Source organism: SAR86 cluster bacterium, assembly GCA_029268615.1.
In the GTDB taxonomy this organism is placed as follows: Bacteria; Pseudomonadota; Gammaproteobacteria; order Magnimaribacterales; family Magnimaribacteraceae; genus JAQWNM01.
This window is the reverse complement of the sequence record JAQWNM010000010.1, coordinates 1-115,343: the sequence shown is the minus strand read 5'-3', so window position 1 is coordinate 115,343 and position 115,343 is coordinate 1. Positions and strand designations below refer to the sequence as shown.

Annotated in this window: 115 protein-coding genes, 4 tRNA genes, 1 other RNA gene and 1 pseudogene (1 of these 121 running past the window's edge); 84 read left to right on the top strand and 37 right to left on the bottom strand. The window is 32.8% G+C overall.

Features of this window, described 5'->3' with window-relative positions; all coding sequences use genetic code 11:
• The 10 genes from rimP to P8J93_04925 form a co-directional block, all read left to right on the top strand.
• Window positions 1-33, top strand: partial view of a ribosome maturation factor RimP gene (gene rimP, locus P8J93_04970; protein ID MDG2061151.1) — the final stretch only. It extends 414 nt beyond the left edge of the window; the window shows 33 of its 447 coding nt (coding positions 415-447); the start codon falls outside the window, past its left edge; its stop codon occupies window positions 31-33.
• An 8-nt stretch (window positions 34-41) separates the two neighbouring features.
• Window positions 42-1,532, top strand: a complete 1,491-nt coding sequence (gene nusA, locus P8J93_04965; protein MDG2061150.1) for a transcription termination factor NusA — start codon at window positions 42-44, stop codon at window positions 1,530-1,532.
• 8 nt (window positions 1,533-1,540) lie between these two features.
• Window positions 1,541-3,886, top strand: a complete 2,346-nt coding sequence (gene infB / locus P8J93_04960; protein MDG2061149.1) for a translation initiation factor IF-2 — start codon at window positions 1,541-1,543, stop codon at window positions 3,884-3,886.
• Entirely contained in the window at window positions 3,883-4,203 is a 321-nt protein-coding gene (gene rbfA, locus P8J93_04955; protein MDG2061148.1) for a 30S ribosome-binding factor RbfA, read from the top strand. Before infB ends, rbfA begins: the two co-directional genes overlap by 4 nt.
• A 5-nt stretch (window positions 4,204-4,208) precedes the next feature.
• Complete coding sequence (gene truB, locus P8J93_04950; GenBank protein ID MDG2061147.1) at window positions 4,209-5,075, top strand: tRNA pseudouridine(55) synthase TruB; 867 nt, start codon at window positions 4,209-4,211, stop codon at window positions 5,073-5,075.
• A gap of 36 nt (window positions 5,076-5,111) precedes the next feature.
• Window positions 5,112-5,381, top strand: coding sequence for a 30S ribosomal protein S15 (rpsO, locus tag P8J93_04945; protein ID MDG2061146.1), 270 nt, complete (start codon window positions 5,112-5,114; stop codon window positions 5,379-5,381).
• Window positions 5,382-5,463: 82 nt separating this feature from the next.
• On the top strand, window positions 5,464-7,545 hold the full coding sequence (pnp, locus tag P8J93_04940; protein ID MDG2061145.1) for a polyribonucleotide nucleotidyltransferase: 2,082 nt from the start codon (window positions 5,464-5,466) through the stop codon (window positions 7,543-7,545).
• Between the two features lie 124 nt (window positions 7,546-7,669).
• Window positions 7,670-7,888, top strand: a complete 219-nt coding sequence (locus P8J93_04935; GenBank protein ID MDG2061144.1) for a hypothetical protein — start codon at window positions 7,670-7,672, stop codon at window positions 7,886-7,888.
• A 73-nt stretch (window positions 7,889-7,961) separates the two neighbouring features.
• Complete coding sequence (locus P8J93_04930; protein ID MDG2061143.1) at window positions 7,962-8,192, top strand: hypothetical protein; 231 nt, start codon at window positions 7,962-7,964, stop codon at window positions 8,190-8,192.
• 94 nt (window positions 8,193-8,286) lie between these two features.
• Entirely contained in the window at window positions 8,287-9,051 is a 765-nt protein-coding gene (locus tag P8J93_04925; protein MDG2061142.1) for an alpha/beta hydrolase, read from the top strand.
• A 13-nt stretch (window positions 9,052-9,064) separates the two neighbouring features.
• Here P8J93_04925 and P8J93_04920 read toward each other — a convergent pair.
• The 8 genes from P8J93_04920 to P8J93_04885 all read right to left on the bottom strand — a co-directional run bounded on the left by P8J93_04920 (window position 9,065) and on the right by P8J93_04885 (window position 14,022).
• Window positions 9,065-9,141 (bottom strand) — tRNA-Met (locus P8J93_04920).
• Between the two features lie 45 nt (window positions 9,142-9,186).
• Window positions 9,187-10,275 carry a redox-regulated ATPase YchF gene (gene ychF, locus P8J93_04915; GenBank protein MDG2061141.1) on the bottom strand — a complete coding sequence of 363 codons (1,089 nt, stop codon included), beginning with the start codon at window positions 10,273-10,275 and terminating at the stop codon, window positions 9,187-9,189.
• Window positions 10,276-10,277: 2 nt separating this feature from the next.
• On the bottom strand, window positions 10,278-10,853 hold the full coding sequence (gene pth, locus P8J93_04910; protein ID MDG2061140.1) for an aminoacyl-tRNA hydrolase: 576 nt from the start codon (window positions 10,851-10,853) through the stop codon (window positions 10,278-10,280).
• Window positions 10,854-10,880: 27 nt separating this feature from the next.
• Window positions 10,881-11,579, bottom strand: a complete 699-nt coding sequence (locus tag P8J93_04905) for a 50S ribosomal protein L25/general stress protein Ctc (protein ID MDG2061139.1) — start codon at window positions 11,577-11,579, stop codon at window positions 10,881-10,883.
• Between the two features lie 21 nt (window positions 11,580-11,600).
• A complete protein-coding gene (locus tag P8J93_04900; protein ID MDG2061138.1) occupies window positions 11,601-12,557 on the bottom strand; it encodes a ribose-phosphate pyrophosphokinase in 957 nt (318 codons plus the stop codon).
• A 28-nt stretch (window positions 12,558-12,585) separates the two neighbouring features.
• Window positions 12,586-12,660, bottom strand: a tRNA-Gln gene (locus P8J93_04895).
• Window positions 12,661-12,679: 19 nt separating this feature from the next.
• The gene (gene ispE / locus P8J93_04890; GenBank protein ID MDG2061137.1) at window positions 12,680-13,495 is read right to left on the bottom strand and encodes a 4-(cytidine 5'-diphospho)-2-C-methyl-D-erythritol kinase; all 816 of its coding nucleotides are present in this window, start codon (window positions 13,493-13,495) and stop codon (window positions 12,680-12,682) included.
• Window positions 13,496-13,503: 8 nt separating this feature from the next.
• Window positions 13,504-14,022: a hypothetical protein gene (locus P8J93_04885; protein MDG2061136.1), complete on the bottom strand. Its 519-nt coding sequence runs from the start codon at window positions 14,020-14,022 to the stop codon at window positions 13,504-13,506.
• A gap of 36 nt (window positions 14,023-14,058) precedes the next feature.
• Between P8J93_04885 and prfA the strand changes: the two genes are divergently transcribed.
• From prfA to P8J93_04845, 8 genes are read left to right on the top strand one after another with little or no spacing between them, the layout of a single operon-like run.
• Window positions 14,059-15,147, top strand: coding sequence for a peptide chain release factor 1 (gene prfA, locus P8J93_04880; GenBank protein MDG2061135.1), 1,089 nt, complete (start codon window positions 14,059-14,061; stop codon window positions 15,145-15,147).
• Complete coding sequence (gene prmC, locus P8J93_04875) at window positions 15,148-15,984, top strand: peptide chain release factor N(5)-glutamine methyltransferase (protein MDG2061134.1); 837 nt, start codon at window positions 15,148-15,150, stop codon at window positions 15,982-15,984. It abuts the gene before it with no gap.
• Window positions 15,985-15,986: 2 nt separating this feature from the next.
• Complete coding sequence (locus tag P8J93_04870; GenBank protein ID MDG2061133.1) at window positions 15,987-16,733, top strand: HesA/MoeB/ThiF family protein; 747 nt, start codon at window positions 15,987-15,989, stop codon at window positions 16,731-16,733.
• A 1-nt stretch (window position 16,734) separates the two neighbouring features.
• Window positions 16,735-17,874, top strand: coding sequence for a beta-N-acetylglucosaminidase domain-containing protein (locus tag P8J93_04865; protein ID MDG2061132.1), 1,140 nt, complete (start codon window positions 16,735-16,737; stop codon window positions 17,872-17,874).
• Window positions 17,875-17,876: 2 nt separating this feature from the next.
• Window positions 17,877-19,499 (top strand): long-chain-fatty-acid--CoA ligase, encoded by a 1,623-nt coding sequence (locus P8J93_04860; protein MDG2061131.1) that lies wholly within the window; start codon window positions 17,877-17,879, stop codon window positions 19,497-19,499.
• Window positions 19,500-19,509: 10 nt separating this feature from the next.
• Window positions 19,510-19,965, top strand: coding sequence for a MaoC family dehydratase (locus P8J93_04855; GenBank protein MDG2061130.1), 456 nt, complete (start codon window positions 19,510-19,512; stop codon window positions 19,963-19,965).
• A 7-nt stretch (window positions 19,966-19,972) separates the two neighbouring features.
• A complete protein-coding gene (locus P8J93_04850; protein ID MDG2061129.1) occupies window positions 19,973-20,698 on the top strand; it encodes an SDR family oxidoreductase in 726 nt (241 codons plus the stop codon).
• A complete protein-coding gene (locus P8J93_04845) occupies window positions 20,698-20,889 on the top strand; it encodes a hypothetical protein (GenBank protein ID MDG2061128.1) in 192 nt (63 codons plus the stop codon). The genes P8J93_04850 and P8J93_04845 overlap by 1 nt, the downstream gene beginning before the upstream one ends.
• A gap of 276 nt (window positions 20,890-21,165) precedes the next feature.
• Here the strand turns inward: P8J93_04845 and gatB are convergent, their stop codons facing one another.
• From gatB to gatC, 3 genes are read right to left on the bottom strand one after another with little or no spacing between them, the layout of a single operon-like run.
• Window positions 21,166-22,605, bottom strand: coding sequence for an Asp-tRNA(Asn)/Glu-tRNA(Gln) amidotransferase subunit GatB (gene gatB / locus P8J93_04840; protein ID MDG2061127.1), 1,440 nt, complete (start codon window positions 22,603-22,605; stop codon window positions 21,166-21,168).
• 1 nt (window position 22,606) lies between these two features.
• Window positions 22,607-24,070, bottom strand: coding sequence for an Asp-tRNA(Asn)/Glu-tRNA(Gln) amidotransferase subunit GatA (gene gatA / locus P8J93_04835; GenBank protein MDG2061126.1), 1,464 nt, complete (start codon window positions 24,068-24,070; stop codon window positions 22,607-22,609).
• Window positions 24,071-24,073: 3 nt separating this feature from the next.
• Entirely contained in the window at window positions 24,074-24,370 is a 297-nt protein-coding gene (gene gatC / locus P8J93_04830; GenBank protein ID MDG2061125.1) for an Asp-tRNA(Asn)/Glu-tRNA(Gln) amidotransferase subunit GatC, read from the bottom strand.
• A gap of 113 nt (window positions 24,371-24,483) precedes the next feature.
• Between gatC and P8J93_04825 the strand changes: the two genes are divergently transcribed.
• The 4 genes from P8J93_04825 to P8J93_04810 all read left to right on the top strand — a co-directional run bounded on the left by P8J93_04825 (window position 24,484) and on the right by P8J93_04810 (window position 28,682).
• Window positions 24,484-25,524: a rod shape-determining protein gene (locus tag P8J93_04825; GenBank protein ID MDG2061124.1), complete on the top strand. Its 1,041-nt coding sequence runs from the start codon at window positions 24,484-24,486 to the stop codon at window positions 25,522-25,524.
• Between the two features lie 42 nt (window positions 25,525-25,566).
• On the top strand, window positions 25,567-26,442 hold the full coding sequence (mreC, locus tag P8J93_04820; protein MDG2061123.1) for a rod shape-determining protein MreC: 876 nt from the start codon (window positions 25,567-25,569) through the stop codon (window positions 26,440-26,442).
• Window positions 26,439-26,933: a rod shape-determining protein MreD gene (gene mreD, locus P8J93_04815; protein MDG2061122.1), complete on the top strand. Its 495-nt coding sequence runs from the start codon at window positions 26,439-26,441 to the stop codon at window positions 26,931-26,933. The genes mreC and mreD overlap by 4 nt, the downstream gene beginning before the upstream one ends.
• 174 nt (window positions 26,934-27,107) lie before the next feature.
• Window positions 27,108-28,682, top strand: a complete 1,575-nt coding sequence (locus P8J93_04810; GenBank protein ID MDG2061121.1) for an AsmA-like C-terminal region-containing protein — start codon at window positions 27,108-27,110, stop codon at window positions 28,680-28,682.
• Here P8J93_04810 and mgtE read toward each other — a convergent pair.
• From mgtE to P8J93_04780, 6 genes are all read right to left on the bottom strand, one after another.
• Entirely contained in the window at window positions 28,679-30,022 is a 1,344-nt protein-coding gene (mgtE, locus tag P8J93_04805; GenBank protein ID MDG2061120.1) for a magnesium transporter, read from the bottom strand. The two genes, P8J93_04810 and mgtE, sit on opposite strands and share 4 nt — an antisense overlap.
• Before the next feature lie 64 nt (window positions 30,023-30,086).
• Window positions 30,087-31,355 (bottom strand): hypothetical protein, encoded by a 1,269-nt coding sequence (locus P8J93_04800; protein ID MDG2061119.1) that lies wholly within the window; start codon window positions 31,353-31,355, stop codon window positions 30,087-30,089.
• Window positions 31,352-32,077 carry an LPS export ABC transporter ATP-binding protein gene (gene lptB / locus P8J93_04795; protein ID MDG2061118.1) on the bottom strand — a complete coding sequence of 242 codons (726 nt, stop codon included), beginning with the start codon at window positions 32,075-32,077 and terminating at the stop codon, window positions 31,352-31,354. The genes P8J93_04800 and lptB overlap by 4 nt, the downstream gene beginning before the upstream one ends.
• 1 nt (window position 32,078) lies before the next feature.
• The gene (locus P8J93_04790; GenBank protein MDG2061117.1) at window positions 32,079-32,594 is read right to left on the bottom strand and encodes an LptA/OstA family protein; all 516 of its coding nucleotides are present in this window, start codon (window positions 32,592-32,594) and stop codon (window positions 32,079-32,081) included.
• Window positions 32,591-33,562 carry a KpsF/GutQ family sugar-phosphate isomerase gene (locus tag P8J93_04785; protein MDG2061116.1) on the bottom strand — a complete coding sequence of 324 codons (972 nt, stop codon included), beginning with the start codon at window positions 33,560-33,562 and terminating at the stop codon, window positions 32,591-32,593. Before P8J93_04785 ends, P8J93_04790 begins: the two co-directional genes overlap by 4 nt.
• 3 nt (window positions 33,563-33,565) lie before the next feature.
• Window positions 33,566-34,522 carry a hypothetical protein gene (locus tag P8J93_04780; GenBank protein MDG2061115.1) on the bottom strand — a complete coding sequence of 319 codons (957 nt, stop codon included), beginning with the start codon at window positions 34,520-34,522 and terminating at the stop codon, window positions 33,566-33,568.
• A gap of 116 nt (window positions 34,523-34,638) precedes the next feature.
• On the opposite strand from P8J93_04780, the gene P8J93_04775 reads away from it, so the two are divergent.
• From P8J93_04775 to hisD, 4 genes are read left to right on the top strand one after another with little or no spacing between them, the layout of a single operon-like run.
• Entirely contained in the window at window positions 34,639-35,238 is a 600-nt protein-coding gene (locus P8J93_04775; GenBank protein MDG2061114.1) for an ABC transporter substrate-binding protein, read from the top strand.
• A gap of 3 nt (window positions 35,239-35,241) precedes the next feature.
• Entirely contained in the window at window positions 35,242-36,498 is a 1,257-nt protein-coding gene (gene murA / locus P8J93_04770; protein MDG2061113.1) for a UDP-N-acetylglucosamine 1-carboxyvinyltransferase, read from the top strand.
• A 35-nt stretch (window positions 36,499-36,533) separates the two neighbouring features.
• Window positions 36,534-37,160 (top strand): ATP phosphoribosyltransferase, encoded by a 627-nt coding sequence (gene hisG / locus P8J93_04765; protein MDG2061112.1) that lies wholly within the window; start codon window positions 36,534-36,536, stop codon window positions 37,158-37,160.
• Window positions 37,142-38,467 (top strand): histidinol dehydrogenase, encoded by a 1,326-nt coding sequence (gene hisD, locus P8J93_04760; GenBank protein MDG2061111.1) that lies wholly within the window; start codon window positions 37,142-37,144, stop codon window positions 38,465-38,467. Before hisG ends, hisD begins: the two co-directional genes overlap by 19 nt.
• A 2-nt stretch (window positions 38,468-38,469) precedes the next feature.
• Here hisD and P8J93_04755 read toward each other — a convergent pair whose 3' ends face one another.
• Complete coding sequence (locus tag P8J93_04755) at window positions 38,470-39,549, bottom strand: trypsin-like peptidase domain-containing protein (protein MDG2061110.1); 1,080 nt, start codon at window positions 39,547-39,549, stop codon at window positions 38,470-38,472.
• 127 nt (window positions 39,550-39,676) lie between these two features.
• Between P8J93_04755 and rplM the strand changes: the two genes are divergently transcribed.
• The 6 genes from rplM to P8J93_04725 are packed head-to-tail and all read left to right on the top strand — an operon-like array spanning window position 39,677 to window position 43,829.
• A complete protein-coding gene (gene rplM, locus P8J93_04750) occupies window positions 39,677-40,105 on the top strand; it encodes a 50S ribosomal protein L13 (GenBank protein ID MDG2061109.1) in 429 nt (142 codons plus the stop codon).
• Between the two features lie 6 nt (window positions 40,106-40,111).
• Complete coding sequence (gene rpsI, locus P8J93_04745; GenBank protein ID MDG2061108.1) at window positions 40,112-40,504, top strand: 30S ribosomal protein S9; 393 nt, start codon at window positions 40,112-40,114, stop codon at window positions 40,502-40,504.
• Window positions 40,505-40,507: 3 nt separating this feature from the next.
• Window positions 40,508-41,104: a ubiquinol-cytochrome c reductase iron-sulfur subunit gene (gene petA / locus P8J93_04740; protein MDG2061107.1), complete on the top strand. Its 597-nt coding sequence runs from the start codon at window positions 40,508-40,510 to the stop codon at window positions 41,102-41,104.
• Window positions 41,104-42,342, top strand: a complete 1,239-nt coding sequence (locus P8J93_04735; GenBank protein ID MDG2061106.1) for a cytochrome bc complex cytochrome b subunit — start codon at window positions 41,104-41,106, stop codon at window positions 42,340-42,342. Before petA ends, P8J93_04735 begins: the two co-directional genes overlap by 1 nt.
• The gene (locus tag P8J93_04730; GenBank protein ID MDG2061105.1) at window positions 42,339-43,154 is read left to right on the top strand and encodes a cytochrome c1; all 816 of its coding nucleotides are present in this window, start codon (window positions 42,339-42,341) and stop codon (window positions 43,152-43,154) included. The genes P8J93_04735 and P8J93_04730 overlap by 4 nt, the downstream gene beginning before the upstream one ends.
• Before the next feature lie 24 nt (window positions 43,155-43,178).
• Window positions 43,179-43,829, top strand: a complete 651-nt coding sequence (locus P8J93_04725) for a glutathione S-transferase N-terminal domain-containing protein (protein MDG2061104.1) — start codon at window positions 43,179-43,181, stop codon at window positions 43,827-43,829.
• Here the strand turns inward: P8J93_04725 and P8J93_04720 are convergent.
• On the bottom strand, window positions 43,819-44,844 hold the full coding sequence (locus P8J93_04720; protein ID MDG2061103.1) for a hypothetical protein: 1,026 nt from the start codon (window positions 44,842-44,844) through the stop codon (window positions 43,819-43,821). The two genes, P8J93_04725 and P8J93_04720, sit on opposite strands and share 11 nt — an antisense overlap.
• Before the next feature lie 154 nt (window positions 44,845-44,998).
• Between P8J93_04720 and rsmI the strand changes: the two genes are divergently transcribed.
• The 31 genes from rsmI (at window position 44,999) to P8J93_04565 (ending at window position 74,229) form a co-directional block, all read left to right on the top strand.
• Window positions 44,999-45,835, top strand: coding sequence for a 16S rRNA (cytidine(1402)-2'-O)-methyltransferase (rsmI, locus tag P8J93_04715; GenBank protein ID MDG2061102.1), 837 nt, complete (start codon window positions 44,999-45,001; stop codon window positions 45,833-45,835).
• A gap of 39 nt (window positions 45,836-45,874) precedes the next feature.
• Window positions 45,875-46,209: RNase P RNA component class A (gene rnpB, locus P8J93_04710), an RNA gene on the top strand.
• A gap of 160 nt (window positions 46,210-46,369) precedes the next feature.
• On the top strand, window positions 46,370-46,849 hold the full coding sequence (locus P8J93_04705; GenBank protein MDG2061101.1) for a division/cell wall cluster transcriptional repressor MraZ: 480 nt from the start codon (window positions 46,370-46,372) through the stop codon (window positions 46,847-46,849).
• A 2-nt stretch (window positions 46,850-46,851) separates the two neighbouring features.
• On the top strand, window positions 46,852-47,730 hold the full coding sequence (gene rsmH / locus P8J93_04700; GenBank protein MDG2061100.1) for a 16S rRNA (cytosine(1402)-N(4))-methyltransferase RsmH: 879 nt from the start codon (window positions 46,852-46,854) through the stop codon (window positions 47,728-47,730).
• On the top strand, window positions 47,727-48,011 hold the full coding sequence (locus P8J93_04695; protein ID MDG2061099.1) for a cell division protein FtsL: 285 nt from the start codon (window positions 47,727-47,729) through the stop codon (window positions 48,009-48,011). The genes rsmH and P8J93_04695 overlap by 4 nt, the downstream gene beginning before the upstream one ends.
• 97 nt (window positions 48,012-48,108) lie before the next feature.
• Window positions 48,109-48,675 carry a hypothetical protein gene (locus P8J93_04690; GenBank protein ID MDG2061098.1) on the top strand — a complete coding sequence of 189 codons (567 nt, stop codon included), beginning with the start codon at window positions 48,109-48,111 and terminating at the stop codon, window positions 48,673-48,675.
• 30 nt (window positions 48,676-48,705) lie between these two features.
• A complete protein-coding gene (gene ftsA, locus P8J93_04685) occupies window positions 48,706-49,935 on the top strand; it encodes a cell division protein FtsA (GenBank protein ID MDG2061097.1) in 1,230 nt (409 codons plus the stop codon).
• 18 nt (window positions 49,936-49,953) lie between these two features.
• Window positions 49,954-51,126, top strand: a complete 1,173-nt coding sequence (gene ftsZ, locus P8J93_04680; protein MDG2061096.1) for a cell division protein FtsZ — start codon at window positions 49,954-49,956, stop codon at window positions 51,124-51,126.
• An 8-nt stretch (window positions 51,127-51,134) separates the two neighbouring features.
• Window positions 51,135-52,790, top strand: a complete 1,656-nt coding sequence (locus P8J93_04675) for a penicillin-binding protein 2 (GenBank protein ID MDG2061095.1) — start codon at window positions 51,135-51,137, stop codon at window positions 52,788-52,790.
• A gap of 1 nt (window position 52,791) precedes the next feature.
• The gene (locus tag P8J93_04670; GenBank protein ID MDG2061094.1) at window positions 52,792-54,267 is read left to right on the top strand and encodes a UDP-N-acetylmuramoyl-L-alanyl-D-glutamate--2,6-diaminopimelate ligase; all 1,476 of its coding nucleotides are present in this window, start codon (window positions 52,792-52,794) and stop codon (window positions 54,265-54,267) included.
• Window positions 54,264-55,607, top strand: a complete 1,344-nt coding sequence (gene murF / locus P8J93_04665; GenBank protein MDG2061093.1) for a UDP-N-acetylmuramoyl-tripeptide--D-alanyl-D-alanine ligase — start codon at window positions 54,264-54,266, stop codon at window positions 55,605-55,607. The genes P8J93_04670 and murF overlap by 4 nt, the downstream gene beginning before the upstream one ends.
• Before the next feature lie 14 nt (window positions 55,608-55,621).
• Window positions 55,622-56,704, top strand: a complete 1,083-nt coding sequence (mraY, locus tag P8J93_04660) for a phospho-N-acetylmuramoyl-pentapeptide-transferase (GenBank protein ID MDG2061092.1) — start codon at window positions 55,622-55,624, stop codon at window positions 56,702-56,704.
• 3 nt (window positions 56,705-56,707) lie between these two features.
• Window positions 56,708-58,024, top strand: a complete 1,317-nt coding sequence (murD, locus tag P8J93_04655; protein ID MDG2061091.1) for a UDP-N-acetylmuramoyl-L-alanine--D-glutamate ligase — start codon at window positions 56,708-56,710, stop codon at window positions 58,022-58,024.
• A gap of 6 nt (window positions 58,025-58,030) precedes the next feature.
• A complete protein-coding gene (ftsW, locus tag P8J93_04650; GenBank protein MDG2061090.1) occupies window positions 58,031-59,197 on the top strand; it encodes a putative lipid II flippase FtsW in 1,167 nt (388 codons plus the stop codon).
• Entirely contained in the window at window positions 59,194-60,258 is a 1,065-nt protein-coding gene (gene murG / locus P8J93_04645) for an undecaprenyldiphospho-muramoylpentapeptide beta-N-acetylglucosaminyltransferase (protein ID MDG2061089.1), read from the top strand. The genes ftsW and murG overlap by 4 nt, the downstream gene beginning before the upstream one ends.
• Window positions 60,239-61,633, top strand: a complete 1,395-nt coding sequence (gene murC, locus P8J93_04640; protein MDG2061088.1) for a UDP-N-acetylmuramate--L-alanine ligase — start codon at window positions 60,239-60,241, stop codon at window positions 61,631-61,633. The genes murG and murC overlap by 20 nt, the downstream gene beginning before the upstream one ends.
• Window positions 61,605-62,579, top strand: a complete 975-nt coding sequence (locus P8J93_04635; GenBank protein MDG2061087.1) for a D-alanine--D-alanine ligase — start codon at window positions 61,605-61,607, stop codon at window positions 62,577-62,579. Before murC ends, P8J93_04635 begins: the two co-directional genes overlap by 29 nt.
• 90 nt (window positions 62,580-62,669) lie before the next feature.
• Window positions 62,670-63,239 (top strand): 30S ribosomal protein S6, encoded by a 570-nt coding sequence (gene rpsF, locus P8J93_04630; GenBank protein ID MDG2061086.1) that lies wholly within the window; start codon window positions 62,670-62,672, stop codon window positions 63,237-63,239.
• 12 nt (window positions 63,240-63,251) lie between these two features.
• The gene (rpsR, locus tag P8J93_04625; GenBank protein MDG2061085.1) at window positions 63,252-63,509 is read left to right on the top strand and encodes a 30S ribosomal protein S18; all 258 of its coding nucleotides are present in this window, start codon (window positions 63,252-63,254) and stop codon (window positions 63,507-63,509) included.
• A gap of 2 nt (window positions 63,510-63,511) precedes the next feature.
• Complete coding sequence (gene rplI, locus P8J93_04620; protein ID MDG2061084.1) at window positions 63,512-63,961, top strand: 50S ribosomal protein L9; 450 nt, start codon at window positions 63,512-63,514, stop codon at window positions 63,959-63,961.
• A gap of 82 nt (window positions 63,962-64,043) precedes the next feature.
• A complete protein-coding gene (dnaB, locus tag P8J93_04615) occupies window positions 64,044-65,426 on the top strand; it encodes a replicative DNA helicase (GenBank protein MDG2061083.1) in 1,383 nt (460 codons plus the stop codon).
• A gap of 13 nt (window positions 65,427-65,439) precedes the next feature.
• A complete protein-coding gene (locus tag P8J93_04610) occupies window positions 65,440-66,519 on the top strand; it encodes a diiron oxygenase (protein ID MDG2061082.1) in 1,080 nt (359 codons plus the stop codon).
• A 92-nt stretch (window positions 66,520-66,611) separates the two neighbouring features.
• Window positions 66,612-68,255, top strand: a complete 1,644-nt coding sequence (locus P8J93_04605) for a CTP synthase (GenBank protein ID MDG2061081.1) — start codon at window positions 66,612-66,614, stop codon at window positions 68,253-68,255.
• 1 nt (window position 68,256) lies between these two features.
• The gene (gene kdsA / locus P8J93_04600) at window positions 68,257-69,093 is read left to right on the top strand and encodes a 3-deoxy-8-phosphooctulonate synthase (protein ID MDG2061080.1); all 837 of its coding nucleotides are present in this window, start codon (window positions 68,257-68,259) and stop codon (window positions 69,091-69,093) included.
• Between the two features lie 7 nt (window positions 69,094-69,100).
• The gene (gene eno, locus P8J93_04595) at window positions 69,101-70,390 is read left to right on the top strand and encodes a phosphopyruvate hydratase (GenBank protein ID MDG2061079.1); all 1,290 of its coding nucleotides are present in this window, start codon (window positions 69,101-69,103) and stop codon (window positions 70,388-70,390) included.
• Between the two features lie 6 nt (window positions 70,391-70,396).
• Window positions 70,397-70,705, top strand: a complete 309-nt coding sequence (locus tag P8J93_04590) for a septum formation initiator family protein (GenBank protein MDG2061078.1) — start codon at window positions 70,397-70,399, stop codon at window positions 70,703-70,705.
• Window positions 70,706-70,720: 15 nt separating this feature from the next.
• Complete coding sequence (gene ispD, locus P8J93_04585; protein MDG2061077.1) at window positions 70,721-71,440, top strand: 2-C-methyl-D-erythritol 4-phosphate cytidylyltransferase; 720 nt, start codon at window positions 70,721-70,723, stop codon at window positions 71,438-71,440.
• 6 nt (window positions 71,441-71,446) lie between these two features.
• Window positions 71,447-71,923, top strand: coding sequence for a 2-C-methyl-D-erythritol 2,4-cyclodiphosphate synthase (gene ispF, locus P8J93_04580; protein ID MDG2061076.1), 477 nt, complete (start codon window positions 71,447-71,449; stop codon window positions 71,921-71,923).
• Between the two features lie 10 nt (window positions 71,924-71,933).
• Window positions 71,934-72,695 carry a 5'/3'-nucleotidase SurE gene (gene surE, locus P8J93_04575; protein MDG2061075.1) on the top strand — a complete coding sequence of 254 codons (762 nt, stop codon included), beginning with the start codon at window positions 71,934-71,936 and terminating at the stop codon, window positions 72,693-72,695.
• A gap of 8 nt (window positions 72,696-72,703) precedes the next feature.
• Window positions 72,704-73,390, top strand: coding sequence for a protein-L-isoaspartate(D-aspartate) O-methyltransferase (locus P8J93_04570; GenBank protein ID MDG2061074.1), 687 nt, complete (start codon window positions 72,704-72,706; stop codon window positions 73,388-73,390).
• Window positions 73,387-74,229, top strand: a complete 843-nt coding sequence (locus P8J93_04565; protein ID MDG2061073.1) for a DUF368 domain-containing protein — start codon at window positions 73,387-73,389, stop codon at window positions 74,227-74,229. The genes P8J93_04570 and P8J93_04565 overlap by 4 nt, the downstream gene beginning before the upstream one ends.
• On the opposite strand, the gene P8J93_04560 is transcribed toward P8J93_04565, so the two are convergent.
• Window positions 74,226-74,549 carry a ferredoxin family protein gene (locus P8J93_04560; protein MDG2061072.1) on the bottom strand — a complete coding sequence of 108 codons (324 nt, stop codon included), beginning with the start codon at window positions 74,547-74,549 and terminating at the stop codon, window positions 74,226-74,228. The two genes, P8J93_04565 and P8J93_04560, sit on opposite strands and share 4 nt — an antisense overlap.
• A 12-nt stretch (window positions 74,550-74,561) precedes the next feature.
• Window positions 74,562-77,135, bottom strand: a complete 2,574-nt coding sequence (gene acnB, locus P8J93_04555) for a bifunctional aconitate hydratase 2/2-methylisocitrate dehydratase (protein MDG2061071.1) — start codon at window positions 77,133-77,135, stop codon at window positions 74,562-74,564.
• 92 nt (window positions 77,136-77,227) lie between these two features.
• Between acnB and P8J93_04550 the strand changes: the two genes are divergently transcribed.
• Entirely contained in the window at window positions 77,228-77,665 is a 438-nt protein-coding gene (locus P8J93_04550; protein MDG2061070.1) for a DUF1289 domain-containing protein, read from the top strand.
• Window positions 77,666-77,673: 8 nt separating this feature from the next.
• Window positions 77,674-78,267, top strand: coding sequence for a tRNA isopentenyl-2-thiomethyl-A-37 hydroxylase MiaE (gene miaE, locus P8J93_04545; GenBank protein ID MDG2061069.1), 594 nt, complete (start codon window positions 77,674-77,676; stop codon window positions 78,265-78,267).
• Between the two features lie 4 nt (window positions 78,268-78,271).
• On the opposite strand, the gene umuC is transcribed toward miaE, so the two are convergent.
• Both umuC and umuD read right to left on the bottom strand, forming a co-directional pair.
• Window positions 78,272-79,534 (bottom strand): translesion error-prone DNA polymerase V subunit UmuC, encoded by a 1,263-nt coding sequence (umuC, locus tag P8J93_04540; GenBank protein ID MDG2061068.1) that lies wholly within the window; start codon window positions 79,532-79,534, stop codon window positions 78,272-78,274.
• A gap of 10 nt (window positions 79,535-79,544) precedes the next feature.
• A complete protein-coding gene (umuD, locus tag P8J93_04535; protein ID MDG2061067.1) occupies window positions 79,545-79,973 on the bottom strand; it encodes a translesion error-prone DNA polymerase V autoproteolytic subunit in 429 nt (142 codons plus the stop codon).
• A 137-nt stretch (window positions 79,974-80,110) separates the two neighbouring features.
• Here umuD and P8J93_04530 point away from each other — a divergent pair, with 137 nt between their 5' ends.
• On the top strand, window positions 80,111-80,767 hold the full coding sequence (locus P8J93_04530; protein MDG2061066.1) for a hypothetical protein: 657 nt from the start codon (window positions 80,111-80,113) through the stop codon (window positions 80,765-80,767).
• Here P8J93_04530 and P8J93_04525 read toward each other — a convergent pair.
• Window positions 80,757-81,482, bottom strand: a complete 726-nt coding sequence (locus P8J93_04525; GenBank protein MDG2061065.1) for a UDP-2,3-diacylglucosamine diphosphatase — start codon at window positions 81,480-81,482, stop codon at window positions 80,757-80,759. The two genes, P8J93_04530 and P8J93_04525, sit on opposite strands and share 11 nt — an antisense overlap.
• A gap of 3 nt (window positions 81,483-81,485) precedes the next feature.
• The gene (locus P8J93_04520; GenBank protein ID MDG2061064.1) at window positions 81,486-82,001 is read right to left on the bottom strand and encodes a peptidylprolyl isomerase; all 516 of its coding nucleotides are present in this window, start codon (window positions 81,999-82,001) and stop codon (window positions 81,486-81,488) included.
• 84 nt (window positions 82,002-82,085) lie between these two features.
• Between P8J93_04520 and gltX the strand changes: the two genes are divergently transcribed.
• Together gltX and cysS are read left to right on the top strand one after the other, a co-directional pair.
• Entirely contained in the window at window positions 82,086-83,498 is a 1,413-nt protein-coding gene (gltX, locus tag P8J93_04515) for a glutamate--tRNA ligase (GenBank protein ID MDG2061063.1), read from the top strand.
• Between the two features lie 2 nt (window positions 83,499-83,500).
• A complete protein-coding gene (gene cysS / locus P8J93_04510; GenBank protein MDG2061062.1) occupies window positions 83,501-84,874 on the top strand; it encodes a cysteine--tRNA ligase in 1,374 nt (457 codons plus the stop codon).
• Between the two features lie 120 nt (window positions 84,875-84,994).
• Here the strand turns inward: cysS and ahpC are convergent, their stop codons facing one another.
• Entirely contained in the window at window positions 84,995-85,558 is a 564-nt protein-coding gene (gene ahpC / locus P8J93_04505; GenBank protein ID MDG2061061.1) for an alkyl hydroperoxide reductase subunit C, read from the bottom strand.
• A gap of 119 nt (window positions 85,559-85,677) precedes the next feature.
• Here ahpC and P8J93_04500 point away from each other — a divergent pair, with 119 nt between their 5' ends.
• Both P8J93_04500 and P8J93_04495 read left to right on the top strand, forming a co-directional pair.
• Entirely contained in the window at window positions 85,678-86,577 is a 900-nt protein-coding gene (locus P8J93_04500) for a LysR substrate-binding domain-containing protein (protein MDG2061060.1), read from the top strand.
• Window positions 86,578-86,650: 73 nt separating this feature from the next.
• The gene (locus tag P8J93_04495) at window positions 86,651-87,199 is read left to right on the top strand and encodes an iron transporter (GenBank protein ID MDG2061059.1); all 549 of its coding nucleotides are present in this window, start codon (window positions 86,651-86,653) and stop codon (window positions 87,197-87,199) included.
• Window positions 87,200-87,231: 32 nt separating this feature from the next.
• On the opposite strand, the gene P8J93_04490 is transcribed toward P8J93_04495, so the two are convergent.
• Both P8J93_04490 and P8J93_04485 read right to left on the bottom strand, forming a co-directional pair.
• Window positions 87,232-87,960: a PD-(D/E)XK nuclease family protein gene (locus tag P8J93_04490; protein ID MDG2061058.1), complete on the bottom strand. Its 729-nt coding sequence runs from the start codon at window positions 87,958-87,960 to the stop codon at window positions 87,232-87,234.
• A gap of 38 nt (window positions 87,961-87,998) precedes the next feature.
• Window positions 87,999-88,074, bottom strand: a tRNA-Asn gene (locus P8J93_04485).
• Between the two features lie 65 nt (window positions 88,075-88,139).
• Here P8J93_04485 and uvrB point away from each other — a divergent pair.
• On the top strand, window positions 88,140-90,161 hold the full coding sequence (uvrB, locus tag P8J93_04480; protein MDG2061057.1) for an excinuclease ABC subunit UvrB: 2,022 nt from the start codon (window positions 88,140-88,142) through the stop codon (window positions 90,159-90,161).
• Window positions 90,162-90,164: 3 nt separating this feature from the next.
• On the opposite strand, the gene P8J93_04475 is transcribed toward uvrB, so the two are convergent.
• Window positions 90,165-90,866: a transglycosylase SLT domain-containing protein gene (locus P8J93_04475; GenBank protein ID MDG2061056.1), complete on the bottom strand. Its 702-nt coding sequence runs from the start codon at window positions 90,864-90,866 to the stop codon at window positions 90,165-90,167.
• A gap of 142 nt (window positions 90,867-91,008) precedes the next feature.
• Here P8J93_04475 and purL point away from each other — a divergent pair, with 142 nt between their 5' ends.
• On the top strand, window positions 91,009-94,917 hold the full coding sequence (purL, locus tag P8J93_04470; GenBank protein ID MDG2061055.1) for a phosphoribosylformylglycinamidine synthase: 3,909 nt from the start codon (window positions 91,009-91,011) through the stop codon (window positions 94,915-94,917).
• 2 nt (window positions 94,918-94,919) lie between these two features.
• Here the strand turns inward: purL and P8J93_04465 are convergent, their stop codons facing one another.
• Window positions 94,920-95,456 (bottom strand): NUDIX hydrolase, encoded by a 537-nt coding sequence (locus tag P8J93_04465; GenBank protein MDG2061054.1) that lies wholly within the window; start codon window positions 95,454-95,456, stop codon window positions 94,920-94,922.
• Window positions 95,457-95,527: 71 nt separating this feature from the next.
• Here P8J93_04465 and P8J93_04460 point away from each other — a divergent pair, with 71 nt between their 5' ends.
• The 8 genes and pseudogenes from P8J93_04460 (at window position 95,528) to P8J93_04425 (ending at window position 105,173) form a co-directional block, all read left to right on the top strand.
• Window positions 95,528-96,121 (top strand): CoA pyrophosphatase, encoded by a 594-nt coding sequence (locus tag P8J93_04460; GenBank protein MDG2061053.1) that lies wholly within the window; start codon window positions 95,528-95,530, stop codon window positions 96,119-96,121.
• Window positions 96,118-96,645 carry a gamma carbonic anhydrase family protein gene (locus P8J93_04455; protein ID MDG2061052.1) on the top strand — a complete coding sequence of 176 codons (528 nt, stop codon included), beginning with the start codon at window positions 96,118-96,120 and terminating at the stop codon, window positions 96,643-96,645. Before P8J93_04460 ends, P8J93_04455 begins: the two co-directional genes overlap by 4 nt.
• Window positions 96,646-96,647: 2 nt before the next feature.
• Entirely contained in the window at window positions 96,648-97,352 is a 705-nt protein-coding gene (locus tag P8J93_04450) for a dienelactone hydrolase family protein (GenBank protein ID MDG2061051.1), read from the top strand.
• Window positions 97,353-97,358: 6 nt separating this feature from the next.
• A complete protein-coding gene (gene alaS, locus P8J93_04445; protein MDG2061050.1) occupies window positions 97,359-100,181 on the top strand; it encodes an alanine--tRNA ligase in 2,823 nt (940 codons plus the stop codon).
• A gap of 34 nt (window positions 100,182-100,215) precedes the next feature.
• Window positions 100,216-101,436: pseudogene (locus tag P8J93_04440) on the top strand (aspartate kinase).
• Window positions 101,436-101,819, top strand: coding sequence for a hypothetical protein (locus tag P8J93_04435; protein ID MDG2061049.1), 384 nt, complete (start codon window positions 101,436-101,438; stop codon window positions 101,817-101,819). The pseudogene P8J93_04440 and the gene P8J93_04435 overlap by 1 nt, the downstream one beginning before the upstream one ends.
• A 42-nt stretch (window positions 101,820-101,861) precedes the next feature.
• Window positions 101,862-102,758, top strand: coding sequence for an FTR1 family protein (locus P8J93_04430; protein ID MDG2061048.1), 897 nt, complete (start codon window positions 101,862-101,864; stop codon window positions 102,756-102,758).
• 303 nt (window positions 102,759-103,061) lie between these two features.
• Complete coding sequence (locus P8J93_04425) at window positions 103,062-105,173, top strand: TonB-dependent receptor plug domain-containing protein (protein ID MDG2061047.1); 2,112 nt, start codon at window positions 103,062-103,064, stop codon at window positions 105,171-105,173.
• Between the two features lie 98 nt (window positions 105,174-105,271).
• On the opposite strand, the gene hemH is transcribed toward P8J93_04425, so the two are convergent.
• Complete coding sequence (gene hemH, locus P8J93_04420) at window positions 105,272-106,261, bottom strand: ferrochelatase (protein ID MDG2061046.1); 990 nt, start codon at window positions 106,259-106,261, stop codon at window positions 105,272-105,274.
• Window positions 106,262-106,463: 202 nt separating this feature from the next.
• Between hemH and P8J93_04415 the strand changes: the two genes are divergently transcribed.
• Window positions 106,464-107,021: a nitroreductase gene (locus P8J93_04415; GenBank protein MDG2061045.1), complete on the top strand. Its 558-nt coding sequence runs from the start codon at window positions 106,464-106,466 to the stop codon at window positions 107,019-107,021.
• A gap of 165 nt (window positions 107,022-107,186) precedes the next feature.
• Here P8J93_04415 and P8J93_04410 read toward each other — a convergent pair whose 3' ends face one another.
• The 5 genes from P8J93_04410 to hemB all read right to left on the bottom strand — a co-directional run bounded on the left by P8J93_04410 (window position 107,187) and on the right by hemB (window position 110,795).
• Window positions 107,187-107,369, bottom strand: a complete 183-nt coding sequence (locus P8J93_04410) for a hypothetical protein (protein MDG2061044.1) — start codon at window positions 107,367-107,369, stop codon at window positions 107,187-107,189.
• A 150-nt stretch (window positions 107,370-107,519) separates the two neighbouring features.
• Window positions 107,520-107,942 carry a protoporphyrinogen oxidase HemJ gene (gene hemJ / locus P8J93_04405; GenBank protein MDG2061043.1) on the bottom strand — a complete coding sequence of 141 codons (423 nt, stop codon included), beginning with the start codon at window positions 107,940-107,942 and terminating at the stop codon, window positions 107,520-107,522.
• A gap of 4 nt (window positions 107,943-107,946) precedes the next feature.
• Complete coding sequence (hemF, locus tag P8J93_04400) at window positions 107,947-108,759, bottom strand: oxygen-dependent coproporphyrinogen oxidase (GenBank protein ID MDG2061042.1); 813 nt, start codon at window positions 108,757-108,759, stop codon at window positions 107,947-107,949.
• Window positions 108,760-108,765: 6 nt separating this feature from the next.
• A complete protein-coding gene (locus P8J93_04395) occupies window positions 108,766-109,788 on the bottom strand; it encodes a uroporphyrinogen decarboxylase family protein (protein ID MDG2061041.1) in 1,023 nt (340 codons plus the stop codon).
• A gap of 11 nt (window positions 109,789-109,799) precedes the next feature.
• Entirely contained in the window at window positions 109,800-110,795 is a 996-nt protein-coding gene (gene hemB / locus P8J93_04390; protein MDG2061040.1) for a porphobilinogen synthase, read from the bottom strand.
• 137 nt (window positions 110,796-110,932) lie between these two features.
• Between hemB and P8J93_04385 the strand changes: the two genes are divergently transcribed.
• Window positions 110,933-112,234, top strand: coding sequence for an MFS transporter (locus tag P8J93_04385; protein MDG2061039.1), 1,302 nt, complete (start codon window positions 110,933-110,935; stop codon window positions 112,232-112,234).
• Here P8J93_04385 and hemC read toward each other — a convergent pair.
• Window positions 112,201-113,712 carry a hydroxymethylbilane synthase gene (gene hemC / locus P8J93_04380; GenBank protein ID MDG2061038.1) on the bottom strand — a complete coding sequence of 504 codons (1,512 nt, stop codon included), beginning with the start codon at window positions 113,710-113,712 and terminating at the stop codon, window positions 112,201-112,203. The two genes, P8J93_04385 and hemC, sit on opposite strands and share 34 nt — an antisense overlap.
• Before the next feature lie 119 nt (window positions 113,713-113,831).
• Here hemC and hemA point away from each other — a divergent pair, with 119 nt between their 5' ends.
• Window positions 113,832-115,085 (top strand): 5-aminolevulinate synthase, encoded by a 1,254-nt coding sequence (gene hemA, locus P8J93_04375; GenBank protein MDG2061037.1) that lies wholly within the window; start codon window positions 113,832-113,834, stop codon window positions 115,083-115,085.
• Between the two features lie 101 nt (window positions 115,086-115,186).
• Window positions 115,187-115,276: transfer RNA gene (locus tag P8J93_04370), tRNA-Ser, on the top strand.
• The last annotated feature ends 67 nt before the right edge of the window (window positions 115,277-115,343 follow it).

Below are 115,343 nucleotides of genomic sequence, written 5' to 3'. Positions count from 1 at the left end.
ATTGAAAAAGCTAATTTGAAGGAAATATTTTAGGATAAGTTATGCAAAATGAAATTTTATTAGTTGCGGAATCAGTCTCAGGTGAAAAGAGTTTACCCAAGGAATCTATTTTTGAAGCCATCGAACTAGCTTTGGCTTCTGCCACTAAAAAGAGGTATTCAGAACCTACAGAAATTATTGTAGAAATTGACACAGAGACTGGGAATTATCTAACTTATAGAACTTGGTTAGTTACTTTGGATGAAGAATATGAATTTCCAGGATATCAATTAACTCTTGAAGAAGCTAAGAAAAAAGATGAAACCTTAGAAATAGGTTCGATAATTAAAGAACAAGTAGAAAATGTTGCTTTTGGAAGAATTGCAGCCCAAGCTGCCAAACAAGTTATTGTTCAAAAAGTTCGAGAGGCTGAAAGATCTCAAATTGTAAGTAAATATAAAGCTTACTTGGGAGAGATGGTCAATGGAGAAATAAAGAAAGTTAATAGAGATTTTTTAATAGTAGATTTAGGAGATAATGCAGAGGCAATTTTACCTAGAACTGAATTAATCCAAGGCGAATCTTTTAGACTTGGAGAAAGAATTAAAGGCATATTATTTGAAGAAGAAAGAGAGAATAGAGGATCCCAATTAGCTTTAAGTAGAAAATGTCCAGAAATGGTTGAGCAACTTTTTAGGATTGAGGTTCCAGAGATTTCTGAACAAGTTATTGAAATCAAAGCAGTAGCAAGAGATGCTGGTTCACGATCGAAAATAGCTGTCAAAACAAACGATAATAGAATAGATCCTGTAGGGGCATGTGTAGGAATGAGAGGTTCAAGAGTTCAAGCAGTATCTTCAGAAATAGGTAATGAGAGAATAGATATCATAATTTGGGATGATGACCCTGCGCAATTAGTTATTAATTCAATGGGCCCTGCAGACATTACATCGATTGTCTTAGATGAGACCAAAGGTTCTATGGATATTACAGTTACATCTGATACTTTTGCTCAAGCTATAGGAAAGAGTGGTCAAAATGTGAGATTAGCAAGTCAGTTAACAGGTTGGAAATTAAATGTATTGAACAAAGATGAAGTTAATGAATCAGAAGAAAGTAATTCTGAAACAACAGGATCGTTGATTTTGAACTTAGATATTGAAGTAGAAGTAGCGGAATTACTTGAACAAGAAGGTTTAAGTTCAATTAGGTTAGTTGCAGATTCCTCTATAGAAACCATAGCTTCTATAGACGGTTTTGATGATGAAATTGCTTCAGTGCTCATAGATAGAGCAAAAGCTGCTTTGTTAGAATCAGCTATTGATCTTGAATCAGATTTAGACAGCGATAAAGAGAGTGATGATAATGATTTAATGTCTATTGAGGGAATTGATGTTCCGTTTGCTATGGAACTAAACCAGGCAGGAATAAAAAATAAAGAAGATTTAGCAGAACAATCAGTAGATGAACTACTTGAGCTTGTGAAGATAGATGAGAAGGCTGCAGCAGATTTAATAATGAAAGCCAGAGCACATTGGTTTGAAAATGAATAAACTTAATAATGGCTGATTTAACGGTAAAAAAGCTAGCTGAAATTGTAGGGTTCTCTTCAGGAAAGCTCTTGTCTAGAATGAAAGAAGCTAGTCTTAAACATGCTTCAGAAGATGAAATAGTTACTGATAAAGATAGAAAAAAATTATTAGAGCATTTAAAAAACCCAAAGTTTAAAAAAACTTCTACTATTTCTTTAAAAAAGAAGACAAAAGAAAAAGAAGTTTCACAAGTTTCTAACAAGATAGAAATACAAAGAAAGAATAAAATTAAGACCACTTCTTCAGTAGACAAATCTGATGACTCGGATTCAATAGATTTTAAATCTGCTGAAGCAAAAAGAAAAGCAAATGAACAAGAAAAAGCTAACGCCAAAGAAAAAGTAGATAAAAAAGTAGATCTTCTGGGCAAAACCAAAGTTAGAAGAACTTCTAAGAAAGATGAAAGTGCAACAGCTAAAAAGATTCCTGTTGACACCAAGAAGGATTCTTCTTCTAGGATCTCTAAAAGAGAAGAAAGAGAGTTAGAAGGAGAAAGGATTCTTGAACTTAAATCTAAATCTTCAGAACAACATAAATTTGAGAAACCTGCTGAGTTTATTCAAAAGAAAATTCAAATTCCTGAATCAATATCTGTTGCAGATTTAGCGCAATTACTCTCCATTAAGGGAGGTGAACTTTTAAAGAAACTTATGAGTCTTGGGGTTATGGCAACTATAAATCAAACTTTAGATCAAGATACTGCCATATTAATAACTGAAGAGTTAGGTCATTTAGGCGAAATTGCTTCGGAAGTCTTCGAGGAAGATAAATTACAGGAATTAGTATCTTATTCCGGAAAAGAGTCATCTAGAACACCTGTTGTTTCTGTCTTGGGTCACGTTGATCATGGTAAGACTACTTTGTTAGATTTTATAAGGAGTGCAAAAGTAGCTTCTAGTGAAGATGGCGGAATAACCCAAAAAATAGGTGCTTACAAAGCACAAACTAAGTCTGGTGAAATTACTTTTATAGATACTCCAGGGCATGCTGCATTTACTGAGATTAGAGCTAGAGGAGCAAATTCAACTGATATTGTTGTGCTAGTCGTTGCAGCTGATGATGGTGTTCAACCGCAAACAGAAGAAGCGGTAAACCATGCTAAAGTTGCAGGCGTCACCATAATTGTTGCGGTAAATAAAATTGACACCGATGGTGCGGATCTTGAGAAGATAAAAAAAGAGCTATCTGAATTAGATCTTGTTCCTGAAGATTGGGGAGGCAATACTCAATTTATTCCAGTTTCAGCTTTAACGGGAGAAGGAGTTGATAATCTACTTGAAGCTATAGCTTTAGAAGCTGAGGTTTTAGAATTAAAAACATTTTTTAAAGGGTCTGCTACAGGCATCGTATTGGATTCCTCTACCCAGAAAGGTCAAGGAGCAATAGCAACATTATTAGTTCAAAAAGGAACTTTAAAGCTAGGAGATATTATTTTGCTAGGCGAGCAAACTAAAAAAGTTAGAACCTTAATCGATGAGAATAACAAAAAAGTTGAATTTGCTGAACCTTCTTCGCCTGTAATAGTTACCGGTCTAGAAACACCACCTATTGCAGGCGAAGACTTCATAGTTGTTTCAAGTGAAAAAATGGCAAAAGATATTTCTCAAGAAAGGGCTGAAAGATCAAGATTGAATAGACTTTCTAGACAACAAATTTCAAATGTAGATGCATTCTTTGAACTAAATGATAAGTCAAAAATATTAATAAACCTTCTTATAAAGGCAGATACTCATGGTTCTTTAGAAGCTATTGTCGGTTCAATAGGAAATTTTCAATCTGAAGAAACAAAAATAAATATCATACATAAATCTGTTGGAGGCATTAATGAAAATGATATAAATTTAGCTCGTACAGCTGATGCTTATGTCATTGGGTTTAATGTGAGGGCTGATAATGCGGCAAAAAATATTGCAGAGAATGAGTCTATAGATATAAAGCTATTTTCCATAATATATGATTTATTAGATTCAATTAAAGAGCTTATAGAAGGAAAGTTAGAACCCGAGATTAAAGAAAATATTCTAGGAACCGCAGAAGTAAGAGATCTATTTACCTCTCCAAAATTTGGTTTAATTGCTGGATCTATGGTTATAGAAGGTTCTATCAAGAGGAATAGTCCTCTGAGGGTAATTAGGGATAATATAGTTATATTCGAAGGTAAGTTAGATTCTCTAAGGCGATTTAAAGATGATGCATCTGAGGTTAAGACAGGAATGGAATGTGGCCTTGGAATTACTAATTATAAAGACGTGAAAGTTGGAGACAAGATAGAAGTATTTGAACGTTTGGAAGTTAAGAGAACCTTAAGTGCATGAAATCTTTAGACTTCACTAGAGCAGATAGGCTTCAAGATCAAATTAAAAGAGAATTATCCCAAATAATTAACAATAAAGTTAAAGATCCTAGACTTTATGGATTAACTTTAACTAGGGTAGAGTTATCTGAAGATAAAAAACAAGCTTACGTATACTTTTCTTCTTTTAATAGTTTCAATAATGTATCAGAAGAAGACTTGCAAGAAGGTTTAGTTAAGGCAAAAGGCTTCATAAGAGGAGTTTTGAGCTCAAATTTACGTTTAAAATATACTCCAGACTTAATTTTCTCACCCGAAATTGATATTTTAGAAAATTAGATTATATGAATGGAGTATTACTTTTAGATAAACCTAAAGGAATAAGTTCAGCGAGTTGTGTTTATAACTTGAGGAAAACTTTAGGAATAAAAAAAATAGGGCATTGTGGGACTTTAGATCCTTTAGCTAGCGGTCTCCTGCCCATATGCTTTGGCAATGCAACTAGGTTTAGTTCATTTATTACTGATCAATATAAGAATTACAGATTATCTGCAATTCTAGGAGTAATTACTTCTACAGGCGATTTAGAGGGAGAAATTTTGCAAAGGAAAGATCCTGGGAGGAGTCATTTAAGTTTAGATAAAATTTTAAATAGTTTTCTTGGAATGCAATCACAAATACCTTCTATGTATTCAGCTATAAAGAAAAATGGACAACCAATGTATAGATGGGTAAGAAAAGGAATTTATTTTAAAAGAGAATCTAGATCTATTGATATAAGGTCAATTGAAGTCTTATCCTTAAATAAACATACATTTGAATTAGAGGTAGTTTGCTCGAAAGGAACATATATAAGGTCATTAGTTGAATCAATAGGTAGGGAACTAGGAGTTGGTTCAACCTTAAAAGATCTGAGAAGAATTTCTATTGGAAAACATTCCATAACCCATTCTGTACCTCTTAAGACATTAAATAAAAGTAATATTTTAGATTACTTATCGCCTGCAGATGTTTATATATCAGATCTCCCATCTGTATTTATTTCAGAAGAAGATGCAAAAAAGATTAGGAAAGGTCAGTCAGTTGACTATAATGCACACCAAGATACTACTGGGTTAGTTAAAATATATACAAAAAATAATATTTTTTTAGGTATAGGGGATTTAAATGAATTAGATATTCTTAAGTCCAAAAGGTTACTTCCTAGTTAGTATTTAATTTAGTTTAATAAATAATAAGGTTGAGTTTTGGCATTAAGCAGCATAGATAAGAAAGATTTAGTTAGTAAATTTGGTCGCGGAAAGGAAGATACAGGTTCACCAGAGGTTCAGATAGCTTTGCTATCTGCCAATATAGATTCTTTGAACAATCATTTTAAAGACAATAAGAAGGACCATCATTCTAGAAGAGGATTGATAAGAATGGTCAATAGAAGAAGAAAGCTTTTGGATTATATTAAATCCCATAAGCCAGATACTTATAAGAAGCTACTCGAAGACTTGGGTCTTAGAAGGTAGTTTTATTTATTTAAACCCAAATTAATTTATATATCTTGAATAAATAGTTATTCAAGACGAATAATTGTAAAAAAAAGTAATTATGAAAGCATACAAAAAAACAATACTCTTCGGTGATAAAGAAGTAACTTTTGAGACCGGTAGAGTTGCTAAACAAGCAACTGGCTCAATTCTAGTCACTTGCGACAATACACAAGTTCTTGCAACTGTTGTTCTAGGCAAAGCACCAGGAGAACACCAAGATTTTTTCCCATTAACTGTAAATTACATAGAAAAGACTTATTCTACTGGAAAGATTCCAGGAGGTTTCTTTAAACGAGAAGGTCGACCTACAGAGAAAGAAACTTTAACTTCTAGACTCATTGATAGACCTTTGAGACCTTTATTTAATAATGATTTTCTATATGAAGTTCAAGTTGTTTGCACTGTCATCTCAGCAGATAAAGATACAGATCCTGATGTAGTTGCTTTTCTTGGCGCTTCAGCTGCTATTGCTATTTCCGGGCTTCCATTTAATGGTCCATTGGGAGCTGCAAGAGTAGGTTTTATAGAAGGGAAGTACGTACTTAATCCTAAAAGGAGTCAATTAGAGAATTCTTACTTGGATATGGTGGTTGCAGCTAGTGATAAAGCAGTAATTATGGTTGAATCAGAAGCAAAAGAATTATCAGAAAGCCAAATGCTTGGAGCGATATTATTTGCTCATAAAGAGATGCAGGTTGTTATCTCTGCAATTAAAGAAATGGCTGTTGAAATAGGAAAACCAGATGTTGAGTATATATCTAAAGAAATAACAAACGAACTTATAGAAAAAGTTACTGAATCTTTTGAAGCAAAGATAACTGACGCATATTCAATTAAAGAAAAGCAAGCTAGGGTCCAGAAACTTAATGAAATTAAGGAAGAAATTCTTCAAAATCTTTCTTCTGAAGATTCTGAGTATACTGATTCAGATCTATTAGATGCCTTTAAGAAAATTGAGAAGAGTATTGTCAGAACTAGACTTATAAATGGAGAGCCTAGGATAGATGGACGAGATTTAGATCAAGTTAGGCAATTATATTCAGAGATTGGTGTTTTAAAAAATACTCATGGGTCAGCTTTATTTACAAGAGGAGAAACCCAGGCACTAGTGGTTACAACTTTAGGATCTCCAAAACAAGCTCAGATAATTGATGCTATAGAGGGAGAATTTAAAGATCAATTTATGCTTCATTATAATTTCCCACCTTACTCTGTAGGAGAAGCAGGATTTTTAGCTGGACCAAAAAGAAGGGAAATAGGTCATGGTAAATTAGCCAGAAGAGCATTGGAAGCAGTGCTGCCAGACCCCGAAGATTTCCCGTATACTATTAGAGTAGTTTCTGAAATTACAGAGTCTAACGGCTCCAGTTCAATGGCCTCAGTCTGTGGTTCTAGTCTAGCACTAATGGATACGGGGGTACCAATAAGAGCAGCAGTTGCAGGTATAGCTATGGGCTTGGTGAAAGAAGATTCAGGCTTTGCTGTCATAACAGATATATTAGGAGACGAAGATCATTTAGGAGACATGGATTTTAAGGTAGCAGGAACTTCTGAAGGTATAACCGCTCTTCAAATGGATATAAAGATAGATGGTATAACTGAAGAAATTTTTGAAGTAGCCTTAGAGAAAGCACAGGTAGCCAGAATTCATATTCTTGAGAACATGAATGAAACAATAACTGAATCAAAAGCCACTCTCTCTGATAAAGCACCTCAGGCAGTAGTTTTACAAATTGACAAGTCAAAGATTAGAGATCTGATAGGTAAAGGTGGTGACACTATAAGAGCATTAACATCAGAAACAGAAACTTTGATAGATGTTGATGATAATGGAAGAGTCACAATTTATGGTGATAATGCTAAATCAAGAGAATTAGCTGTACAGAGAGTAGAAGAAGTTACTGCCAGTCCAGAAGTGAATAAGATCTATGAAGGAAAAGTTGCAAAAATTACTGATTTTGGAGCTTTTGTAACAATTCTACCAAATACGGATGGATTGGTTCATATCTCAGAAATTTCAGAAGAAAGAGTTGAAAAAGTTACAGACGTTTTAACCGAAGGTGAAAAAATTAGTGTTAAAGTTTTAGAAGTAGACTCAAGAGGTAAAATTCGTTTAACCATGAAAGGAATTGAGAAATAATTATATTTGTGTCTTTGACCTTTTTGTGTTAGTCCAATGTTGTTATAGTTCTCTGGTTGGGTTCTAATGGGTTTACTTAGATATTAATCTAAGTATTTGTTTAGCTAAATATTATGGGTGAAAAATGAATGCATTAAATTCTCTTAGAGATATCATCGGATCGCTTACAGGCATAGTAGTTGCTCTTGTTGGATTAGGAGTTGCTGCTGGTGTGGTCTTCGGTTCAGGAGTACCTTTTGTCGGCGGAGTTCTAGATAACCTTCTAGCTCTTGTTGACACTTTAGGTGCTAACGGACTTATAGGACTTATTGTTTTAGCGGTATTGTTAGATCTTTATAACTAGGTCTTTTACACCGGTATTACTTGAAAGGGGGCCCTAGGGTACCCCTTTCTTTTTTCTAATAGGTGGAGGTTGTATGTCAGATTTAATTAATAGAATAAGTGATTGGTTATGGGAACTTACTAAGGTTTTGTCCTTAGTTGTTTCTGTAGCATTACTAGTTTCAGTACTATTTGGACCAGGAACTCCATTTTTTGGTGGTGTTCTAGATAATATTAAACCAATTATAGATACCCTGGGCTCTGAAGGGTTAGGAGTTGTAATTGCTTTGATAATTATTTTAGGTTATTGGAATAATCGTTCCTAGTTTATTCAACCTTAAAAAGGCACCAAGAGGTGCCTTTTTTTTAAACTTAAATAATATGAAAATTCAATAAGGCAGAGTAAATATAAAAAATGATATTCTTTTTGGTCAAGGGGGAGAAAAAAAATTATTTGGAGATCTATTTTTACCTCCTTATCAAGACAAAGATAGACCGGCTATAGTAATAGTTCATGGAGGAGGTTGGTATGAAGGAGATAAAAATCAACTTAGAGGTTATGGAATACTATTAGCAAGATATGGATTTGTTTGTTTTTGTAGTTCTTACAGATTATCTCATCAAGAATTATGGCCTGCTCAAATTCAAGATGTTAAATGTGCTATTAGATATTTAAGATTTAATTCTGATAAATTAGGAGTTGATCCAAAAAGAATAGGAATAAGTGGTAATTCTGCCGGTGGTCATTTAGCTCTAATGGCAGGAGCATCTTTTTTAAATAATGATTTTGAGGGTCAAGGAGGTAATAATGATGTAGATTCTGCAGTTAAAGCAGTATGTGCTATTTATCCACCAACTTCAATTAAGAATCTTACACACATAGATCCTTTAGATAATGCTTTTCTTGCATTAATGGGTAAAAAAGCTGCCCAAGAGGATTATGATAGGGCGAGCCCTATAAATTATGTAACGGAAAAATACCCTCCTTGTATGTTGGTCCATGGATCCTCTGATAAGTTAGTTAAGTTAGAAGATAGCTCTTTATTTTATGAAGCTTTAGTCAAGGAAAAAGTTCCTGCAGAGCTCCATATTTTTTCAGGGCAAGAACATGCATTTGATAATGACCCAGGATATGGTAAAAATATTGCTGATTTACAAAGGTTATTTTTTCATAAATATCTTTAAGTAATTTATGGGGTGGTGGCTATGGGTAGACTTGAACTACCGACCTCGGCATTATGAATGCCGCGCTCTAACCAGCTGAGCTACATAGCCAAGATGCGAATTTTCAGATTCTGAGAGTCTAAAGTCAAGCTTGTTTTATACATTAAATCTAAAATGGATTATATCCCCATCCTTTACAATATAATCACTTCCTTCAGATCTAAGTTTTCCAGCTTCTTTGGCGCCAGATTCCCCTTGGTATTTAATATAATCTTCATAAGCTATTGTTTCAGCTCTAATAAAGCCTTTCTCGAAATCTGAGTGAATTTCACCAGCTGCTTGAGGAGCGGTCGCATTTCTTTGTATCGTCCATGCACGGACTTCCTGTTTTCCAGCAGTAAAGTAATTTTGTAAGCCTAACATGTCATAACTTTCTCTAATTAATTTATTTAGCCCAGGTTCTTTCATTCCTAGATCTTTTAAAAATTCACTTCTTTCTTTTACATCCAGTTCTGCTATCTCTGACTCTATTTGGTTGCATAAAGTAAGGCAACGAGCTTTCTTTTTGAATGCATATCCTTTTAAAGTTTCTGTCATTTCATTTTTATCATTTATTTCTTCAACATTTGCAATATAAATAGATGGTTTTAGAGTAATAAGCTGTAGGCTTTTAAAAAAATATTTTTCAGATTCAATAAATTCACTGTCTTTGGCAAACACACCTTTACTTAAATCATCCTTGAGACCTTCAAGAGATTCAAATTGATTTTTAATATCCTTATCTCCGCTTCTGTATTGTTTCTCTAGTTTATCTTGAGCTTTAATTAAAATATCTAGGTCTGCAAGTAATAATTCCATCTCTACAGTTTCTAGGTCAGCTATTGGGTTGATTTCATTATGAACATGTGTGATATCAGTATTTTCAAAGCACCTTACAACATGAACTATAGCTTGCGTTTCTCTGATATGAGATAAAAATTGGTTTCCTAAACCTTCGCCATTTGAGGCTCCTTTTACGAGTCCAGCAATGTCAACAAACTCAGTTATTGCTGGAATAATTTTTTTAGGATCTACAATTCCTGCTATCGCTTTTAACCTTTGATCTGGAATAGGAACTATACCTTTGTTAGGTTCGATAGTGCAGAAAGGAAAATTCTGAGCTTCTATTCCTGCCGAAGTTAATGCATTGAATAAAGTAGATTTACCGACATTTGGTAATCCAACAATACCACATTTTAAACTCATATCTATTCCTTGGTATGGAGTTCTAACATAGCTTTCTGCCAGTCACGTTTAAGGATCTTTGGCATGATCTGTAATATATTGGAATAAGAAGTTTCTATAAAGGGTAAATCTAATTTTTTGGGTTTACTCAAGACATATTTGGTTACATCTTTATTAATACCAGGATGACCTATACCTATCCTAATTCTATGGAACGATGGGTCAGAAATGTTCTCAATTATATCCCTAACTCCATTATGACCTCCATGCCCTCCGCCAACCTTATATCGAGAAATACCAACAGGAAGATCTAATTCATCATGAACAATAATTATTTCAGATGCTTTTAAATTTAAGTATTTCTTAGTAGCCTTAACACTTTGACCGCTATTGTTCATATAGACCGAAGGTACTAGAAGATTTAGACTAATTCCTTCTATTTTATGGATAGCATGGAACCCTTTTAGGTTTGTATTTTTTTTTAATTTTATGAAATAAGATTCAGCCAATTTTGTTACAAATTGAGCTCCTACATTATGCCTTGTAGACTCATACTCAGTATCTGGATTTCCTAATCCAACTATGAGTAGGTTTTTCATAAAGGTTGAAAATTGGGAGCTTTTTCTTTAATTTTCTTCTTTAGGTTCTTTCTCTGATTCTTCATCAGAATCTTCTTTTGACTCATCTCCATCTTCAGACTCTTCACCTTCTTCTAATGTTTCAATTTCTGGCTCAATATCAATTATTTTTGCTTCTGTAATTGACACAACTGCCTGATCTCTATCCTCACCCAATGCTAATGAAGGAATTTCTACCCCTAATCCTAGTTTTAGTTCAGATAGAAATACAGAAGAACCAAGTTCTAAGTTTTCAACATCTACTTCAATGTATTCTGGAAGATTTGAAGCTAGGCAACTAATTTCAATATTGTTGATTAAATGACTAACTACTCCGCCCCCTATTTTAACTCCAACACAAGTGTCTTCATTTATAAACCTTACAGGTATTGAGAGATTTATTCTTGTGTCTGGGTCTACACGCAAGAAATCAGCATGCATCAATTTTTGAGAAGAAGGGTGGAGTTGTAATTCTTTGAGAACAACATTTAGAGAGTCACTAGCTAATGTAATTTTGATTACTTGACTAGAAAATCCAGAGAATTGAGTAGCTTTTACTAAATCTTTCTCTAAGATTTGAATTTTCTTGGCTTCATCTTTAGCACCATAGATAACAGCAGGTATTAAGTTTTGGCTCCTTAGAGTTCTACTATTAGATTTTCCTTTTAGCTTTCTTTCTTCTGCTATTATATTTAGACCTTCTGCCATTTTAATATTCTCCCAGTTCCATTATAAGAACATTGCACTTATAGATTCTTCATTGTTAACTCTTCTAATAGCTTCGGCTAATGTAGAAGCCATAGATATTACTCTTATCTTTTTTGACTTCAGAGCTATCTCAGAAAGCGGTATAGTATCGGTTACTACCAATTGATCAAGCATTGATTTATTTATTTTCTCAATAGCTTCTCCTGAAAGCACTGGATGTACTGCATAAGCTTGGACTTGTTTAGCACCTTTACTCTTAAGTGCGGCTGCTGCATTGCATAGTGTTCCAGCTGTATCTACTATATCATCTACTATTAAGCAGTCTTTTCCTTCAACTTCACCTATTACGTTCATAACTTCTGAATTGTTAGCAGAGTCTCTTCTTTTATCTATGATCGCTAAATCTGTTAAAGAAAGTGCCTTAGCTAAGGCTCTTGATCTAACAACTCCTCCAACATCTGGAGAGACAATTAAAGGATTTTTTAATTTTTGTTGAGAAATATCATCTCTTAGGATTCTTGTTCCATAAACATTATCTACAGGAATATCGAAAAAACCTTGTATCTGTTCTGAATGCAATTCCACTGTTAAGACTCTATCGATTCCTGACCTTTGAAGCATATCCGCAGTGATTTTTGCACTTATTGGGACTCTTTCAGATCGGACCCGTCTATCTTGTCGAGCATATCCATAATAAGGAACTACTGCAGTTATTCTGGCTGCCGAAGACCTTCTGATTGCATCTACCATAATAATTAATTCCATTAAATTATTATTAGCTGGAGAGCAAGTTGGTTGTATAAGAAAGACATCCATACCCCTAACATTGTCCTCGATTTGAACACTTATTTCTCCATCACTAAATTGACCTACGTTAGCCTTTCCTAATGAAATTCTTAAATCTTTACTAATTTTTTCCGACAATTTGAGGTTTCCAGTACCCGAAAAAAGCATAAGACCTGTTCTTGAATTATTCATGGTTAAATATTCTCATCTAGTTTTTTTTTGGCTGGGGTGGCTGGATTCGAACCAGCGAATGACGGCATCAAAAGCCGTTGCCTTACCGCTTGGCCACACCCCAATTTCATATAATTCGTATTTTATGTCAATAAAGTCTTTAAGGGTGAGGAATCTAAGCTATTAACTAAAATTACTTCAATTTTCTTTTTTATTTCTTGAAATACCATATTTGCTTTTTTTTTGTTATCAAATTCTATAAATAGTGCTGAACCCGTGCCAGTTAACATTGGTTTGTTATATTTTTGAAGTATATCAAAAGTACGACGAATTTCATCTGAAGACTTCAGCGCATAATCCTGGAAGTCATTTATCTTCTTTCCATGCATAAAATCATCTAGACTAAACTTATGTTTTGAGTCTACTACTATATTATCAAAAGCAATTTTGGTACTGATACCTTCTTTAGGTAAGGCTAGTAAATAAGTTCTTTTTGGAATAATGATTTCCGATAGAATATCACCTCTTCCTTCCCCCCAGGAAGATGTTCCTTTTATAAACAACGGGACATCTGAACCTAATTCTTTTCCAAGAGCACTTAATTCCTCTGTATTTAAATTAGTATTCCAAAGTTTATTAAGTCCAAGTAAAACAGCAGCTGCATCCGAGCTTCCTCCCCCAAGCCCCATTTGCATAGGTATGTTCTTTTTTAAAGATATGTCTGCTCCCATCTTCACTGAACATAATTTTTTCAAATTAAATGCAGCCTTAAGAATAATATTATTTTTAATCCTATTTGCTTCTTCTTTTAGAGTAATATTTTCTATAGCAGGTTCGATAGAAATAATGTCATATAAATCAATTAATTCAAAAGCAGTTCTAATATCATGAAACCCGTCATTTCTTTTCTTTATAACTTGGAGGTGTAAATTAATTTTAGCTGGAGCTTTTAGAATCATAGAATAATTTAAATTATTGTTATAGAGTCTATGGCTATTTTAATCTCTTCATTATCTGTAGAGATAATAGTATTCCTAGGATAAATCTTATTTTTAGATCCTTGATAATTGTGTTTAATTTGTAATTTCATACTCCCAAAACTTTTATCATGTGTATTTCCTAATAAAATAGCTATTAATTCTTTGGTATTTATTTTTAATTTTAAAGGAAGATTAAAATCATTACTCATTGTTGATATTAATTCATTTAGATCAAGAAGTTTATTTTCAGGGATAATTGAAGAATTCTCAGGAAATAAGTAATTCTTTCCAAGAATAATTTTATAAGATGAATTTAATTTAATTAGTTTAAAATAACCCGAAATCAACTTATCATTTTTTTTGAAGCTTATTTTTGCTGAAATTACTGCAATTTCATCTACATTTATTTTTTTTATATCTATGTCATTATGAATTCTCTTGGCACTACAAGAATAAAAAACTAAGCTAATGATTAGGGGAGTTAAGATTATGTTAAGAATTCTCATGAATTATAAAAAACCTAAATTAAGATATTATTAAAAATGCTAGATAGTTTAATAAACAAATTAAAACAGATTTCTCTAAGATATAAAGAAGTAGAGTCATTACTTAGCTTACCAGATGTAACTGAGAATCAAGAAAACTTTGTTGCATTGTCAAAAGAGTATGCAGATCTTGGACCAATTATCTCAGGATATAATAGATATGTTGAGATTCAAGAATCATTGGCGGAGCTAAATCAATTAAAAAATGATTCTGATAATGAACTGAGGGAATTAGCCCAATCTGAAAGTGAGGAACTAGAAAATGAGTTGAAGATAATAATGTTAGAAATACGTCAGCACCTCCTTCCAAAAGATCCGGATGACTCAAAAGATGTTTATTTAGAAATAAGAGCTGGTACAGGAGGGGACGAAGCAGCTTTATTTTCAGGTGATCTTTTTAGAATGTACACAAGACTTGCTGAAAGAAATAAATGGACAATAGAAACTATTAATATTCGTCACGGAGATCATGGAGGTTTCAAAGAAATAGTTGCAAAAATTGAAGGAAAAGATGTTTATAAGAAGTTGAAATTTGAATCGGGAGTTCATAGAGTCCAGAGAGTTCCAGTAACGGAATCTCAAGGTCGGGTCCATACGTCAGCATGTTCTGTCGCAGTTTTACCAGAAATGGCAACTTTAGATGCTATTTCCATAGATAAAAGTGATTTAAGGATAGATACATTTAGAGCTTCAGGAGCAGGAGGACAGCATGTTAATAAGACTGATTCAGCTGTAAGATTAACTCATATTCCCTCAGGAATAGTTGTTGAATGTCAAGATGGTAGATCCCAACATAAAAACAAAGAAAAAGCTTTGCAATTACTTCAATCTAAGTTGATGGAGTTAGAGAAGTCTAAAGTAGATGCAGAGCAAGCAGAAAGCAGAAGATTAATGGTTGGTTCTGGTGACAGATCTGAAAAGATTAGGACTTATAACTATCCTCAAGCAAGAATTACAGACCACAGGATAGTGACATCAGTTCATAACTTTGAAGGTTTTTTAGATGGAGATATGGAGTCCATGATTTCAGCATTACTAGAAGAAGAGCAAGCTATGGCGCTAGCTAAGTTAGAAGAAGGGTCTTAAATGAGATCTGGATCATCATCTGTTTTTATGGAATATTTAGAATTCGCTAAAAATAGCAATTATGTTGAAGCTTTGGATGTAGAAAATATCTTCTCACATATTTTAGGTGTTTCAAGAAGTTCTTTGTATACAAATAAATTTTTGAACATCAATAAGACGAATCTAAATATAATAAAGCAATCAATAAATAGAAGAAATCTAGGCGAGCCTCTCGCATATATTTTAGAAAAAAAAGGATTTTGGAATATAGAGTTATCGGTAAATAAACATGTGTTAGTTCCAAGGCCAGAGACGGAAACTTTAGTCGAAATTGTTTTAGACATTTATGGTCAAGAATCAATTCAAATATTAGATGCTGGAACAGGAAGTGGAGCAATATCATTGGCATTAGCTCATGAAAGAAAAGAATGGAAGGTATTTGCATTAGAAAAGTCATATCGAGCATTAAAAGTAGCTAAGCAGAATGAAATAGACCTTGGAATTGAAATTAATCTGATTCAAGGGGACTGGTTATCTTCTATAAAAAAGGGATCACTGGATGTTGTTGTGAGTAACCCGCCGTATATATTTAAAAATGATCCTAGATTATTAGGAGATGGAGTTAGATTCGAACCTCTTAATTCTCTAGTTTCTAATAAAAATGGATTAGAGGACATACAAAAAATTGTTGAAGAAAGTTCTTACTGTCTTAGAAAGAAAGGAATGTTGTTCTTAGAACATTCTCCAGAGCAAAAAAATATAGTAAAAGATATTTTTAATAATTTTTCTTTTGAAGATTACACTTCTTATAAAGACTTAAATGGAGATGATCGTATTTCAAGAGGTATAAAAATATAGGCATGAAAGATAAAGATTTATTAAGATATAGTAGGCAGATTTTATTGCCTGAGATTGATGTAGAAGGGCAACAAAGAATTAACAATGCTAGGGTAGTTGTCATAGGCCTTGGAGCACTTGGATCTATTGCAGCTAATTATTTATGTAGGGCTGGAATAGGAGAACTCATTCTTTGCGATTATGACCATGTTGATATTTCAAATTTACATAGACAGGTTCTATTTCAGGAGTCGGATATTAATAAATCTAAAGTTAATCAAACTTTAGAAGCTCTAAGTAAGATTAGATCAGATTCTTCGGTCCAAGGAATAGAAAAAGAGATTGATATTGAGGTTTTAACAGAATTTATCTTAAAGGGTGAAATCATAATAGATGCAACTGATAATTTTGCTTCTCGTTATGCTATCAATTCAGTTGCTTTTAGTAAAAAAGCTTTCTTAATATCTGGAGCAGCTTTAGGTTGGTCAGGACAGATTTCAGTATTTAATTTTGAATTACCAAATTCATCTTGTTATGAATGTTGTTTTGGTTTTACTGAGCAGGAGGATTTAAGTTGTTCAGAAGCTGGTATTTTGGCACCAATAACTGGCATTATAGGTTCTATGCAAGTAATTGAAGCGTTAAAAAAGATATTAAATTTGAGTTCATATCGAGAGTCTATCTTAGAGAATTATGATTTTTTAAAAGGGGAAACTCAAAGGCTAAATATTAAGAGAGATCCTTTGTGCTCAACTTGCGGGAATAAATAGTATGCAATTTAAGGGCTACATTGAAGGCTATTATGGCAAGCTGTTATCCTGGAAAGACAGGTCCACTATATTAAAATCTATTTCTCATCTTGGGATGGATTTATATATATATGCCCCTAAAGAAGATCCATATCACCGAATAAAATGGTCCACACCTTATCCTGACGATGCATTGCATAATTTTAAAAGTTTTACAGAAGAAGCAACCCAACTAGGAATTACACCTTATTTTTGTTTATCCCCTGGAATTAGTTTTAGTAAAGGAGCTGCTAGTGACTTGGAGAACTTAAAAGAGAAATTCAACCAATTACATTCAGTCGGCTTTTCAGAATTTGGAATCTTGTTTGATGATCTTGAATTTAAGAGAGATAAATATTTAGCTGTTGAACATGGAAATATAATAAATCAAATCTCACAATATTTAGAAAAAAAATCTACTAGCCCGTTAATTTTTTGCCCTACAGTTTATTGTAATAGTTTTGCTGGTGATGATATTTTTAATTCACCTTACTTAAAGACTTTAGCAGAAGAAGTACCAAGTAATTTGCCCATGCTTTGGACAGGAAAAAATGTTGTGAGTGAATCAATTATCGACGAAGAAATTCAAGAATTACAAAAAGTCATTTCTAATCCAGTATTAATTTGGGATAACTATTATGCCAACGATTACTGCCCAACAAAGTTTTTCATAGGACCTCTAAAGGATAGACTTATTAATATAGAAAATGTTAAAGGTTTTGGATTGAATGGAACAGGGCTACCAATCACTGATAGTATTATTTTATCTCAACTAGATGGCAAGTTAAAAACTGATGATATTTTAAAAAAGTTTGAAATTCCAGATGCTTTTAAGCAACTCATGCCTTTTTTTTATGGTCCTTTTGACATAGTTCCTGATCTAAGTAAAGTTGAAGATATTGATATATTGATAGATCTTTCGAATGATTTATGTATAGAGTGGAAGAGTCAACTTCAGCTGGAATGGTCTCCTTTTTTATGGGATTTCTTTAATAATTTACGTTTTCTTAAAAAGATTATCGAAGGAAATGATAAAAAGTCACTTGAAGCTTGGGCTTTACGGAGATATTCTGGTCCGTTAAATAAAATTATATCAAGTAAATTAAAAAAGAAAGGGAGTTAAGAATGTTAGGAAATATGATGGGAAGTCAGGTATTGATTTCTGGATTAATAGAGCATGCTGTAAAAAATCACGCTGATACCGAGATAGTTTCTAAAACTGTAGAAGGTTCTATACATAGGTACTCATTAGAAGACTCAGCAAATAGATCTAGAAAATTAGCAAATGCTCTTACTAAAATGGGATTTAAAAAAGGAGATATTGTCGGAACTTTGGCATGGAATACATATAGACATTTTGAATTATATTTTGGAGTTTCTGGGATAGGATCAATAGTACACACTATAAATCCAAGACTTTTTCCAGAGCAACTAGAATATATAATAAATCATGCTGAAAATAAGTATCTCTTTATAGATTTATCTTTTGTAAGTTTGATCGAGTCATTAATTGAAAAACTTCCTTCTATAAAAGGTGTAATCGTCTTAACCGATAAAGATCATATGCCAAATACTAGGTTAAAGAATATTTTATGTTATGAAGAATTAATTGAGAACGAATCTGAAGAATTTAGTTGGCCAGATTTAGACGAAAATGCAGCCTCTTCTCTTTGTTATACATCAGGCACTACTGGAAATCCTAAAGGAGTCTTATACTCAAATCGTTCTACAATTTTACATGGATGGATGGCAAGTTCAGGTAATGGAATGAATTTATCTAATTCAAGCGTGTTGTTACCTGTTGTTCCAATGTTTCATGTTAACGCATGGGGTTTGCCTTACGCATCATGTATGTTTGGATGTAAAATGGTACTGCCTGGACCCGACTTAGATGGAGCATCCTTACATGCTCTTATAGAAGCTGAGAAACCCAATATTTTATTAGGCGTTCCTACGGTTTGGTTAGGTTTACTTCAACATCTAAATAAAGGAAATCACGTATTAGATTCTGTAGACACAGTCTTAGTTGGAGGATCTTCCGCACCTAGAGCTATGATTAAGGAGTTTGAAGAAAAGCATGCTGCTTTTTTACTTCATGGATGGGGTATGACAGAAATGAGCCCTCTTGGAACTATGACAAGTAAAACACCAGCTATGGAAAATATGAGCTTAGAAGAACGTTATGATATTCAACAAAAGCAAGGTAAATCAATTTTTGGCGTCGAAATGATGATTGCCGACGAATCGGGAGAAGAACTTCCCCGAGATGGAAAAACTTTTGGAAGATTGATGGTTAAAGGACCTACTATTGTTGAAAGGTATTATAAGTCTGAAGATTCAGCTTTGGATAGAAACGGTTGGTTTGATACTGGAGATGTTGCAACTATTAATCCTGAAGGATATATGCAAATTGTCGACAGAAGTAAGGACGTTATTAAATCTGGAGGGGAATGGATAAGCTCAATTGATTTAGAAAATATAGCAGTTGGTCATCAAGATATAGCAGAGGCCTGCGTTATTGGAGCTCTTCATGAGAAATGGGATGAAAGACCCATCTTATTTGTAGTTCTAGCAGAGGGAAAAAATATTTCAAAAGAGGAAGTTTTAAATTTCTTAGAAGATAAGATAGCTAAATTTTGGATGCCAGATGATGTGATCTTTGTAGAAGAGCTACCTCATACCGCTACTGGAAAACTACTTAAGACCGGATTAAGAGAGGAATATAAAGAACATTTATTAAATAAGTAAGGAGATAATTATGAAGATAGTCGCCGCAGAAAATATAAAAGATTATATTGGAGAGGAATTAGGAGTGTCTGATTGGTTTCAGATAGATCAAGAAAGAATTAATAAATTTGCTGATGTAACTGAGGATCATCAATTTATTCATGTAGATGAAGAGGCAGCCAAACCTTTATTTGGTTCTACAATTGCCCATGGTTTTTTATCTCTTTCTCTACTTCCTTATTTAACTTCTCAAGCAGGAACTATTTTTCCTGAAAATGTAAAGGCAGGTATAAATTATGGTCTTGATAAAGTTAGGTTTTTAAGTCCAGTACCTTCGGGAGCAAAAGTGAGAGTAAGAAGTACTCTTAAGGAGGTAACAGAAAAAAATCCTGGACAATGGTTATTAAAGTCAGAAGTAGTTATGGAAATTGAAGGCATAGAAAAACCGGCCTATTTTGCTGAAGCTCTGACAATGTTTATGGTGTAGATAACCCATGACAACTAAGAAAGTAGTAATAGTAACTGGAGCAAGCAGTGGGATAGGAGAGGCCACATCTAGAATGCTTATCAATGGTGGCGCTAAGGTTATGTTAGTTGCTAGAAGAGAAGATAAACTTAAGAAGATAGCTGAAGAATTAGGTGAAGATGCTCACTACCATGTTGCCGATGTTGCAAATCATAAAGAAATGTTAAAAATGTCTGAAGAAACTCTATCCCTTTTCGGTAGGGTAGATGTGTTAGTTAATAATGCCGGGATAATGCCCTTGTCATTGATTTCTTCAAGGCGGGTTTCAGAATGGGATGAAACAATAGATGTAAATATCAAAGGAGTTCTTTATGGAATTGATTCTGTTCTTAATCATATGCTTGAAAGAGAATCAGGACATATTATTAATGTTTCTTCAGTAGCGGGTCATAGATCAGGAGCAATGACAGCTGTTTACTCTGGGACAAAGTTTGCGGTTCGAGCAATTAGTGAAGGCTTACGCCAAGAACTTGCCAACAAAGTAAGAGTTACTAATATTAGCCCGGGGGCAGTTACAACTGAATTAGGTAATTCAATAAAAGATGAGACAGTCATGAAAGCAATGCTTGAAAGATTAAATCATGATTTTTTAGATGCAAATGATATAGCTTCTGCAATTTGTTATTGTATTAATCAACCTGAGTCTGTTTCGGTTAATGAAATGATAATAAGGCCATCTTCACAAGAAATGTGATGGTCAAGAAAAGTGCTATTATAAGAGACAAGATTTTATCTAAGACTATTTCTTCATTAAGAAGGGATAGAAGAATTGAAAGGATTTCAATTCCTCTTATAGCAAAAGAACTTTCTATGGAAACTTCAGGAGCTTTAGAATACTTTTCCTCTATTGAAGATATTTTTTTAAAAGAACAAAAAAGCTTGTAGAAAAAAGTCTACAAAGTTCTTGACGAGAAACTTAAAAAAGCTGAGCATCCCGCAGATTTTAAATCTAAAAATAAGCTAATTTATAGGAAGAAGTTACTTCAGATTATTAAGAAGGGTTGGCCCGGAAAGGCTCCAAATGTTTTAGAGAGGCAAACTGATTTGGTACTAATGTGTTTTTATGGATTTCTAGAACATGTTGCTCATTCACCAAAATTAGAAAGAAAAAGGACTGTCAAAGATTTCAGAAACATGATTAATCTGCATCTTCAAGATAGGCTATTCTTTTAACCTTTTATTTAGGACGTCATTTACCTGACTAGGATTAGCTTTTCCTTTCGATGCTCTCATAACTTGACCGACAAAAAAACCAAATAATTTATCTTTTCCAGATTTAAATTTGTTTAGTTGATCGGGATTTTCTCTCAAAACTTTGTCCACTAAATCTTCTATTTGGCCTGTATTAGTTAATTGCTGAAGACCTTTACTTTCAATTATGTCATCTACATCTTTTGTTTCTTGCCACATAATTTCAAATACTTCTTTAGCGGTCTTGCCAGATATTGTTTGGTCTTCTATTCTTTTTACTAGCGTACCCAGATTTCTTGCACTTACTTTTGATTCACTTACTGAAAGATTATCTTTGTTTAAAGCACCAAGGAGTTCTCCCATTACCCAATTAGCTGTTGGTTTAGGAGAGTTAGAAAGCTTGATCGCTTCTTCAAAAAAATTAGCAAGTTCTATTTCTGCTGACAAAACGCCAGCATCATAATTATTTAAATGATATTCTTTGATAAACCTTTTACTCTTCTGAGTTGGAAGCTCTGGTAAATTATCACTGATATTTTTTATAAATTCATCTTCTAGGATAACCGGTAATAAATCAGGCTCAGGAAAATACCTATAATCATTTGCAACTTCTTTAGACCTCATTGGTTTTGTTAGATCTAGTTGTGAATCATAAAGTCGAGTTTCTTGAATAATTCTACCTCCAGATTCTATGACTTCTATTTGTCTTTTTAACTCATAATTTATTGCTTTTTCTACAAACCGAAAAGAGTTGATATTTTTTATCTCTGTTCGAGTGCCATATTCAGTTTGGCCTATTTCTCTAACTGAAACATTAGCATCACATCGCATAGAGCCTTCTGCCATATTTCCGTCTGATATTCCTAAATATCTAATGATAGAGTGGATCTTTTTTAAGTACTGGACTGATTCTTGAGCACTTCTTAGATCTGGTTCTGAAACAATTTCTAGCAAAGGAGTTCCTGCTCTATTAAGATCTATACCAGTCATTCCAGCAAAATCTTCATGGAGAGATTTTCCTGCATCTTCTTCTAAATGTGCTCTAGTTATCCTTATAGTCTTTTCAGTATTATTATCTATTTCTATATTTAATGACCCACCTTCCACTATCGGCCTATCTAATTGACTAATTTGGTAACCCTTGGGTAAATCTGGATAGAAATAATTCTTTCTCGCAAATTGAGTAGGACTATTTATATTTGCACCAATGGCTAGACCAAATTTAACAGCCATTTTAAGTACTTCTTCATTTAATACAGGCAATACTCCAGGCATACCAAGATCAATATTACAGGCTTGAGTATTAGGAGCAGCTCCAAATGTTGTGCTAGCTCCAGAAAATATCTTAGATTTAGTTGCCAATTGGACATGGACTTCAAGTCCTATAACTATCTCCCAATTATTATTCATCTTATTTAATATTAGGTCTTTCAAGATGCCAGTTTGTCTCTAGTTGAAAATTTTGTGCAACACATAATATGGAACTTTCTTGTAAATGATTTCCGATTAATTGCAATCCAATTGGTAATCCTTGATTATTACCGCATGGGAAAGAAATTCCTGGAAGTCCTGCCAAATTTGCTGGTATGGTAAAAATATCTTCAAGATACATGGATAATGGATCTTTAGATTTAGAGCCAATTTTAAAGGCAGTGTCAGGGGCAGTAGGAGATAAAATCATATCAACTTCTTTAAAAACTTCCTTGAAATCATTAGCAATAAGTTGTCTGCATTTTTGTGCCTTTAAATAATAAGCATCATAATAACCGGCAGAAAGGACATAGGTCCCAGTTAGAATCCTTTTTTTAACTTCATAACCAAAACCGTCTTCTCTAGTCCTGCTATAAAGATCATCCAAGTCCTTTGGATTTTCACATCTGTAACCAAATTTAACTCCATCATATCTTGAAAGGTTTGCGGAGCACTCAGCTGGTGCAATTACGTAATAGGCTGCTATTCCAAGGTCAACATTAGGCAAAGAAATTTTCTGGAATTTAGCACCTAGTTTTTCTAATATTTTTATAGCTTCATCAATAGATTTTTGTACATGTTGAGGAATATCTTTTTCAAAGAACTCAATTGGAAGACCTATTTTTATATCTTTAAGATCATTTTGAGCTTCTAATGCAAAGTTAGGCACATCAACATTTAGAGATGTTGAGTCTTTTGGGTCATAGCCACTCATTATTTCAAGCATAAGAGCAGCATCTTCTGCCGACTTTGCAAGGACTCCTCCCTGGTCTAAACTTGATGCAAAGGCTATCATTCCATATCTGGAAACTCTTCCATAAGTAGGTTTAATTCCCGTTATGCCGCATAAAGATGCTGGCTGTCTAATAGATCCTCCTGTATCTGTTCCAGTTGATGCAGATGCTAGGGAAGCTGCTACACATGCTGCTGAACCACCAGAAGATCCTCCTGGAACACATTCTAAATCCCAAGGGTTTTTTACATCACCGTAAAAACTAGTTTCATTAGAAGAGCCCATTGCGAATTCATCCATATTTGTTTTACCTAAAGATATTGCCCCTGCTGTTTTAAAATTTTCAACAACGGTTGAAGAATATGGAGGTATAAAGTTATTTAGCATCCTTGAACCGCAGGTAGTTAGTAAGCCTTCAGTACAAAAAATATCCTTATGAGCTATTGGAATACCTTCCAAGGGCAATGCAGAATTATTAAGGTATCTTTTATCTGATTCTTTTGCATCCTTTTTAAGAGAGTCTAAATCTTCAATTGTTATATAACAATTGATCTTAGAATTTATTGATTCTATTCTAGTGTAATATGAATTCAAAAGTTCCTCACAGGAAAATTTTTTGGTTTTTAAACCTTCAATTTGTTTTTTTATACTGAGATTAAATAGTTCTTCCATAGCTTACTCTGTCGCATCTATAACTTGAGGAACTAAAAAAAGACCAGATTTTGTTAAAGGTGCATTCTTTTGCAATTTATCTCTTTCATTTTCTTCGCTCACTTCATCTTTTCTTAAAGGTTGAGAAATATCAAGAGGGTGACTCATAGGATCTATTTTACCAGTATCCACTTTATTCATTTCTTCTACTAGATTTAGAATATTCTCTAAATCTTTTTTTAATTCTGGAAATAAAGAAGGATTGATACCAATTCTAGCTAAGTGAGCAATTTCTTCTAAATCTTTATCTTTAATTGACATATGATCTTTTAGTATTAATTAAAAAAGATCGATAATGTACCATAAGATTCCTTGCTCAAAAACTAACCTGTTGTTAAAGTTGGCTTTCTTAAATTTTATTTTGTAATTAATAAATGTTAAAAAGATTACGTGGTTTATTTTCAAACGATCTTTCTATAGATCTTGGTACGGCTAATACTCTTGTTTATGTAAGAGAAAAGGGCATTATTCTTGATGAACCTTCAGTTGTTGCGATAAGAACTCAAGGGGGTCAAAGGACAGTTGTAGCAGTTGGAGCTGAAGCTAAAAAGATGTTAGGCAGAACTCCAGGTAATATATCAGCGATTCGTCCTTTGAAAGATGGCGTGATCGCAGATTTTCAGGTCACTGAAAAAATGTTACAGCACTTTATTCAACAAGTTCATGAAGATAGCTTTGTTAGACCTAGCCCTAGAATTTTAGTCTGTGTGCCGTGCCAGTCTACTCAAGTTGAGAGAAGAGCGATAAGAGAATCGGTATTAGGAGCAGGAGCAAGAGAAGTAAGATTGATTGAAGAGCCTATGGCAGCTGCTATAGGAGCAGGACTTCCTGTAGAAGAAGCTAGTGGTTCAATGGTTGTTGATATAGGAGGCGGAACTACTGAGATAGCAATTCTAGCTTTGAACGGTGTGGTGTATTCAAATTCTCTTAAAGTTGGTGGAGATAGGCTTGATGACTCAATAGTTTCATTTGTAAGACGTAATCATGGCGTGCTTATAGGTGAGGCTACTGCAGAAAGAGTCAAGCATGATATAGGGGCAGCATCTCCAAATAGTGAAATCTTAAAGATGGAAGTAAGAGGAAGGAATTTAGCTGAAGGAGTCCCTTTGACTTTTGAATTAAATACCAATCAAATCTACGATGCAATGCTCGAACCTTTATCATCTATTGTCCAGGCTATTAGGGGCGCTTTAGAGCAGTCGCCTCCTGAATTAAGTTCAGATATTTCTGAAAGAGGGATAATTTTAACTGGAGGCGGAGCTAAATTAAGGGATATAGATGCTTTAATTAGTTCTCAGACTGGAATCCCTGTCTTAGTAGCAGAAGACCCTCTAACCTGTGTAGCAAGAGGTGGAGGAAGAGCACTTGAGATTATGGATAAGTATGATATTGATTTATTATCTACAGATGAATAGAAGGAGAAGAGTCCTTTATTAATGATCTAGTTTATTAGATTCATGACTCCAAAAGATCACAGAAGTTCTAAAATAAGTAGCGAAGCAATCTTTGCTACTCCCTCTATGAGGTTCTCTAGGTTTATTATAGGAACTATTCTTTGTATTTTAGTAACTATAGTAGATCTTAATTCCTCGATTTCTAATAAAATTAGGGGCTTTTCTCATGACCTATTAATACCTTTTTATCTTTTAAGTGAATTGCCTTCTAATATCTATAGAGAGATTGACTTTACATTAAAAACAAAACTTGATTTAAAAAAGCAAATAGCAACTCTTGAAAGACAGACTTATTTATTAAAACTTGAGAATTCTTCTCTAGATACAATTAGAAAAGAAAATAATGAACTTAAGTCACTGATAGGCAGTACCCTTATTTCAAATAAATTCTTTACTTTGGTAACTAAAAGCCGATTAAGTAATAATTTTATCATGCCAATCTTAACTGTTAATTATCAAAAGGGAGAGGAGATTAGGTTGGAACAGCCTGTTTTTTCTGACAATGGTTTGATAGGGAAAATATCAAGTGTAGGCATCAAAAGTGCAGAAGTAATGTTACTTTCTCATATAGATTCCTTAATACCAGTTATTTCTCTTCGCACTAGTTTACATGGGATTCTTCAAGGAAATGGTCTGGGTAAATCTGGATATATTATAAATATGAAGAAAACAGCTGAATTCGAAGAAGGTGAGTTGTTAGTTTCTTCTGGCCTAGGCGGAGATGTTCCTGCAGGTTATCCTGTAGGTAGGATAAGTTCTATTTTAGATAAGTCAGAGAATAAATTTTTAGAAATTAAAGTAGATTTAATTTCCAATCCACAGAATCAAGATCTCTTTTTAGTATTAACTTCTGAAGACTACTTAGGCAAGTTAAAATGAAGAACTTTAGAAATCAAGTCATTTTATTAACTGCATTTATTTTATCCTTATTCTTCGAAAGTTTATTTTGGCAGGGTAGTCTTGGTGTTATCAAACCGTCATTCCTTTTACTAACTTTTATTTATTGGAATGTTGCTATACCAGATAAAATTGGGTTGGCTTACTCTTTTATTTTTGGTTTCTTTTTTGATTTATTAAATGGTAATCTACTTGGTATTCATTCTCTAGCTTTCATGTCAGTTTCTTTTTTAAGTCAAAGATTCTTCTATCAGTTTAGAGTTATGAAGAAGGTTCAACAATCTTTGGGTGTATTCCTTCTATCTTTATTAGTAAATCTTATAACTTTAAGCAACTACTTAGGTGGTCAGTATGTTGCCATTGAATTTAGTACATTTTTTTATCAAGGGCTAATCAATAGTTTTATAAATGCATTAATTTGGACACCCTTTTTCTATATTTCGCGCGCATATAGAAGAAGATTTATTCTTTAGCCTTGTATTAAATTCATGAAAGGGATTACTGCATTTGCCAATTTTTGTATAAGTCTAGTCTTTTTATTGACTCTTCTTTTTTTTAGCATATTTTATTTTCCGAGTGCTTTTCAACTTGCCTCAAAAAAGATTGCTAATTTCTTTGATTATGATTTAGAGATGGAAATTACTTCCATGAGTTTAAAATCTCCAAAGAAACATATTTTATATTTAGATTTTGTAAAAATAAAACCTTTATCGAGAGATGAATGGTCTTTCGAAGCTAACAATTTAAATTTAGACTTAGATTTATTAAGATCTATATCCGATCTTAATTTTTATGTTAATCATGTAGGTTTTGATCAAGGATCTTTATATATTCCTGGATTAGATAAGTCAGGAAAAAGCTTAGATTATTTAAAAGTACTCAATAAAGTAGACTCTTTAAGTTTAAATAATCTAAATATTTTTTCTCTAAAAGATGAAGATATTAGGTATATTTTATCAGAGGTTTCTTTTAAAACTTTAGATAGAAAAAAAGAATATGTATTGAAGTTAAAGTTAAATGAAGAAGGTTTAATTTACATAAAGGGTGATTTAAGGTTAAACCCTTTAAAAGCTTTTGAAGCAAATGTAGATTTTTTAGCTGATAACTTAGATTTTAATAATCCAGAAGTTAATTATCTATGTTCTTTTTGTTCATACATCGGCCCGATTAATGCAGATGGTAGTTTCATCTATGTTGATAATAATTTCATAAGTATTGAAAGTAACTTTCAATCTCATATCTTAAAAGGGAAACTTAACTATACGCAAAATCCTTCTAAAGATTTAACTATTATATTTGATTTTATTAACATAAGTTCAGGGGGTAAGAATAATTCTTCATTTTTAAAATACGTAAAAGAAAGTGTGCGATTACCCATTTCTATTAAAGTAGATGAATTATTTATTGATAATAAGTATAGAGGAAGATGGAGTTTTGATTATCTTAATTCTTCATCTATTAAGTTAACAAATATCAAAGGAAACTATGGATTATGGGAGGTTTTATCTCAAAAGAAAGGTTCAACTATTGAGTTCAAAGAAAAGCAAGATACTTGGAATAGTTCTTTTAATGGAGAATTAGTTACACAAAATATCGCAGACGGTTTGGAAGAACTTGGATACTCTTCTAATTTATCTTCAAATTCTACGAATCTAGAGTTAAATATTTCTTGGGATGGTTTGTTGGATGGTTTAAGTTTTAATCAAATAAAAGGAGATATAATTTTCTCTACTAAGAATCTTATTTTTTCTGAACTTGATGAGGAGCTAAAGGTTAAGTCAAATTATTTACGATTTATAAGTATATTCAATTTGACGGATACTTTTGAGAAAGTTACTAATCTAGATTTCACTAAACTTCTAAGTTCTGGTTTTGGAGTAGATAGTGTTTCTGGAGGTTTTTCTCTTGAGAAAAGTTCTATTAAGATTAATAAGGTAGTTTTATTCAAAAGTGGTTCAAGTGAGATTAGGTGGACAGGTTTTGCTTTAAGAGATTCTAAAGGTAATTTTGATGAATTAGAATTTCAAGTATTAACAACTTTGCCTCTAAACGAATATCTTCCTGCATATGCTTTAGTTTTAGGTGGTCCTGTTACCGCTGGTGCATTTTATATAGCAGGTAAATTATTTGAAGATAAGATAGACAAAATTGGAACAGGCAAATGGTTGGTTAATGGAAATATAGAAGATCCAGTGGTGGAGTTTATAGGTTGGAATAATTAATGAAGATACAAAGTAGCTAATCCAAGAAAAGATACAAAACCAGATACATCTGTGATTGTAGTTACAATAACTGCCCCTCCAATACCAGGATCAATTTTTAGAATCTTTAGAATTATAGGAACTGCTGAACCACTTATGACTGCTATTAATAGATTTATTATCATTGCAATGCCTATAATTTTTGCTATTAAAAAATCATCAAACCAATAAACAGCTATTAAGGAAACTACCAAGGCCCAGATGAGGCCATTACATAAACCTACAATAGTTTCTCTTGTAATTAACCATCTAATATTAGATCTATTAATCTGATTCATAGCCATGCCCCTAACCATTATTGTTAGAGTTTGTGTAGCTGCAACCCCTCCCATACTTGCAACTATTGGCATTAAAACTGCAAGAGTAACCAACTCTTGAATAGTATCTTTAAATAAGTCAATGCTGAAAGCGGCAATAAAGGCAGTAATTAAATTAATGCCTAGCCAGAGTGCTCTATTTTTTGTTGCTACTGACGCTTTTGCAAAAGTATCCTCTTCAAGTCCAGTAAGTTGACGTAATGATTCATCTGCTTCTTCTTTTATAACATCCACCACATCATCAATGGTTATTCTTCCCAGAAGATTGTTTTCTTCATCAATTACAGGTGCTGAAATTAGATCTTTTTTTTCAAAGAGCCTAGATACCTCATTTTCAGACTCAGTAGCCATAATTGGGATATGATTTGCATCATAAACATCTCCAACATTCATTGTTGGATCTGAGGTCAGTAAGGTACTTATTGGTAATGAGCCTTTAAATTTATTTTCTTTAGTTACAACATACAAGTTATCTGTAGAAGATGGCAGATTCTCCTGCATACGAAGATATCTCAACACTACCTCTAAAGTGTGACTAGTACGAATAGCTATAATATCAGTATTCATCAATCCACCTGCTGTATCTTCAGGATATGATAAAACTAACTCCAACCTTTTCCGATTTTGTTCGGACATGACAGATAGAACTTCATTACTAACAGTTTCAGGTAGCCTTTGAAGAATATCTGCTAATTCATCGGGTTCTAGTGTTTCAGTTATTTCTATAACTTCAATTGCATCCATCTCTAAGAGAAAGGACTCCTTTAAAGGGTCTGAAAGCGAGTTCAAGACCTCGCCTTCATTGTCTTTATAAAGTAGTTGCCACAATACCTCTCTATCTCTAGGAGGACTTGATTCTAAGAGATCAGCAATATCTGAAGGAGCTAGTCCATTTAGCATTCTGCTTATTTTTGAATATGCACCAGAAGATAACTCTTCTTTGAAGAATGAAAAATCAGAAGATTTTTTGTTTATTTTTTGCACAAGTGGATTCTACCAGAGAATTTGTGCTCAAAAATAATATGCTTCTTTTTGGTAGACCCGAAGTTTATTTCTTTCTTCCTAAGGATGAAGGTATATTTAATTCTTTTCTATATTTTGAAATAACTCTTCTAGATACAAATAATTTTTTTTCTTTTTTAAACAAATTACTTAGTTCTTGATCGCTTATAGGCTTAGAAGTATTTTCTTCCTTGATAGTTTTAATTAATAATTCTTTAAACATTGAGGTAGATAAAATTTCTGTCCCAATCTTAGATCCTATTTTCTTAGATAAAAGAGACTTTAAAAGTATAATTTTTCCAGGAATTTGTATGTATTTATGGGCTAATAGCCTAGAAATAGTTGACTCATGGAATTCAAGTTCTCTTGCAATATCTTTTAATAAAAGAGGTTCAATGCCATTAGATTTGTCATCCAAGAAATTACTTTGATGATGAGCAATAAACTGAGAAACAACTAAAAGAGATCTATTTCTTCTTTTTATTCCATCCAAGAGATGTTTTGCATTCTTCTTTTTTTCTTGGTTTTTATCAAGAGATATAATTGATTCAATATCTTTTAGTAAATTATTACTTATAACAGAGTCTAAGAGGACAGCTTGCCACCCAGATTTTTTTTTAATGAATTCTATTTCCGGTTTTAAGTAGATATCTTGATTAGACCCAATAGCCCAACCAGGTTCTGGGTTAAGTCCCTTGATAATTTTTTTTAATTCTATACTTATTTCATCAAGAGTATTTTTACCCTTATAAACATCGAGAAGTATTTTTTTAATCTCTTCTGCGTCCTTTAAATCTATATCTAGATCCTCAGTTTGTATTATGAGGGTTTCCATGGTTGATCTAAAGCAGCATCCTATAGGATCCATTTGCTGGATTTTTTTTATTGTTTTTTCTATATCATTAGAAGAAACAATAATTTTGAACTCTTCATAGACTATACTTTTTAAGTCATTAAGGTCAATTTTTGCATCTAATTTTCCTGATTCTTCTATTGAGTCTATTAGATATTCACCTAATAAATGTTCAGGTCCTTGGGATATAGTTTCATCTAATTGTTTTAATAAACAATCTTTAAGAGTTTCTTCTTCTGTATGTTCAATAGAAAATGACTTTGAAGTAAAATTATCTAAGAATTGTTCTTTCCTAAATCTAGAAATACTTTTTTTATTTTCTTCTTCTAGGGGAACGATTAGGTGTTTTAGCAAAAATTTTCTAAGTTCTGATGTTGAAAATGCAAGTAACTTAATTTGTTGTTTAAGTTCACTAGTAAGCAATAAACTTTGTTTGCTTTTGGTCTTTAAAGTTTGTTTCAATTGTCTTTTAAATAGTCTTCACCTAAGTAAATATCTTGAACAATTGCATCTTTTGAAACTGTCTCTGGTGACCCTTCAGCTATAATTTTACCTTCATGAAGAATTGCGATAGTTTTACATATTTGCATAGTTTCTCTTACATTATGATCGCTTATCACTACACCAATATTAATACTATTTAAAGATTTGATGATTGATTTTATTTCTGATACAGCAATAGGATCAACGCCAGCAAAAGGTTCATCTAATAATAGAAATTTTGGTTTAGTAGCTAAAGCCCTTGCTATTTCAACCCTTCTTCTTTCACCACCTGAAAGAGTGCTACCTTTGTCATTTAGAAGATGTGAAAGATTCAGATCATCACTTAAATTAATAAGATTTTGCTCTAAATCCTTTTTATCTAAATTACGTATTTGCAATGCAGCCTCTATATTTTGTCTAACTGTAAGTCCTTTAAAGACGGAAGACTCTTGTGGTAGATAAGATAAGCCATATTTTGATCTAATAGATATATCATTCTTTGTTATATTCTTATCTTCTATAAATATTTCACCTTTATCAGGATAAATTAATCCTGCTAAAAGATAGAACAATGTAGTCTTTCCTGCTCCATTTGGCCCTAAAAGACCAAAAGTATCTCCAGGTTCTATTTTAAGACTGACATTATTCACAACTATTTTTTTTGAGAAGCTTTTAAATAAGTTATTAGCAAGAAGTTGCATTTTACTTATGAGAAGAAAATTGAGGGTTAGTAGATTCTATAATTTTCATTGAATTTAGGTCTAAAGATATCTTATCAGCATTAAGTTCAAATTTTTTTTGTTTTATTTTTGCATTATTTATTATTTCTAGGTTCTTGCTTTTAGAGGTGAATTTAAACCATTCCCCTGTTCCAATAGCTAATATAGATCCATCGTTCCCATACTTAGTGAATTTACTTAGCCCTTTAAAGTTAAATTTAGTAAATTTCTCAGAAATTCCTCCTACTAAAGAATGCACTTCTAAATTTTTAACCCCATTTTGAAAAAATTGTAATTTCGGAGATGCCAATTTTATTTCATTCTTGTGTAAAGAAGTTAGTTGGGAATTTATTTTTATAATTTTTTGGCTATTTAAGTTTTGAATTAAAAATTTTGCGTTGTGGATCTCAATAAATCTATCATTTGCTTCTAGGATAGAGAAAGGAAATAAAATGGTAGATTCCAAGAAAATTAAAATAAAATAATATTTTACTCTCATAAAAGTCCAGATTTTAGAAGATCATGCATTCTGATAATGCCGCTTAGTTTCTTAGAGTCATCTAAGACAACAAGAGAATAGATTTCATTTGATTCCATAATTTTCATAGCTTCAACCGCTAGTTCAGATTCATCGATAGACTTTCCTTTCTTAGACATTACTGAATTTATTTTGGTTTTATGAATATCTATTTTTTTATTTATGCATCTTCTTAAGTCGCCATCAGTAAAAATACCTATGAGTTCTTTTTTGGCATCCACTACAAGAGCTAAACCTAAATTTTTCTTGGAAATTTCTATAAGAGCTTTTGAGAGGTAAGTTTCTTTATTGATTAATGGGAGGTTTCTTTTTAGATGCATCAAATCTTTAACTTTTAAGGTAAGTCTTTTCCCTAGTAGACCTCCTGGATGGGATCTTGCAAAGTCGTTTGACTTAAGTCCTTTGGATTCAAAAATAGCTAGTGCTATAGCATCTCCTAATGCAAGTGTAGCTGTGGTACTGGCTGTTGGTGCAAGATCTAGTGGACATGCTTCTTTTTCTATATTTAGAATAAGGGTGAGATTAGATTTTTCTGCTATTTCAGAATTTCTTTTTCCGGTAATTGAAATGAGAGTGCAGCCAATTTCTTTGAGCCTTGGCAGGACATTAAGAATTTCTTCACTTTGACCAGAATAAGAAATTATTAAAATGACATCATCACTATCAATGGCGCCAAGATCTCCATGCAAGGCTTCCGCAGCATTAATGAAGAAAGATGGTGATTGAGTGCTAGAAAGTGTTGCAGAAATTTTATGAGCTATGTGTCCAGATTTTCCTACTCCTAGTGTTATTATTCTTCCTTTACACTTTTTTAGAGTATTGCAGACTTTATCAAAGTTTTTGTCTAGTAATTTAGAGAGGCTCTTAATTTCTTTGGCTTCAATATCGAAAGTCTTTTTTGCTGATTTAGTGAATTTAGATTTATGCATCTTTTAATTATACGAAATTGTTAATGCTATAAAATAACTGCCTATAAAGACAAGGCCTAAAATAGAGCTAGCTTTTTTAGGTTTGAAAGCAATCACTTCTAAATATGCACAAAACATTAAAGTTATTATAAATAAACATGCTAACAATGAGAGCCATTCTGTAATCATCCAGCCAGAAGATAAAGCATCTTCATTAAAAAATAATCCTGGAATGGCCATAACTAGTAATCCATTGAATATATTTGAGCCAATTAAAGTTCCGGCTACAGCTTCATATCTTCCTTTAAGACCAAGAGATATGGAAGCAGCTATTTCTGGCAGGCTAGTTCCTATAGCTAAAACTGTGAATCCAACAAACATTTGGCCTACCTCAAATTCTCTAAGAATGTTATCAGCACCTTTGACAATTAGCCATGATCCTAGGCAGATAAATGCTATTGAAGATATAAGCTTTGGGATAGGATTACTTTCTTTTTGAGCTGTTTGAGATTCATCAAAATTTTTTGTTTTGAACCAAGTGAATATTATCAAGCATAAAAGGGCAAGCAGGCAAATGGAAGAAGAAAAAGAAAATGGATAAAAACTTAATACTAAAGATAATACTAAAGTAGATAGTAATAGCAGTGAAAGATTTAAGGTTAAGTTTTTTGATTCTTCTTTTATCTCACATTTTTTAAGGCCTAGTATAAATACAGTTATTCCAAAAACTAATGAAAGATTAGCGATATTTGAACCTATAACATTTCCTATAATAAGAGTCCCTTGTTCATTGATAGAAGCAAAAATTGTAGTAAATATCTCTGGAGATGAAGTGCCTAAAGCAATAATTGTAGATCCTATAATGAAAGGGGAGATATTAAACTTATTGGAAGTCAATATGGCATATTTCTCAAGAGCTTCAGCAGCTTTCCATATTAATAAGATGCCGATGCTTATTAAGAGAAAAGTAGTAATGTTCATATTAATCTTATATAAATAATTTATTAAACTTTAAAATAGGCTTGTAATAAAATATTACCATCTAAATGGTATAATAGGTTTTCTATTAATTTATTCTTATTTCTTCTTGTTTGATTATGAAAGCTATATTAACAATTACTTTTTCATTTATCTTAATATTCTCTAAAGTTATTTATGCCGGAGAAGCTCATGACTATGTTGAGAAGGTGCATCAAGAAATTATAGAGATCATAAAAGATCAACAGGGAAATTACTCTAATAACCCTGATATTTTTATCCGATCAATAGAAGAAGCCCTTATTCCTTTAGTTGATTTTGATAGAATATCTAGGAATGTCATGGGTAAGAAATTTTATCTTGGGGCCTCTACAAAACAAAAAGATGAATTCTCTAAAGTCTTTAAAATCAGTCTTCTTCAGACTTACGCTAAAACTTTAGCGGAATTTAAAGATGAAAGGATAATTATCTTACCTAAAAAAGAGGAATCAAAAAAACCAGGAAGGGAAAGGGTTTACCTGGAAATTGTCACTTCATCTAAGAATTACCAGGGCATGTATAGTATGTACAAAGATAAGCAAGGAATGTGGAAAGTAATAAATATAATTATTAATGGTGTCAATTTAGGTTCTATTTTTAAAAAGCAATTCAAATCCTTAATGAATGATAAATCTAATGATTATGATCAAGTAATCTTAGCTTGGGAGACTTCAATATAATTTATGGATAAATTGCTTATAAGAGGAAATAAAAAACTTTCTGGAACAATAAGAGCTTCTGGGTCAAAGAATTCTGCATTGCCCATATTAGCTAGTTCTTTATTGTGTGATTCTCCATTAAAGCTTTTAAATCTACCTCACCTAAATGATGTAACTACAATGATCGAGTTATTGGGCTCTATGGGTCTTGATATTATTTTAAACGAAGATATGGAAGTTCAGATTGACTCATCAACTATAAAAAATTTAGATGCTAGATATGAATTAGTTAAAACAATGAGGGCATCAATTCTAGTTCTTGGGCCATTATTAGCGAGGCATGGCAAAGCCAATGTAGCTTTGCCAGGTGGTTGTGCAATAGGCAGTAGACCTGTAAATCTTCACATAGATGCTATGAGGGCTTTTGGGGCAGATATTATCTTAGAAGATGGCTACATTAAGGCTACTTCAAAAGGAAGGCTTCATGGGGCAAATATTGTTTTTGATATAGTTAGTGTTACTGGCACTGAGAATGCACTAATGGCAGCTACTTTAGCTGATGGATTTTCAACTATCCAAAATGCTGCTAAAGAGCCTGAGGTAGTAGATTTAGCTAATTGTTTGATTTCTATGGGAGCTAAAATACAAGGAATTGGCACGGATAAGCTTGAAATAGAAGGTGTTAAGGATCTTTCCGGAACCGCATATTCAGTTATGCCAGATAGAGTCGAAACTGCGACTTACTTAACTGCAGTTGCGATGACACAAGGAGATATTTTAATTAAAGATACCATTCCTTCTACTGTAGAGTCAGTGCTTGTTAAACTAAGGGAAAGTGGAGCAACTATAGAAACTGGAGAGGGATGGATTTCACTTGTAATGAAAGGGAAGCCTAAGGCTGTAAGTTTAAGTACTGGACCTTATCCATTATTTCCAACCGATATGCAAGCTCAGTTTGTTGCTCTTAACTCGATTTCTATAGGCAGTGCATCGGTTACAGAAACAATTTTTGAAAATAGATTTATGCATGTTCAAGAAATAGCTAGGATGGGTGGAAGTATAGTTCTTAAAGGAAACACCGCTATTATTGAAGGCAGAGAGGGTCTAATTGGAGCACCAGTGATGGCTACAGATTTAAGAGCTTCAGCAAGCTTAGTATTAGCTGGTCTTGTTGCTAAGGGCTCAACTACAATAGACCGGATTTATCATATAGACAGGGGTTATGAGAGGATAGAAGAAAAACTTAGACTTCTTGGAGCGGACATAGAAAGAATTTCTTAAATATATTATGACGAACTTCTCTTTTATTTATTAAGATGAATCAATCAATATCAATCTTAGCCTTACCAAAAGGAAGAATATTAGAAAGCGTTCTTCCTTTATTGGAGAAAACAGAATTTTCACTAAAGGATGACCCTAACCTATCAAGAAAACTTCTTCTTGATACTAAGACACCTAATCTAAAGATAATCATTATTAGAGGATGGGACATCCCAACATATGTCCTTAGTGGCGCTGCTCATTTTGGGGTAGTTGGTAAAGATGTTTTATTAGAGAAGCATTCTAATGATTATTTCGAAATAGCTGATCTCGACATAGCCCATTGTCGAATATCACTTGCCGCTCCAGAGATTTTTAATAATAATTCTTCTAAAATAAGAGTCGCTACGAAGTATCCAAAATTTTCTAGTGACTTTCTTGCTACTAAAGGAATTCAAGCTGAAACTATTTATCTTAATGGATCAATAGAGATTGCTCCTTCTTTAGGGCTTTGTGATGCAATAATTGATTTAGTTGCTACAGGCAAAACGTTAAAAGAAAATGGCTTGAAAGAAGTTGAAGTCATTAAAGATATAACTTCTAGATTGATAGTTAATAAAGCGGCTTTAAAGACTAAGAATTCCATAGCAGATGAATTAACAAATTGCCTTTTAAGAAATTGATGCAGTTATTTTCAAAGAGATTTAAGACATCTAAACAATCTTTTAAAAGAGATTTTGATTCCTATGTATTTTCTGGAGTAACACCATCTTCTGAAGTTCAAGATTTAGTGAGTAGCATTATAGAAGAAATTCAATTAAAAGGAGATGAAGCTTTAATACACTATACAAATTTATTTGATAAAAGGGATGTAAAAGCAATTGATGAATGTATTTTTGATTCTTCTTTTTTAGACAATAGCTATAAAACAGTGAATAAAGAAGAATTAGTTGCCTTAGAATTATCTGCAAGAAGAATAGAAGAGTTTCATAGGAAAACTTTACTAAATTATAAGAATAATCATAAGAATGATTTCTTATATAGAGTCTTTAATCCTTTAGAGAGGGCGGGTGTATATGTTCCTGGAGGTAAGGCAAGCTATCCTTCTTCCGTGTTAATGGGATGTGTCCCAGCCCAAGTAGCAGAGGTAGGAGAAGTTTGTGTAACTATGCCAACTCCTAGCGGTAAATATAGTCATTTAACTTTGGCAGCAGCTAAAATAGCTAAAATCGATAAGGTATATACGTTTGGAGGAGCTCAAGCTATAGCTGCTTTATCACTAGGAACAGAGTCAATATCTCGAGTAGATAAAATAATTGGTCCTGGGAATAAATTTGTTACTGAAGCTAAAAGACAACTTTATGGCAGAGTAGGGATAGATGGGATACAAGGCCCTTCAGAAATAGTTGTGATAGCTAATGAACATTCAAAAATTGAAGTTGTGGCTTGGGATCTCATTTCTCAAGCGGAACATGATGAGTTTGCCCGACCTATTCTAATTAGTGATAGTAAGGACTTTATAGATAATATCGAAAAAAATTTATTAGGTTTCTTAAAAGAAACTGAAAGAAAAGAGATAATACTGGAATCTTTTAGGAATCATGGCTGTGCGATTGAAGTTAGAGATATTTCAGAAGCTATAGATATTTCAAATCAGATAGCTCCCGAACATTTACATTTATCAATTAAAGAAGTAGAGAAATTTATTCCAAAAGTTCGAAACGCAGGACTTATATTATTAGGGCAAGAGTCGTCCATAGCACTATCAGATTATATATTAGGACCTAGTCACATTCTCCCAACTGGAGGCTCTGCAAGGTTTGCCTCTTCTTTGTGCGTAGAAGATTTTATTAAATTTTTAAATATAGTAGATCTAAGAAAGATGAAAAAACATGAGTATGAAGATCTTATTGATAATACAATTATTTTAGCAAATTCTGAGGGATTGCCTGCGCATGCTATGTCAGCTAGAGTTAGGAAGAAGCCTTGAGGTTAATTTGGAGAAATTTGTGTGACGAAGTTCAATTCTAAATTTTTTCCATCTCTTTCTACACCTAATTTGATATTTTGGCCAGGTTTTGATCTTACAAATTCCTTAAATAACTGATCATAGGAAGCTTCTTTACCATTTATTTCTTTTATAACATCATTTTTCTTTAGATTACCTTTATCAGCTGGGCTATTTGGGTGAATGTAATTCACTGTCAGTATTCCTTCTTGCCTTAAAGAAGCTGGGTCTATATTGAATCCTATCCAGCCTCTTCTTACTTCTCCAAATTTTACTAAATCACTAAAGATTTCAAGGGCTGTTAAGGATGGTATGGCCAGACCAATTCCTTCAGAACCTCCTGAAGAACTTCTAATTAGCGTATTAATCCCAATTAGTCTGCCTTTTGCATCAATCAACGCTCCACCAGAGTTGCCTTTGTTTATAGCTGCATCTGTCTGAATATAATTAGAGTATGGATTATTATATTCTCTTCCAGTAGCGCTTATAATTCCTAGACTAACCGATCTACCGACCCCATAAGGGTTGCCTATTGCTAAAACAATGTCTCCAATCTTAACTACATCTGAGTTTCCTATTTCCAGTGAAGGAAGTTTTTTTGAAGATTCAATTTTTAAAACAGCTAAGTCTGTTCCTACATCTACCCCTATTACTTTAGCTTCCTTCTTCCTGCCGTCTGCTAATTCCACTATTATTTTTGTATTTTTATTACCAATGACATGTAAGTTTGTCAGCAAATAACCATCTGCGCTGAAAATAACGCCAGACCCAAGACTGGTTTCTTCAAAAGGTTTTTGGGATCCAAATATTGAATTAAAGGGGAGCCCCCTGCTTCTATATTGTCTAGACGGATTTGTTTTAAGCCTTTTGCTATATATATTCACTACTGAAGGCATTGATTTTTCAACAACATTTGAATAACTATAGACATTTATTATGTCATTTTTATTTCTTTCGAGATTGAACAAATCAGATTTTAAACTTAGAATAAATAACCCAAAGATCATGCCAACTATGAACAAGTAAAGAGCTATTCTATTTTGTTTACCAAGGAAAAATTTCATAATATAGATATTAGATTATTAATTTTACTAGACAAGTAAAAGTTAAAGTTTAGTAATTCTTTTAAGGATTGTTGTATTTAACCCCTCTGATAGTTTAAAATGCTTTTTTTCAAAAAGTACATCTAAAATGATTACCAAAAGTTTCACAAATACAGAAGTAGAGCCAAAATGGTTTGTTGTTGATGCGTCAGATCAGATACTAGGCAGATTAGCATCTAGCATAGCTCACATACTTAGAGGCAAGCACAAACCGGAATATACCCCGCACTCAGATTTAGGAGATTATATTGTTGTAATTAATGCTAAAAAGATCAAAGTAACAGGTAATAAATTGAAAGATAAGACTTATTATCATCACACGGGATATCCTGGTGGCATAAAGTCTAAAAATTTAGAAACCATCCTTGATCAGGATGCTACACAGGTCATTAAATCTGCTGTGAAAGGTATGTTGCCAAAAAATAAATTAGGCAAATTAATGATAACTAAGTTAAAGGTTTATGAGGATCAAGATCATCCCCATATAGCTCAAAATCCTTTAGCCTTAACTTTTTAAACGGAGATAGATTTGGAACAAATATTAACAACTGGACGAAGAAAAACAGCAACTGCAAGAGTGTTTTTAAAAAAAGGAAAAGGTTCAATTATTGTAAATGGTAGGGAGTTATCAAACTATTTTCCTAGAGAGGTAGCTCAAATGTTAGTTAAGCAACCTTTAGAATCATTAGAAATGACCGATAATTTTGATATTAAGGCAACAGTATCTGGTGGTGGAAGTTTTGGTCAGGCAGGTGCCGTACAATTAGGTATAGCTAGAGCTCTTTTAAAGTATGATGAGGATTTAAGACCTCAACTAAGAAAAGAAGGTTTTCTGACACGAGACGCTAGAAAAGTAGAAAGAAAAAAGGCTGGTTTTAGGAAGGCACGAAAGAAACCTCAATTCTCAAAAAGATAATCTATGCAACCAAAACCTCCTTCTAAGCCAGGAAGAAGAAAATTCTTAATAGCCGCAACTTCTGTTATTGGTGGAGTTGGTGTGATTGGTGCAGCCGTTCCTTTTTTAGCTTCATGGGCCCCTAGTGCTAAAGCTCAAGCAGCCGGGGCTCCTACTAAGGTAGATATAAGTAAATTACAACCAGGTGAGATGATGATAGTTGAATGGAGAGGAGAGCCTATTTTTGTTGTAAGTCATTCAATAGATTCTTTATTGGTTTTAGGTAATAATTTATCAAGACTATCTGACCCAGATTCTGCTGAAGATCAACAACCAGAATATGCAAAGAATCCGTTTAGAGCTAGAAAAGAAGGTATTTCAGTCTTAAGTGGCGTCTGTACTCATTTGAGTTGCTCTCCAAAATATTATCCGGAGTTAGGGTCCAATGAATTTGATTCTGATTGGCAAGGCGGTTTTTTCTGTCCGTGTCATGGTTCTAAATTTGATTTAGCAGGAAGAGTTTATTCTGGAGTTCCAGCTCCAGATAATTTAAAAGTACCACCTCATTACTATGAAAGTGAACAGGTTTTAGTTATAGGACTAGATGAAGAGGAAGCTTAATGTTTAGTAAAGTACTTAATTGGGTTGATGATAGATTGCCAGTTACGGCAACTTGGGAAAGACATCTATCTAAATATCCTGCTCCCATTAATATGAACATTTGGTACTTAGCTGGCGTACTTCTAGTTTTAGTAATGGTCATTCAATTCCTTTCTGGGATTTGGTTACTCATGAATTATGATCCTACTGCAGAGGGAGCATTTGCTTCCATACAATACATTATGCGGGATGTGAAATATGGATGGATTATTCGTTATATGCATACAACAGGAGCTTCTGCGTTTTTTGCACTTATATATTTACATATGCTACGGGGATTGCTTTACGGTTCCTATCAGAAACCGAGAGAGTTAATTTGGGTCTTAGGGTGGATAACTTATTTTCTTTTATGCGCTTTAGGCTTTACTGGTTATGTTTTACCTTGGGGCCAGATGTCCTTTTGGGCAGCTCAAGTTATTATGTCATTATTTGGTTCTATCCCTCTTGTAGGCGAAGATCTCTTAACATGGATAAGAGGTGACTATTTAATTTCTGGAATTACTCTTACAAGGCTTTTTGCTTTACATGTAGTCTTGCTTCCTCTAGCTTTAATTGTAGTTGTATTTGTTCATTTTTTAGCTTTACATGAAGTTGGATCTAATAATCCTGATGGTGTAGATGTCAAGAAATATACTGATGAAGATGGTGTACCTTTGGACACTAAGCCTTTTTTTCCGTATGACATAACGCATGATATTTATGCTATAGGAGTTTTCTTAATTTTCTTTTGTTTCATCATGTTCTTTTATCCTGATGGAGGGGGTTATATTATCGAGGCTGTTAACTACGAAGCAGCTGATAGATTGAAAACCCCGGAACATATTGTTCCTTCTTGGTATTACACTCCCTTTTATGCAATGTTAAGAGCTATCACATTTCCCCTTTTTGGCCTTTCTGCTAAATTTCTTGGCTTTGTGGTTATGGCTGCAGGAATAGCAATATTTGTAGCCATGCCCTGGCTAGATAGAAGTCCAGTCAAATCTATAAGATATAAAGGAATTTATAGTAAATTATTTTTAGCCGTTTTCATTGTTAGTTTTTTAGTACTAGGTTATTTAGGCACTGTTGCGCCAAGTCCAGCAAGAACTGTCCTGGCGCAAATATTCACATTGACATATTTTGCATATTTTCTACTTATGCCTATATATACTAAGTATGAAACTTGTAAGCCTGTGCCAGATAGGGTTTTTCTTTCATGAAGTACCTTAGTATCTTGTTAGCAATATTTTCTTTAGATATATTGTCTTCGTCTTCTGGACCTTGCGGAGAATTAATTTCTACTGAAGATGGCAGCCTTCAGGGAGAGTGTCAAGAAGTTGAAATAAATCATGATGACAAAGCATCATTGCAAAGAGGAGCTCAGCTCTATTTCAATTATTGTTTAGGTTGCCATTCATTAAAATATGCTAGATATAATAGAGTTGCTGAAGATTTAGGAATTCCAGAAGAAATTTTCAAAGAAAATCTTATTTTTGGTAATCAAAAAATGGGAGATTTAATTGATATTGGGATGACATCTAAAGATGCAAAAGAATGGTTTGGTGCAGCTCCACCAGATTTAACTTTGGAGGCTTCTTTAAGGGGAGAGGAATGGGTTTATAATTATTTGAGATCTTTTTACTCAGATGAAACTAGACCTCTAGGTGTTAATAATGCAGTATATCCAAATGTAGGCATGCCAAATGTTTTATCCCATCTTCAAGGGAATCAAGTTGCTGTATGTAAGCAAGTTCCTGATTTGGCAGATAATGGAGGCCTAAAACAAGATCCTCTTACTGGAGATGTCTTAACCTCTGAAAAATGTGGTTTTTTAGAAATTACTGAATCAGGACAGATGACATCTAATGAATTTGATTTGGCAATGCAAGATCTGACTAATTTTCTTTCATACATGTCCGATCCTATACGTGAAGAAAGAAAAACTTTAGGTATTTATGTTATTTTATATCTTGTTGTTTTCTCAATATTTGGATATTTACTTTATAGAGAATTTAAAAAGGATCTTCATTAATCAATTAATTACTAAAATAAATTTATGGTATCAATAACTCAAAGAACCTCTATGGCCTTATATTCAGATCCAAATAGTCAATATAGCCACAGGGTAAGGATTGTTCTAGAAGAAAAAGGTCTATCTACAGAAATCATTAATATGGACATAGATAACGTAGACCCAGAGATTTTAGAAATAAACCCAAATGCAGAACCCCCTGTATTAATAGATAGGGATGTTTGTTTATATGATTCAACTGTACTAATGGAGTATCTTGAAGAAAGGTTTCCTCACCCTCCTTTAATGCCTGTTTATCCAGTGGTTAAGGCTATTTCTAGATTGTTCATCCTAAGACTTCAAAACGAGTGGTGTGATGACTTAGATGCTCTTATTGCCTCTAATCTATCTAGTTCAAAGTTATCAAAAACTAAGAAAGATCTGAAAGATAAAATCATCTCCGCAGCTCCAATTTTTGCAGATAAAAAATATTTCATGTCTGATGAATTCTCAATTGTGGATTGTTGTATAGCCCCTATTTTATGGAGATTACCTTTTGTTGGTATTGATATTTCAAAAGATAAGAAATCAAAACCAATATATGAATACATGCAAAGAGTATTTTCAAGAGATTCTTTTAAATCGAGCCTATCTGAGATAGAAGAAGAAATGAGGGATTTTTCCGCTAAGGTGTGATGACCTTAAATCTGTCTTGATTAATTTTAAGTAAAGGTCTTTTTCTTTCTATTGAAAGAGTTGAGTTTATTTTAAATTGCCCAGATAAGCCTAGGTAGGAGAATCTTCGCTTCGTACTTTTATTATTAATCAACAAATAGATTTCAAAAATATCAAAACCAGTAGCATACATCACCTTTTCTATGTCATTCCTATTAATTATATCTTCGTTTATAATATTTATAGGATATTCAAAGAGTGTGACCCCATTAAGATCTCGATTATTTAAGTTAAATTGATAATTATATTCTTGAGTATTTATGTAATAAATATTTAAGTCTTCAGAAAAATTATAAGCTATTGCAGGATTTATAGATTTTGCTTGATCTATGTTTGTATTTATAATTATGGAGTCTACATCAGACCTCCTTCTAGGAGAGAAGCCTAAATTTAAAGAAGTTTTGTACGAGAGAATTTTTTTTCTGTCAATACTTCTATCTATTGATAGCGATTCTGAAATTAGATTTTCATATGTTTTTGACTCTTCAAGTATACTAATTCTTTTTATATTACCTTTCAAAGATTTCCAGGAATCTTCAATATATGAATCTTCTTTTACATCCTGATTCTTAATTAATAAAATATCATTTGATTGTTGACTTCGGGCATAATTAAGAAAATCATACTCCTCTTTCTGTTTATCAAACGATATTTGATGAATCCAATTTTGTGATATCTCATTATCCTCATAGATAGAAACTAATAGACCTTTATCTCTAATTATTTCTCTTAAACATTTCTTCTTTAGTTCTGAATTATCTTTATTTAAATCTATAATTACAGGATAGCTTATTCTTGAAGTTTCTTTTTTACATACTTGGTTTTTTATCTGATCTTCAGTAATTCTTAAGAATAAAATTTCTGGATTATATAATTTTAGATTTGAATAATAATTATTTAGAAACCCTTGAATAATACTATCTTCAGGTTTTGTTAATTTAGATGTAAAAAAAATAACATTTATATTATTAGGCATTTTATCAAAATGATATTCAATTTGAGGTTCTTGGAATAATTTGCTGTCTCTATAAGAGTTGTCTTGATAATATGTATTAGACGCACAACTTAAAAAAGTTATCTTTATAACAATCAAAAAGAGATATTTAATATAGTTTTTCAAGATATTTTATATGTTAAGTGAATTAGGAACATTATATGTAGTAGCAACACCCATTGGCAATTTGGAAGATATAACTCTTAGGGGTATCAGCATATTAAGAAGTGTAGATATTTGCGCTGCAGAAGATACAAGAAATACAAAAAAACTTTTTTCTAATAAGAACATAAGCACAAAATTAATTTCTTATCATGATCATTCAAGCCCAAAAAAGATAGATAAATTAATACAATTTTTGACCCTAGGAAAAAGTATAGCATTAGTTTCTGATGCCGGTACGCCTTGTGTTTCTGATCCTGGTTATACGCTGATAAAGGCAGCTTTAGACTTTGGTATTAGAGTAATCCCTGTACCAGGTGTATCTTCAATTACAGCTATTTTAAGTGTAGCAGGCTTACCTGCTGATAGATTCATATTTCAAGGATTTGTACCAAGAAAAGGTAAGAAAAGGACGGAGTTACTATCAGATTTAAAGCATAATGATTTAAGCAGTATCTTTTTTGAGTCTGGGTTAAGGATAATTAAGTTATTAGAAGATATTAACTTTATTGATTCAACAAGGTCTTTAGTTTTAGGAAGAGAATTAACAAAAATACATGAGTGTTTATATAGAGGGACTGCTGAAGAATTAATTGACCTATTATCTCAAGATGATTATGGTCAAAAGGGTGAATTTGTATTATTGGTGCAAGGGGCTGAATTTATAGATGGAAATACAAAGGATCTTAGTAGTGAAGATTTAAGAGTTATCGAAATTTTATCATCAAGATTATCCAAAAAAGAAGCTCTGAGCTTGGCATCCGAAATACTTAGAATTAAAAAGAATAGACTATATAAGCAACTTATTTAAATACTTCTTAAAAAAACTCAACATGTTCTATAATGAAATTGAGTTAGCTAGGTAATCGCTCTTATTTTTTAAGAGAGGAAAGTCCGGGCTCCATAGAGCAAAGCGCCAGGTAACACCTGGGAGATGTAAGTCTACGGAAAGTGCAGCAGAAAATAAACCGCCGTAAAGGTAAGGGTGAAAAGGTGTGGTAAGAGCGCACCGCACAGATGGTAACATCTGATGGCAAGGTAAACCCCGCTTGGAGCAAGACCAAATAGAGATTCTAGAATGATGCTCTCATTGAATCTGGGTAGGTTGCTTGAGTCTTACGGTGACGTGAGATCTAGATGAATGATTATCCAAGACAGAACCCGGCTTATCGGCTAACTCAACCTTACTTTCTTAAACTTACATTTTTTTTTATTTATTAAGTGCAACCAAAAGGTTGACAAGCACTAGTATTTTTACATAAAGTGTACTGAAGTGTGTATAAGTGGAACAAAATTACATTACATTATCAAAAGATGTTTATGTATTTAGATATTAGAAATATAAATGACTTTAGGAATTTATGGGGCAAACACCCTAACTTTAGATGCAAAAGGGAGGATAGTGATCCCAGCAAAATACAGAGATTTACTTCGTTCTTCTTGCGAAGGGAGCTTGGTAATTACAAGAGATCCTCAATACCCTGCTTTAATAATATATCCAGGAAGATCATGGCAAGATGTGTCTTCAAAAATAGAAGCCTTAGGAGGCTTAAATAACAAAACTAGAGCAATTAAATGGAAGATCCTAGGCAATGCATCAGTAACAGACTTTGAGGTCTCTGAAAGGATGATTTTACTAATACCGCAACTTTTGAGAGATTACGCAAGTCTTAATTGTAAAGAACAGATATCTTTAGTAGGGATGGGTTCAAAATTTGAGTTATGGAGTGTTGATAATTGGAATAAAAAACAACAAGGCTTACAAGTAGAACATGAAGATTTATTATTAGATATGCCGTTGTCAGTAGAGGAAATTCCTTTTTAATAATGAAATTACACGAACCAGTTATGGTGACTGAAGTAATTAATAATTTATTAGTAGATAAATCTGGAAAATATGCTGATTGTACTTTTGGTTTAGGTGGACATTCTAAAGAAATCCTGAATAATTTATCTTCTAAAGCTAGACTATATGCTATTGATAGAGATCCATATTCGGCATCGTTAGCTTCTAAAATAGCTATATCAGATTCAAGAGTAGTAGTTATTAATGATACTTTTAGTAAGATCACTTCTCATATAAAGCCTTGTAGATTAAATGGAGCGCTATTAGATTTAGGGATATCATCCTTTCAATTAAATACCCCAGAAAGAGGGTTTAGTTTTCAGGAAGATGGACCTCTAGATATGAGAATGAATCCTTCTGAAGGAATTCCAGCTAGTCAGTGGTTAAATATTGCAAGTCAAAAAGAGATAGAAGAAGTTCTTTGGATGCTCGGCGAAGAAAGAGCATCTAGGAAGATAGCTAAAGCTATATGCAAGGAAAGAAGTAGAAATTCCTTTAAGAATACAAAGGACCTTGCAGATTTAATTTCATCTATTATCCCTAGGACATCAAAAAGGCATCCTGCTACTAATTCTTTTAGAGCAATTAGAATGTTTATAAATAAAGAAATAGAAGAATTAAGGATGGTTCTTGAAGCTATAGCTGAACTTTTGTTGCCAGGTGGCAGATTTGCAATTATAAGCTTTCATTCTATGGAAGATAGAATTGCAAAAAGGTTTATACAAGGAAAAGATAGGGAAGGATCTTCTTTTAAATTTAAATTAGTAGGAGGAAAACCCTTTAAACCAGAAAGATCAGAGGTAAGAAATAATCCTAGAGCAAGGAGTGCAATCCTTAGAATCGGTGAGAGGTTGGCATGACCAATGTAATAAAATTATATTTTTTTATTTATTTAGCAGGTGTTTTTGTATTTATATCTAGTCTGATAGTTATCATCCAAACTTATGAGTATAGGTCTTATTTTTCAGTCTTAGAGGAATTAAATGTAAAGAAAGGGCGATTAATTAGTGAGTTTAATTTTTTATCAGAAGAGATTGGTTATCTAAATAATCAAAATACCATTAATAAAGTTGCAAGAGAAGGCATGCAAATGAGGATTCCAAGAATGTCTAAGATAATAAGGGTGAAAATACAAAATTAAGATGAATAAATATTTTATTATTTTTTTATTCCTATTCATAATTACAAGTTGTTCTAGTTTCTCTTCGTCAGGACAATTTAAATTAGAAGACTTTAAGATGACCTCAAAGTACCCGTTAATTTCTGATGAGCAGTTTCTAGATAAAAAAATCCTAAGTTTTATTAATCTTAAAGATTCTACTCAGGAGAACTTTACGAATTTATTTTCTACTTCTTGGGTTAACAACTTAAGCTCTAGGAATAGATGGATGCAAAATCTAGAGGTAAAAATAAAAGAATATCAACCAACAGCTTATTGGAATAAAGATAGTTATTTAACCCAGTCAGGAATAATTATCTCACCTGATCGCACTTCCTTAGAATTAGACTTAGTGCAGTTATTTGGAGAGGAAAGTAAAAGATTTAAGTTGATAGATTTTTCAAGGAGATTGCAATTAGTCTTGATGAAAATTAATAAATCAGTAGAAACTCTTTCTTTAGAGAATGGTTATTTAAAAGCATTAACAAGTGATTCAACTTTAATATTCTTTGATTTTTATGAATTCCGAGGGCAGCTCAGACGTCTCGAGCAATTAATACAGTTTGAGCTCTCCTCAGGAAATAAGAAGAACCTTAAGAGGTTAGATTTCCGATATAAAAATGGTGTAGCAGTTTTATTTTCATAAACTATAACTTGAAATAAAAAGGGAGAAAAAATGAGTACAACAGCTGGAGGAGAAATGTTAGTAGGCTTAGATATAGGGACTTCTAAGATAGTTGTAATAGTAGCTGAAGCAAATCTTGATGATTCTATACAAATATTAGGAATCGGTTCTCATCCCTCTAAAGGTTTAAAAAATGGAGTGGTTGTTGATATTGAATCTACAACTCATGCTATCAAGAAGTCTCTACAAGAAGCAGAAAATATGTCAGGTTGTCATATATCCTCTTGTTATGTTGGCATCTCAGGTAGTCATATCAGAGGATTGAACTCTGAGGGAGTTGTGCCTATAAGAGACGGTGAAGTCAAATTTACTGATGTAGACAGGGTACTTGAGACCGCACAGGCTATGGCTATTCCAGCAGATCAAAGGTTACTTCATGTTTTGCCTAGAGATTACATAATAGATAAACAAAATGGCATAAAGGAACCCCTAGGAATGGCAGGTGCTCGATTAGAAGCAAAGGTTCATTTAGTTACTTGTAGTGAGAATTCTTCTCAAAATATCTATAAATGTGTAAAGGCATGTGGTCTAAATGTTGAAGGGTTTGTTCTAGAACAGCTTGCTTCAAGTTACTCAGTTTTAACTGAAGATGAGAGAGATCTAGGAGTATGCTTAATAGATATAGGAGGAGGAACTACAGATATAGCAGCTTTTACTGAAGGATCAATTTCTTATACTGATGTTATTCCTATAGCTGGAGATCATGTTACTAATGATGTAGCAGAAGCTCTAAGAACTCCTAGAACACAAGCAGAAGAGATAAAACAAAGATATGGTTGTGCCATAAGTTCATTAACAAGTTCTGATGAAGTAATGATGGTTTCAGGTGTGGGAGGAAGGCCTGAAAGAGAGTTATCAAGACAAGCTTTATCAGATGTTCTTGAAAGAAGATATGTTGAAATCTTAAGTATCGTCCAACAAAAATTAAATTTAAGTGGTTTTGATCAATTAATTCCAGCAGGGTTAGTACTTACAGGAGGAGCATCTAGAATAGAGGGAGCAGTAGAGTTAGCAGAAGAAGTTTTTCATGCGCCAGTCAGAATTGGTTCACCTCAGCTCTTTGATGGGTTTACTGAGATTTTAAGTAATCCAATATATGCAACATCCGTTGGCTTAGTTTTATTTGGTCATAAGCAACTCAAAGAAGACCATCTTAATTACATAAATAGAGACAAAAATATTATAACAAGAGTAGCACGTTGGTTTGGTGGAAATCTTTAAATCTAAAAGGAGATTAATATGAGTGACTGGGAAATATTGGATGATAATTTGGGAAAAGCAAAAATAAAAGTATTTGGCATAGGTGGAGGCGGAGGTAATGCAGTAAAACAAATGGTTGAACAAGGAATAGAGGGAGCTGATTTTATTTCAATAAATACTGACAAACAGGCTTTAGATGACAACCCATCATTACAAAAACTAATTTTAGGAGAAAGTATCACAAATGGCATGGGAGCAGGTACTGATCCGGAGGTTGGAAGACTAGCAGCATTAGAAGACAGAGATAGATTGAGAGAGTTAATTAAAGGTGCAGATATGGTGTTTATAGCAGCTGGAATGGGAGGTGGAACGGGAACAGGTGCTTCTCCTGTCGTAGCTCAAGTAGCCAAAGAGTTAGGAGCTTTAACAGTTGCAGTTGTAACAAAACCATTTGGTTTAGAAGGTAAGAAAAAGATGAAAATTGCTGAAGAAGGCATTACGTCCATGATTGAAGAGGTTGATTCATTGATAACTATACCTAATCAAAAATTATTAGAAGTTTTAGGAAAGGGTTGTACTATGTTAGAAGGTTTTCAGGCAGCTAATGATGTATTAGGAGGAGCTGTTAGAGGTATCTCAGATATTATAATAAAGCCAGGAATGATTAATGTTGATTTTGCAGATGTTAAAACAATTATGTCTGAAAAAGGAACTGCAATGATGGGCACAGGCTCCTCTTCAGGTCCTAATAGAGCAAAGGAAGCTGCTGAGCAAGCAGTAGGATCCAAACTATTAGAAGATATAAATCTAAAGGATGCGAAAGGTGTTTTGTTAAATATTACAGCTGGTCCTGATTTAACATTAGAAGAACTTGAAATTGCTGGAGATTGTATCCAAGGTTTTGCCTCCGAAGATGCCCTTATTGTCCCAGGAACAGTTATAGATCAAAATGCAGGAGAAACATTAACAGTTACTGTAGTAGCTACTGGTTTGAATTCTAATAAGAAGATGCAAAGAGTTTCCCCTATTCATAGTGCAGGAAATTTAATAGATAGCTCAAATCGACCTCCTTTAAGTGCAGCTGCTCAACAGATAATAGATAATAATTCTAATTCTGAAATACTCCATCAGAATATAAACAAAGAAGAAAATATTAATACAGAAGAGGATCTATTAGACATACCATCTTTTGTGAGAAATCAAATAGATTAGAATTAAGTATGTCGTCACATAGACTTGTCCTTTTTGAGGGAAGAAGTCTTTCCTTGAGAATATTCTTTATTACTTTATTAACTTTGCTGTTTATAAGGCTAATATACGTTCAGGTTTACGATTCAAATTTTTTAGATCGAACATCAGAAAATAGAATTACAGCTAAATATTCTATTAATGCACCTAGAGGGTCTATTCTAGATAGAAATGGTAAATATTTAGCATTAGATGTTGAGTCCTATACTCTTCAGGTTGACCTAGAAAATTTTGATCCAACTCCAAAAAAAATAAGCTCAGTTTTACACATCTTAAGAGAGGATGAAAAAAATTTTGCTAATAAAATTAGGAATAAAAAAGGTTTTATTCAAGTAAAAAGACATCTTACTTTAAAAGAAAAGATTGAAATTGAAAGACTTGGTATAAAAGGAATTTCACTATTAAGGGACTTAAAAAGGAGCTATCCACAAGGAGAAATTAGTGCCCATGCTGTTGGTATAACAGATATAGACAGAAATGGTCTTCAAGGTGCTGAAAAACTATTTGATAATTATATGAAGAGTACTTCAGGCAGCTTTAACGGTTCTAAAGATAGAGTTGGTAATAAACTTTATGGAATTAGAGTAGAACCTGAAAGAGGCAGGAATATAAATATGACTTTGGATATCAGGATACAGTCGATTGCTTATAATGAACTTAGATCTAGTGTCTTGAATCATGGAGCAAAATCTGGATCTATTATATTAGTAGACCCAATATCTTCAGAAATATTAGCTATGGCAAATTATCCTTCTTTTGAGCCATCAAATAGAAAAGAGTTATCTGATTTTTCATTATTAAGAAATAGATCAGCAATTGATTTATTTCAGCCAGGTTCAGTAATAAAACCTATAGCCATGGCCGCAGTAATAGATTTTAATAATTATGATGTTAGTAAAATTATTGATACATCTCCAGGTTGGATAGATTTTGGAGGGTATAGAACTGAAGATTATAGAGATTATGGGGAGCTTACTCTTTCAGAGATTATAGCTAGATCAAGCAATGTAGGAATGGTTAAGCTCTGTTCTAAAGTAGAAAAAGGTTTTATATATGAATATCTAGGTAAATTTGGCATTGGCAGTTATCCCGCTAGTATTTTAATTAATACTAGGGAAGGTTTTTTATCTTATACAGATGCAGTGACCCCAAGAGACAAAGTAAGTGCTTGTTATGGTTATGGAATGTCTGTTACGTCAATACATTTAGCTCAAGCTTATTCGATATTAGCATCTAATGGCATTTACAAGGAACTAACATTATTTAAAAATAATGAAGAAATGCCTTATTTTATTGAGAGTAAAAGAGTTATATCAGAAGAAACAGTAAATTTTATAAATGAAACACTTTATCAAGCTGTTAATAGTAATTTTGGGACTGCAAAAAGAGCTAGAATTAAAGCAATTTCTGTTTCCGGAAAAACTGGTACTGTAGAAAATATAGAGAATAATAAACAAGTATATTCAGCGATCTTTGCTGGCTTTGCCCCTTCTAAAAAACCTAAAATAGTAGCAATTGTAAGCTTGCATGGGCTTGAAGGAGAAATCCATTCAGGATCTTCTGTTGCCGCACCTCTTTTTTCTAGAGTAATGGAGCAATCGTTACATACTATTAACTCAGGAATTTAGCGTGACATCAAAAAATTCAAAAAAATTAAATGATTTTATGAAAGGTGTATCTTTACCTGAGGGTATGAATAAAAAAATAATAACAGGACTTTCCTTAGATAGCAGAAGAGTAAAGAAAGGAGATATATTTTTTGCTTTAAAAGGCAGTTCGCAAGATGGAAATAAATATATTAATGAAGCAATTACAAATGGAGCTAAATTAGTTTTTACAGATCAAAAAGAAAATATTAGAAATTCAAAAGTATTTTATCATCCAAAACTACGACAAAATTTAGGTTTAATTGCTTCTTCTTTTTATGATGAACCTTCCAAAAAACTAGATATTTTTTGTGCCACTGGTACAAATGGGAAGACTACTTATGTGGAGACATTATCAAAAATCTCTCAAAGAATTAGTTTAAAAACAGGTTATATAAGTACTATCAATAGTTGTATAAATGGAAAAAAAATAGAGATATCTAATCTAACTACACCAGATCCAATAACTATTCAGCAAACTTTAGGATTAATGGTGGATAATAATTGCTCTATTGTTTCTCTTGAGGCCTCTTCACATGGTATTTCTCAAAAGAGAATGGTAGGCACAAAAATTAAAGTTGCAGTTTTGACCAGTTTTTCTCAAGATCATTTGGATTATCATAAGACAATAGAGAGATATGCAAAAACAAAAAGGAGCTTATTTACTGAACATGATGTTGAATCCTGTCTGATAAATATAGATAGTGATTTTGGTCTTTCTCTATATCAAGATTTAGAAAAATTGCATAAAAAAGTTTATAGTATTTCCTTTCAAAAAGAAGCTAACTTTAAGATTAGTTTCTTGGCTACTGGTTCAAGAAAGATCAAAGTACGACTAGATAGTGATTTTGGTCAGATGAGATTTTATGTTAATACTTTCTCTCAAACGATAGCTTCAAATATTATTTTGGCCGTTTGTTCATTGCTAATAACTGGTGAACCTATAGATTTACTAGAAAAATCAGTAGAAGAGATTTCATTACCAGAGGGTCGTATGGATCTTATGGAAATTGGTTTACTCAATAATTGTATTATTGATTTTGCGCATACTCCAGAAGCTTTAGAAAATTGTTTAAAAGAGATAAGAAAAAGTTTTGAAGGTAATTTATGGTGTATTTTTGGTTGTGGAGGCGATAGAGATAAAACAAAAAGGAAAGAAATGGGAAAAATTGCTGAAAGGTATTCAGATAAGATAATTCTAACAAATGATAACCCAAGGTTTGAATCTCCAAAAAAAATATTAGATGATATTCTTACTGGGATAATTTCTAAAAAAGTTCATATAGAAGAAGATAGAAAAAAAGCAATAGAGTATGCCCTTAAACTTATACATTCTAGTAAAACAAAGAATAATTTATTGATAGCTGGAAAGGGGCATGAAAGATACCAAGAAATTGACGGAGAACATTTTGAGTTTAATGATAAAGAAGTGGTAACAAAAATATTTGAGAATCTATGATTCTAGGAAATAGTCTTCTAGATTTAGCTAATTTTGCTGAAGAAGAGCTTATAGGAGAGAATTCTAAATTTAAAAGTATCTCTATTGATACTAGGAAAATCAATAAAGGAGATATATATGTTTCTATCAAAGGTGTTAATTTTGACGGTGATGACTTTATAGATGAAGCTTTCTCAAAGGGTGCAATAGCTTGTATAACCGAAAAAAAACTTGATTCAAAAATAAGGCACATAACAGTAAAAGATACTCTTAATTTTTTAAAAGATCTCGGTGCTTACCAACGTAAATTATTTCTAGGTCAAGTTTTTTGTATTACTGGCAGTAATGGTAAGACCTCAACCAAAGACATATTAAGCCATATATTAGAAACTGAAGGAAGTACTCATAAAACTTTTGAGAATCAAAATAATCTTTTAGGACTTTCCCTTACCTTTTTAGGTTTGAAAGACCAAGATTTTCTTGTTGCTGAAATAGGTACAAATGCACCAGGAGAAATTATTGAGTTATCTTCTTTAGTTTATCCAGATATAGCTATTATTACTAATATAGGGTTGTCGCATGCAGAAGGTTTAGGGTCTTTAGAGGAAATAGCAATTGAAAAAAGTAATATGCTTTACTCACTAGGTCATAAAGGCATAGCGATATTGCCCAGAGATTCAGATTTTTATGATCTTTGGGCAACAAAATTTAAAGGAAATAAAATAATTACTTTCGGTGTTCACTCTGAATCTAATTTTAGAGTATCAGATATTCAAGTTGATCTGGCTAATTCAAAAACAAGTTTTACTTTATTCTATTTAGAGGAAAGTATAAATTGTATTATAAATACAATAGGGGAACATAATGCATTAAATGCAGCTGCTGCTTTAGCTGCGGTTCATTCTTCTGGATTAGATTTAAAAATAGCAACTAGACGTTTGGAGAGCGCAGTTTTTCCAAGCAGGAGATTGTCTGTTAAAAAAGGTTTTAAAGGTTCAATGATTATAGATGACTCATACAATGCAAATCCAGAATCAATGAAAGCAGCTTTGAAGGAGTTGGCAATAGATACAAGGAAGCATAAAGTGTTCATAGGTGGGCAGATGGCAGAATTAGGCCCCAAGGAAGCTATTTATCATCAAGAAATTCTCCACTTTGCAGATAATATAGTTGATGAGATATGGTGTATTGGTGATTTATGGAAGCAAGAAATTAATTTAAAAAATAGCTCTTTGAAAATTTTCAGTAATAGCACTGAATTGCTTGATTATGCTTTTAAGCATATTTCTAGGGATTGGATTATTCTTTTGAAAGGTTCTCGTTCTTCTGCAATAGATCAAATAGCTGATAATTTACAATAAAGTAAGGAATAAATATGTTGTTACCTGTTTTTGATTATCTGTCGGACTTTTATGGTCCTTTTCGTGTATTTGAATATTTGTCCTTAAGGGCAATTTGTTCAACCCTTACAGCGCTTTTATTCTCTTTATTTCTTGGACCAAGATTTATTAATAGCATGAGATCGAACAATGTAGAACAAGTTGTTAGAGATGATGGACCTTCTTCACATTTTGATAAAAGAGGCACTCCTACAATGGGAGGAACTTTGATATTGGCATCAATAGTCTTTAGTTGCCTTTTGTGGGGAGATATTTTTAATAAATATTTATGGGTAGTTCTATATGTGATTGTCTTATTTGGAGCTTTAGGTTGGTATGATGATTTTTTAAAAATAAAGAAAAGAAATAGCAAAGGAGTCTCAGCAAAATCTAAGATATTTTGGCAGTTAATTATTTCATTAAGTGTAGCTTCATTTTTATTTTTTTCTGCAGAATCTCTTAGTGAAACTTCATTCATCTTTCCTTTTTTTAAAGAAATATCTTTATATTTAGGTATGGCTTTTATAGTTATATCAAGTTTAGTAATTTTAGGAACTAGCAATGCTGTAAATCTGACTGATGGGTTAGATGGCTTAGCTATTTTGCCTTGTGTAATGGTTGCAGGGGGTCTAGGTATCATAGGTTATGCTGCAGGGAATGTCTTTTATTCAGATTATCTTAATATACCTTTCTTAAATGGGACGGGTGAAGTCTTAGTAATTTGTGGTGCTATTATGGGATCTGGTCTCGGATTCCTATGGTTTAATACTTATCCAGCTCAAGTTTTTATGGGAGATGTGGGCTCTTTATCACTTGGAGCAGCTTTAGGAGCTATTGCCGTGATTATAAGACATGAATATATTCTTATAATCATGGGAGGTTTATTTGTTATTGAAGCTCTTTCAGTAATAGTACAGGTTATTTCTTTTAGATTAACTGGCAATAGGATATTTAGAATGGCTCCACTTCATCATCATTTTGAACTCAAAGGTTGGCCGGAACCAAGAGTTATCGTTAGATTTTGGATTATAACTTTTATGCTAGTTCTTCTAGGTTTAGCCATGCTGAAGCTTCGTTAAAGTATGAAACAAGATAAACCTTATCTTGTTTTAGGTTTAGGTAAGACAGGGGCTTCAGTTGCTGATTATCTCCATTCCTTAGGCAAAGATTTTTATATATATGATGATCATCTTGAACCTAGCGGATTATTATCAGTAAAGGATATAGTCAATAAGGAAAAAATATTATTAAGAAAATTTAATTTAAAATTATTATCTAACTTTTCTAAATTAATAGTAAGTCCGGGAATAAAACCAAGTCATGCAATACTGATCGAAGCTTTTAGGTTGAAATTGCCAGTCATAACTGATTTTGACATTTTTTTTCGTCAAAATTCCTCTTTAGTCATTTTAGTAACAGGCACCAATGGTAAAACAACAGTAGTTAGTATGCTTGAGAAAGTCTTAAAGGCTAGATTTGGCAGAGATAATGTTCAGGCTGGAGGGAATATAGGCACTCCTGTTTTAGATTTATTAAAAAAGGAAGCCAAGATTAATATTCTAGAAATCTCTAGCTTTCAATTAGAGCTTACTGAGCATATTTACTCAGATATAAGTTTACTTTTAAACTTAGAAGAAGATCATCTTGATTGGCATGGGAGTATTGAGGCATATCAGAAAGCAAAAAAAAGAGTTTTTGAAAAAACTAGTTTCCCTATATTAGAAAGCCAATTAATTCTAGAAGAGATTCAAGGCATAGATTTCAATAACTATTTATTTGATTTCTTTCCTCTTATTGATCAAGGAATAAATTCACTATGGCCTGATCACTTAAAATCAAATTTATTAGCCACTTTAACAGTTCTATTTTTTGTTGAGAAACTAAACGATCAATCTATTGCATTGCAAGATGTTAAAAGGGTTAGAAGTATTCTTGATTTTGGCCTTAAGGAATTGAGGGATTTTTCTTTACTTCCACATAGATTTGAGATGATTGGTTCTATTGAAGATGTAATTTTCATAAATGATTCTAAATCAACTAATATTAGTTCTTCAATTGCTGCTATTAAGTCAGTTGAGAATTTGTATAACACAAATAATATACATCTAATTTTTGGAGGAGATGCAAAATCTCAAGATTTTAATAACTTAAAGTATATTTCTCAGAATAAAGTCAAGAAAGTATATTTATTTGGTAAAGATGCAGATAAATTAAATGACTATTTTAGTAAAATAGTCGAAACAGACCTTTCAGAAGACTTAGAAGGCGCCACTAATCGTGCTCAATCCTGCTCTTTTCCTGGAGATGTAATACTTCTTTCACCCGGTTGTTCTAGTTTAGATATGTATGAGAACTATATTCAGAGAGGGATAGAATTTAAAAGAATTCTAGGACTGTAAAAATTTATGCGGAAAAGAATTCATTTCATAGATCTAGATAAAATAGATTTTGTAATAATTTCTCTTTTTATCACTCTAACCAGTTGTGGCCTTTTAGCAATTGCATCATCTTCTATTACTTATTCTGATTTATCTAGTAGTAGCTCTTTAGACTTTTTAATAAAACAATCAGTTCATTTAATTATTGGCTTAGTTGCCTTATTTATTATTTTATCTATAAAGATTTCATTTTGGGAAAAAACAGATCGAGTTTTTCTTGCAACTGGTATTTTCCTTTTAGTTCTTGTTCTTATTCCGTCAATAGGCACAGAGGTTAATGGAGCTAGTAGATGGATTAGGTTTGGTTCTTTTAGTTTGCAACCATCCGAGATTATGAAATTCATCTCTATCATTTATATTTCAGGATATTCCGCTAGAAGATTAACAGAATTAAGGAATAAGATTTTAGGATTTATGAAACCAGCATTTTTAATAGTTTTGGTAACTTTATTAATTCTACTACAACCGGATTTAGGATCGTCAGCTGTTCTTTTTTTGACAGTGCTAGGGATATTATTTGTTGCAGGAGTTCCTTTGATGCAATTTATGGTAATTATTTCATTAGGCTTTACAGCTTTATTTTCTCTTATTATCTTTGTGCCATGGAGATGGGAAAGAGTAATTAGCTTTATGGATCCTTGGAATGATAAATTTGATACAGGCTACCAATTAACTCAATCCTTAATGGCTATTGGCAGAGGAGACTGGTTTGGTAAGGGAATAGGAGAAAGCGTTATAAAAATGGGTTATTTACCAGAAGCTCACACTGATTTTATTTTTTCAATTATAGTTGAAGAAATGGGATTAATTTTTGCTTTATTCTTAATTTTACTTTTGTTTATATTGGTTTTTCGGTGTTTTAGAATAGCAAATGATTCTAAACAGAAAGGATTATTTTTTTCTTCATTTATATCTTACGGAGTGGGAATTTTAATTGGATTACATACCTTTATAAATGTTGGAGTTGCATCTGGATTACTTCCCACGAAAGGATTAACTCTTCCATTCATTAGTTATGGAGGCAATAATCTTATCGTGATGTGTGCTTTATTAGGTTTAATTTTAAGAATAGATTATGAGAACAAAGAATCTATGCCATCTCAAAAAATAATTAGGAAAGCAACTTATCTATGAAAGTTTTGATAGTGGCATCTGGAACAGGCGGACACGTTTACCCTGCTTTAAGTATCGCTCAAGAATTCTCTAAAACCTCTGCAAGAATTTTTTGGATTGGATCTAGAGGCTCTTTAGAGGAAAAATTAGCTTTAAAAGAAGAGTTTACTTTTTTTCACCATACTTCATTTGGCTTTAGAGGTAAAAATATTTTTTTAAAATTGTATTCGATTCTTTATCTCATTATCTCTTTTTTTAAATCTTTAAATTTAGTAAATAAAATAAGACCTGATTTTGTTTTTTCTACTGGAAACTATTCTAGCTTAGGTCCTTGTTTTGCAGCCTTTGTTCTAAGGGTTCCTTTCTTTATTCATGAACAAAATATTGTTCCTGGTTCTGCTAATAAGTTATTAGAGCCTTTTTCTAAAATTGTTTTTGAAGGTTTTAACGGCTCTTTTACTAGCTCCGATAAGGTAAAATATGTTGGCAATCCTGTAAGAAATATTTTTAATTCAAAAAATAATACTCCTACTATATTTGATGAAAAGAAATTTAGGATCTTAATATTAGGAGGTAGTCAAGGATCTAATAATCTAAATGAAATAGCATTTAATGCTTTAAGCCATTTAAAATATAAAGAATTATTTTTTATTCACCATCAATCTGGAAATCAAGGTAAAGAAGTTTTAGAGGCCCAATACAGATCTGCAGGGATGAGTTTTCATGTGGAAGATTTTATTGAGAATATTTGTCAAGCTATGGTTGATGCAGATCTTATTATTTCTAGATCAGGCGCTATGGCAATCACAGAAATAGCCCATCTAGGAAAGCCTTCCATTCTTCTTCCTTTGCCTTGGTCTATTGATGACCATCAATTTAAAAATGCTAAATATATGAAAGATTTAGGAGGAGCAATAGTGATATGGAAAAGAAATTTGGAGAAGAAAATTCAAGTAAATATAGAAGAACTGGTAAATGATAAAGTATTGCTAGAAGAAATAGGAAAGTCAGCTAAACTGGCTTTTTTGCCCGGGTCGGCTAAGAAAATTTACAACGAAATAAATGCATTATTCAAAAAGTAGATTAAACCTTATTCATTTTATTGGTATAGGCGGAAGTGGTATGTGTGGTATCGCAGAAGTATTATTCAACCTAGGCTATAAGGTTACCGGGTCTGATGAAACTGAATCAGAGGCTACTAAGAGGTTGAAGTCTTTGGGCATTGATGTCTTTATTGGACATTCTCGTAAAAATATTGTCAATGTAGATTTGGTAGTTATTTCTACTGCAATAAGTTCAGAAAATATAGAACTCAAAGAAAGTTTAAGAAGAAATATTCCAATAATGAAAAGAGCAGAAATGTTGGCTGGTTTGATGAATCTTAAATATGGAATAGCGGTAGCAGGTACCCATGGAAAAACTACTTCCACAAGTATTCTCTCTGCAATTTTTACAGAAGCTGATTTAGACCCTACTTTTATTATTGGTGGAAAATTAAATATCTACGATATCAATGCAAAATTGGGCCAAGGTAAATATTTAATAGTGGAAGCAGATGAAAGTGATCAATCTTTTTTAGAACTTCAACCAAGCTCAATAATTCTTACAAATATAGATGGCGATCACCTTATAAACTATGCGGGTGACATTAAAAACTTAGAACAAGCCTTCATTAAGTTTATCAAGAAATTACCTTTTGATGGTTTGGTAGTTGCTTGTGGGGATGATCCGTCTGTGAAAAGGTTAAAGAAGGATTTTGGCAGACCTACTGTCACTTATGGCTTCAATGAAGAAAATGACTATGTCATAGAAGAAGTTGATGATTCTATACATCCTTCCTATTTTTCTTTATTTCGAGATGGAAAGATCATTTTTTCTTCTGGCTTAAACATAATTGGAAGGCATAATATTCTTAATGCAGTAGCCTCTGCAGTTATATCTTTTGAAGAAGGTATAGATAATAAGATTATAAAAAATGCTCTAGAGAATTTTCAAGGAGTAGCAAGACGAATGGAACTTAAAGGTGAACTTAAGATTAAAAAATATTCTCTAGATCTTATTGATGATTATGGTCATCACCCTACAGAAATTAATGAGATTCTAAAGACTGTTAAATCTAAATGGCCTTCTAAAAAGGTAGTGATGATCTTTCAGCCACATCGTTATACTAGAACCAAAGATATGATGGACGAATTTATAGATGTTTTATCAAAGGTAGATCATTTAATTTTGATGGATATATATTCGGCTGGAGAATCCGAAGTAAAAGGAATTAATAGTATGGTTATGGCAAAAAGGCTAAATAAATTAAATTTAAATAAAACTAACTTTGTTTCTGATGGATTTGGTGCAATGGATTTTTTACTAAACATAAATTTAGAGGATTCAGTTTTGATTACTCAAGGCGCTGGAGATATTGGTCTTTTAAGTGAAAATCTATCAAAAACATATGGATAAATTAGCTTCACTAAGACAAAAGAACATCGCAGTCTTTATGGGCGGATGGTCTTCTGAAAGAGAAATATCATTAAATTCTGGTAATTTAGTCTTAGAATCTTTGTCTAGGATGGGCTTGAAAGCTAGTCGTATAGATCTTAAGTCGGTAGAAGATAGCCAAAATAATTTTAATAATTTTAATCTAGTTTTCAATGCATTACATGGAATTGGTGGAGAAGATGGATTTATTCAATCAATTTTAGAAAAATCTAAAATTAATTATACTGGCAGTGATTCTGTTTCAAGTAGAATCTCTTTGAATAAGATAGAAACAAAGAAGATCTGGAGAGATTTAGAGCTACCTACCGCTGACTTTGTAGAGATTAAAGATATTAAGTTGCCAAATATGGAATTAAACCAATTTATTTCAGGTTCTGAAGAAATAACTTCTTTGAATAAATCTTTTGTTGTAAAGCCAGCTAGAGAAGGTTCTAGTTTTGGAATATCAATTGTTCATCCTAACGAAGGAACATTAGAGGAATCTTTAGAATTAGCTTCTGAATTTGATAAAGATATCTTGGTTGAGGCTTTTATTGAAGGTATAGAAATGACAGTTGGAATTTTAGGGAATAAGGCGCTGACACCATTTACAATTATTCCTAGTAATAAGTTTTATGATTATCAGTCTAAATATATAAGTAATAAAACTATTTATAAGCCTTCTCAATTATCAACTAAAAAGATAAAAGAAATCCAAGATTTATCTTTAAAAGCTTTTCAGTCTCTAGGATGTTCAGGATGGGGAAGGGTAGACTTTATACAGGATTTAGATGGTAATTTTCAACTTTTAGAGGTAAATACAGTCCCTGGTCTTACTCCAACAAGTTTAGTTCCCAAAGCAGCTTTGTCTTCTGGCTTAAATTTCGATGATTTAATTATCGAAATTATTAGATCAAGTGAAAGTTGAATTTATTGATTTAATTAAAAAACTCCCATACAATGCCTCGCTATTCCTTGCCTATTGCACAGTCTATAGGCTACTAACCATAAGGACAAAATGAGAAATTACGAAATTATTTTTATCATCCATCCAGATCAAGCAGATCAAGCCTCTTCTTTTATTGAAAAGTTTTCAAATCAAGTAAAAGCTACAAAAGGTTTAATACATAGAGTAGAAGATATTGGATTACGAAAACTTGCATATCCAATACAGGATCAATATAAGGGTGGCTATGTTCTGATGAATGTAGAATGTGACCAAGTTACAATAGATGAAATTAAATCTTCTTTTAAGTTTGATGATTCTATAATTAGAGATCTTATCCTTATAAAAGGTAGTCCAGAATCAGGACAATCAGCTTTATTGAAAGTAACAAAGATTGATTCAGAAAAAGAAAAAGAAAAAGAATCATATGAAAGAGAGAAATCAGTTTCAAATGTGCCCAAAGATAAGGCTTCCTTAATAAAGAAAGAGACGGTCATAGATAAAGATATTGGAGATTCTAAGTCATCAGAGGAAAATGTTGAAGATAAGAAAACAGAGGATTCTGAAAAGGAAGAAATTAAAGAAGTTAGAACAGAATTAGATGATAAAAAAACAGAAGATTCCGGAGAAAAGAACTCTTAAAAGGAGTATAGAATGGCTAAAAAGAAAATAATTAAAAAAAGAAGGCCTCAGGAGGTCAGAAATACCTTTTGTAAATTTACAAGGATGGGAATTACTGAAATAGATTATAAAGATGTCCACCTTTTACAAGAATTTATAACTGAAACAGGTAAAATTATGCCTGCAAGAATTACAGGAACAAAGGCAAAATTTCAGAGACAATTATCAATAGCAGTCAAAAGAGCTAGGCATCTTTCTTTACTTCCTTATACAGACTCTCACTTTAAATAAAAATGGACCTAATTTTATTAGAAACAGTCCTAAATCTAGGAGATCCTGGAGATTTAGTAACAGTAAAAAAAGGTTATGCACGAAACTTTTTAATTCCAAATGGTAAGGCAATCTTAGCAAGTGACGAAGCTAAAGAAGAGTTTGAGGCAAAAAGAGAATTAATAGAAAAATCTGAATTAGGTAAAATTAAGGAAGCAAACAATATAGCTGAAAAATTAAAGGATTATGAATTAGAATTATTCGTTCCCGTATCTGAAGAGCAAAGTCTATATGGCTCTATTGGAACTAGAGAAATATCAGAAGGGTTAAAGAAATCTGATTTTGATGTTGATATTCAGTCTATCAGGCTTCCTTTAGGAACATTTAAAGAACTAGGTTCTTATGAAGTAGACATAGAACTGCATCCAAAAGTAGTTCAAAAAATAACTATCATAATAAAACCAGAAGAATAATATTCCGCATTAATTAGTTTATGATATCCTCATACTTTGAGGAATAATATCCTATTTATTTTCATAAGTTTTAAAAAATATAATGCAATCTTCTAGAAATACTGAGTTACCCTTTTCTCTTGAAGCAGAAAGAGCGGTCCTCGGCGGTATAATGCTAAAAAATGAAGCTTGGGATGTGATAGCAGGGTTAGTTATAGAAGGAGATTTTTATAATCCTGAGCATCAATTAATATACAGAACTATAAAAGATCTTCAAGATACAGGAAAACCAGTTGACGTAATAACTGTTCAAGAGATGATAGAAGCAAGTGGGCATCTAAGTCAGTTAATAAATGTAGGGGGAAAAAATTATCTTACTCAGTTAGCTAAAGAAACACCAAGTGTTGCAAATATAGAAAGCTATGCTCAAATCATCAAACAAAGAGCAAATTTAAGGCGATTAATTTCGATAGCAGATGAAATTTCTGATGTAGCTAAGGTTTCAGATGCTTCTAGTAGTGATTTTGTAATAGATGAAGCTGAAGAGAAGATATTAGGACTCAGAGATGATGTTAATAGAAGTGATGGACCGAAAGTAGTTTCAGATTTATTAGGTCCTGTATATTCTTCTATTCAAAAGGCGCAGGAGAGTGGAAGCTCTTTAGTAGGTATTAGCAGTGGCTTTACAGAAATAGATGAGCTAACTCTTGGATTTCAAAAACAAGATTTAATAGTAATAGCTGGGAGACCTTCAATGGGGAAAACAGCTTTTGCCTTTAATATAGCTGAAAATGTAGCTAGAAGCACAGATCAAACTGTTTTACTCTTCAGTATGGAAATGTCTTCAGAGCAAGTAGTTAGGAGGTTAATTTCCAGTATATCTAAGATTGATTTACAAAATTTAATGAGAGGAAAGCTAAAAGATGAAGATTGGCAGGGGATAGATAAAGCTCTATCTATTCTAAGTCAAAAGAAAATATTATTAGATGATACTGCTGCTTTAACACCATCCGAATTAAGAGCTAGAGCTAGAAGAGTAAAAAGAGAATCAAAAGATTTATGTTTAATTGTTGTAGATTATCTTCAATTAATGCAAGTGGCTGGTAGTAGAGACAATAGAGTAGCCGAAATAAGTGAAATTTCTAGATCACTTAAAGCCTTAGCGAAAGAATTAGATGTTCCTGTAATAGCTTTATCACAACTTAACCGTGCTGTAGAGCAGAGACCTAATAAAAGACCAATTTTAGCTGATCTAAGAGATTCAGGTGCTATAGAGCAAGATGCTGATGTAATAGCAATGCTTTATAGACACGAATATTATGATAAGACTGATCTTGATAGTAAAGGAAAAGCAGAGGTAAATATAGCAAAGCAAAGGAATGGACCAACAAAAGCTACTTATTTAGCATTTAGGAATGAAACGGCAAGATTTGAGAATCTTTCTAGGGATCAGTCTCCTCCTATAAATAATTTAGATTCTGAATAAGGAAATTAGATTAATGAAAATAAACTACGTAAAAGAAAGTTCTAGAAAGGTCAAAGATTTCAAAGATGAACAAGAAAAGTCTTTAACGGAAGACGATATAGTTGATATTGCAGAAATATTTAAAACTCCATTGATGGGTTCTTATAATTGGGATTATAGAATGCAAGATGATAGGATTTCTAAACTCTATGAACTAGGTAAGAAATTAAATTGGAATACAAGTATAGATATTGATTGGGACAGACCTTTCCAGGAAATGAAAGATGTTCCAGAGATTTTCTGGGATAACTATCCACCTTATGCATCTTTAAGAAAAGAAGAAAAGTTAGAATTCTTAAGACATAGAGGGGCAAGTCAATTTAGTCAGTTTCTTCATGGTGAGCAAGGTGCTCTCTTAGTAGCATCTCAGCTTGTTTCTTGTGCACCAACTTATCAAGCTAAACTTTATGCAGCATCTCAAACTTTTGATGAAGCAAGACATGTAGAAGTTTTTAATAGATATATAACTCAAAGATCAAAGATTATGTATCCTGTTGGCCTTGGCCTTAAAAGTTTATTAGATAAGATCCTGAAAGATGAGAGATGGGATCTCAAACTAATTGGAATGCAGATTATTATAGAAGGTCTTGCCTTAGCGGCTTTTAATACTGCTAGACAAGTAACCCCTGATCCAGTGCTACAAGATATTTTATATTTTGTAATAAGAGATGAAGCGCGTCATGTAACCTTTGGAGTAAATTATTTAGAAGAATTTTTAAAGACGCTAACAATGAAAGAAAAGGAAGAGAGAGCCATGTTTGCTTACGAAGCTTGCGTTATAAGTAAAGAGAGATTATTTCCTACTGATGTATTCAGATATTATGGATGGGATGAAGATGAAGCAAGAGATTTTTCTAACAATAACGGCTTTGGAGCTCATTTTCAGCAGTTACTTTTTTCAAGAGTTATTCCGAATTTATCTAGAATTGGTCTATTAACTGACAACGTAAGACCTCTTTATGACAAATTAGGTGTCTTAGAGTTTGAGCACGAAAAGAATGATGGAGAGATAGAGTGGGCCGAATTAGAAAAACCACTTGATAAGTCTGCTTAATTTTTTTTATTGTTCATATAAGCAACTCCTGTTATTCTAATTACCCATCTTAAACAAAAGAAATCTTATTTTCTTTTTTAAGGTTAATAAAGATGGCAATTCAAAAGACAAGTTATATTTTCGTTACTGGGGGGGTAGTCTCTTCTTTAGGTAAAGGTATAGCAGCAGCATCCTTAGGGGCACTTTTAGAAAGTAGAGGAATCAAAGTAACTATATTAAAACTTGATCCTTATATAAATCTTGATCCCGGCACTATGAGTCCTTTCCAGCATGGTGAAGTATTTGTAACTGAAGATGGTTCAGAGACTGATCTTGATCTTGGCCACTATGAACGTTTTATAAAATCTAAGATGACCAAGAATAATAATTTTACAACTGGTCAAGTATATGAAACGGTTTTAAGAAAAGAAAGAAAGGGGGATTATCTCGGTGGTACGGTCCAAGTTATCCCTCACATCACGGATGAGATTCAGAGACGAATAATCCACGGATCTAAAGAGTCTCAAGTAGCAATAGTTGAGATTGGAGGAACTGTAGGAGATATAGAATCGCAACCTTTTTTAGAAGCTATAAGACAAATGAAGCTGAATCTTGGAGCTGAAAATACTCTTTTTATGCACTTAACACTTGTTCCTTTTATTTCAGCAGCTGGAGAGATTAAAACAAAACCTACCCAACATTCAGTAAAAGAAATGCTTTCCCATGGTTTGCAACCAGATATATTAATTTGCAGATCTGAAGATAAATTATCCGACGAAGCTAGGCAAAAAATTGCTTTGTTTACAAATGTATCTAAGGAGAGCGTAATTTCTATGCCTGATGTTAATAGTATCTACAAGATACCCATGCTTCTTAATGAACAAAAAGTTGATAAAATTGTTGTCAATAAACTTAATGTTAACTGTAAGTCGCCAAAATTAGGAGATTGGAAAGGCGTTGTAGAAGCCGAAGAAAACTTATCAGGGTCTATTGAAATAGCTATGGTAGGTAAATACACAGATTTTGTAGATGCCTATAAATCTTTAAATGAAGCTTTAATTCATGCAGGTATCCAAAAAGGCTTAACAGTTAAAATAAATTATGTTGATTCTGAATATTTAGATGCTAAAAATGTAAGACATATTTTGAAGGATGCAGACGCTATTTTAGTTCCAGGAGGTTTTGGGGAAAGAGGTATAGAGGGTATGATTTCAGCTGCAAAATATGCAAGAGTTAATAAAGTGCCTTATTTAGGTATCTGTTTAGGTATGCAAATAGCGGTAATTGAATCTGCAAGGAATATAGCTAATTTAAAAGATGCTGACAGCACTGAATTTAACTCTGATACCCTTCATCCAGTTGTTGGATTAATTCATGAATGGGAAAATATAGATGGAAGTGTGGAAAAAAGAGATGAGCATTCAGATTTAGGCGGAACTATGCGTTTAGGTTCTCAGGAATGTTTATTGACTAATAAATCCAAAACTAAAAATCTTTATGGCCAAAACATAATAAAAGAAAGACATAGGCATAGATATGAAATCAATAATAACTATATTGATAAGTTACAATTAACTGGGATAGAATTTGTAGGAAGATCTGAAAGTAAGAACTTAGTTGAGGTAATAGAGCGTAATGATCATCCATGGTTTATTGGATGCCAGTTTCATCCTGAATTTACTTCAAACCCGAGGGAAGGGCATCCTCTTTTTTCTGGTTTTGTAAAAGCCGCAAAATTATTTAAAAAAAGAAGATAAATTGAAAAATATAATTATAGGACAAAATAAAGTAAGTAATGACAAACCCTTTACACTTATTGCGGGGCTTAATGTTTTGGAATCAGAATCTATAGCAGATCAGGTTGTAGATCACTGTGTGTCAGTAACGAGAGAATTGGGTATACCATTTGTATTTAAGGCTTCGTATGATAAAGCCAATAGATCTTCACTAGAATCTTTTCGTGGCCCAGGATTAGAAGAAGGTTTAAAAATATTAAGTGATATCAAGGATAAATATTCTGTACCAATTATATCTGACGTCCATACTGTGGGAGAAGTTCAAGTGGCAAAAGATGTACTTGATATAATACAGATTCCAGCTTTCCTGTGCAGACAAACAGATTTGATTAAATCTGCAGCTGAAACAGGTCTTCCTGTTAATATAAAAAAAGGACAATTCTTATCCCCTCTTGATTTTCAGAATATTATTAATAAGTTTACATCTTTTCAAAATGATAAGTTATTAATTTGCGAGAGAGGAACTTCCTTTGGATACAATAACCTCATTGTAGACATGATTGGTATCTCTACATTAAAAAAATTTGAATATCCTGTAATTTTTGACGTCACTCATTCACTTCAACAACCTGGAAGTTTAGGAGGTAAATCAGGGGGGAGGGCAAGTTCGGCTCTGGATTTAGCTAAAGCAGCAATGTCTATTGGGTTAGCTGGTTTATTTTTGGAACTCCATCCAAATCCTGAGCAAGCTTTATGTGATGGACCCTCTGCTTTACCGTTAGAGTTATTAAAACCTTTTTTAAAACAGATTATGGCTATAGATTCAGTAGTTAAAGGCCTACCTGTTATGAAAATTTAATAAAAATATGTCCAAAGTAAGAATACAGTTAATCCAGGCTTATGAGTTAATAGATTCAAGAGCAAATCCGACTGTTGCTGTAAAAGTATTTTTATCTGATGGTTCTTCCGGTTTTTCTATGGTGCCTTCAGGCGCGTCTACAGGGATGCATGAAGCGCATGAAAAAAGGGATGGAGATGAGTCAAGATATTTAGGTAAAGGAGTCTTGGGAGCACTTGAAGTAATTAGTTCTGATATTAATTCAATATTGTCAGGTATGGATGCATATGATTTATATAAAATAGATTCTTTAATGTGCACAGAGGACGGTACAGATAATAAATCTAATTTTGGTGCTAATTCAATTTTAGGCGTTTCTATGGCTTGCGCAAGGGCAGCAGCAAATAGTTTAAATGTGCCATTATATAAACACTTTAATAATATTTATAAATCTATTAATGACAAAGCTCCACAGATGAACCTCCCCATTCCGATGCTTAATATTTTGAATGGAGGAGCCCATGCAGATAATCCAATAGATTTTCAAGAATTTATGGTTCAGCCATTAGGTTTTAAAACCTTTGCAGAATCTTTAAGGGCTGGGATAGAAATATTTCATCAATTAAAATCAAGCTTGAAGAAGAAAAAATTAAGTATTTCAGTAGGAGATGAAGGAGGTTTTGCTCCGAATTTAAATTCTGCCGAAGATGCTTTAGATCTGATTGTAGGCGCTATAGAAGGAGCTGGTTATTTACCACAAAAAGATATCGCTATAACTCTAGATGTGGCTTCTTCTGAATTTTTTAAGAATTCGAATTATGTTTTGGAAGGCATGGAAGAAACTTTTTCTTCTTCTGAGCTAATAAATTATTTAGAAACACTAGTTGATAAATATCCTATTTCTTCTATTGAAGACGGTTTAGATGAAAACGATTGGGATGGGTGGAAAGAAATTACTTCTAGTCTTGGTGATAAAATACAGTTAGTTGGAGATGATCTATTTGTTACTAACTCGGCAATTTTAAGAAAAGGTATAGATATGGGAGCAGCTAACTCAATTCTTATAAAAGTTAATCAAATAGGGTCAATTACAGAAACATTAGAAACTATTAAATTGGCTTCTGACAATAATTATAAATCTGTAATCTCTCATAGATCGGGAGAAACAGAAGATTCATTAATAGCCGACTTATCTGTTGGAACAGGAGTGGGTCAAATTAAAACTGGTGCTCCATCAAGGTCAGAAAGAGTTTCTAAATACAATAGATTATTAACTATAGAGCATGATGAAGATTTCATCTTTGCAGGCTGTCATTAAGGAATAATGTTTAACTATATTTATAAAAATAAATATTTATTAATGGTAATTTCTATTTTATTGATCTTTATTTTATATCTGCAATATTCAATATGGTTTGGTAATGCTAACTACTTTAAATTGCAAGCAATGCAAACTGAAATTAAAATTTTAGAATCTGAGAATAAAGAATTATTTTTAGTTAATGAAGAGCTAACTCAAGATAAGTTAAGGTTAGGCGCAGGAAAAGAAGCGATAGAAGGTTTGGCTAGAAGAGAATTAGGTCTAATAAAGCCAGACGAAGTTTTCTATTCCTTTTCTGAAGATGAAGAGTAATTAACTGATTAATTTGTGATTCAAGATGATTCTTTTGTAGCAGTAATTCCTGCAGCTGGTCAGGGAAAAAGATTAGGCACTGTTAAACCAAAACAATATCTAGAGTTGGAAGGAAGGACCATACTAGAAAGAAGCATCTCTCCTTTACTGCAGATTAAAAATTGTTTAGGAATAGCAGTTATGGTAAATACAAAGGATAATTTATGGAAAGAATTAGATCTTGTAAACAATGAAAAGGTTAGATTTATTGAAGGAGGTAAATCTCGCATAGATTCTTCTATAAATGGAATTAATTTTTGGCTCGAGAGTGAATTACATTTTTCAAATATCCTAATACATGACGCCGTTAGACCTTGTTTAAAAATTTTTGATTTAAAAAATTTATTGAAACACTTTGCTGATTTAAAAAATAAAAATTCTGCAGAAGGCTTAATACTTGCAAAACGTAGTACAGACACTATAAAACTTACAGAAGAAGATGGCGTCATTAAAAGAACTTTAGACAGAGATGTTTTATGGTCTGCATTAACCCCGCAGATATTTTCTAAAGAAGCTCTTTTTAAAGCTGCAAAGTTTTATAATACCTCTAATGATATATATACTGATGAATCAAGTTTAGTGGAACAATCAGGTGGTTTGGTTAGAGTTTTAGAGGGTTCGGCAACTAATATCAAGATAACCGTTGAGGAAGATTTAATTTTAGCTAAATCTTGTATAACTTTAATGAATCAATAATTTAATATGAGAATTGGGCACGGATTTGATGTTCATAAAATAGTACCTGGAAAAGGCATGACATTAGGAGGTATTTTTATCCCTTCCAAGTATTCTATCGAAGCATATTCTGATGGTGATATTATTATTCATGCATTAGCAGATGCATTATTGGGTGCTTTGGCTATGGGAGATATAGGGCAATATTTTCCATCTAATGACCCCAAGATTCGCGACATATCTAGTAGTCTAATTTTAGATAAAGTAGCAAACATGGTTTTAGACAGAGGTTTTTCTATTGAAAACATAGACGTTACTTTAATTCTAGAAGAGCCAAAGATGAGTACACACCTTTTATCAATTAGAAAAAATTTATCAGAAAAGTTGAATATAGATATTGAGCAACTAAGTTGCAAAGCAACAACAACCGATGGATTAGGGCCTGAAGGTGAGTCTTTAGGAATATCATGTCATACTGTAGTTTTACTATCCAAACTTCCTTGATTAATAAAAATTGCTAAAAATACTTATTTCAAATGATGATGGAGTTGAAGCTAAAGGACTTCAGTACCTTTATGATGCATTAAAGGGTATTGCAAATGTCTTTGTAATCGCTCCTGATAAAAACCAGAGTGGAGCAGGCAGTTCTATTACTACAAAAAGACCTCTAAAGACTCAAGATTTTAAAGAAAATTTTCTGTCTGTTAATGGTACTCCTGCGGATTGTGTTTTTCTTGGATTAAATGGCTTATGTCCTTTTGAACCTGATCTTGTGGTATCTGGTATTAATGCTGGCGCTAATATGGGTGAAGATTTACTTTATTCTGGAACTTTAGGAGCTGCTATGGAGGGAAGGAATACTCGACTCCCGTGTATTGCATTTTCTTCGGCATATAAAAAGGAACTAGACCAGAAAATGTTACCAAATTTTCTTTCAGCAGCCTTAATTGCTAAGAAGCTTATTAAGAATATTAATAGTTTGTCTATAAACCCATCAGTAACTTTAAATGTAAATGTTCCTAATCTTGCTTTTAAAGATTTGAAAGGTATTAAGAATACTGTTTTAGGATCTTGGGGTCCTAGAAATCCACCCTCTATTGAAGTAAAAAAATCAGGAGAAAAAAGGTTTTGGATAACTCATAGAGATAAGCATTCTAATAATCATTCAAATACAGATATAGAAACTTTATCAAAGGGATATGTTTCTGTAACTCCAGTTCATCCAAATTTTTTGGATGTTGGAGATTCTAATTTAATAAGCTGGTTACAGATCTAATATTAGAAATGAGTCCTATAGAAAAGGAATTAGGTATAGGAATGACTTCTTTGAGAACAAGAAAAAGACTAGTTGAGAGATTAACTGAAAAAGGAATTAAAGATGTAAGAGTCTTAGAGGCCATTAGAGATGTGCCTAGACATCTCTTTGTTGATGAAGCTCTTGCATCAAGAGCCTATGAAGATTTGTCTTTACCTATTGGCTTTCAGCAAACAATTTCACAACCTTATATTGTTGCAAAAATGACAGAAGCTTTAATTAGCCATGACTTATTTACTCAAAAACCTTTTAAGAAAGTTTTAGAAATTGGGACTGGGTGCGGATATCAATCAGCTATTTTATCAAGATTTACAGATCAATTGGTTAGCATAGAAAGAATAAGGGGTCTATATATCAAAGCTAGGAATAATCTAAGAGAACTGAAGATAAGGAATGTGGAATCTAGGTTCGGAGATGCATTAGAGACCATCAAAGAAATAGAAATATATGATGCAATTCTTGCAGCAGCCGTTTCAGATGAAATACCTGAAAAACTTATTAATCAATTAAAAACAGGTGGTCGCATGGTACTTCCAGTCAAGGATGCTAACTCACAAAAATTAAGACTCATATTGAAAGTAAATAAAAATCAAGTAAAAATAAAAGAACTAGATGATGTTGCGTTTGTTCCATTAGTTAGAGGTACATTAGATTGAAGTCTTTTTTAATTCTTATTAAAGGGTTTTTTATAGGCGTTGCTGAAATCATACCAGGTGTCTCAGGAGGGACTATTGCTCTATTATTCGGCATATATGAGCATCTTATAAATATGATCTCTAAATTTAATATTTCTTTCTTTAAATTTTTAGCAAAAAGAGAATTTAAGGATGCATGGACTTATATTGATGGGAAATTTATTTCTATTTTATTAATAGGGATGCTTTTAGGCATTTTTTCTTTTTCTGCATTGATAGTATTTTTACTTTCGAACTATCCTTATTTTCTTAAATCTATTTTTTCTTCTTTATTATTCTGCTCTTTATTTCTTTACCCCATTAAGCCAAAGATTATAACTAAAAAGTTTGGAGCAGGTTTTTTAATTTCCTTATTAATAGTAATATTTGTTTTTTTACTGCCAACATTGGATCAAGAAAATATAAGCTTTATAGTAATTTTCTTTGGAGGATTTATTGCTATTTGCGGATTTATCTTACCAGGTGTTTCTGGAAGTTTTATATTGCTTATTTTAGGACTATATGGATTTATGATCAATGCTTTGGTAAATCTGGACTATTTAATTCTTTTAATATTCCTTTGTGGATGTTTATTTGGACTTTTTACATTTGTTAGACTTCTAAGAAAGGCTTACAAGTTCCAAAAACCTATTTTAGAAGGTATTTTCTTTGGTTTAGTACTTCTAAGTATCCCATTAATCTGGAAAGTAGAGATTAAATTCTTTTTTGATATAGTCTCTTCTAATTTTTTTGAAATATTTCTTGGGTTGTCAATCGGAGTAGTTCTAATTTTTTCTTTGCATAAAGTAAGAAAAGTTTAGCGTTCTATGAGGTCAATTTTATTTTTTATTTCTCTCCATTTATCTGAATCTTCTAAGGGGTCTTTTTGTTCAGTTATATTAGGCCATTCCAAGGATAATTCTGCATTCAATTCTATATATACAATTTGATCTTCAGGTACTTCATCTTCAGAAAATATTGCGTCTATAGGGCATTCTGGCTCACATAAGGCACAATCTATGCATTCATCTGGATTAATAACTAACATATTAGGCCCTTCATAAAAACAGTCTACGGGACAAACTTCTACACAGTCTGTAAGTTTACATTTAACGCAAGAATCACCGACAATAAATGTCATGTTATTCTCAGGCTATAGTGTCTCTACTGTAATAGAAGGCAAAATTGCTTCTTTTGCAGCTTTTTGATACGAGGCCACTTCATTAAAGTTAAGATATCTATAAATATCTTGAGTCATTGTATTAATTTCATTCATGTAATTTGAGTATTCTTCCATAGAAGGAATATATCCTAGAGTAGAAGTAATGGCAGCTAATTCTGCAGAAGCTAAATATACATTTGCATTATCTCCTAATCTATTTGGAAAGTTTCTGGTTGATGTTGAAATCACAGTAGATTCAGGCTCTACTCTAGCTTGGTTGCCCATACAAAGAGAGCAACCGGGCATTTCTGTTCGAGCTCCACTATTTTTAAATATCTTATAAAATCCTTCTTCAGTTAGCTGATGCTCATCCATCTTTGTAGGAGGTGCTATCCATAACTTAGTGGGGAGTGAGTCTTCATTTTCAAGTAGTTTTCCAGCTGCTCTAAAATGGCCAATATTGGTCATACAAGAACCAATAAATATCTCATCAATTTTAATTTTTTCTACTTCAGAGAGTTTTTTAATATCATCTGGGTCATTAGGACAGGCTAGAAGGGGTTCAGTTATTGTATTTAGATTGATCTCAATAATTGCAGAATATTCTGCATCTTTATCTGGCTCTAATAACGTAGGATTTTTTATCCAAGATTCCATGGCTTGAGCTCTTCTCTCTAATGTTCTTTCATCTCCATAACCTTCAGAGATCATCCATCTCAAAAGTGTAATATTTGAGTTTAGGTATTCTATTATAGGTTCAGGATTTAGCTTTATAGTGCAGCCTGAAGCAGATCTTTCAGCCGAAGCATCTGATAATTCAAATGCTTGTTCTACTTTTAGATCACCCAAACCTTCTATTTCTAGACATTTACCTGAGAATACATTAACTTTATTTTCTTTTTCAAGAGTCAAATGACCAGATTGAAGGGCTGCATATGGAATAGCGTGCACTAAGTCACGAAGCGTTATTCCTGGCTGCATCTCTCCAGAAAACCTTACTAAGACTGATTCGGGCATATCTAAAGGCATAACTCCTAGAGCAGACCCAAAGGCTACTAAACCTGATCCAGCAGGAAAACTTATCCCTATAGGAAATCTAGTATGAGAGTCACCCCCAGTACCAACTGTATCAGGTAGGAGCATTCTGTTTAACCAGGAATGAATAATTCCATCTCCAGGCCTCAGTGCAACTCCGCCTCTAGTTTGGATAAAATCTGGAAGAGAGTGATGAGTATCAAGGTCTACCGGTTTAGGATATGCTGCAGTATGGCAAAAAGATTGCATTACTAGATCAGCCGAAAATCCTAGACAAGCTAATTCTTTTAATTCATCTCGAGTCATAGGTCCAGTTGTATCTTGGCTACCTACAGTGGTCATCCTTGGTTCACAATAAGTGCCAGGTCTAATTCCTTTTACACCGCAAGCACTACCCACCATTTTTTGAGCTAAAGTGAAACCTTTCCCACTATCTTTAGGCTGAATAGGCCTCTCAAATATATCTGTCGGAGGTAGATCTAAATTATCTCTTACTTTGTCAGTTAATGTTCTTCCAATAATTAAAGGAATTCTCCCTTTAGCCCTGACTGCATCTAAAATAGTATTTGATTTATAGTCAAAATTTGTAATAACTTTATCCTCTTGATCTGTTATTTTTCTTTTATGGGGGTGAATGTTTATAACATCTCCAGTCTTTAGTTTGGAGACGTCACATTCAAAGGCAAGCGCTCCAGCATCTTCCATAGTATTGAAAAATATAGGCGCTATTTTCCCTCCAATACAGATCCCGCCTTCCCTTTTACCTGGTATAAAAGGTATATCATCACCCATGTGCCATAGTACTGAATTAGTAGCTGATTTTCTTGATGATCCCGTTCCTACAACATCTCCTACGAAGGCTATTGGATGACCCTTTTTCTTTAAATCATCTATTAAACCCAAAGGATTTTTTAGCTCTGTATTTTTGAGCATAGCTAATGCATGTAAAGGGATATCTGGTCTTGACCATGCATCTGGAGCAGGTGATAAATCATCTGTATTTATTTCTCCAGATACCTTAAAAATGGTCGTGGTTATTATTTCAGGTACTTCTGGTTTATTTGTGAACCATTCAGCTTCTGCGAATGAATCTATGACCATTTGTGCTCTTTTATTTTTTTTTGCCAATTCAAGTAAGTCATATAAAGCATCAAAAATTAAGAGCGTGTTCGATAAAGCTTTAGTTGCCGCATCGCCAACTTCGTCATCTGACAATAATCCAATTAACGGTTCAACATTATAACCGCCTAGCATTGTGCCTAATAGTTCAGTTGCTTTTATTCTACTAACTAATTTAGTTTTTGTTTTACCTTGAGCTATATCAGTTAGAAAAGCAGCTTTAACATATGCAGCTTGATCAACACCAGCGGGAACTTCATTTGCCAATAGATTTAATAAATATTCTTCATTTTCTTGATCTGAAGATTCAATTAACTCAATTAATGAGGCTGTTTGGTTCTCATCTAAAGGTAGAGGAGGAATTCCTAGTTTTTTTCTTTCTTCTAAATGTGTTTTATATTTTTCTAACATTAACTTAATTCTTTAAAATAGAGCGACAGCATTCTAACATATTTGTATTTTTTGAGTTGCGTTAGATTACTTTAAATATATCATGTTATTAAATGAATAAACCCATTAAAACTCCATGTATAGGTGTATGCTCCACTGTCTTTGGTGATGAGGTCTGTAGGGGGTGTAAACGTTTTCAACATGAAGTTATAAAGTGGAATTCATATACAGATTCTGAAAAACACTCAGTTTGGAAAAGACTTGAATCTCTTAAAGTTCAGATTATGAGGTCTAAGGTTTATATCTTTAACTTAAAATTGCTTAAAGAAAATTTAAAGGTTCATAGAATTAATTATTATGATCAAGTAGATCCATATTGTTGGGTTTTTGATCTTTTAAAGCAGGCAAGTCAGTCAATACCTGATATTAAGGAGTTTGGTGTTGAGATAATACAAAATGATTTGGCTGAGCTTTCTTCTCTTAAAAAGGTTATCGAGGAAGAGTTATTTATTCTTTCCGAAGCTCATTATTCAAGGTACTTCAAGAATTAATTCTTAATATGGAAGAAGAGCCTTTACACGATAAGATCTTATTGGCAAAAACATCTCAAGATTGGATCTATAAAGCAATTAATAATTTAGAAATTCTTTTATTAGATCATGCTCATTGCGAAAAAAAAGCAGCCACCACAGCTATTTCTTTAATAAATAGATATCCTGAAAAAGGTTTTGCAAAAAAGCTTTCAAGTTTAGCTCGTGAAGAATTAATGCATTTTGAAAAAGTATGCCGGATCCTAACAAAGCGAGGTTTTACTTATAGAAATTTAAAGGCAGGACCCTATGCCAAGAGTTTATACCAGTTGATTTCACCTTCTGAGCCAAAAAAGCTTCAAGATTCATTATTGATTTGCGCCTTAATTGAATCAAGATCAAGCGAACGTTTTTTTGCTTTGAATAATTATTTACCTACTGACTTACAAGACTTTTATCATAAGCTTTATACTTCAGAAGTAAGGCATAGTAATCTTTATATTGGTTTGTACGTAGAACTTTTTGGAAAAAATTGGATTGATCCTATAAAGCCATTTTCTGAAGCTGAAGCTAAGTTAATTTCTGAACCAGATTCTTTATTTAGATTCCATAGCGGTATTTGAATTATTAATTTACTATAGGTAGATCATTCCAATTAGTTGTATATCGTGGTGAGTGTAGATTTCTTTTCATAGACCAGTATTTTTTTATTCCTTGTGCAGCAAATATAATCTTACCCTTGTTATTAGTATTTATTTTGTCAACGGTATTCATTAGAAGTTCACTTTTATATTGTTGTTTCCAAGGAGTAAATAAATTGCCTTGACTCACCCCTTCATCAAAGAAATCTCCCAACATAATTCCTGCTTTAATGAAGTTAATATTTTTTTTATAAATTTTTGAAATTAGATTTTTAGCAATATAGATAATTTCTCTAGTATCATTTGTAGGACAATTAAGTCGGTAGTTAATACTATTTCTATACTGATAGTCCTGTTTCTGGAAAGGATTAGTTCTTATGAATACTGAGATCATCATACAATATTGATTTTCTCTTCGCAGCTTCTCTGCTGCTCTTGATGCATAGTCACTAATTGCTTCATGCATTGTCTGCTCATCTGAAACTTTTTTACTAAATGTTCTACTTACCACAATTTGTTTTTTTGTTGCAGGCAGGTCTTCTATGCTTATACAAGGCATTCCTCTTAGCTCCATTAAAGTTCTCTCTAATACTATGCTAAATTTTTTCCTAATTAATTTTGGATCAGTATCCGCTAATTGAAGGGCAGTATTTATTCCCATTATATTCAGTTTCTTATTTAATCTATGCCCGACTCCCCATACTTCATTGACAGGCATTAGAGCTAGTAATTTTCTCTGACGGATTTTCTTTGATAAATCAACCACTCCCTTTGTGGCAGGATATTTCTTCGCGGCATAGCTGGCAGCTTTAGCTAGAGTTTTTGTTGGTCCAATGCCAACTCGAACAGGCATATTTATCCACTGATCAATAGTTTCTTGGCATTGTTTTCCAAAAGAGCCTAGATCTGTACATGACGAAACTCCTGTTAGATCTAAGAATGCTTCATCTATGCTATATACCTCTATCTTTGGAGCTAGATATCTTAGTGTGCACATAATTCTAGACGAAATATCTGCATAAAGCTCATAGTTAGATGAGAATGCAATTCCTTCATTTTTAAGAAAATATGCTTGGATTTTAAACCAAGGAGCGCACATCTTGATTCCAAGTTTTTTTGCTTCTTTAGATAAAGCAACAACGCATCCATCATTATTAGATAGAACTACTATAGGTTTATTCTTCAGGTCTGGTCTAAATACTCTTTCACAAGAAGCATAGAAGCTATTACAGTCAACGAGTGCATACATATTAATTAATTTAATAAATATTGATCGAAGCAATGACGGTGCCGGCGGTCTCTAATTCCTCTTCAGTATTAAGGTAAATAGGGGGGTATTTAGGGTTTTCAGATGCTAAGCAAATAGTTGGTTTAAAGAGTATTCTTTTGCATGTAAAAGCACCATCAACTATAGCTATAATAATTTTTCCATGCTGAGGTTCTATACTTCTATCAACGACCAGTGTAGCTCCATCGCCTATATAGGCATTGATCATAGAATCTCCACTTACCCTAACAAAATAAGTTGAAGCTGAATTCTTAATTAAGTGTTTATTTAGATCAATAGAATGTTCAATATAGTCATCAGCTGGACTAGGCCATCCAACGGGAACTCTATCTAAGAAGTAAGGAATTTTCAGAGGAGGCAGGCCATCTTCCGGTGAATTGCCCAGATATTTAATGCTCATAGGATAGTTTAATAATACTGTATATATATACAGTATATTTATTAGAACAAATTGTAAAGTCTAAAATATAGAATCTTGTCTTAATTGTGTATAAGATAATCTAAGGATTATTGTTACTTGTTTTCAGAGAGGAATATATGTCAAAAAATTACAGAAACTGGTTAGTTTTAATTACACTCTATGGAATATTCTTTGTTTGGTATACGGATTTCGGAGGTAAGTTAAATTCTGACGAGATAGAAACCTATTTAGTTAAGATGCAAGAAAATAATAAGGCTAAAGGAATTCCGTCATCAGAAGAACTAGATATGTCTAAGGTGGCCCTGAAGAAGATAGAAAAATTTATGAGAGAAGATTCTGGGAAACAGTTCCTTATGGTAAATAATATAGATATGTCTGATAATCCCGAAGATGTTCAAGGGGCTCAACCAGGAGAGACTGCAAATCAACTTATGGATCGTTATATGGAGCACATGTATCCAGAATTATTGAAGAGAGCTAGTCATCCTATATTTGCTGGTAACTCAGTATTACAAGCTGTAGATATTGTTGGTATTGAAAATGCAGAGGATTGGGATTCTATGGCTTTAATGAGATATAAAAGTAGAAGAGCTTTTATGGAAGTAGTATCGAACCCAAAAATGTCAGGTAAACATAATTTCAAAGTAGCAGCTCTAGATAAAACAATCGCTTATCCTGTCGAGCCTTTTCTTTATTTAAGTGATCCACGCATGTTATTAGCATTGATTTTAATTATTCTAGGGTTAGTTCTACAACTCAGATTTAGAGGATAGAGAATTTTTTTAATTCCCATGAGTTTGAATCTATCCAAATATACCATCCATGAATATCCCAATCTCCAAGAACAACTCTATGAGCTGGACCTGTAGCTAATTTAATATTATGTATTTTAGGTCTATGAGTATGGCCATGAATTAAGAAAGAGGTTTGATTTTCTGACATCACTTTTATTACTTCTTCTTTTGAAACATCCATAATATCTTCCGTTTTTCCTCTTGTTTCTGCTTTGCTTTTAGACCTTAGACTTTCTGCAATTAATATTCTTTCTTTAATAGGTTTTTTAAGAAAATCTTCTTTCCAAGAATTAATGCGAGTAGCAGCTCTAAATTCTTGATATTTAACGTCTTCTACACACAAAGAGTCACCATGCATTAGCAATATATTCTTATTATTTATATTAATATTTATTGGATCTTCGATGAGTTGAATATCACATTCTTTAGAGAATTTTTCACCAATAAGGAAATCACGATTACCATGCATTAAATATATATTACAAGAATTTTTAGCAAGATTTCTTAGTTGATCTTTTACAGATTTAGAGAGTTCATCTTCAGAGTCATCTCCTATCCACATCTCAAAGAGGTCTCCTAGGATATATAAATAATTAGCATCAGACGCAATACTTTCTAAAAAAGTAAAGAAGGCGGCAGTTATTTCCGGTCTTTCCTTTGTAAGATGTAAATCAGAAATAAAGCAGTGAGACATTATTTATTCATCAGAGATTACTACAGCTGTAATTATCTTTATCTCTTCAACGGGAACATCTTGGTGACCTTCAAAGTTACTAGTTTCAACTTCGGCTATAGCTTTTACAGTTTCGCTTCCATTTACCACTTCACCAAAGACTGCATAACCCCATCCCATAGGAGTTTCAGAGCTATGATCTAATGACGAATTATCTTGTAAATTAATAAAAAATTGAGATGTTGCAGAATGTGGGTCATTAGTCCGTGCCATCGAGAGTGTATATTGTAGATTTTTTATTCCATTATTAGCTTCATTTTGAATTGGAGCTAATGTATCTTTTCTATTCATACCAGAGGTATGCCCACCACCTTGAATAACAAAACCAGGTATAACACGATGAAAAATAGTTTCATCAAAGAATCCACTTTCAACATATTCAATAAAGTTTTTAGTAGTTTCAGGAGCTTCCTCAGTAAAAAGCTTAATTTCAATTGGGCCGAGGGTTGTAATTAAAGAGACTAGTATTATTTTTTCCATATCAATTCACTTCCTTTGTTGTATGTATAAGTATAATAATAACTTTAGAGATAAACTGCTATTTTATTAACTTATTGATTTTAAATGAATATTCAAAAAACTAGATTTTGTCCAAGTCCAACTGGAGCTTTGCATCTAGGTAATCTAAGAGCAGCTTTATTTAGTTTTTTATTATCTAAGAAAGGTAAAGGCAAGTTTCTTCTAAGAATTGAAGATACTGATTTAGTTAGATCAGAACAAGAATTTGTAGAGAATATTTTTAATGATTTAGAGTGGCTGCAGCTTCTTTGGGATGAAGGACCAAAAGTGGAGGGAGAAAATTCTCCTTATTTCCAGTCTAAGAGAGTTAATATTTATGAAAATTTTTATAAAATATTATTAGATAGAGATCTAATTTATCCATGTTTTACTTCCGAAGAAGAATTAAAGGTTATTAGAAGAAATCAATTACAGGCAGGAGAACCTCCTAGGTATCCTGGAACCTGGTCTGGCGCTTCTCAAGAAGAGGTCCGGGCTGAAATAGATAAGGGGAATTTACCTGTTTATAGATTTAGGATCCCTAAAGGAACTCAAATTCAGTTTGATGACCTTATAAAAGGAAAACAGAGTTTTGACACAATTGATTTGGATGACTTTATAGTTAAGAAAACAGACGGCACTCCTTCTTTTATGTTTGCTAATGCAGTAGATGATTCTTTAATGGGTATTACATGCGTATTGAGAGGTGAGGATCATCTAAGTAACACTCCAAGACAACTCGCGCTTTTAGATGCATTAGAATTACCTAATCCAAAGTTTGCTCATCTTCCTCTTTTCTTAGGTCATGACGGATCTCCTCTTTCAAAACGGAATGGGAGTTTATCCATCTCTGAGTTAAGGGAGAAAGGTTACATACCGTCTGCAATTTTAAATTATTTAGTAAGAGTGGGGCATCTTAATAATGATAATAATATTAAATCAATAGATGAGCTTGCAGATTTTTTAGATATAGGCTCTATATCTTCTTCTCCTAGTAAATTTGATCAAAACCAGCTTAAATTTTGGCAAAAACAAGCAGTTGAAATATTAGATATTTCTGAGGTGTTGAGTTGGTTAAAACCAATAATAGAAGATCTCATTCCTCAAGAGATAGAGATAAGAAGTTTTATATCACTAATTAAAGAAAATATTATTTTCCCGGAAGACGCTATTAATCTGTCCCATGCATTCTTTTCTGAACAGAAGAAATATTCAGAAGAGGCTTTGGTTTATTTAAGTTCTACTCCATCTAATTTCTTTGATTTAGCAGAAAAATGTATAAACCTATCATGGGGGCAGTGGGGAGTTGCTATGAAGAAGTTAGGTGTGGAATCGAATACAAAGGGTAAAAACCTTTACATGCCAATTAGGATTGCTCTTTCTGGTCTTACGTTTGGTCCTGAACTAGATCAGATAGTTAGTTTTTTAGGACAAGATGAGGTAATCAAGAGGCTTAAGGAGGCTAAGAAAATATTATAAAAATGAAAATTTATAATTCATTAAATGGACAAAAAGAAGAGTTTGTTCCTATAAAAAAAGGCTCCATAGATATGTATATTTGTGGGATGACTGTTTATGATGATTGCCATTTAGGCCATGCTAGGACTTTTTTAGCTTTCGATATGATAGTCAGATATCTAAGATATAAGTGTTTTAAGGTAAATTATGTCAGGAACATAACGGATGTGGATGATAATATCCTTGATAAAGCAATTCTTGAAAATATTAATCCTGAAGCTTTAACAGAAAAATTTATTTTAAGTATGCAGGAGGATTTTATTTCATTAGGCATGATAAAACCAGACTCGGAACCAAGAGCAACCCACCATATAGAAGAAATTATAAATTTAATTTCAGACTTAATTTCTAAGAAATTTGCTTATTTTGAGGGAGGAGATGTTTATTTTGCAGTCGATTCATTTCCTGAATATGGAAAGTTATCTAAAAGAAATCTCGATGATTTGATGGTAGGTTCTAGGGTGGAAATTAATCAAAATAAAAGAAACCCTTCAGATTTTGTTTTATGGAAGAAAGATAAGAATGATTCTTTAAAATGGGATTCACCCTGGGGTGAAGGAAGACCAGGTTGGCATATTGAATGTTCTGCTATGAGCATGAAGAGCTTTGGAGATAGTTTCGATATTCATGGTGGAGGATCAGATCTTAAGTTTCCTCATCATGAAAATGAGATAGCGCAGTCGGAATCGTCTACCGGTAAATCTTTTGCTAACTTTTGGATGCACACTGGCCCGTTAAGAATTGACGACAAGAAGATGTCTAAGTCTCTAGGTAATTTCTTTACTATCAGATCAGTTCTTGAATCCTATAAACCAGAGGTAATAAGATTCTTTCTTCTTTCTAGTCACTACCGAAGTCCATTAAATTATTCTTCTGTTAAGTTAGACGAGGCTAACAGTGCTCTTGAAAGGCTTTATGGTTCGATTAGGGATATAGAGCCTTTAGAAAATGAAAGAAGTGAATATACACGTAGATTTCATTTAGCTATGGATGATGATTTTAATACACCAGAAGCGATAGCTATTTTTTTTGATATAGCTCGGCAAATAAATATTTATAAACCTTCAAATATGAAGTTAGCTCAAACTCTTGCTGGCGAGCTTATTAAATTAGCTGAACCATTAGGATTATTAACTTTAGATCCAGAAATTTTCTATAAAGACATAAAAAATAATATTAATATTACTGAAGAAGAGATCCTAGATTTGATAGATAAAAGAAATGAGGCTAGAGAAAATAAGAACTTTAAAGAGGCGGATCAAATAAGATTAGACTTAGACTCTAAAGGGATATTATTGGATGACACTCAAGACAGAACTTCTTGGAAGAAAAAATAGCTTTTTTATTTTAAAGATAAATAATCTCCAAGAAATCTTCAATTTAGATTACTTAGTTCGCAAAATGGTAACTTATAGTTTCATTAGATTAATAGGCAATGAAAAAAATCAGCTAAGAACTTAAATTTTGCCAACTAACTCAATTGAAGGCGTTAGTGTTTTATCTCCTTGTTTCCATTTAGCCGGACAAACCTGATCGGAATGGGTTCTAACAAATTTTGCAGCTTTTACTTTTCTTATCAGGTCTTGAGCATCTCTACCTATTCCTTCAGCAGTAATTTCCATAGCTTGAATAATGCCATCAGGATCTACTATAAAGGTTCCCCGATTAGCTCTCCCTTCATTCTCTCTTAACACTTCAAAATTTTTGGAAATTTTAAATGTGCTGTCACTAATCATGGGATATTTTATTTTACTAATTGATTCAGAGGAGTCATGCCACGCTTTATGACAAAAGTGACTATCTGTCGAAATGGCATAGATTTCTACATCAAGAGATTTAAATTCATCATAATAATCAGCTACATCTTCTAATTCAGTAGGGCATACGAAAGTAAAATCTGCAGGATAGAAGAAAAATACAGACCATTTACCATTTAAATCATCACTATCTATAGTTATAAACTCCCCATCTTTAAAAGCATCTGCCTTAAAAGATTTGATCTTAGTATTTATTAGAGCCATATTTCTTCCTAGTTATTTATATAAAAAAATAACTATATAATTATTTTATATATTGTTAAATACACTATTAATAGACTTTATGTTCGATTAAAATATATATAAGGTTGAAGAGGTAAATTATGATTTCGCTCAAACAAATTCACTATGCTTTAGCAGTATCAAGGACTATGCACTTTAAAAAAGCGGCAAATGATTGTTTTGTTTCACCATCAACTCTTAGTAATTCTATTACAGAAATGGAAAAAAAATTGGGCATAGAAGTTTTTGAAAGAGATAATAAGAAAGTTTTGGTAACAAAAATTGGTAAAAAATTTTTAGATAAAGCGCAAGCAATTAAGTTAGGAATAGAAGATATAGAAAAGTTAGGAATTTTAGAAAAAGGGCCACTAACTGGCTCTTTATCAATAGGTATTATACCTACAATAGGACCATATTTATTGCCCCTCGTTTTGCCTTCTCTAAAATCTCAATATCCAAAATTAAAATTAACAATTGTTGAAGGTCAGTCTAAAGTTCTAATAGACAAGATAAAACAAGGCGAAATAGATACAGCTATTTTAGCTTTACCTTTTGATACGGAAGGTTTATTAGCATTAGAATTTTGGCAGGAAGATTTTTACTGGATAACATCTTCAGATGATGTTCAGGCTGGAAAAAATGAAATTTCAGCAAGTGAGTTAGAAGAATCTAAATTGATGTTGCTTGAAGAAGGGCATTGTTTAAAAGATCAAGCTTTAGATGCATGTAAGTTTCCAATTGATAGTCTTTTAAATATAAGTGCATCTAGTTTGACTACTTTGATTCAATTGGTAGCTGGTAAAATGGGTACAACTTTAGTTCCACAAATGGCACTAGAGCAGTTATTTAATTCAAATCCCTTATTAGCAAAGGTCCACCTTGATGAACCAGGACCTCATAGAAAATTAGCGTTAATTTTTAGATCTACTTACCCTGTAATTAACGATATTCTATTGATAAAAGAATTACTTAAATTCAAGTTAGAAGATCATTTTAATTAAACTTATATTGATTTATAGAGCATTTTAAATATAGAATGATATTCATTCTCATTTGTTCGAAATTAAACCCATTATGCATAAAATTACTTTAGCTTTTTTATTGATCGGTTTACATTTCACCTCTTTTTCAAAAAATCTTCCAGAAATGCTTATAGGTAAGGCAGATATCAGTCCCGGTATTACTTTTGTTTTTGAAGGTGCGATTAAAGATGATGTTACCCCTCCAAATATCTTTTTGTTGGAGTCGTCTACAGATATACACCTTGAAGTTTTAGCTAATTGGAACGATGAAGCTCCAAGAGGTTCTATAGAAGGAGGTTTTATAGCCTATTTAGATATAACTGCAATTATCTTAAATCAAAGAACAAATGAATCTAGTAAAGTTTTCTTACTTCCTCATTTAAATATGTCTGATAATTTTCACTATGCAAGAAATATAAAATTACCAGGAAATAGAGAAGATCTATATACAATTATATTCTTTATTGAGCCGCCAGATATAAATGGCATTGGCCTTCATTATGATTGGCGAGAAGAGGTAGGGGAAAGAATTATTGAACCTAAAGAATTTACTTTTATAGATCTTAATTTTTTAGATATTGCACAAGCAACTAGAAGATGAATATGCTTTATTATTCATAACTCAATTTATTTTTATACTGTCATATTTTTATTTATATAACTACAGAATTCACAACCAGTTGTTTTTTTTGGAGGACTTTCGTCTATTAAAGTTGATTTAATAGAGAACAAAGTTGGTTCAATCCATGAATCATTACCAACATAAGGAATTACTTTGACTTTAAAATCTAGTTTATTATCAAAAGTTTCTTTGTCTTGTATGCCATTACAATATACAAAATAAGCAGTGTTTGAGACATCAAAGGAATTACCCCTTAAAAGCCATTGATAAAATTCTGCTTGTCTTTTATATCCTATTTGCCAGTCAGCATCTAAGTTAACTTCTCCTTTTTTTGATGTAGCCTTGTAGTCAACAATGATTAATTGATCAGTTTTAGTATTTATCCACACATCATCAATTCCTCCGCTTAATAATAGATTGGTAGGTTCATGTAATCTTTTAACACCCCTCCTTAGAGCATCCCTCCATTCATCAATATCTGGATGGCTATATGGGATTGCATCTATTTTATTTTCAATGATTAATGGGTGCGGTTCGCCTTTAGCTCTGTAGATATCAAACTCATTTTTTAATAATTCGTCTACTGCATTATTAAGATTGAAAGGAAAGGTCTTTGGTCTAGAGATGCCAAGTTTATTAGTAAGATAAAAACATTTCGGACATTCTAGGAAATTTTCTACTCTTGAACGACTTAATTGAAATACTTCTTCACTTTGAGGGTTAAATAATTTGGAGGCCATTTTTTATATTATTGTACAATTAACCATGGATAAGAATATGGCTCCCCGAGCTGGGCTCGAACCAGCGACCCATTGATTAACAGTCAATTGCTCTACCGACTGAGCTATCGGGGATTAGCATAATTATAGCCTTAACAAAGGGAGCTTTTAATAATTATTTATAATTATTTATAAAATAGATGACAAAAGAATTTCAAATAGTTTCAGATTTTAAGCCAGATGGAGATCAGCCCAAGGCTATTAAAGAATTAACTAAGGGAATTAAGAATGGACTTTTAAATCAGACATTACTAGGTGTTACAGGATCTGGTAAGACTTTTACGATGGCAAGTATAATTAATGAATTGCAGAGGCCTGCAATTATTTTAGCGCATAATAAAACTTTAGCTGCACAGTTATATGGAGAATTTAAGTCATTTTTTCCAAATAATGCAGTTGAGTACTTTGTCTCTTACTATGATTATTATCAACCAGAAGCTTATGTTCCTACCACAGATATTTTTATAGAAAAGGATGCTTCAATTAACGAGCATATCGAACAAATGAGGTTATCTGCAACTAAATCAGTATTAGAAAGAAAAGATGTAATAGTTGTGGCATCAGTTTCCGCTATTTATGGACTTGGCGACCCTCAATCTTATTTACAGATGGTACTACATCTCGATAGAGGAGATAAAGTAGATCAGCGAACAATATTAAGAAGGCTAGCAGAACTTCAATATGAAAGAAATGAAGTCGATTTTAAAAGAGCAGTTTATAGGGCAAGAGGAGATAGTATAGATGTTTATCCTGCAGATTCAGATAAAAATGCAATCAGAATACAGCTTGATTTAGATATAATAGAGTCGATCAAAATTTTTGATCCATTAACTGGCGAGATACTTAAAACAGTTCCGAGGATAACTATCTTTCCTAAGTCGCATTATGTAACTTCCAGAGATAGAATTTTAAAGGCTATTGAATTTATACAAGAAGAGCTTAAAACTAGATTATCCTATTTTAAGAAAGAAAATAAGTTAGTGGAGGCACAAAGGTTAGAACAAAGGACTTTATATGATATAGAAATGTTAAAAGAATTAGGATTCTGTTCTGGAATAGAGAATTATTCTCGTTTTCTAACTGATAGACAGCCTGGCGAACCTTCAGCCACTCTTTATGACTATTTACCACAAAACGCTTTAGTATTTGTAGATGAGTCGCATGTAACATTGCCGCAACTGGGTGGAATGTATAAGGGTGACAGATCTAGAAAACAAACTTTGGTTGATTATGGATTTAGATTACCAGTAGCACTAGATAACCGACCATTAAGATTTGAAGAATGGGAGTTAATCTCGGGTCAAAAAGTTTTTGTAACTGCCACGCCAGGTAAATATGAAAAGGCATATTCAGAAGAAACAGTAGAACAATTAGTTAGACCAACAGGATTATTAGATCCAGAGGTTGAAATTAGACCAGCTACCTATCAAGTAGATGATTTACTTTCTGAAATAGTTAAAAAAACAAATTTAAAAGAAAGAGTTTTGGTAACGGTTCTAACAAAAAGGATGGCCGAAGATCTTACAGATTATTTAGAAGAAAATAATGTGAAAGTTCGTTATCTTCATTCTGACATAGACACTGTGGAAAGGGTGGAAATAATTAGAGATCTTCGTTTAGGAGAATTCGATGTCCTTGTAGGAATAAATCTATTAAGGGAAGGATTAGATATACCTGAGGTTTCGTTAGTTGCTATTTTAGATGCAGATAAAGAAGGTTTTCTGAGATCTGAAGGATCATTAATACAAACTATAGGAAGAGCTGCAAGACATATTAAAGGTAAGGCCATACTTTATGCAGACAAAATTACTGGCTCTATGGAAAGAGCTATTAATGAGACTGATAGGAGGAGATCTATTCAACAGAATTTCAATAAAAAGAATAATGTAACTCCGAAAGGAATCAAGAAAGAAGTTCCTGATATATTAGAAGGTGCAAGATCTAGTAAAGGAAAAGGAAAAATATCTAAAATGCAGCATGAAAGAATAGACAAACTTAACTTCACCCCAATAGAGAAATTAAATAATTCTAATAAGCTGAAAAAAGAGATAAGGAGTTTAGAGCTTAAGATGCATAAAAAAGCTAAAGATTTAGATTTTGAATCAGCTGCTGGTATGCGTGACAGAGTATCTGAATTAAAAGAAATACTTTTTAAAATGTAATATTTAGATGGATTCTTTAACTACTAAGGTTTCATAAAAAACTCTCACATTTTGTACATAATTTCTTACTTCTTCACCGGGAATATATCCAAACTTTGTGAAATTATAATATTCCTCTCTAGATAGCAATAAAAGAGTATTTCTAATGTCTTCCCATGAATTATGATCATGACCTAAAAGCTCTGTGACTTTAATTGCGTCTAATACATGACTATAACCAATGTTATAAGCAGCTAAAGAAAGCCAAGTTCTGTCAGAGCCAGTAATTGAGTTAGGAAGGCGCTCATATATTTTCTTTAAGTAAATCGCTCCACCTACTATACTTTGCCTTGGATCCGTTCTCTGATTGACGCCAACTTCTTTAGAAGTTTCTTCAGTTAGCATCATTAAACCCTTAACTCCTGATTTTGAAACAGCATTTGGGTTCCAATGTGATTCTTGATAACTTATTGCAGCAAGTAATTTCCAGTTTATATTTAAGTTTTGTCCAGCCTCTTTAAATAATACTTTATATTGAGGTAGTCTTTTTTCTGTTCTTTCTAAGAAAATTTCCTTTCCCATTAAGTTATTTGAATTCCATATTAGGCTTATTTCCTCATCTAGAGTATGAATATTTTCTGGAGGAAATGACCTAGCTAGGTTGTCAAAACCTAACAGTGAAACGGAAAGAAATATTGAAAAATAAACTAATCTGCCTTTTTTCATGTTTCAAATAATTTTATAATGTCAATTTATAGCAAATTATTAACAAAAACACTACATGTAGTTATTTTTTTTTTTGGAAATACTATATATAGCTATTTATTAAAATATTTTTTGGTATAAAATACATGGATACTCTCTATACATGAGTTCATATATCAAACTAAATTCTAAAACTTTAGCCATTTACGGAGAATCTCCATTTACAGATTTTCGACTGAAGAGTATTTTAAATAACTTTCATGCTATTAATCCTGATATTTTCAAGATATTGTGTAGGGAAGTCTTTTTTTTAGAATTTACTAAGGAAATAAACTCCGATAATTTAGAGCAAGATTTATTTTATGTTTTAGGCATTAAAAAAATTAAACCTTTTAATGGTTTAGGGAATGACTTTTATATCTTTCCTAGGAAAGGCACCATCTCTTCTTGGTCTTCAAAAGCAACAGACATTCTCCATAATGCTAATTACAAGGATATTAATAGAGTAGAGAGAGGGATAGTTTATTCTTTGTTTACTAAAGAAGAATTAAAATTAAAAGATTTGGACATTTTATCTCAAACTGTCAAAGACAAGATGACAGAAGAAGTTTTTTTCAATTTAGATGATATTAAAAGTCTTTTTTTGAATTTTCCACCTAAGCCTTCAACAATGATATCAGTCCACGAGGAGGATATAAATTCATTAGAAAAAGCTAATTTACATTTAGGACTCGCATTGAATTCAGAAGAAATTGAGTATTTATTTAATTCTTTTAAAGAAGAAGGTAAGGATCCTACAGATGCTGAATTGATGATGTTTGCTCAGGCTAACTCTGAACATTGTAGGCATAAAATATTCAATGCAGAATGGTATGAAAATGGGCTCCCAAGAAATGCATCTCTTTTTGATATGATCAAAAATACCTATCAAGTTCAAAAGGAGGGCGTACTTTCAGCTTATGAAGATAATGCAGCTGTTTTAGAAGGCCATAAGGCAAAAAGATTTTATCCTGATCCGTTTACCAAAGAATATTCTAATCATGAGGAGTACATAAATATAGTTGTTAAAGTAGAGACTCATAATCATCCGACTGCTATAGCTCCTTTCCCAGGAGCTGCCACGGGTTCTGGGGGAGAGATAAGAGATGAAGGGGCAACGGGTAAGGGAGCAAAACCTAAAGCAGGATTAACAGGCTTCAGCGTTTCTAATTTGAGAATTCCAGGTCATGTAGAACTATGGGAAGGTCCCGAGATGTCACCAAATAGAATTGCAAATCCCTTGCAGATAATGCTAGAAGCGCCTATAGGTGCTGCAGACTTTAACAATGAGTTTGGTAGGCCAAATATTTTAGGATACTTTAGGTGTTTGGAGACAGATCTTATTGAATCAATAAAATTTGGTTACCATAAACCTATTATGCTCGCAGGAGGCCTAGGTAATATAAGACAGGATGATATTTATAAAAATGAGGTACCCATAGGGTCTCAGTTAATTGTATTAGGTGGTCCTGCTATGTTAATAGGTCTTGGAGGAGGGTCAGCTTCTTCTTTAAGCTCTGGATTGAGTGAAGGTGATTTAGATTTTGCTTCAGTACAAAGAGACAATGCTGAGATGGAGCGAAGATGTCAAGAAGTCTTAGATAATTGTTGGCAAAGAAAATCTAAAAATCCAATTCTTTTTATTCATGATGTAGGAGCCGGTGGTCTATCTAACGCTCTTCCTGAACTCATTAAAGATAGTAAGCATGGAGGAAAAATAAATCTTAGAGATATTCCTAATTCAGAACCTGGAATGTCACCTATGGAAATATGGTGTAATGAATCACAAGAGCGTTATGTAATAGCTCTTGATAAAAGTTCTGTAAATGAGTTTTTAGAAATATGTTCTAGAGAAAGATGTCCTGTTTCTGTTGTCGGTGAAATTGTGCAAGATAAAAGAATACAAGTTTATGATAAAGCTTATGATAATTATCCGATTGATATTTCGCTAAGAACCTTATTCGGAAATACCCCTAAAACTAAACTAGAGTATAAAAATTTAGAAAAAAAGAACCGACCTTTTGATCTTAAAAATGAAAACTTATCGGATCTGTTATTTGATGTATTGCGTCACCCGTCAGTTGCTTCAAAAAATTATCTCATCACTATAGGAGATAGAACTATTACTGGATTGGTTGCAAGAGACCAATTGGTAGGTCCTTGGCAGGTTCCAGTCGCAGACAATGCGTTAACATTATCTGGTTATGATTCTTTATGTGGAGAGGCAATGTCAATTGGAGAAAAATCTCCATTTGCTTTAAGCGATGCAGCAGCTTCTGCCCGAATGTCTGCTGGTGAAGCCGTTACAAATATACTATCTTCCGGGGTTCAGAGTATTTCAGACATTAATTTTTCTGCTAATTGGATGGGAGCATTAGATACCAAAGACGGAAAAAAAGATCTTTATGATGCCGTAGAAGCTATAGGTATGAATCTCTGCCCTAAATGGGGAATAACAGTCCCTGTAGGTAAAGATTCATTATCTATGAATACTAAGTGGACTGAGGAAGGAAAAGAAAAATCAGTAGTATCTCCTTTGTCTTTAGTCATCTCAGCTTTTTCTAAGATCAAAGATGTTAGTTTTAGTGTTACTCCTCAGTTAGAAAATAGCTCGGAAAATACAAGATTGTTGTTTATTGACCTAGGCAAGGGTAAGCAAAGAATGGGAGGAAGTATTGCAGGACAAGTAAAGAATAAGGTTTTAGGTATAGTGCCGGATGTAGAAGTAATAACAGAGATGCCCGAGATTGTCTCACTGATTGGAGCCTTGTTAAAAGAAAAGAAGATATTTGCTTTACATGACAGGTCAGATGGAGGTTTAGTTACTTGTCTTGCAGAAATGTCTTTTGCTGGGAGGCTTGGCATGGATTTAGATTTATCAAATATTTGTTCTAATAAAGATGATCTGCACTCTGTCCTCTTCAATGAAGAATTAGGTTTTGTAATGCAAGTTTTAGAATCCGATGAAGAAGATATAAAGAAAAGATTTTCATTATTAAATATGGGATCGTATATACATAATATTGGGGCTGTAGTTAATAAACTAACTTTAAGAATTACTTATAAATCTTTGCATATTGCTGAATGGGAATTGAGTACCCTTTTGCAGGAATGGAGCAAAGTAAGTTTTTGGATGCAAAGCATAAGAGATAATCCAAGTACAGCTGAATCAGAATTTAAATTTGATACTGATCAAAAACGAATAGGTTTATCACCTAGCATTTCATTTAAGGTCCCAGATAAGTTGAATAATAGAAAGGTTAGGCCTGCTATAGCTATTTTAAGAGAACAAGGAGTTAATGGACATCAAGAAATGGCAGCCGCATTTACAGAAGTTGGATTTCGGTGCATAGACCTCCATATGACAGATTTAATAGAAGGAAGGAATAAGTTACAAGATTTTCAAGGTCTTGTGGCGTGCGGTGGTTTTTCTTATGGTGATGTCCTTGGAGCGGGGAGAGGATGGGCAATGACCATTTTAAAAAACCCAGACTTAAAAGAGGATTTTGAAGAATTTTTTAATAGAGATCATGCCTTTTCTTTAGGTGTATGTAATGGATGTCAAATGATGGCTAATTTATCTTCTTTAATACCCGGTGCCGAGAATTGGCCTAAATTTACTAGAAATAAGTCGGAAAAATTTGAATCAAGGTTAATTCAAGTTGCTATTCAAGACTCCAAATCTTTATTTTTTCAAGACATGAATGGATCTGTAATCCCAGTTCCAGTTGCTCATGGAGAAGGGAGGCCAGATTTTAGTATGAACTCAGCTGAAGAAGCTCTCAATACCAAATCAGTGCCAATGACCTATTGTTCTAGTGATTATTCTGCTACAGAATCTTACCCAGATAATCCTAATGGAGCAGTTCTAGGAATTGCTGCCTTAACTAATAAATTAGGTAATTCAACTATTATGATGCCGCATCCTGAGAGAGCTTTTCTTTCTATACAGCACTCTTGGGCTCCTAAGGATTGGGGTATTTACGGACCGTGGATTAAGTTTTTTCAAAACGCTAGAGATTTTATTGGGTGAATTTATTTTTTTCTCTCGATTGTTTCTATTCTTAATGGAAATTCATTATTTTTAATATCGGTGAAGATATATTTCAATATTTTAGGTACAAAAGGAAATGCTAGTTGATCCCATGGAATATCTTGCTCTTTGAAAAGTTTTACTTCTAAACTTTCTGTTGTAGATCCATATTGTTGCTGTCCTAGATGAGCTAAGTACAACATATAGATTTGACTGATTTGAGGAATATTAAAGATTGCATATAGGGATTGAATTTTTACTTCGGCATTAGTTTCTTCTAATGTCTCCCTAAGACAACCTTCTTCTATTGTTTCTTTATTTTCTAGAAATCCTGCTGGGATAGTCCAAAGACCATATCTTGGTTCAATTGCCCTTTTACATAGAAGTATTTGATTGTCTTGAATGGTGACAGTACCAGATATTATTTTTGGATTTTGATAGAAGATTGTGTCACAATTTTCGCAGCTATATCTTGGTCTATTATCTCCTTTAGGTACCTTTCTAACTACTTTATGTCCACATTCATTGCAGAAATTCATACTATTAATTATCCTGTTCGGTTAAGAAACGCAAAAGTATAAACTATTATTAGGTTATCATTCACTAAATCATGTTAACTACAATAAAAAATAAAATTTTATCTTTTAAAAGTGCTCTACCAGATGAAGGTTTACCTCAAGCTTCTGTCCTTTTAGCTCTAACAGAATCAAGTGATCCTCAATTAATTTTTACTTTAAGATCCAAAAAAGTTTCTTCTCATGGTGGAGAAGTTGCATTTCCTGGAGGCATGAAAGAAGACTCTGATAAGGATTTAAAAGAAACAGCTATTAGAGAATCATATGAAGAAATCGGGCTAGAGCCTCATAGAGTAACTATATTTGGTAGATTAGATACACTTGTGTCGAGATTTAATATAAGTGTCACGCCTTATGTTGGTTCTGTTTCAGAAGACATCCTTTTAAATGATAATTCTGATGAAATTGATAGTATTTTTAGAGTCCCCATTTCTTTCTTTTTAGAAGATAATAGACTAAGAAATGATCCTATAAAGAGAGATGGAAAAGTTTATTATATTCCGGCATACAAATATGATTCCTATATTATTTGGGGGCTGACAGCTATGATCACAGTAAATTTTTTAAATGTAACGTTAGATGCAAATATAGATTTATCACAAGAAATAAAATCTAAGGAGGGTAAGTGATTTTCAATTTAGGATCTCAGAAATTTAAATCAGAAGATGAAAATTTTTATATAGCTCATAATGCTACAGTTATAGGTGATGTAACTTTAAAAAAAGATGCAAGTATTTGGTTTGGAGCCATTTTGAGAGGTGATACTGAACCAATTATTATTGGAGAAGGAAGTAATGTTCAGGATGGTGCAGTAATTCATACTGATCTTGGATATCCCACTACTTTAGGTAGAGATGTAACAATTGGTCACCAAGTTATGTTACATGGATGTTCAATCGGAGACGGCACACTAATAGGTATAAATGCAGTTGTTCTTAATGGTGCAAAAATCGGAAAAGGTTGTTTAATAGGAGCAAATTCATTAGTTACAGAAGGAATGGAAGTTCCAGATGGGTCTGTGGTCATGGGGTCCCCTGGAAAAGTCAGGTCTTCTTTGGATCATAATCAAAAAAAAGGTCTTTTAATGTCAGCTCATCATTATGTTGAGAATTACAAGAGATTTAAGAATGAACTAGTAAAACTAGAGGAGTAAATATGAAGACAGAAGAATTACACTATAAATGTAAAGATAAAAACATGAGAGGTTATGTTGCTTACCCAGATAAAAAAAATACACCTTTGGTTTTAATAGCACATACTTGGGCTGGTAAAGATAGTTTTGTCCATGATAGAGCTAATGATTTAGCAAAAATTGGATATACGGCTTTTGCAGTTGATATGTATGGTGAAGGAAAGGTTGGATCAGACACCTCAGAGAATGAATCTTTAATGACACCATTATTGTCTGATAGGGATAATCTAAAAGACACAATTATAGCGGCACTTGAAGTAGGAAAAAAAATTGAGGGAGTTGATTCTTCCAAAGTTGCAGCTATAGGTTATTGTTTTGGAGGCCTTGTTGTCCTTGATTTAGCTAGATCAGGAGCTGATATAAATGGAATTGTTAGTTTTCATGGATTATTGATGCCTTCGTCAATATCTAAGAATGGAATTAATAGTAAAATACTCGTATTACATGGTGAACGAGACCCAATGGTTCCGCTTGAAATGGTAGATAACTTTCAACAAGAAATGACCGCTGCAAATGCTGACTGGCAGATTCATAGTTATGGAGATACATATCATGCATTCACTAATCCTGAAGCAAATGATGTCAGTTTAGGTGCAAAATTTAATAGAGATGCCAATAATAGATCTTGGCTTTCAATGCAGAACTTTTTTAATGAGATATTTAATTAAAAACTAATGCCTGATTTTTTAAGCACTAATGACATCCGGCAGATTTTCTTAGATTATTTTCAAGAGCATGGTCATGAACTAGTGAATAGCTCTTCATTAGTGCCTTCTAATGATCCATCTTTATTATTTACTAATGCAGGTATGGTTCCATTTAAAGATATGCTGTTAGGAATAGAGAGAAGAAGTTACACAAGAGCGGTTAGTTCTCAAAGATGCTTGAGAGTTGGTGGAAAGCATAACGATTTAGATAATGTGGGATACACGGCTAGACATCATACATTTTTTGAAATGCTAGGGAATTTTAGCTTTGGAGATTACTTCAAAGAGGAAGCTATAGAATTTTCGTGGGATTTATTAACAAATAAGTACAAAATACCTGCAGAAAGACTCTGGATAACAGTCCATAAAGATGATGATGAATCTGAAGCAATATGGAAAGAAAAAATAGGACTCAACCCTCAAAGAATTTCTCGTTTAGATGACGAAGAGAATTTCTGGACAATGGGAGATACAGGTCCATGCGGACCTTGTTCAGAGATTTACTACGACCACGGAGCACACCTTATTGGAGAGCCTCCTTCAATGGGTTCTGATCCTGGGGATAGATTTATAGAAATTTGGAATTTGGTTTTCACTCAATATGATAGGTCTAGGGACGGCAAGCTTAGTCCCCTTCCGAACCCTTGTGTTGATACTGGCATGGGTCTAGAAAGGATATCAGCTGTTCTTCAAAACCAACATAATAACTACACTACTGATTTGTTTTCAGTATTAGTAACTCATGCAAGTAAATTGACTAAAACGAAAGATCTAACAAATCCTTCTTTAAGGGTAATTTCTGATCACCTGCGGGCAAGTGCCTTTTTAATTGCAGAAGGAATAATTCCTGGCAATGAAGGTAGAGGTTATGTTTTAAGGAGAATAATAAGAAGAGCTTTAAGGCATGCTAATAAATTAGGAGCTCAGGGTCCTATTCTTTCTTTAATGGTGCCAACTTTAGTTCAAGAAATGGGAAAAGCACATCCTATGTTGCATAAGAATTTTGATCTAATAGAGGCAAATCTTTTGCAGGAAGAAGAGCAATTTGAAAAAACTCTAATACAAGGAATGTTATTACTAGAAGAAGAAGTTAAGAAATTAAAAGGGAAAACTATTTCAGGCGAGTTAGCTTTTAAACTATATGATACTTTCGGTTTTCCAGTGGATATGACAGCTGATTTCGCAAGAGAAAGACATCTAGAGGTTGATCAAGATAGTTATAAAGTTTTGATGTTAGAGCAAAGAAAAAGAGCCAGAGCATCAAGTAATTTTTCTTCATTGTTACCTGAATCAATTTTAATAGAAGGCAAGACAGAATTTGTAGGATATGAAAATGAAACCTGTGAATCACATATTTTAGAGTTAGTAACTTTTCCTGAGGGGATTCAAAATGATGTCTTACTAGAAAAAGATGAAGGAATTATATTCTTGAAGCAGACACCTTTTTATGCTGAATCTGGAGGCCAGGTAGGGGATAGAGGAAAAATTATTGGCGATGATTTTATTTTTTTGGTTAAAGATACACAAAAAATAGGAGATCATTTTGGCCATATAGGCGTTGTTGACAAAGGTAAGGTTAAAAAAAATGAAAAAATTAAAGCTTTAATAGACAGGCAGCTAAGAAATAAAACAGCACTTAATCACTCCGCAACTCATCTTTTGCATGCTGCTTTGAGAATAATTCTTGGAGATCACGTGGAACAGAAAGGCTCTTTTGTAGATTCTAATAGGTTACGTTTTGATTTTACTCATAGTAAAAGCATTTCAAAAGATGATCTTTTAAAGATTGAAGATTTAGTTAATGATGAAATTTTTAAAAATACCCATTCAGTAACAGAATTAATGACCATGGAAAATGCTAAAAGAAAGGGAGCTATAGCTTTTTTCGGAGATAAATATGGCCAAGAAGTAAGGGTTTTGAATTTTGGCGAAGGTTTTTCGATAGAGCTATGTGGCGGAACTCATGTAGAAAAAACTGGCGAAATTGGTTTTATGAAAATTATAAGTGAAACGGGAGTTTCAGCGGGTGTAAGAAGGATAGAGGCACTTACTGGTGCAAACGCAAAAGACTTACTTTTAAATTTACATCTTAAGATAATGACCCTTTCAAAAGAATTTAACCTTAAGGTAGACTCATCAGTAAGCTCTCTAGAAGGCAAAGATTCCCTAAATTCTATAAGGGAATTGCAATCTAAGATTAGCGAAATTTCTAAAGAATTGAATACTTCTAGTGATCAAGTAGTTGATAAAGTTTTTCAGATTATTAAGGATAATAAGGTTTTAAAGGACAAGGTTGGTAAACCAACTAACACTAAGCCTATTATTTTTACTCAAGATAATAAAATTCTAAATGCAGTGCTTAAACTTAAGAATGAGAATAAAAACCTTAATCAAGATTTGGGTAAATTAAAAAATCAAAACTTAGGTTCATTAATATCAGAAATTACTGATAGATTGGTTGAAGTAGCAGGTATCACTCTCATAGCAACTAAGCTTGAAGATTTGGATACAGTTAGCCTTAGAGAGACTGCTGATCAATTAAGGAGTAAATTTCCTAATGCCTTAGTTGTTCTGATCTCTATATCTGGAGATAAAAACCCATTAGTTGTAGCCTGCTCTAAAGAATTAATCAATATTGATGCAAGAGATATAGTAAAGCATTTAGTTTTGCAGTTAGGAGGAAGCGGCGGTGGAAGACAAGATCTGGCCCAAGGGGGTGTAGAGAATATTGATCATATAGATATAGCTTTAGCGTCAATTAAAGATTTATTAAGAAATTTAACAACTTAGATATAGAATACTCTTTTTTTTATAAGATTGTTAAATGGGAAAGTTATTTGTCCAAAAATTCGGTGGCACTTCAGTAGCGACAACAGAACGCATAGAAGAAGTTGCCGATATAATTATTGAAGATATAAAGACTGGAAATCAGGTTGTTGCAGTCTTGTCGGCTATGGGCAATCAAACTGAATAACTTATAAAATTAGCAAAAAAAATAGATCCAAACGCAAACCCAAGAGAATATGATGCACTCGTATCTACCGGCGAACAAATATCTGTTGCTTTATTAGCAATAACTCTAGAAAAGAAGGGTTTTCTTTCTAAATCATATTCAGCTTATCAGTTGGGAATTAAGACAAATGATTTGCATAAGCAAGCTAGGATATTAGATGTTGATGTAAAACGTTTAGAAGAGGATATTAAATCTGGGATTATTCCTGTAGTTACTGGTTTTCAGGGTATGAATGTTGTGGGAGATATTACAACATTAGGAAGAGGAGGTTCTGATACGACAGGAGTTGCCTTGGCAGTAGCTTTAGGGGCTGATGAGTGTCATATTTATACAGATGTTGAAGGAGTTTTTACCACGGATCCCAAAATATATAACAAAGCCAGATGTATGAAAGAAATTGTATTTGAAGAAATGCTAGAATTATCAAGTATGGGGGCTAAAGTTCTGCAAAGGAGAGCTGTTGAATATGCAAGTAAATATAAAATGCCTATAAAAGTCCTGTCCAGTTTCAATAATAGTGCAGGAACAATTGTAAAAGAAGAGGTGAAAGGAATGGAGAGACCCTTAGTAACAGGAATAAGTGCTGTTGATAATGAAGCTAAATTAACTATAAGAGAAGTTGAGGATATACCAGGAATAGCTGCAAAAATCTTAAGTCCTATTAGCGCAGCTGGAATTGATATAGACGTTATTGTTCAAAATATAAGTGCGGACAACATAACAGATTTTACTTTTACTGTTGATAAGTCTAGTGCTGAAGAAGCTGAAAGAATTTTATATGATGTTTCAAAAGAACTTGGAAGTGGAAAGATAGACGTTGACAGTGAAATAGCAAAGATTAGTGTTGTTGGTATTGGAATGAGAAGTCATGCAGGTATAGCAACAAAGATGTTCGAGAGCCTTGCAAAGTCAAATATTAATATACTAATGATTACAACTTCTGAAATAAAGATTTCTGTCGTAATAAAAAAGAAGTTTATGAAACAAGCAGTTATAGCTCTGCATGATACTTTTGAATTAGAAAATATCTAATGGAGTATTTTTTAGAAGCATTAAATCTGGAACAAGGTGTATTGAAGGGTTTTATATTTGGATTAGTTCATGTCACTATTCTTATAGTGGGTTATTATTCAGGATGGAGTATTAATAGAGTTTTGAAGATAGCTTCTAATGGAAATATAGCCGGTATAGTAGGGGCAGTAATAGCTCATGTTCTAGCTGATTTGATTGCATCTTATTTAGATCCCACATTAAGGTCAGCTGCATTTGGTATAGTCATAGGGGGAATAATTCCGTTACTTTTTATTCCTCTTTTAGAGAAATATATTGTAAAAAGCGGATCTCATATCATGGTAGGTGATCATGAGGATATAGAAAAGGATCTCAAGGATTCAAATCACTCCAATAAGCATTAAATTATCTGGCTTTTTAAATAAAAATGATTATCATTCACACCCATGAATGAATTTATCATTACTTTTAGAGAAACTTTAGAAGCAGCACTAATAGTTGGTATTATCTATACTCTTTTATCTAAGCAAGATTTAACGGAACAAATACGTCATTTATGGATGGCTGTAATAGCTGCAGTTATTGTAAGTATTATAGTTGCGTTATCTTTGAATGAAGTAAAAGATTCAATAGGTAATGTGTCTATAGAAAAGTTAGTAGAAGCTATTTTTATGTATATCACTGCCGGATTATTATGGTATGTAATTTTTTGGCTCGCAAAACACGTTAGTAATAGAAAAGAATTAGAAGGTCAGACTAATTCAGCTATTAAAACTTCTAGCTATGGGATATTTTTCTTGGTATTTTTTGCTATCCTTCGGGAGGGTTTTGAAACAGCAATTTTTTTGTTAGGAAGCTTTTCAATCTTAGGTTCATTTTCTTATACAGGCTTTATTTTAGGAATGACTCTGGCAATTCTTTTGGGTTATTTAGTGGTAATTCAGGGAAGGAGGCTAGATCTTAGAAAATTTTTTCGTTTAACTACTCTTCTATTAGTATTTTTAGCTTCTGGAATGGTTGCTTATGGTACTCATGAGGCAGAAGAATTCTTAGTAAAGGGAGAACATCTTGAGTGGGTAGGCATAGAAGATAAAAGCCAGATTGATAGAGTATGGGATGTTCTTAAACCCAAAGAAGAATTATTAGCAACAGATAATGATATTTTTTATACATATGGTAATGGAAAGTATACTCATTTACTTCATGACAAGGGGCAAATAGGAGTTTTCTTAAAAGGGTTTTTTGGTTATAACAGCAACCCAAATTGGGTAGAGTTAATCCTATGGTTTTTATCTATGTTAATAGGTTTAAATTTATGGCGAAGGTTTTACCTTACAAGCTAAAACTAGTTTAATTAATTATAAAGCCATTCGGTTTTATTAATTTTTCATCTTCCTGATAGCCCTAGAAGAAGGCTTATAAATTATTCATAAAATAAATTAACTAATTGATGAAAAAATTAGTTGCAAATGATATTTATTCTCATTTAAAATGCGAACGCGAATGATAATAATTATCAATTAATTTATATAGAGGTCTTAGTCATCATATTAAATTTAAAACAATTCTTAATATTATTAATAGTTTCTTCTTTATCTTTAATATCTTATTCAGATGATGCGCCCAAGGACAAGACAGAGATAGAAGTGATTACAATAGTAGGTTCTCAATCTGAAGCCATTGAGGTAGCTGGTTCAGCTTCAGTAATTACTGAAGCGGAGTTAGAGAAATATGAGTATACAGATATACATAAAATACTCTCAACCATTCCTGGAGTTAATTTCAAGCCTGAAGAGGGTTATGGATTAAGGCCAAATATTAGTATCCGAGGTACATATGCTGATAGATCAGGAAAAGTAACTCTTTTAGAGGATGGTATTCTTATAGCTCCGGCTCCTTATGCCGCTTCATCTGCATATTATTTTCCGACAGTAGGACGAATAGCAGGCGTTGAAGTTCTTAAGGGTCCTTCAGCGATTACCCAGGGTCCATACACGGTAGGAGGAGCAATTAACTTACTTAGTACACCTATACCTGATCAGACTGGAGGAATATTAAATCAAGAGTTTGGAGAAGATGGAACAATGAGAACTCACTTGGTAATAGGTGCAGTAGGAAAAAATGCTGCCTTTTCTATAGAGTCTCATAATTGGGAAACAGATGGTTTTGATTCCATTAAGGGGTCTAGTAATAATACTGGTTTTGATAAAGATGATGTTGTTATTAAGCTTAGACTGAATTCAGATAAGGATACTGATGGAATTTATCATGAATTAAACTTTAAGTATCAAGATTCAGAAGAAATTTCGGATCAATCATATGTTGGTTTAGCTGATGCTGATTTTAGAAAAGATCCTCATGCAAGATATGGACTATCAGCTTATGATGAAATGGATAATAACCATGATCAATGGTCTATTAATTACTTAGCTGACTTTGATAACCTAGAGGTAAGCGCAACTATTTATGAAAATGAATTTGCTAGAAACTGGTTTAAAGTTGACAAAATAGACAATAAAAAAGTTTATGGGCTTGGAAATGGCATTAATAATATTATAAGTGCTGCTAATGAAGGAAAAGCTGGAGGTTCAGCAATCCTTAATGGAACAAATGCTCAATCAGTAGAGATAAAACTTAAAAATAATAATAGGGCTTATGTCTCAGAAGGAACTGATTTCAAGGTTCAATACAATACTGATAGACAAAGTTTGACCGTTGGATATAGATCTACTGAAGATAATGAAGATAGGTTTCAAATTTATGAATATGTTGACTGGAGTGGAGGCAAACTTGGGCCTTTAACTAAAGGTTCTGCTCCAGGTTTTAGTTCTAATAATAGACTAACTTATTCTGAAGCTACTGCTTTTTACATTAATGAAGAGATTAATTTTGGAGCTCTAACAGTGAATGTGGGTTATCGTTCTGAAGATTGGGAAATATCTCAAGATCGTTATGTGGATGTGGCTAGAACAGCAGTTAATGCTGCAAAAGGTTATCCTAAGAAACTAACAGACTCAGATAACAGGCTTATGGGCTTTGGAGCAACATATGAACTTAATGAAACTACTTCACTTTTTGTTGGTTTTCATGAAGGCTTTACCCCAACAGGTGGTGGAGCTGATTCAGAAGAAGCAGATAACTTAGAGGTAGGAGTAAGATATGTATCTGTAGATATCTTTGCTGAATTTGTAGTTTTTAATACTGATTATGCAAATATGTTTGGAACTTGTACCGCTTCAGGAGGAGCAGTTGGTAGCTGCGATCAAGGAGATTCCTTTAATGGAGGTGCCGCAACAATTGAAGGTATTGAGCTTGCTTTGAAGAAAGTTTGGCGATCTGATAACGGAACAATTTATCCTTTAAGTCTTACATATACTTCTACTGATGCTCAATTTGACTCTTCTTTCAAGAGCTCATTTTGGGGAAATGTAAATGCTGGAATGGATCTGCCAGATCTCCCAGATACTCAACTAGCTTTATCAACTGGATTTGAAATGGAGAATGGTTGGTCTGGAGATGCAACTTTATATTCTTATGGAAGTACTTGCTCAGTAGCAGCGTGTACGGCAGGAACGGAGATAGACTCTTATAATGTAATAGATGTTACTGTGGCGAAGGAGATATCAGAAAAATCTGATATATACATAGTCATAGAAAATATAACAGATGAAGAAGATATTGTAGCTAGAGCACCTAAAAATGGAGCTAGAGCTCAGAAGCCAACTACAACTACAGTTGGAATAAGATACCGGTTCTAGAAAATAAGAATCCTTAAATGTAATACCCTCCCCAGTAAGCAAATAAGAAAGATTCGGGAATCCAGCAGTGTTAAGGCTGCTGGATTTTTTGTGAGCCTTCATATTAGATTTGTTAAACAATCTATCCAAAGGTCATCTTGATTTAAGCATGGAATATAATAAAAGTTTTCGCCTCCAGCACTTATAAAAGTTTCTCGTCCTCTTATCTGAACTTCTTCTAGAGTTTCTAGATTATCAAGAAGAAATGATGGGCATACAACTGCTATGTTTTTAAATCCTTTTTTTGGCAGTTCCTTAAATTCAATATCAGAAAAAGGTTTAAGCCATCCTGGGCCTATCCTAGATTGAAATGCTACACCCCATTGTTTATTTTTTAATTCTAATGATGAGGCGCACAATCTTGAGGTTTCTAAGACCTGTGATTTATAGCAATATTGCTTTGCCTCTGACTCCACTTGGCAACAATTTTTACTTTTTAAGCAATGACTTCCTGTAGGATCTATTTTAGTTAAATGACTTTTAGGAATGCCATGATAACTAAATAATAAGTAATCAATATTATTAATAAATGGTTTAATTTTAGTGCTAAGTGCATGTATGTATTGAGAGTTATTATGAAAAGATTTTATAAATTTTAATTTTAATTTAGATTGAAGTTTATTATTTATCTCCTCTACTTTTCTAATGGTAGTAAGAGAAGTTGCCATAGCATAATGAGGGTAAAGAGGTAAAATGATCAAAGAAGTACATCCTTTATCAATTAACTTTTTCATGGATAATTCTATTGAAGGTTCTTGGTACCTCATTGCAAATTCAATCGGATATGTTGCTTCTTTTTGTAATTTTTCTTTTAAAGATCTTGTATTTATAATTAAGGGAGAACCGTCTTCTTTCCAGATCGCTTTATAAGCTTCCAGAGTCTTTTTAGCTCTGAAAGGTACTATAAAGTTAGTAACTAATATTTTTCTAAGAAATGCAGGTATGTCTATTACAAGTTCATCTTCCAAAAATTCTTTAAGGTAAATTTTAACTGATTCAAGATTTAAATCTTTTGGAGAGCCTAAATTGATTAATAGAATTCCTTTCATATTTTTTAAGTTTAACAAAAATTTTTTATTAAGACTTAGAGGTTTTATTAACTCTTAATTAAATTAATTGAGTTATTATATAATTTTAGACATAGGAGGTCTTGAGGAGAAAAGTAAATATGAACTTGGATGATGCATGCTAAATGCGATCTCATTTGTCTATTATTAATGCTTAATTCATTGTTATGATAAAGTGAATTGAATGGAAACCTTAAAAGCTCTTCATACTAGAAATTCAGCCTCTAGATTAATAGAGCCTGCTCCTTCAAAGAAAGAAATGGAGTTAGTTTACCAAGCTGCTTTTAGAGCTCCAGATCATGCATGGCTAAGACCCTGGAGGTTTATTCAAGTAACAGGTGAAAGTCGCAGTAAATTAAGTGATATTTTTTTAGAGACAGCTCAAAGGTTAAAGGGAGATATATCAGCAGATTTAGAGGCCAAATATAAGTCAGCTTCTTATAGAGCTCCGATGGTTATAATTCTTATTTCTGAGATAAAAAATCATCCAAAGGTTCCTTCCATAGAACAGATTTTATCAGTAGGAGCGGCAACTCAAAATATGTTGTTAGCGCTTCATGATTTAGGGTATGGAGCAATTTGGAGAACAGGCTCAATGGCTTTTAATGAAACTATTACGTCAGTTTTGAAATTAGGTGAAAATACAGAAGTAATTGGCTATTTATATGTAGGATCTAAAGAAGATGAATTAAAAAAGTTGCCTAATTTAGCTTCTGAAGACTTTGTTTCATATTGGGAATAAAGTTTAGTTTAAATGACACGACTTATCAGGAATAATAACAAGGTGATGGAGCTTAAAAATAAAAAGGTTATTTTAATAATCCCATTAAAAGTAATTTTGTTGGAGATGCTTGAAATATAGTCTCTTTATTTCCAATACCTATTAGTGCTTTAACTGCCGTTCTGATCAATTAAAGATAACTTGAGTAAGTAGAATACTTCCTAGCATCATAGCTAAGCAGGTTATTTGAACTATTGCGGGTATCATTACAAACATGATCAGAGGTTGTTTAACATTCATGAAAGAATCTTTATTTCTCCAGTCAAGGAATTCTTGTTCAGAAGCTTTTTCATTTACTATTGTTATCATAATTATATTTTTAGATTAATTTTTAAATTTATTATTTATATTTAATATAAATAAGAATTATATTATATTATTAATATAAATGATATATATTTCATAAAGAATATAAATTACTTAACAAGGTAATAGTTTTTTTTGGAGGAAAAGTTCAGTTTATTTAGGCTGAAATACTACTAAAATAATTATACCTATCAAAAGAACTGAAGGAATCTCATTAATTATTCTAAAGAATCTTTCAGATTTTATGTTCTGATCTTCAGAGAATTTTTTCTGTACGTTCCTAAGATAAAAGTGGAATAAAGTCATTGCTAGAACTAAAAACATTTTATAAACAAGCCAAACTTCCAGTTCCTTATAGCCAAATAAAAATAGACCAGAAATCCATACAATGACCAAAGAGGGATTGGCAATTAAAGATAAAAGTTTATCCTCCATAGTTTTAAAAGTTTCAGAAGTGTCAGTTCCTACCTTTTTTGTTGCGTGATAAACAAATATTCTAGGAAGATAAAAAAGTGCTGCCATCCAGGTAATTACAGAAATGATATGAATAACTTTAATAACTAGGAAAGTATTCATATCATTATTTCCATTTAGCGGAAGGTGGCATTGACATAAGAATTGCTTCTATATTACCTCCTGTTTTTAAGCCAAAGGTAGTTCCTCTGTCCCATATAAGATTAAATTCGACATATCGTCCTCGTTTAATGAGTTGTTGTTCCTTTTCTTCTTCTGTCCAGGGTTCATCTTTATTGTTACGAATTATTGTTGAAATTGCTTTAAGAGATGATTTTCCTACTTCTTTAATGAAGGCAAAATCATTGCTCCAAGAGTCTGTTTTTAAGTGATCAATAAAAATACCACCTTCTCCTCTGGACTCTGATCTATGCGGTAGATAGAAGTATTCATCACAAGCTTCTTTGAAAGTTTTGTAATAACTATCATTTGCGCTATCGCAGGCTTCTTTCATGCAAGCGTGAAAAAAATCAGTATCTTTTTTTGAAGTTATTGTAGGTGTTAAATCTCCTCCACCTCCAAACCATGAGTCACCAGTAATTAAAAATCTGGTATTGAAGTGAAAAGCAGGTATTTTTGGTGAATGCATATGAGCAACAAGACTTATTCCACTTGCCCAATAATCTGAAGATTTTTCAGTTCCTTTAACTTGTGATTTAAAGTTATCATCAAATTTTCCAGACACGGTAGATATATTAACACCTACTTTTTCAAAAATTTTACCTTTCATTATGCTCATTTCTCCCCCACCAGAGAACTTATGATCCCAATAACTTCTATCAAAACTGGTTCCATCTATTTCTTCAAACTCATTACAAAAAGTATCTCTTAGATGTTTAAACCAGGCAGATGTAAGTTTCTTTTTTTCCTCAATATTCATTTCTTTCTAACAGAATACCGATCTTGCTCTTTTAACAAATTCTTTTACATTTTCTTGATCTGTAGTTTTTAATACACCATGGCCTAAGCCACAAACCCAGCCAGCTTTATCTTCATCACTAAGACTAGCCATTCTTTCAAGGTAAGGATCTAAATAACTTATAAATTCTTCTTTAGGAAGAGTTAAATGATTTTCATTGAAATTACCTTGAGTAAATCCATGAGTAGTAGATTTAAGGTAGGAGGTAATATCTTCATGAGAATCAACTCCTAATCCAGCAATCGGTATATCCGCATTATTTATTGTTTTTAGAATTAAAGAATAGTCAATTCCATCTTTAGCATAGTAGCCAATTTTTCCAGGAAATTTATTTATTAGGGAAGAAAAAGTTTTTGATAAATAAAGGTACAGATCCTCCTTTGATAATTGATGTGCTAACGAATCGAAGATCATCAAGTTTTCTGCACCCGCTTTGAGTTGTAGTTCAATATTTTGCTCTAGAAGAGGCAAGATTGTCTCGTCAAGTAAAGTTAGTTTAAACTTGTTGAGCTTTTGGTTTTTAGTTTCCTTATTTAAGCCGCAGGCGTAGGAGATTAATGTCCAAGGTCCACCTATAAATCCAATTAGTGATTTATCATCAGATAGTCTTTCAAGAGTTCTTTCTATTGCTTCACCTTGGAATTCAAGAGAGTTAATTGGATTAGTTTCAGTTATTAGACTACTTAAGTTATTTTCTGTTAGATGGTTACCAAAAATAGGTCCAGGGTTATAGGTCAAATTCATACCTAATGACTCTAGAGGGAAGAGAATATCACTGAATAAGATAGCTACATCAAAATCAAATTCTTCTATTGGTCCCATGGCAGTTTCAGCTGCAAGTTTAGGTGTTTTACAGAGGTCTTCAAATGAGAAATTTTTTTTTAAATTCTGATAGTGGTTGTGGTATCTACCAGCTTGCCTCATAAACCATATAGGAGGAGTTCTTTGAGGTATTCTTTGCAGGGCATTTTTGAATCTTAAATTGGACAATTTTAGACCTTTTATTTATTAAGTTTTAATGCAATTTCTTTAGCTGCATAAGTAATAATACAGTCAGTACCTGCGCGTTTAAAACAAAGTAAAGATTCTATGATTACCTCTTCTGAAAGCCATCCTTTCTCAATAGCACCTTTAAGCATCGCATATTCACCGCTAACCTGATATCCAAAGGTAGGTAATAAAAATTCTTCTTTTATAGCTTTTATAACATCAAGATAAGGCATTCCTGGTTTTACCATGACAATGTCAGCACCTTCTTGGATATCTAAGGCAACTTCATGTAGAGCTTCGTTTATATTTGCAATCGGCATTTGATAAGTATCTTTGCTTCCTTCTCCCAGATTTGTAGAAGATCCAACAGCATCCCGAAAAGGGCCATAAAATTTAGAACTAAATTTTGCTGAGTACGAAAGAAGTAATGTATTAAAGAAGCCATTTTCCTCCAGAGATTCTCTGATTACTTTAATTCTTCCATCCATCATGTCAGATGGGGCGATTACATCTGCTCCAGCTTTAGCCAAGACTAAAGATTGATTTATCAATACTGGAAGAGTTAAGTCATTATCTACATAGTTATTGTTGTCTAATAGTCCATCATGACCATGAGTTGTATAAGGGTCTAGAGCAACATCAGCAATTATAATAATGTCTGAATTATCTTTTATTTGTCTTATTGCTTGAGAAATTAGATTGTCCTCATTGAGAGCTTCGCCTCCACGTGCATCTTTTTTTGCAGGGTCTATAACGGGGAATAAAGCTATGGCTTGAATTCCAGCAGCTTCAATATTTTTAATTTCTTGACTTAGGACATCTAATCCTAACCTATCTATACCCGGAAGGGACGGGATAGGCTCAGATCCTTTCAAGCCTTCTTTTATAAAAAGTGGTTGGATTAAATCAGAAGGTCTTAAGTCAGTTTCTTTCAATATTGATCTTAAATTAGAAGAAGTCCTAGTTCGTCTTAATCTAGTAAATGGATATTTTCTAATGGTTTTCATATATGTTTCTCTAATTATAACCTGTAAAAGTATATACAGGTCTAGGGCTTGATAAATCTTGTCACTTTCATTAATACCTAGAAGTAAAATAATAACTACTATATCCTTGCGCAAACATCGTTTATAGGGAAATACCAATGATCTCACCAGTTTGGCCATTCAGACCAAGTAAAATACCATTTTTTTATGGCTGGGTAATCTGGATAATTAGTACTTTAGGAATTTTATTTAGTATTCCGGGTCAAACCATGGGATTGGCTGTTTTTACAGAGTCATTTATAGATGTTTTAGGATTAACTAGGACTCAACTCTCTTTAGCTTATCTAGCAGGAACATTAGGGTCAGCATTATTTTTAGCTAAAGCAGGAAAATGGTATGACCAACTTGGTGGCAGGGTCATGATTAGTGCAGCTTCCATAGCATTGTCTTTAATGATTTTGTATATCAGCTTCATAGATATTATTCGTTTAACTCTAGGTGGACCTTCTTTTATTAGTTTTTTATTAATCTTAATTGGTTATTTTGGGGTCAGATTTTTTGGACAAGGTATTTTAACAAGCTGCTCAAGAAATGTATTACTTCTTTGGTTTGTAAAAAGAAGAGGTTTAGTTTCAGGAGCTAGGAGCGTTTTTGTGAGTTTAGGATTTTCTCTAGCCCCATTGCTTTTAGCAAGTTTAATAGCGACCTATGGTTGGAGAGAGTCTTTATGGATTCTGAGTTTACTTGGAGGAGTAGGGTTTTCTTTTTTAGCATTGATATTTATAAGAGACAATCCAGAATCATGTGGTCTGAGAGCCGATGGTTCAGACTCTAAATCAGATGAAGAGTTTCAGTTAGAAACACCCAGTCAAACTCTAGAACAGGCAAAATTAAATCCCATATTTTGGATTTATTCTCTTAGCTTAAGCATGCATGCTATGTTTGGGACCGCTATTGTTTTTCATATAGTTGCTATATTTTCAGAAGCAGGTAAAACATCCTCAGAGGCTTTTAGTTATTTTATACCAGCAGCAATTTTTTCGACTATAGCCAATCTTTGCGCTAGTTGGATTGCTGATAAAATTTCTCTAAAGCCAATTTTAATAATTATGTTGATAACTTTTTGCTTTGGCTCTTGGGGGTTAATTAATTTAGAACTTAGTTGGGGATTTTGGTTATTAGCTTTTGGGTTTGGAGTAGGAGGCGGTCTTTGGGGTGTAATTTCAAACCTAGCATTTATTAGGTTCTTTGGACCTAGACATTTGGGTGAAATAAGCGGTTTTAGTACTTCTTTAACAGTCTTTGCAAGCGCTATAGGACCGGCTGCATTTAGTTTAGGTTATGATTATTTTGGAACTTATACAATGTCTGCAAAGATATGTTTAGTGTTTCTTATATTCCTGCTGGGAGCTGCATTATTATTAAATCAAAAAGAGGATGGGCAATTAGATTCTAATTGATCTATCCAGTCCTGATAATCAAGAAACGGTTGAACATTTCCGGGAGTATGACTTTCAATAATATCAAAGGATTTTCCAAGTCCTGATGCATGCTTTGCATTTAATATTTCAGGGAACTCTTCAATGGCTCTTTCAAAGGAAGAAGCACTCATCCAGAAAAAGTGTGTTTTTTTTCCAATTGAAGGATCAAGTTTCAAAGGTATTAATTCATATGTAGAAATAATTCTTTCTGAATTAATCTTATTGTTATGTGAAAGCTTATACCATTTAATTACTGAGAAGGGGTTGTTTGCGGGGCTTTCTTCTTCACCTAAGCTATCAGAGCAGCCATTAACCCATTTTCCAGACTTTGCTAAATTTAACCATGTCTCTATACCACTGGCCCAGATATAATTAGATTCTTTGATAAATATCTCAGAATCTAAAGCATTAGATCTGCTTATATAAATTCCTGCATTATCTATTTTAGAAAGCTCTTCGTTAAAATGTTTGATGGGTTTTCTTTTAAAGAATAGAGGCTTTTCATTTTTTTGTGGATAGATAGATTCCTTGCTTGCACCTTTAAAAAATTTTTTTATAACCTTTTTAGGCCTAAAAGAATGCATATTAATTTCTAGCCCTTCCTCTGTTTCACCAATGACATTAAGGATCTCACCTAATTTATGCTGTTGGAGGCTCACCCCAATCTTTTGATGACATCCCCCTCCATAAGATTTTAAAATTTCTCTTTCTTCTTGTGCGGCTTGAAATATTGTTTTATCACTTAATTTATCTATTATTGATCTTATTTTAGTATTTTCAGATTTGGCTTCTATTGCAATAGCGCCTTGAGCTGCAGCACAAGGGTTGACAGATAATGGAAGGATCATCCATGCCATTTCTTCTATAATTTTTTTTAATTCCGTTTGCTCTGCAAGGAAAGTAGGGTTGTCATCATTGATCAATCTATCTATGGCAGCTTTAGCAACTATTAGACCGTCAAGTGAACTATCCTGAAGCTTTTTAAATCTAGTAAGAATATTTCCTCGGATATCATGAAAGTCTACATCTATGTTGTTTCCTGGCAGCGCTTTCGGTAAAAAACTTTTAAGATTTCTTTCTCTTCTAGGTGAGGAGCTGAATAAATTAAGAGTATTATTATATTTACTTGTTTTTTTTAGGAACAACATATCCCTCATATCTGCTCTATTGATAGTGCCAATAATTTCTGTTCCTTCATCTAGATCAACTGGTAGATCTTTCCATGAATGGATGGCTATATCTGCATTTCCATTTAAGAGTTCCGCCTTTATATCTTTTGAAAAAACTCCTGGTTCTTTCATTTGATGTAAAGGAGTGGATAAATCTATGTCACCTTGAGTCTCTTTAAGAATAAAATCTATTTCGATAGAAGGATCTGAGTCTAATATTTTTTTAGCTACTTGATTTGCTTGAATTTGTGCAAGGGCACTCTTTCTAGAGATTATCTTTAGTTTCATTAACTTCTACTTATCTAATAAGAATCGTTCCTAATTCCTAATTCTACAGTCAAATGTGATATATTCCTTTTTTTTTAGGATTACATTTTACATTCTTATATCAAACTAAACTTTAATACATGAATTATAAAAAATTCTTTTCAGATGAGCTCATCTCTCTTAAGTCTCAAGGTCTATATAGAAAATTTAGAGCTATCAATAGAAATCAATCTAGTTTCCCTAAAGCAACTGAACTTTATGAAGGCGTAAGCAGAGAAGTTGAAGTCTGGTGCAGTAATGATTATTTAAATTTTAGTCAGCATCCAGAAGTCATTAATACTTCTATTGAAGTAATTAATGAACTAGGTACTGGGTCTGGAGGAACTAGAAATATTTCAGGAACCTCTACTTATCATGTTGACTTAGAGCAAGCTATTGCAGAGTTGCATAGTAAAGAATCAAGCTTACTTTTTCCATCAGCCTATACTGCCAACCAATCAACTTTATGGACATTGTGCAAGAATATGGACAGTGTAGAAGTTTATTCAGACGAGCTTAATCATGCTTCTCTTATTCAAGGAATCAAGAATGCAAATGTCACATGCCATGTATTTAGACATAATGACACGTCTCATTTAGAAGAGTTACTAGAGACGTCAAATGCGAATACACCTAAAATTATAGTATTTGAATCCTTGTATTCTATGGAAGGAATTAGATCGCCTTTATCTAGAATAGTAGATCTTGCAAAAAAATATAATGCTCTAACTTACTTAGATGAAGTTCATTCTGTAGGTCTTTATGGTCCAGAGGGAAGAGGTATAGCAGCTGAACTAAATGTTGAGGACGGTATAGATATTATAAACGGTACTTTATCTAAATCCTTTGGTCAGATGGGTGGATATATAGCAGCTAGTTCTGATTTAATTGACTTTATTAGAAGTTTTGCTCCAGGTTTTATTTTTACTTCTTCGATGAATCCTTCCATTGCAGCAGCTTCTTTAACAAGCATAAAGCTTGCAAAAAAAGCAGATACTTTAAGAGATAATATCAAAATTAATTCAACTTTAATCAGGGAAGGACTTAGAGCAATGAAGATACCTTTCTTAGAGAATGATAGCCATATTATTCCAATTCATTTGTATGATCCCATCCTATGTAAAGAAGCTGCTAATCTGTTAATTGAAAAACATGGTATTTATATCCAGCCTGTTTTTTTTCCGACAGTTCCTAAAGGCGATGAAAGATTTAGGGTAACTATTACTCCTAGGCATCAAAAAGAAGATATTAATAATTTCGTAGATGCTTTAGATTCAGTATGGACTGAAATGAACTTAAAGAGGTCTGATAGAGAGATTTCAATCAAGGACGAAGTTGTTTCTAGGATTTATTGAATTAAATCCAACATAAAATCTCATTTTTTAAATACTTAATTCACTCTTTTGTTAGGGTGAAATTTGAGTTGTAATGGTAGAATTGCCTTCCCATTCTATTAGGAGAGGTGGCTGAGTGGTTGAAAGCGCTCCCCTGCTAAGGGAGTAAGGAGTTAAATCCTTCGAGGGTTCGAATCCCTCTCTCTCCGCCATCAATTCTTTATGTATTTTTTGGAAACTATTTCAGACACAATCTGATGACCATTACTATTCCAATGC

What these genes read in the sequence shown, in the direction of transcription:
- gatA (MDG2061126.1), bottom strand. Translation starts at nt 24,070, where the DNA reads ATGGAAGAACTATTTAATCTCAGTATAAAAAAACAAATTGAAGGTTTA.
- P8J93_04900 (MDG2061138.1), bottom strand. Translation starts at nt 12,557, where the DNA reads ATGAATAATTCAAGAACAGGTCTTATGCTTTTTTCGGGTACTGGAAAC.
- pth (MDG2061140.1), bottom strand. Translation starts at nt 10,853, where the DNA reads ATGAAAAACCTACTCATAGTTGGATTAGGAAATCCAGATACTGAGTAT.
- miaE (MDG2061069.1), top strand. Translation starts at nt 77,674, where the DNA reads ATGGAAGAAGAGCCTTTACACGATAAGATCTTATTGGCAAAAACATCT.
- P8J93_04730 (MDG2061105.1), top strand. Translation starts at nt 42,339, where the DNA reads ATGAAGTACCTTAGTATCTTGTTAGCAATATTTTCTTTAGATATATTG.
- P8J93_04855 (MDG2061130.1), top strand. Translation starts at nt 19,510, where the DNA reads ATGAAGATAGTCGCCGCAGAAAATATAAAAGATTATATTGGAGAGGAA.
- hemA (MDG2061037.1), top strand. Translation starts at nt 113,832, where the DNA reads ATGAATTATAAAAAATTCTTTTCAGATGAGCTCATCTCTCTTAAGTCT.
- murG (MDG2061089.1), top strand. Translation starts at nt 59,194, where the DNA reads ATGAAAGTTTTGATAGTGGCATCTGGAACAGGCGGACACGTTTACCCT.
- P8J93_04755 (MDG2061110.1), bottom strand. Translation starts at nt 39,549, where the DNA reads ATGAAATTTTTCCTTGGTAAACAAAATAGAATAGCTCTTTACTTGTTC.
- acnB (MDG2061071.1), bottom strand. Translation starts at nt 77,135, where the DNA reads ATGTTAGAAAAATATAAAACACATTTAGAAGAAAGAAAAAAACTAGGA.
- umuD (MDG2061067.1), bottom strand. Translation starts at nt 79,973, where the DNA reads ATGAGCATTAAATATCTGGGCAATTCACCGGAAGATGGCCTGCCTCCT.
- P8J93_04500 (MDG2061060.1), top strand. Translation starts at nt 85,678, where the DNA reads ATGATTTCGCTCAAACAAATTCACTATGCTTTAGCAGTATCAAGGACT.
- P8J93_04705 (MDG2061101.1), top strand. Translation starts at nt 46,370, where the DNA reads ATGACTTTAGGAATTTATGGGGCAAACACCCTAACTTTAGATGCAAAA.
- P8J93_04520 (MDG2061064.1), bottom strand. Translation starts at nt 82,001, where the DNA reads ATGGAAAAAATAATACTAGTCTCTTTAATTACAACCCTCGGCCCAATT.
- ispF (MDG2061076.1), top strand. Translation starts at nt 71,447, where the DNA reads ATGAGAATTGGGCACGGATTTGATGTTCATAAAATAGTACCTGGAAAA.
- prfA (MDG2061135.1), top strand. Translation starts at nt 14,059, where the DNA reads ATGCTAGATAGTTTAATAAACAAATTAAAACAGATTTCTCTAAGATAT.
- P8J93_04590 (MDG2061078.1), top strand. Translation starts at nt 70,397, where the DNA reads ATGTTTAACTATATTTATAAAAATAAATATTTATTAATGGTAATTTCT.
- purL (MDG2061055.1), top strand. Translation starts at nt 91,009, where the DNA reads ATGAGTTCATATATCAAACTAAATTCTAAAACTTTAGCCATTTACGGA.
- P8J93_04870 (MDG2061133.1), top strand. Translation starts at nt 15,987, where the DNA reads ATGAAAGATAAAGATTTATTAAGATATAGTAGGCAGATTTTATTGCCT.
- P8J93_04550 (MDG2061070.1), top strand. Translation starts at nt 77,228, where the DNA reads ATGAATAAACCCATTAAAACTCCATGTATAGGTGTATGCTCCACTGTC.
- ispE (MDG2061137.1), bottom strand. Translation starts at nt 13,495, where the DNA reads ATGATTCTAAAAGCTCCAGCTAAAATTAATTTACACCTCCAAGTTATA.
- P8J93_04460 (MDG2061053.1), top strand. Translation starts at nt 95,528, where the DNA reads ATGTTAACTACAATAAAAAATAAAATTTTATCTTTTAAAAGTGCTCTA.
- uvrB (MDG2061057.1), top strand. Translation starts at nt 88,140, where the DNA reads ATGACAAAAGAATTTCAAATAGTTTCAGATTTTAAGCCAGATGGAGAT.
- rplI (MDG2061084.1), top strand. Translation starts at nt 63,512, where the DNA reads ATGGACCTAATTTTATTAGAAACAGTCCTAAATCTAGGAGATCCTGGA.
- rplM (MDG2061109.1), top strand. Translation starts at nt 39,677, where the DNA reads ATGATTACCAAAAGTTTCACAAATACAGAAGTAGAGCCAAAATGGTTT.
- P8J93_04675 (MDG2061095.1), top strand. Translation starts at nt 51,135, where the DNA reads ATGTCGTCACATAGACTTGTCCTTTTTGAGGGAAGAAGTCTTTCCTTG.
- rsmI (MDG2061102.1), top strand. Translation starts at nt 44,999, where the DNA reads ATGTTAAGTGAATTAGGAACATTATATGTAGTAGCAACACCCATTGGC.
- P8J93_04720 (MDG2061103.1), bottom strand. Translation starts at nt 44,844, where the DNA reads ATGCCTAATAATATAAATGTTATTTTTTTTACATCTAAATTAACAAAA.
- P8J93_04775 (MDG2061114.1), top strand. Translation starts at nt 34,639, where the DNA reads ATGAAAGCTATATTAACAATTACTTTTTCATTTATCTTAATATTCTCT.
- rpsR (MDG2061085.1), top strand. Translation starts at nt 63,252, where the DNA reads ATGGCTAAAAAGAAAATAATTAAAAAAAGAAGGCCTCAGGAGGTCAGA.
- P8J93_04905 (MDG2061139.1), bottom strand. Translation starts at nt 11,579, where the DNA reads ATGGCAGAAGGTCTAAATATAATAGCAGAAGAAAGAAAGCTAAAAGGA.
- ftsA (MDG2061097.1), top strand. Translation starts at nt 48,706, where the DNA reads ATGAGTACAACAGCTGGAGGAGAAATGTTAGTAGGCTTAGATATAGGG.
- P8J93_04475 (MDG2061056.1), bottom strand. Translation starts at nt 90,866, where the DNA reads ATGAAAAAAGGCAGATTAGTTTATTTTTCAATATTTCTTTCCGTTTCA.
- P8J93_04885 (MDG2061136.1), bottom strand. Translation starts at nt 14,022, where the DNA reads ATGAGAATTCTTAACATAATCTTAACTCCCCTAATCATTAGCTTAGTT.
- P8J93_04530 (MDG2061066.1), top strand. Translation starts at nt 80,111, where the DNA reads ATGTCAAAAAATTACAGAAACTGGTTAGTTTTAATTACACTCTATGGA.
- P8J93_04495 (MDG2061059.1), top strand. Translation starts at nt 86,651, where the DNA reads ATGCATAAAATTACTTTAGCTTTTTTATTGATCGGTTTACATTTCACC.
- dnaB (MDG2061083.1), top strand. Translation starts at nt 64,044, where the DNA reads ATGCAATCTTCTAGAAATACTGAGTTACCCTTTTCTCTTGAAGCAGAA.
- hemB (MDG2061040.1), bottom strand. Translation starts at nt 110,795, where the DNA reads ATGAAAACCATTAGAAAATATCCATTTACTAGATTAAGACGAACTAGG.
- P8J93_04415 (MDG2061045.1), top strand. Translation starts at nt 106,464, where the DNA reads ATGGAAACCTTAAAAGCTCTTCATACTAGAAATTCAGCCTCTAGATTA.
- P8J93_04525 (MDG2061065.1), bottom strand. Translation starts at nt 81,482, where the DNA reads ATGTCTCACTGCTTTATTTCTGATTTACATCTTACAAAGGAAAGACCG.
- P8J93_04810 (MDG2061121.1), top strand. Translation starts at nt 27,108, where the DNA reads ATGAGTTTAAAATCTCCAAAGAAACATATTTTATATTTAGATTTTGTA.
- P8J93_04690 (MDG2061098.1), top strand. Translation starts at nt 48,109, where the DNA reads ATGACCTCAAAGTACCCGTTAATTTCTGATGAGCAGTTTCTAGATAAA.
- ahpC (MDG2061061.1), bottom strand. Translation starts at nt 85,558, where the DNA reads ATGGCTCTAATAAATACTAAGATCAAATCTTTTAAGGCAGATGCTTTT.
- hemC (MDG2061038.1), bottom strand. Translation starts at nt 113,712, where the DNA reads ATGAAACTAAAGATAATCTCTAGAAAGAGTGCCCTTGCACAAATTCAA.
- mreD (MDG2061122.1), top strand. Translation starts at nt 26,439, where the DNA reads ATGAAGAACTTTAGAAATCAAGTCATTTTATTAACTGCATTTATTTTA.
- P8J93_04935 (MDG2061144.1), top strand. Translation starts at nt 7,670, where the DNA reads ATGAATGCATTAAATTCTCTTAGAGATATCATCGGATCGCTTACAGGC.
- cysS (MDG2061062.1), top strand. Translation starts at nt 83,501, where the DNA reads ATGAAAATTTATAATTCATTAAATGGACAAAAAGAAGAGTTTGTTCCT.
- P8J93_04435 (MDG2061049.1), top strand. Translation starts at nt 101,436, where the DNA reads ATGGAGTATTTTTTAGAAGCATTAAATCTGGAACAAGGTGTATTGAAG.
- rbfA (MDG2061148.1), top strand. Translation starts at nt 3,883, where the DNA reads ATGAAATCTTTAGACTTCACTAGAGCAGATAGGCTTCAAGATCAAATT.
- mraY (MDG2061092.1), top strand. Translation starts at nt 55,622, where the DNA reads ATGTTGTTACCTGTTTTTGATTATCTGTCGGACTTTTATGGTCCTTTT.
- P8J93_04695 (MDG2061099.1), top strand. Translation starts at nt 47,727, where the DNA reads ATGACCAATGTAATAAAATTATATTTTTTTATTTATTTAGCAGGTGTT.
- ftsZ (MDG2061096.1), top strand. Translation starts at nt 49,954, where the DNA reads ATGAGTGACTGGGAAATATTGGATGATAATTTGGGAAAAGCAAAAATA.
- P8J93_04410 (MDG2061044.1), bottom strand. Translation starts at nt 107,369, where the DNA reads ATGATAACAATAGTAAATGAAAAAGCTTCTGAACAAGAATTCCTTGAC.
- P8J93_04780 (MDG2061115.1), bottom strand. Translation starts at nt 34,522, where the DNA reads ATGAACATTACTACTTTTCTCTTAATAAGCATCGGCATCTTATTAATA.
- hemF (MDG2061042.1), bottom strand. Translation starts at nt 108,759, where the DNA reads ATGAATATTGAGGAAAAAAAGAAACTTACATCTGCCTGGTTTAAACAT.
- hemH (MDG2061046.1), bottom strand. Translation starts at nt 106,261, where the DNA reads ATGAAAGGAATTCTATTAATCAATTTAGGCTCTCCAAAAGATTTAAAT.
- prmC (MDG2061134.1), top strand. Translation starts at nt 15,148, where the DNA reads ATGAGATCTGGATCATCATCTGTTTTTATGGAATATTTAGAATTCGCT.
- rpsF (MDG2061086.1), top strand. Translation starts at nt 62,670, where the DNA reads ATGAGAAATTACGAAATTATTTTTATCATCCATCCAGATCAAGCAGAT.
- hisG (MDG2061112.1), top strand. Translation starts at nt 36,534, where the DNA reads ATGAATCAATCAATATCAATCTTAGCCTTACCAAAAGGAAGAATATTA.
- eno (MDG2061079.1), top strand. Translation starts at nt 69,101, where the DNA reads ATGTCCAAAGTAAGAATACAGTTAATCCAGGCTTATGAGTTAATAGAT.
- P8J93_04860 (MDG2061131.1), top strand. Translation starts at nt 17,877, where the DNA reads ATGTTAGGAAATATGATGGGAAGTCAGGTATTGATTTCTGGATTAATA.
- P8J93_04430 (MDG2061048.1), top strand. Translation starts at nt 101,862, where the DNA reads ATGAATGAATTTATCATTACTTTTAGAGAAACTTTAGAAGCAGCACTA.
- nusA (MDG2061150.1), top strand. Translation starts at nt 42, where the DNA reads ATGCAAAATGAAATTTTATTAGTTGCGGAATCAGTCTCAGGTGAAAAG.
- hemJ (MDG2061043.1), bottom strand. Translation starts at nt 107,942, where the DNA reads ATGAATACTTTCCTAGTTATTAAAGTTATTCATATCATTTCTGTAATT.
- ftsW (MDG2061090.1), top strand. Translation starts at nt 58,031, where the DNA reads ATGCGGAAAAGAATTCATTTCATAGATCTAGATAAAATAGATTTTGTA.
- P8J93_04790 (MDG2061117.1), bottom strand. Translation starts at nt 32,594, where the DNA reads ATGAGAGTAAAATATTATTTTATTTTAATTTTCTTGGAATCTACCATT.
- P8J93_04450 (MDG2061051.1), top strand. Translation starts at nt 96,648, where the DNA reads ATGAAGACAGAAGAATTACACTATAAATGTAAAGATAAAAACATGAGA.
- P8J93_04930 (MDG2061143.1), top strand. Translation starts at nt 7,962, where the DNA reads ATGTCAGATTTAATTAATAGAATAAGTGATTGGTTATGGGAACTTACT.
- P8J93_04560 (MDG2061072.1), bottom strand. Translation starts at nt 74,549, where the DNA reads ATGACATTTATTGTCGGTGATTCTTGCGTTAAATGTAAACTTACAGAC.
- murA (MDG2061113.1), top strand. Translation starts at nt 35,242, where the DNA reads ATGGATAAATTGCTTATAAGAGGAAATAAAAAACTTTCTGGAACAATA.
- P8J93_04735 (MDG2061106.1), top strand. Translation starts at nt 41,104, where the DNA reads ATGTTTAGTAAAGTACTTAATTGGGTTGATGATAGATTGCCAGTTACG.
- gatC (MDG2061125.1), bottom strand. Translation starts at nt 24,370, where the DNA reads ATGTCAATTAAAGATAAAGATTTAGAAGAAATTGCTCACTTAGCTAGA.
- P8J93_04865 (MDG2061132.1), top strand. Translation starts at nt 16,735, where the DNA reads ATGCAATTTAAGGGCTACATTGAAGGCTATTATGGCAAGCTGTTATCC.
- murF (MDG2061093.1), top strand. Translation starts at nt 54,264, where the DNA reads ATGATTCTAGGAAATAGTCTTCTAGATTTAGCTAATTTTGCTGAAGAA.
- P8J93_04825 (MDG2061124.1), top strand. Translation starts at nt 24,484, where the DNA reads ATGTTAAAAAGATTACGTGGTTTATTTTCAAACGATCTTTCTATAGAT.
- P8J93_04785 (MDG2061116.1), bottom strand. Translation starts at nt 33,562, where the DNA reads ATGCATAAATCTAAATTCACTAAATCAGCAAAAAAGACTTTCGATATT.
- P8J93_04845 (MDG2061128.1), top strand. Translation starts at nt 20,698, where the DNA reads ATGGTCAAGAAAAGTGCTATTATAAGAGACAAGATTTTATCTAAGACT.
- murD (MDG2061091.1), top strand. Translation starts at nt 56,708, where the DNA reads ATGAAACAAGATAAACCTTATCTTGTTTTAGGTTTAGGTAAGACAGGG.
- truB (MDG2061147.1), top strand. Translation starts at nt 4,209, where the DNA reads ATGAATGGAGTATTACTTTTAGATAAACCTAAAGGAATAAGTTCAGCG.
- ychF (MDG2061141.1), bottom strand. Translation starts at nt 10,275, where the DNA reads ATGAGTTTAAAATGTGGTATTGTTGGATTACCAAATGTCGGTAAATCT.
- gatB (MDG2061127.1), bottom strand. Translation starts at nt 22,605, where the DNA reads ATGAATAATAATTGGGAGATAGTTATAGGACTTGAAGTCCATGTCCAA.
- alaS (MDG2061050.1), top strand. Translation starts at nt 97,359, where the DNA reads ATGCCTGATTTTTTAAGCACTAATGACATCCGGCAGATTTTCTTAGAT.
- P8J93_04570 (MDG2061074.1), top strand. Translation starts at nt 72,704, where the DNA reads ATGAGTCCTATAGAAAAGGAATTAGGTATAGGAATGACTTCTTTGAGA.
- mreC (MDG2061123.1), top strand. Translation starts at nt 25,567, where the DNA reads ATGACTCCAAAAGATCACAGAAGTTCTAAAATAAGTAGCGAAGCAATC.
- P8J93_04465 (MDG2061054.1), bottom strand. Translation starts at nt 95,456, where the DNA reads ATGAATTTCTGCAATGAATGTGGACATAAAGTAGTTAGAAAGGTACCT.
- gltX (MDG2061063.1), top strand. Translation starts at nt 82,086, where the DNA reads ATGAATATTCAAAAAACTAGATTTTGTCCAAGTCCAACTGGAGCTTTG.
- pnp (MDG2061145.1), top strand. Translation starts at nt 5,464, where the DNA reads ATGAAAGCATACAAAAAAACAATACTCTTCGGTGATAAAGAAGTAACT.
- P8J93_04610 (MDG2061082.1), top strand. Translation starts at nt 65,440, where the DNA reads ATGAAAATAAACTACGTAAAAGAAAGTTCTAGAAAGGTCAAAGATTTC.
- P8J93_04490 (MDG2061058.1), bottom strand. Translation starts at nt 87,960, where the DNA reads ATGGCCTCCAAATTATTTAACCCTCAAAGTGAAGAAGTATTTCAATTA.
- P8J93_04850 (MDG2061129.1), top strand. Translation starts at nt 19,973, where the DNA reads ATGACAACTAAGAAAGTAGTAATAGTAACTGGAGCAAGCAGTGGGATA.
- P8J93_04725 (MDG2061104.1), top strand. Translation starts at nt 43,179, where the DNA reads ATGGTATCAATAACTCAAAGAACCTCTATGGCCTTATATTCAGATCCA.
- lptB (MDG2061118.1), bottom strand. Translation starts at nt 32,077, where the DNA reads ATGCAACTTCTTGCTAATAACTTATTTAAAAGCTTCTCAAAAAAAATA.
- petA (MDG2061107.1), top strand. Translation starts at nt 40,508, where the DNA reads ATGCAACCAAAACCTCCTTCTAAGCCAGGAAGAAGAAAATTCTTAATA.
- P8J93_04385 (MDG2061039.1), top strand. Translation starts at nt 110,933, where the DNA reads ATGATCTCACCAGTTTGGCCATTCAGACCAAGTAAAATACCATTTTTT.
- umuC (MDG2061068.1), bottom strand. Translation starts at nt 79,534, where the DNA reads ATGTATGCACTCGTTGACTGTAATAGCTTCTATGCTTCTTGTGAAAGA.
- P8J93_04605 (MDG2061081.1), top strand. Translation starts at nt 66,612, where the DNA reads ATGGCAATTCAAAAGACAAGTTATATTTTCGTTACTGGGGGGGTAGTC.
- murC (MDG2061088.1), top strand. Translation starts at nt 60,239, where the DNA reads ATGCATTATTCAAAAAGTAGATTAAACCTTATTCATTTTATTGGTATA.
- rsmH (MDG2061100.1), top strand. Translation starts at nt 46,852, where the DNA reads ATGAAATTACACGAACCAGTTATGGTGACTGAAGTAATTAATAATTTA.
- infB (MDG2061149.1), top strand. Translation starts at nt 1,541, where the DNA reads ATGGCTGATTTAACGGTAAAAAAGCTAGCTGAAATTGTAGGGTTCTCT.